This is a genomic window from Streptomyces sp. NPDC028331 (assembly GCF_055565775.1).
The window spans coordinates 1-110619 of sequence record NZ_JBVHTR010000016.1; the positions used below are offsets into that span (position 1 = coordinate 1).

Here is a 110619-nt window from a genome sequence, read left to right on the forward strand (position 1 = left end):
CGGTTACATTCCGAACCCGGAAGCTAAGCCTCACAGCGCCGATGGTACTGCAGGGGGGACCCTGTGGGAGAGTAGGACACCGCCGAACAATTCTTGAAAAAGAGCCCCAACTCCCGGGTAGCCGCGGTGAGTTGGGGCTTTTTTGCGTTTGCCGGACAGGTACGGCGTGGGTCGGCACGTCCAGGCACGGGCCGGCGGAGAAATTGGACGGCGACCACGGACGCGGGGGCACTACGGTTGCCCCATGAGCAGCTCCGATTTCGTTGAGACGTACGTCGTTCGCGCCATACGCGCCGAGGAATGGCCGGCGGTGAAAGCGCTGCGCCTCCTCGCGCTCCAGGACCCCGTGGCGCACCTCGCCTTCCTGGAGACGTACGACGAGGCCTTGGCCAAGCCGGACTCCTTCTGGCAGGAGCGTGCGGCCGGGGGTGCGGAGGAGTCGGCCCACGCGCACCAGTTCGTGGCGGAGGGGCCGGACGGCGAGTGGGTCGGGACCGTCACGGTGCTCGTCGAGGAAGCCGGCACCAAGGACTGGGCGGGGTTTCCGGTCGAGCGGCGGCAGGGGCACGTCGTCGGCGTGTACGTCCGCCCCGACCACCGTGGGTGCGGGCTGACCGAGGTGCTGTTCGACGAGGCCCTGCAGTGGGCCTGGGGGCTCGGGGTGGAGCGGGTACGGCTGATCGTGCACGAGGACAACGGCCGGGCCCAGGCGTTCTATCGCCGGGTGGGGTTCGTGCCCAGCGGGGTCACGATGCCGATGTCCGGAGCGGGCCGGGAGCGGGAGCGAGAGCTGGAGTTCGTCATCGAGCGGGCGTAGCCGGCGGGCCGGCCGGGGCCTGTTACACGGGCAGTTCGTACCGGGGCCAGCGGCTTCGGGCCTGTTCTCTGGAGCGGAGCAGGGCCACTGTCGGCAGTCCCTGTTCCGCTCCTGTGGACAGGAGGTCCGGAAGCTGGGGCAGCGGGGCCACCGCGGCCACGTCGTCCAGGACCAGGGTGAGTGGTGGGTCGAGGCGACCGGAGGATGACCGTTCGGCCATGCGGCGGCCGCGCTCGACCACGCTGGAGGCGAGGGCCGTCAGCAGCGGCATCGCGCCGGGGTGCTGGCGGGGGTCCTCGATGGATTCACCGACCACATAAAGTGTGCCCCCTTCGTTGACGAAGGAATCCAAGGCGAGGCTGTCATTTCGGTTGGGTGTGCATGCCTCGCGGATATTGACCGTGAACAGTGAGGACAGTGCGCGGGCTGTCAGTTCCTGTGCCATGTCCCGGCGTTCGGGGTGCGAGGTGAGCGCGGCCTCCAGTTCGCCTGCCGCGCCGGATGACGCCTTGGGGTTCGTCCGCAGGGCTCGTACCGCCTCCTGGACCTGTGTGCCCTGGGCCCAGCGGTGGATGTGCCGGATGGTGCGGCCCTCTATGGCGGCGGCGTGCAGATAGCTGCGCAGGAGCGTTTCCGCCACGTCGGCGACCGCCTGGTCGATACGGGCCGTGGGGCGTACGGGGGCGAGCAGCGCGGCCGCGCGGGCGGCCGCGGTCGCCTTGTCCGCGCAGTCGGCGGCCGGTGACCAGTGCAGCCGGGCAGGGGTGTCGCACAGGTGGGAGGGGTCGTAGAGGAGGACGGGTCCGAGCTTGGCGCGGGCGTCCTTGGTCTCGGACCACAGGGCGGGGCTGGAGGTGATGACGAGAGCCGGCCCCTCCGCGTCGCGTACGGCCTGCGCGGCGGCGGGATGACGGACGTCGGGGCCGCCGAGGACGACGGAGGGCGCCTTCCCGGTCCCCGGGACGGGAGCGGGAGCGGAAGCGGGGGTGGTGGGGGCCGCGAGTGCGGGAGCCCCGGCTGCGGCGTGTTCCACGGCGGCCGTGGAGGGGACCGGACCGTGGGCCGGCGTCGGCGGTCGGGTGCCGAGGTGCTCGGGGAGGGGCGCAGCAGCCGGGGCCGGGGCCGGGTAGGGGGCCGCGTCCGGTGCGGCGGCGGTGAAGGGGGCCGTGCTCGGTGCGGCGGCGGTGAAGGGATCTGGCGCGGCGTCGGCCGCCGCCCCCTGCTGTCCCCAGGCCACGGCCCCGTGCGGTCTTCCGGCCACGGCTCCGTTCGGTCTCCCGGCCGCCACCTCCGCCTTCCTGCGGGCTCGTACCGCCTTCCACCGCGCCACCGTGCCGATCGCGAAGACCGTCAGTACGAACAGCACCATCAGTTCGCCTATGAACAGGCCCCAGAACAGCCCGTATCCCGACAGTTGGTCCGGTGGTGTGTCCGGCCAGGCTCCCGTGATGTCGTGGGGTTCGGTGATCAGGTGGCGCATGGCCACCGGGGTGCTGCTGATCCGTACGCCCTGCGGCCACGCGCCATGGGCGAACCAGCCCGCGAGGCCCGCGGCCGTCCACACCATCAGCGTCACGCCGAGCAGGAAGGCGAGCAGGCCCACCAACAGCCCGTCGGGGATGCCGCCCTGGACGTCCTGCTGCCGTTCCGGTCGCTCCTGCCGGTCCTTGCCTGGTCTCATCGGGACCCCATGAACCCCATGTTTCGCATGTTGCTACGCCACCGTGGTCTCGGACGAGCCGTCCAGATCGCTCAGCCGTTGTTCGACGAACGCCGCCGCGCGTTCCTCCGCCTCGAGTTCCGCGGCGTGCAGTGCGTCGTCGGCCCGGTGGTCGCTCGACGACTCCGTCATCGCGCGGTCGGTGAAGACGAGCGGCCGCTCCATCTCCGTGATCAGGTGCTTGACGACCTGGACGTTGCCGTTGACGTCCCAGACCGCGATGCCGGGGGTGAGGGTCGGGATGATCTCCACCGCCCACCTGGGGAGACCGAGGACGCGGCCGGTCGCCCGTGCCTCGTCCGCCTTCTGGGCATAAATCGTCCTGGTCGACGCCATCTTCAGGATCGCCGCGGCCTCCTTGGCCGCGGCTCCGTCCACGACGTCGCTCAGGTGGTGGACCACCGCCACGAAGGACAGACCGAGGCGCCGGCCGAACTTCAGCAGCCGCTGGAAGAGCTGGGCCACGAACGGGCTGTTGATGATGTGCCAGGCCTCCTCGACCAGGAAGATGCGCTTCTTCCGGTCGGGGCGGATCCAGGTGTGCTCCAGCCACACACCGACGATCGCCATCAGGATCGGCATGGCGATGGAGTTGCGGTCGATGTGGGACAGGTCGAACACGATCAGCGGGGCGTCCAGGTCGATGCCGACCGTGGTGGGGCCGTCGAACATGCCGCGGAGGTCGCCGTCGACCAGGCGGTCCAGGACGAGGGCCACGTCCAGGCCCCAGGCGCGTACGTCGTCCAGGGCGACGTTCATCGCCTCGGCCGACTCGGGCTCGGGGTGCCGTAGCTGTTCGACGATGTCGCTGAGCACGGGCTGGCGTTCGACGATCGTCTCGTTGACGTAGGCGTGGGCGACCTTCAGGGCGAAGCCGGACCGTTCGTCCAGGCCGTGGCCCATGGCGACCTCGATGATCGTGCGGAGCAGTGCGAGCTGCCCCGTCGTGGTGATCGCGGGGTCGAGCGGGTTGAGCCGGATGCCGTGGTCCAGGGCGGCCATCGGGTCGAGCCGGATGGGGGTTATCCCCAGCTCCTCGGCGATGAGGTTCCACTCGCCGACGCCGTCCTCGCCCTGCGCGTCCAGGACCACGACCTGCCGGTCGCGGAACCTGAGCTGGCGCAGGACGTAGGTCTTCTCCAGCGCCGACTTGCCGTTGCCGGACTCGCCGAGGACGAGCCAGTGCGGCGCCGGGAGCTGCTGGCCGTAGAGCTGGAAGGGGTCGTAGATGTAGCCCTTCCCGGAGTACACCTCGCGGCCGATGATGACCCCGGAGTCACCGAGGCCGGGCGCGGCCGTCGGCAGGTAGACGGCCTGGGCCTGGCCCGTGGAGGTGCGGACGGGCAGCCGGGTCGTCTCGACCTTGCCGAAGAGGAAGGACGTGAAGGCGTCGGTCAGGACGGACAGCGGATCCCGCATCAGGGCCTTACCTCCGAATGCCGGTGGCGAAGGGGAGCGTGTTCACGAAGGCCCGGTGGTGCTCGCGGTCGCACCACTCCAGCTTCAGATACGACTTGCCTGCCGAGGCACGGATGGTCCGCTTGTCGCGGGCCAGGGCTTCCGGGGAACGGGATGAGACGGTGATGTAGCCGACCAGGTTGACGCCCGCGGCGCCGCTCGCGAGGTCCTCGCCGCGCTGGTCGAGGCGGGAGTGGGCGGCGATGTCGCGGGGGTCCACGGTGCGGTTCATCTTGGCGGCGCGGCTCGCCTCCGCCTCGTCGTTGGTCTTCTCGGTGAGCATGCGTTCGATGGCGATCTCGGTGGGTTCGAGGTCCATCGTGACGGCGACGGTCCGGATGACGTCCGGGGTGTGGACGAGGAGCGGCGCGAGGAAGTTCACGCCGACCGGGGTCATCGGCCACTCCTTGACCCACGCGGTGGCGTGGCACCAGGGGGCGCGGGTGGAGGACTCGCGGGTCTTGGCCTGGAGGTAGGTGGGCTCGGTGGCGTCGAGCTCGGCGGGCCAGGCGTTGCGCTTGGTCATCGCCTGGATGTGGTCGATGGGGTGGTCCGGGTCGTACATGGAGTGGATGAGGGAGGCGAGCCGGCCCTGCCCCAGCGGCTGCCGGACACGGATGTCGGCTTCCTGGAGGCGGGAGCAGATGTCGGTCAGCTCGCGTGCCATGACGACCGCGAGTCCGGCGTCCCGGTCGACCTTCCTGCCGTTCTGCGGCCGGGCGGCGCGGGCCATGGCCTGCGCCTCGGCGGCCAGTTCGCGGGTGTAGTGCATGCAGGCGACGAGGTAGGCGCGGTGCTGCTCGCTGCTGGTGGACACCATGGACAGCAACTGGTCGTAGGACTGCCGCAGCCAGGCCGGTGAGCGTTCGTCGCCGCGCTGGGCGACGTCCTTGGCGTGCGCGTCCGGGTCGGCGGGCAGGGTGCGGGCCAGCATCTGGAGGCGGGTGACGAAGCCGTCGCCGTTCGCGACGTGCTTCAGCAGGGTGCCGAAGCGGTCGACGAGGGCCTCCTGGTCCTCGCTGTCGCGCAGGCCGACGCCGGGGCCCTCGATCTCGATCGCGGCGGTGACCGTCCTGCGGTCGGCGTGCAGGAGGACGGCGATCTCGTCGGGTCCGAAGGGGGCGGCGAGCCAGGAGATGCGGCCGATGCCCGGGGGCGGCCCGACCTCCACCTCGCGCCCGTCGAGCCGGGTGCCGGCCTCCATGACGCCCGACCGGTAGGCCGCGCCCTGGCGCAGGGTGCGCTTGTAACTGCGGTTGATCTCGAACCACTTGTAGAACGTGCGGTGCTTGTACGGCACGTACACGGCGGCCAGCGCGAGCAGCGGGAAGCCCATCAGGAGCACGATGCGCAGGGACAGGACGGGGACGAGGAGCCCGCACATCATGCCGAGGAACGCGCCCGCGATGATCAGCGCGATCTCGCCGGACTCGCGGTTGCGGCCGATGATCGCGTTCGGCCGGGCGCGGCCGATCAGATATGTACGGCGGGGCGTGACCGGATGGGACACGTGGGACTCGGTCGTCAACGCCCTTCACCTCCTGTGCGGTTGGTGCTGTTGTTGCGGGTGCTGCTTGCGTGCGGTGTCTGGGCCGGGCTGGTGCGCGGCGGGGGCGCGGAGGGGACGGATCCGCCGCCCGGGGTGCGGGTGCTGTGCGCGGCCACGCCGCCGGAGGCGGGGTTGGCGGGGCGGGGCGGCTGGGTGGCGCCCGCGGCCTGGCCGCCGTTGCTGTCGGCGCGGGTGCTGTGGGTCTTGATGCCCTGGGCGACGAGGGTCGCCGGGGAGCTGATGACGGCGGCGGCCTTGCGCTCGGCGCCCTGCATGATGCGGTTGTTGCGGGAGTTGACGATCTCGTCGCCGAACCCGGGGACGAACCGGTAGATCATGGCGCTCGCGAAGATGGCGAGCAGGATGATGGCGAGCCCGGAGACCACGGCGGCGAGGGAGTCGGGGCCGCCGTCGGAGGCGAGGGCGCCGGCGAGGCCGAGCACGATGACGATGACCGGCTTGACCAGGATGACCGCGATCATGATGCCCGCCCAGCGGCGGACGTGGCCCCAGAGGTTCTTGTCGACGAGGCCGGAGTAGACGACGACGCCGAGCAGGGCGCCGACGTACAGGAGGACGGCCCGCAGGAACAGTTCCAGGTAGAGGACGCCGGCGGCGAGGATGGACACCAGCGAGACGATGATCAGCATGATGGGGCCGCCGCCGATGCCGGTGCCCTTGCTGAGCGCACCGGAGAAGGTGCCGAAGAACGTGGTCGTCTGGTCGCCGGTGCCCTTGGCCAGGACCTCGCTGACGGCGTCGGTCGCCGAGACGACGGTGTACAGGATCAGCGGGGTGAACGCGGAGGCCAGCACGGTGAGCCAGAGGAAGCCGACGGCTTCGCTGATGGCGGTGGAGAGCGGAACACCGCGCACGGCCCGCTTGGCCACGGCCAGCAGCCACAGCAGGAGCGTGAGGATGGCGGAGGCCGCGAAGACGATGGCGTACTGCTGGAGGAACTTCTGGTTGGTGAAGTCGACGTTGGCGGTCTCCTTCACGGCCTCGCTGAGCTTGTCGATGGTCCAGGAGGCGGCGTCGGCACAGCCCTTCGCCAGGGAGGAGAGGGGGTCGAGGGTGTTGTTGGTGAGGTCGCCGGGGGAGGTGCCGCTGCTGCCGGTGTTTCCCTTCTCGCAGTACTTCTTGGCCTCGCCGACGATGGCGGCGCAGGAGTCGTGGCTCGCCGTCGGCGAGGGCGTCGGGCCGGGCGAGGAGGTCCCGCCGAGCGAGGGCGCCGGGGTGGGCGAGGGTGCGGCGAGGGCACGGCCGGCCCACAGCACGGCCGATGTCTGTACAGCGGCCACGACCGAGGTGAGCTTGAGCACGCGATGGTCGCTACCGGGCATAGGTGAACCCTCCGTACTCTTCGGTGGCCTTGCTGATCTCGTCGGACGTGGCCGCCTTGTCGTCGCCGGGAACCGGTGCGGGGCCGTCCGTCTGGGAGTCCTTGACGATCTTCCAGTCGCCGCCGGACCATTGCAGTTCGAAGGTCCATGTGCGCCAGGTGGAGGTGACCGGGTCGGTCGATCCCTGGCCGGACATGCCGATGAGGCCCATGTACCAGACCGAGACCTTCGCCGAGTCGCCGCCGTACTGCTCGGTCTTGGTGCCCACGGGGATCGTGCGCGAGACGAACGTGCTGCCCTGTGGAGCGTTGCCGTCGGCGTCCAGCCCCAGTTTGTTGAGGAAGCTCGCGGAGTAGGCCTGGTCCATCGGGCCCAGCAGCCTGCCCGCGGCGGCCGGCGTGTAGAGGGTGTTGACGATGGTGTGCCGGCTGTCCTTCTGGAACATACCGGTGGATCCCAGTGCCACCGCATAGTTCGCCGCGGCCGACTCCGCCCCCTGCTGGTCGTGCGCGAAGCCCGAAGGGATGCCCCCGGTCTTCGACTGCACCGGCCGTGCTCCCGAAGCCGTCGTGGGCGCCGATTCGACTCTGTTTCCGCTGCCGTCGGCCGGCGAGGAACGTCCGTCCTCGCGGTTCGCGAAGGCGATCGCCGCGATCAGGAGGACGACGACGCCGACCACCGTGACCAGGCTCCGGGAGGAGGACCGGCCCCGCCTGGCGCCCCCGTACACGTCGGCGCTCCGGCCTTCGGGCAGCCGGGTCCGGGTCTGCCCGACTCCGCCGTACTCCGGTTCGCCTCCGCCCGATCCACCGTCACCGGGACTCACGTCGCGCACGCCCCCTTCAGCTCTTGGCCGCTTCGAACCGCGTAGAAGTACGACGGTAGCCGTGCTGGTTGCCGCGCGGGCGCGGTGTGGTGACTCGACATCAGGGAAACGCAACCTCAGCCGGTGGGCGCGACGGACGAATGGGTCGGAGGGGGGTACCGGGCGCGCCCGGCCGGGGACTGACGGTGCGCCAGGTGGGGCCCGGCGGTCCTGGGCCGGGCCTAGACGGCCATGCCGTACACGATCGTGAACAGCGTGCCCAGTGAGCCGATGATGAAGACTCCGGTCAGACCCGCGATGATGAGGCCCTTGCCCTGCTCGGCGCTGAACGTGTCGCGCAGGGCCGTCGCGCCGATGCGCTGTTTGGCCGCGCCCCAGATCGCGATCGCCAGGCAGAGGAGGATGGCGACGGCCATCACCACCTCCACCATCACGCGAGCCTCGTTGCCCAGGCTGCCGAACGGTCCCCAGTCTGGGGCGATACCGCCGATGATCGTGTTGATGTCGCCTTTTGCGGCCGCGAGATGCATGTAAGTCACCGCCCCTGTCGGGTTGTTCCTGCCCCCTGCCGCCGTCGCAGAGGTCAGGGCCATTCTCGCCGACAATGCCGCTGTCGTATGTCGACTTGGCGTCATTGATTGGCGGGTTTCGTTCGTGTCCCTTGCATCCGGCCCTCGTGGGACTCTCGCGAGGGGCGTGGACCGGTGTGTGAAGGGGCGTATGGTCACTGTGTGTATCACGGCAGGTCACGCCGGGCAATGAAGTCGCAGCGGAACCCGGCGTGCAGTTCCGTCGTTAACGTCTTCTGCGTCATGGACCCGGTGGGGTCCATGACGCGAGCCGGCCGGCCGGCCCGTGGCGCACGGGTGTCACCCGTACGAGCGGAAGGCTATCCCTGAACCGGGGGCGCGTACGCGTCGGGTGGTGGCACGTCAGATCGCACAGATGTGCGCCGAAGCACGGGAAGCCCCCGGGAGAGGGGGGAGTGCGGGAAGCCCCGGGAGCGCGAGGAGTGCCGGAAGCCCTGGAGGCGCGGGAAGTGCGGGAAGCCCCGGGAAGCGCGAGTGGTGCGAGGGGCGCGCACGGGAACGGGCCGCGGCCGGGTGCCGCGGCCCGTCTCCCGGAGGGTGCCGCCGGTAAGTCCCCACTTACTTGCTGACGGCGTCCGTCCTGTGCGGGAGGAGGGGATCAGCCGGTGAAGGCGCCGGTCCCCTGCGGGGTGCCCCAGCCGGTCGGGCCGTCATAGCCGGACCGGGCCTTGCAGAAGTAGCTCGTGGAGCAGGAGCCGTTGCTGCCGCTGGTGACGTCGTTGAGGGCGGAGGTGCCGGCCGCGGCGTACGGGTACTGGGCCGGGTAGTCGCTGCTGCCCGGGGTGCCCGCGAGGGCGTAGACACCGGCGATGATGGGTGCCGAGGCGCTGGTGCCGCCGTAGGTCACCCAGCCGGTGCCGTCGCCGTAGGTGTCGTAGACCGAGACGCCGGTGGCGGGGTCGGCGACGGCCGAGACGTCGGCGACCATGCGCTTGGAGCAGCCGGAGTCGGTCTGCCAGGACGGCTTGGCGTCGTACGCGGAGCAGCCGGAGCCGGTGCCCTCGGTGCTGCTGGTGCTCCATACGCTCTCGCTCCAGCCGCGGCTGTTGGAGGCGGTGGAGAGCCTGGTGCCGCCGACGGCGGTGACGTACCTGGAGGCGGCCGGGTACTCGGCGCCGTAGCCCTCGTCGCCCGCGCTCACGGTGATGGCGACGCCCGGGTGCTTGAAGTACGAGGAGTCGTACGTCGAGTCGGAGGAGGACTCGGAGCCGCCGTAGCTGTTGGAGACGAACTTGGCGCCGAGCTTGACGGCCTCGTTGACGGCGGTGCCCAGGTTGGTCATCGAGGCGGACTTGGCCTCGACGAGCAGGATGTTGCAGTTCGGGCAGACGGCGGAGGCCATGTCCAGGTCGAGGGATATCTCACCGGCCCAGCCGCTGTCGGCGGAGGGAAGGGAGGTCGTGGAGCCGGTCTGGCCGACCTTGGTGAAGCAGCCGTTGTCGGAGGTGCAGTCCGGGAGGCCGTAGTACGAGCGGTACTGGGCGAGGTCGGACTCGGCGTTCGGGTCGTCGTAGGCGTCGACGATCGCGATGGTCTCGCCGGAGCCGTTCGAGGCGGCGGCGTCGGTCAGGCCGTAGGCCGACTGGAGGTCGCCGGGGCCGTAGCCGGTGGGGGAGTCGGAGGCGGCCTTCGGGGAGACGGCCTGGGGCGTGATGCCCTCCTTGGCGGCCTGCTGTCGCTGGAAGGCCGTGATGCCGCCGGTGACGCGCAGGGCGTTGCACGCCATCTCGCCCTTCTTCTTGGGCAGGGCGCAGGAGCGGGTCCAGGTCACCTTGGAGGAGGTGGACTTCGCCGGGGCGGCCGCGTCCGCGTGGGCCGCGGTGCCGAGGCCCGCGAACACGAGGGCGGCGGTGGCGACGGCGGCCGAGCCCATGCGGCGCCACCTGCCGGCGCGGGCCGGTCTGTTGGGGGGTGTTGTACGCAACGTGCGTTCTCCTGAGTCGGTTCGACAGGGAATGCGTGCGGGTGCGTCGCCGGTTCGGTGTCCCCGGCGACGAGGCGGCGGCCCGCCACCACGCTGGCTTGTTGAGTACGCGACAAACAAGAGGGCCCGGGATTCCTGACTTCCGCATTGCCGAACCGAGGTGCCCGGCTTACTGATCAATGGCCGGGGGATGGCAGGCGCGTGGCGTCGGCTTGACGGGGTTCACAGGGAGGGGACGTCGGGTAGGGGGAGGCGGACGGACGGAAGGCTCTCGAACTGAAGTTCACCGTGCGTATGTGCGTGGCGTGAGTACGTCGTGCGTGTGTACTGCACCGTGCATGCGTACGGCGTGCACGCGTACGACGTGCATACGCACGACGGTGCATACGTTCGACAATGCGCGGGTAGGACCCGCCGGACGAGGACGATGCGTCCGGAGGGTGGACGCACTTGGGGGCCGAATGCACTCGCTGAGCTGGGGGAATGAAACCTCATAGAGGAATTTCAGGGTGCTCACAGAGTTTTTCTCACCTTCGTGGGCCACAGTAAGAGGTGATGAACCGCATCACACGCCCCCCTGGCAACCGGCGGCACGCGTTCTTCGGTGCCGTCGTTCTGCTGGCTGTCACGTCCTCCTCCGTGGCGGCGGCCGCCGGCGGTCCCGGACCGCTGGGCGTGACCGTGCAGGCGCCGGCCACTCAGGCCAGCTCCCGCATCGGTGCGCTGTTCGGAGCGGCCGGAGGGCTGGAGGGCGGTCACTTCTGCACCGCCTCCGTCGTGCACAGCAAGCGCGGCAACCTGATCGTCACCGCCGCGCACTGTGCGGGCGGCAGCACGCTCTGGTTCGCCCCGGGCTACCGGGACGGCAAGGCGCCCTACGGCGTGTGGAAGGTGACCAGGACCTTCGTCGGCGACCGCTGGAGCGGTGACCAGGACGAGGACAGCGACGTGGCCTTCGCCACCGTGGAGTCCATCGGCGGCGTCGAGGTCGAGAGCATCGTCGGCGGCAACAGGTTCGTCACCGGGCGGGAGACCGGCGCCACCGCCGTCACCGTCACCGGCTACCCCTCCTCCGAGGACTCCCCGATCACCTGCACCAACCGGCCGACCGCCCACAGCCGCACCCAGCAGCGCATCGACTGCCCGAGCTTCACCAGCGGCACCAGCGGCAGCCCCTGGGTGAACGGGTACGGCGAGGTCGTGGGTGTCCTCGGCGGCCACGAACAGGGCGGCTCCACGCCGGACGTGTCCTACAGCGTCGTACTCGGCAAAGAGGCCGCGGATCTGTACCGGGCCGCGTCCGGCGAGTAGGAACGCCACCCCGCCACCCGCGGCATGACCCCCGGCCACCGCTGCCCCGTGGCCGGTCTCCTACGGTCCCGGTGGTCCGGCCAGGGCCTTTTCAGGGTCGCCCGCCACCTCCCGCCCCTACACTGACCCTCGGCGTACTCCCGGGCGGCGAGGGGCGGTTGACGGTGCGTAAGGCGTGGATCTGGACGACCGTAGCCGTCGGTGCCGCGCTGAGCTTCGTGCTGCTGCTCGTCGTCGGTGTCTACACGGTCGCCGGGAACCTCGCGAACGGCATCGGTCAAGGATCCGTCGGCCTCGCCAAGAACGCCGTCCCCGCCGCGTACTCCGCCATCGTGCAGAAGTGGGGCAACCTGTGCAGCGCCATCAACCCCGCGCTGCTCGCCGCCCAGCTCTACCAGGAGAGCGGCTTCAACCCGAACGCCAAGAGCCCTGCGAAGGCCGAGGGCATAGCGCAGTTCATCCCCGGCACCTGGGCCGTCCACGGCATCGACGGCAACGGCGACGGCAGGGCCGACGTGTGGGACCCGCGCGACGCGATCCCGTCGGCCGCCTCCTACGACTGCAAGCTCGCCTCCTACGTCAAGACGGTGCCGGGCGACCCCACGCAGAACATGCTCGCCGCGTACAACGCGGGGGCCGACGCGGTCATCCGGTACCGAGGCGTGCCGCCGTACCAGGAGACCCAGAACTACGTGAAGACCATCACGACCCTGGAGCAGAGCTTCGCCGCCCCCGTCCAGCGGCTCGACCCCTCCAAGCAGGCGGCCGGGGCGATCTACTACGCGCAGAAGAAGCTCGGCACCCCCTACCTGTGGGGCGGCGACGGCACGCCCGAGGAGGGCGGGCGCTTCGACTGCTCCGGCCTGACCAAGGCCGCGTACGCGAGCGTGGGCATCACGCTGCCGCGCGTCGCCAACGACCAGTACAACGCCGGACCGCACCCCAGCCGCGACGAACTGCTCCCCGGCGACCTGGTGTTCTTCTCGCACGACCCGACCGACTCCCGCGCCATCCACCACGTCGGGATCTACGTCGGCGGCGGCTACATGATCGACGCGCCGAGAACCGGTGCCGTGATCCGTTTCGACCCGATCGACAACTCCGACTACTTCGGGGCGACGCGTGTCACCCAGGATGGCGCGAAAGCGCTGCCCACGACGGTGTGAATCGGGATGTGAACGGCGCACGCGCGGGAGCGCGCTGGCTGGAACCCTCCCTCACACGCACCCCTGTGAGCTGCGAAGACGTGTTTCTCTTCGATAACGTCTCCGTGATCATTCGGTGGAATGTGGAACGCGGGGAACTCGACTGTGCGTTCCTTCTCCCGTAGAGCGTTGACGTACGGCAGCGGGCTCGACGTGGAGCGGATCTACGACCACGGGGGTGGTTGAGCGGCGCGCGCACGGCGTGTCCGCGGACGGTACGGATGACGAAGGGGCCGCGCACGATGGCTGTACTGGCCGATACAGGGTCGAACCCCGACGTCGATCTGCTCTACGACATCAACGGCCTGGCCAAGGACGCCCCGCACTGGTTCGACCGGGTCATGGAGTTCGTCGGCGAGTGGGGCCTGCTGCTCGCCATGGTGCTGCTCGTCCTGTGGTGCTGGACGAGCGTGCGGCGCAGGGGCGGTGAGGACGCGGCGTCGTCCGTGGCGGCGATCGTCTGGGCGCCGCTGGCCGCCGGTATCGCCGTGCTGGTGAACGTGCCGATCCGGGGATTCGTGGAGCGCCCCCGGCCGTTCGTCGACCACCAGGGCCTCGACGTCCTCGTCTCCGGCAAGACCGACTACTCCTTCGTCAGCGACCACGCCACGCTCACCATGGCCATGGCCGTCGGACTCTTCGTGGCGAACCGGAAGTTCGGACTCCTCGGCCTCGTTCTGGCGCTCCTCGAGGGCTTCTGCCGGGTCTTCATGGGCGTGCACTACCCGACGGACGTCATCGGCGGCTTCGCCCTCGGCACCGCCGTCGCCCTGCTGCTCTCCCCGCTCGCCACGGCCCTGCTCACCCCGGTCATGAAGGCCGTCGAGCGCTCACCGCGCGCCGGACGGCTGATCCGGGCCCGCGGGGGACGCGCCGCCGGGACCGTGATCCCCGGGGCGCGGCAGGAGTCCTCCACCCAGGAGCGGGACCTGGCGGCGTAGCCGCCGGTGTCCTGGCGCGGTCACAGCGACTGCGGAAAGGTGAAGAAGCCGTCCGGGTCGTAGCGGTGCTTGAGCTGGGCCAGGCGCGTGGCCGCGTCCCCGTAGTACGCCTTCCGCCAGTTCGTCAGGGTCGGGTCGGTGTAGTTCTGGTACGCCGCCCCGGACGCGTAGCTCCGCATCGACGCGTGTGCGGAATTCAGCCACGACTGGACCGTCGCGCCGGACCCGCCCGCGCCCCAGCTCGCGATGTACTGGGCCAGCATCCGCGACCGGCGGTGCACGAACGCCGTGGCCGTCGGAGCCACCCGGTTGACCGCGCCGCCGAGCGCGATGAACGCGACGCTGCCCGCGCCGCCCCGCACCTGCGTGATCTGCTTGAGGATCGTCTGGATGCCGGCCGCCGGGATCGAACGGTCGAAGAAGTCGGAGCGGGCCGTGTACGTCTCCCGTCCGAGGGCGCCCTTGGGGCTGCGGCCCGGCGTGGAGCCCGGCAGGTGGCACTGGGCCGCGGTGGGGAAGGAGGAGCAGCCCGCGTACGCCTCCATGGCGCCCTCGTAGGAATGCCGCCGGAGCGAGACGGTGCGCGCCGGGGAGCCGATCCGCGCGGCGAGGCGGTCGACGGCGTTCTTCAGTTCGCCGTAGGTGCCGAGGGAGAAGGCGGAGACGGAGACGGTGGGTGTGCCGCCGTTCTCGAGGTGGCAGGACGACCAGATCTCGTCGGGCTGGCCCGGGCCCCACTCCTGCCAGGCCTCGAGCACGGCGGCGGCCTTGGACCAGGGCCAGGTCAGGTACGCCGACACGGCCTGCGGCGCCGGGTGGGTCCGGAAGCGCAGCTCGGTGACGACGCCGAAGTTGCCGTTGCCCGCGCCGCGCAGGGCCCAGAACAGGTCCTTGTTCTCGGTGGCGTTCGCGACGAGCTGCTTGCCGTCCGCCGTGATCAGGGTCGCCTGGGTGAGGCTGTCGCAGGTCAGTCCGTAGGCCCGGGAGACGACGCCGTGGCCGCCGCCGAGGGTCAGGCCGGAGACGCCGACGGTGGGGCAGGAACCGGCGGGTATGGTCACGCCCTTCGCGGTGAGCGCGCGGTAGACGTCGATCAGCTTGGCGCCGGCGCCGACCACCGCCTCGCCGCCCCCGGCCCGTATCGCGTTCAGCCGGCTCACGTCGAGGATCAGCCGGCCGTCGCCCGAGGACCAACCGGCGTAGGAGTGGCCGCCGTTGCGTATCGCCACCTTGACGTTGTGCACGCGCGCGTACGCCAGCACGGTGCGGATGTCGCCGGTGTGCGCCACGTAGGCCACGGCCGCCGGCTTCAGCCCGTCGAAGCGGGTGTTGTAGAGCTGGCGGGCGGTGGTCCAGTCGTGGTCGCCGGGGCGCACCAGGGTGCCGTCCAGATCCCTGGCCAGGGCCGTCCAGTTGGCGGGGGCCTGCGCGCCGGCACTGTCCGTCCGCAGGGACGTGCCGGCGGCCGGGGAACCGCCGCCGCACGCGGTGGTGGTGACCGTCGCCGCGAGCGCGGCGGTGGCCCCGCCGATGAACGTACGCCGTTGCATGTGCGCCTCCCTTGGGTTCCGCAGAACGAGACGAGGCCTCGTCGGGCGGGGTTGCGCCGGGAAGTGCCACAGAATCGCTACAGCGTGAGGGCGGCGCGCGCGTGCGCCCGGGGCGGCAAACGGAGTTCGGGAGGCCGTCGGCCACCGGGGTCTAACCGGCCGTGTGCACCTCGGCGTCCGACCGGGCCAGGCTGCGGGCTCTGCGGGCCGGACCCCGCCAGCCGCAACTGCACCTGGCCACACAGAAACGGCCCTGTTCGACCGTCGTCGTGCGGTGCTCCTGGGGACCCGCGGGGGTGTCCTGCTGCTCCACTCCGACAAGGTTACCCAAGGCAAGTGAAGTGCCGGTGGCGCGCGTGACGGGTCTCCCTACCCGTCGTTAACCGGAACGACAGGAGGGCACCGGGACGGACCGACTGGGGGTAGGCGGACGATGATGGTGCGGCAGCGCGGTCGGGTCGGTGCGGCGGTCGTCGCGGCGGTGGGGCTCCTGGTCTGCTCCCCCTCGCTCACCGGCTGTGCCGGCGGCGGGGCCGCCGCGGAGGACGCGCGCTCCGGCGCCGGAGCCGTCCAGGCGCTGCACCAGGCGGCCGCCGCCCTCGTGCGCGCCGGCAGCTCCAAGGCCCGTACGTCGATGGAGATGGCGACCGGCGGCACCCGGGTCACCATCCGCGGCGAGGGCGTCTACGACTACCGGGACCGGCTCGGCCGGCTGACCGTGACGCTCCCTCAGGACCCGGCCGGTGCCGAGGAGCACCGCCCCATCACGGAACTGCTCGCGCCGGGCGCCCTGTTCATGAAGAACCGGGGCGCGGGGGTGCCCGCCGACAAGTGGGTGCGGGTCGACACGACCACCCTCTCCGACGGCAACCTGGTCACCGGCGGCGCCACCGACCCGTACGCGGCCGCCGAGCTGCTGCGCGGGGTGCGGAAGGCGGTGTACGTCGGCAGCACCGAGATGGACGGGACCCCGGTGCGGCACTACAGCGGGGTCGCCGACATCGGGCTCGCGGCCCGCGACGCGTCCTCCGGGAACAGGAAGGCACTTCAGGCGGCGGCGAAAGGGTTCGCCACGGCCGAGGTCCCGTTCGACGCCTACCTCGACGACCAGGGGCGCGTCCGCGAGGTGCGCCACCGGTTCAGCTTCGTGGGCGGGCGGCAGAAGACACCGGTGGCGGTGGCCTCGACGACGGTGCTGTACGACTTCGGGGCCCCGGCCGAGGTACGGCTGCCGGCGCCGGGGGACATCTTCGCCGGGAAGATCGCCGAGCAGTGACGTGCATGCGCGTGGCCGGACGTGGCGCGGGCGTGTGGCCGGACGTGGCGCGGGAGTGTGGCCGGACGTGGCGGGGGCGAGCGGCCGGAAGTGGCGCGGTTGAGGGGGCCGGAAATGGTCCGTCCGTGCCATGCGCACCCCCCGGCCGCTCCCTACGCTAGGAAGCCGGTGACGGCAGAAAGAGGTGATGCACGTGGCTCCGGTCGGCGGTACGGCAGTTCAGGACCACGTGGCCCTCGCCGAGATCGAGCTGTGCGGTGACCTGATCATCGCGGCCTCGGCCGCGCACGAGGACCGGCTGAGTCTGGAAAGCATCGACGAGGTGCTGAAGGTGGCCCGGGAACGGGACGCCTCCGGCGAGTGAGCCACCCCGGCCCAGGAGACCTCGAGGTCCCATTTCGGGATGCCTGGGTGAAATGTCCGTTTGTTTGCCGGAATTCCGGATCGTCAGGTCCGTAGCAGGCGGCCGATCGCCTTCGTCGCCTCCTCCACCTTCGCGTCGATCTCCGCGCCGCCCTTGAGTGCGGCGTCCGCGACGCAGTGGCGCAGGTGCTCCTCGAGCAGTTGGAGCGCGAAGGACTGCAGGGCCTTCGTGGAGGCCGAGACCTGCGTGAGTATGTCGATGCAGTACACGTCCTCGTCGACCATGCGCTGCAGGCCGCGGATCTGGCCCTCGATGCGGCGCAGCCGCTTGAGGTGCTCGTCCTTCTGCTTGTGGTAGCCGTGGATGCCGCGGTCGTGATCGGTCACCACGGCCTCGGCGCCCTCGGAGGGCGCCGTCGCGCCGCCGGTTTCGGTCGTCGTCATCGCGTCCTCCTGGTACCCCGATGCGGACATATACCCCCTACGGGTATATGATAACGAACTTTGCTGGGTATACGGCTCTTGGTCACTGCCCGGCCACCTCCACGGCGCCCCCGTGACGACCACACTGTCCGATGGGTGACACTGGAGGACGGCCCCTTAGCCGTGGCCGGATGATGCGCTTAGCATCAGCCTGACCGAAACCGAAGCATCCTGAGGACCCCACGTGCGCTTTCGTCTGACCCCCAGGGAGACGAGCTTCTACGACATGTTCGCCGCATCCGCGGACAACATCGTCACGGGCTCGAAACTCCTGATGGAACTGCTCGGGGCGGACGCCTCCGCCCGGGCCGAGATCGCAGAGCGTATGCGGGCCGCGGAACACGCCGGTGACGACGCCACGCACGCGATCTTCCACCAGTTGAACTCCTCGTTCATCACGCCGTTCGACCGTGAGGACATCTACTCCCTCGCCTCGTCCCTCGACGACATCATGGACTTCATGGAGGAGGCCGTCGACCTGGTCGTCCTCTACAACGTCGAGGAACTGCCGAAGGGCGTCGAGCAGCAGATCGAGGTGCTGGCGCGGGCGGCGGAGCTGACGGCCGAGGCGATGCCGAACCTCCGCACCATGGAGAACCTCACGGAGTACTGGATCGAGGTCAACCGGCTGGAGAACCAGGCGGACCAGATCCACCGCAAGCTGCTGGCCCATCTCTTCAACGGCAAGTACGACGCGATAGAGGTCCTGAAGCTCAAGCAGATCGTGGACGTGCTGGAGGAGGCCGCGGACGCGTTCGAGCACGTGGCCAACACCGTGGAGACCATCGCGGTCAAGGAGTCCTGAGGCGTCCATGGACACCTTCGCTCTGATCCTGACCATCCTGGTCGCACTCCTCTTCGCGTACACCAACGGCTTCCACGACTCCGCGAACGCCATCGCGACATCCGTGTCGACGCGGGCGCTGACCCCGCGCGCCGCTCTGGCGATGGCGGCGGTGATGAACCTCGCCGGCGCCTTCCTGGGCAGCGGCGTGGCGAAGACGGTGAGCGAGGGGCTGATCCAGACGCCCCAGGGCGGCAAGGGGATGGGAATCCTCTTCGCGGCGCTCCTCGGCGCCATCGTCTGGAACCTGATCACCTGGTACTACGGCCTGCCGTCGTCCTCGTCGCACGCGCTGTTCGGTGGACTGGTGGGCGCGGCCCTCGCGGGCGGTACGGCGGTGCACTGGTCCGGGGTCGTGGACAAGATCATCACCCCGATGTTCCTGTCGCCGGTGGTGGGCCTGATCGTCGGCTACGTCGTGATGACCGTCATCATGTGGATCTTCCGCCGGTCCAACCCGCACAAGGCGAAGCGCGGTTTCCGGATAGCGCAGACGGTCTCGGCGGCCGGCATGGCCCTCGGCCACGGTCTGCAGGACGCGCAGAAGACGATGGGCGTCGTGGTGATGGCGCTGGTCATCGCGGACGTCGAGAACTACGGGGACCCGATCCCGGTGTGGGTGAAGCTCGTCTCCGCGGCGATGCTGTCGCTGGGCACGTACGCGGGCGGCTGGCGCATCATGCGCACCCTGGGCCGGAAGATCATCGAACTGGACCCGCCGCAGGGCTTCGCGGCGGAGACCACGGGGGCGTCGATCATGTTCGCGACGGCGTTCCTGTTCAAGGCGCCGATCTCCACGACGCACGTGATCACCTCGGCGATCATGGGTGTGGGCGCGACGAAGCGGGTGAACGCGGTGCGCTGGGGCGTGGCGAAGAACATCGTCCTGGGCTGGTTCATCACGATGCCGGCGGCGGCGCTGGTCGCGGCGCTGGCCTTCGGGCTGATCAACCTGGCGTTCCTGTAGGGACGCGGACTCCGGTGTCACCGGCCCGGCCCGTGGTTCGAGATGCGGTCGTCGGCAGGGTGGCAAAACTGGAGATATGGGTAGCAAGGCACTTCTTGAAGGTGGGCCCGAGGAGCTGGCGGGGAAGGTCGTGCCGGTTGTCCCCCCTGGCCAGGAGCTCAAGATCCCGCACCGTGGTGGCTACGAGCACTACAAGGTCACCACGCGCCATGAGGACGTCGAGGAGCAGAGCGTCACCGTCTACCGGTGGTGGGAGCGTACGGAAGTGGCCGAGTAGCGGCCCGGACGCGAGCGGGCCCGCCCCCGGGAGCCGGGGGCGGGCCCTCTTCGTCCTCGCGGTGGCACCGCCATGCAGCACCGCGAGGGGTTCTCGGACGGACCGCCGGATCAGCCGAAGCGACCCGAGATGTAGTCCTCGGTCGCCTGGACCGACGGGTTGGAGAAGATCCGCTCCGTCTCGTCGATCTCGATCAGCCTGCCCGGCTGGCCCACGGCCGCCAGGTTGAAGAACGCGGTGCGGTCGGAGACGCGGGCCGCCTGCTGCATGTTGTGCGTCACGATGACGATCGTGAAGCGCTCCTTCAGCTCCCCGATCAGGTCCTCGATGGCGAGGGTGGAGATCGGGTCGAGGGCGGAGCAGGGCTCGTCCATCAGGAGCACCTTCGGCTCCACGGCTATCGCCCGCGCGATGCACAGACGCTGCTGCTGACCGCCGGACAGGCCGGAGCCCGGCTTGTTCAGGCGGTCCTTCACCTCGTTCCAGAGGTTGGCGCCCTTGAGCGACTTCTCGACGATGTCCGCCAGCTCGCTCTTCTTGTAGTTGCCGTTCAGCCGCAGGCCCGCCGCCACGTTGTCGAAGATCGACATCGTGGGGAAGGGGTTCGGGCGCTGGAAGACCATGCCCACCTCACGGCGGACGGAGACCGGGTCGATCCCGGCGCCGTACAGGTCCTCGTCGTCGAGCAGCACCTTGCCCTCGACCCGCCCGCCCGGCGTCACCTCGTGCATCCGGTTGAGCGTGCGCAGGAACGTCGACTTGCCGCAGCCGGAGGGGCCGATGAACGCCGTCACCGAGCGCGGATCGATCGACATCGAGATGTCCTCGATCGCCTTGTGGGATCCGTAGTAGGCGGTGAGCCCGCTTACGTCGATTCGCTTGGCCATGACTACTTCACTTCCAGAAAGTCTCGATCGGTCGCTGTGTGGCCCCGCTCGGCGGAGCCGGGGTAGTCGCCTCAGCGACCGGTCTTGGGGGCCTTCCAGCGGGCGATGCCGCGGGCCACCAGGTTGAGGATCATCACGAAGGCGATCAGCGTCAGCGACGCCGCCCAGGCACGGTCGTACGCCGCGTTGGCGCCGGCACTGTTCGCGTACTGCTGGTAGATGTACAGCGGCAGCGACTGCTGGGCACCCTCGAACGGGTTGGCGTTGATGAAGCGGTTGCCGAACACCAGCAGCAGGACCGGCGCGGTCTCACCGGCGATACGGGCGACCGACAGCATGATGCCGGTGGTGATGCCGCCGATGGAGGTGGGCAGGACCACCTTCAGGATGGTGCGCCACTTCGGTACGCCGAGCGCGAGGGACGCCTCGCGCAGCTCGTTCGGGACCAGCTTGAGCATCTCCTCCGTGGAGCGGACCACGACCGGCATCATCAGGATGGCCAGGGCGAGGGAACCGGCGAAGCCGAAGGGCTCCATGTCGAAGATCAGCATCAGGCTGAGGATGAACAGACCGGCGACGATCGACGGGATGCCGGTCATCACGTCGACGAAGAAGGTCACGGACTTGGCGAGCCTGCCGCGTCCGTACTCCACCAGGTAGATCGCGGTGAGCACGCCGATCGGCGCGCCGATGACGGTGGCGAGACCGACCTGCTCGAGGCTGCCGAGGATGGCGTGGTAGATGCCACCGCCGGGCTGGGAGTCGGGGACGACGCCCATCGAGTGGGTCAGGAAGTAGATGTCGAGGACCTTCACTCCGCGCGAGAGGGTCGTCCACACCAGGGAGACCAGCGGCACCACGGCGAGCAGGAAGGCGACCCACACCAGCGAGGTCGCGATCCGGTCCTTGGCCTGCCGACGGCCCTCGACGCGCGCGGCGACGGCGTAGGTGCCGAGCAGGAAGAGGATCGCGGCGATCAGGCCCCACTGGATGTGGCTGGTGAGGCCGGCGGCGGCGCCGATGCCGCACGCGACGGCGATCGAACCGGCGGCGATGGCCCACGGGGACCACTTGGGGAGGCTGGCGCCGCGCAGCGTGCTGGGGCGCTTGTCGGCGACGGCTGCGGTGCTCATGCGTTGGCCCCCGAGTATTCCTTGCGGCGGGCGATGATCGCGCGGGCCGCGCCGTTGACCAGCAGGGTGATGACGAACAGGACCAGACCGGAGGCGATCAGCGCGTCACGGCCGTACTCCGTCGCCTCGTTGAACTTGCTGGCGATGTTCTGGGCGAAGGTGCCGCCGCCCGGGTTGAGCAGGCTGCCGTGGATCAGGAAGTCCGGGGAGAGCACGGTGGCGACGGCCATCGTCTCGCCCAGCGCGCGGCCGAGGCCGAGCATCGAGGCCGAGATCACACCGGAGCGGCCGAAGGGCAGCACCGCCATGCGGATGACCTCCCAGCGCGTGGCGCCGAGGGCGAGCGCCGCCTCCTCGTGCATGCGCGGGACCTGGCGGAAGACCTCACGGCTCACGTTGGTGATGATCGGCAGGATCATGATCGCGAGCAGGATGCCCACGGTGAGCAGTGAGCGCGGCGGGCCGCCGTCCCAGGACAGGATGCCGGTCCAGCCGAAGTAGTCGTTCAGCCACGAGAAGAGGCCGGTCAGGTGCGGTACGAGGATCAGCGCGCCCCACAGGCCGTAGACGATGGACGGCACGGCGGCGAGCAGGTCGATCACGAACGCGATGGGGCCGGACAGCCGGCGCGGCGCGTAGTGGGTGAGGAAGAGCGCGATGGCGACCGCGATCGGGACCGCGATGACCATGGCGATGATCGAGGACACGACCGTGCCGAACGCCAGGACGGCGATGCCGAAGCTCGGCGGGATCAGGCTGGTGTTCCACTCGAAGGTGGTCAGGAAGTTGCCGTGGTCCTTGCTGACGGCCAGGTACGCACGGTAGGTGAGGAAGACCGCGATCGCGGCCATGAGCACCAGCAGCAGGACGCCCGACCCACGGGAAAGACCGAGGAAGATCCGGTCTCCGGGCCGGGTGGCTCCGCGGGCCGCACGCTTCTGGTCGGCCACGGACGGCTTGGGTGCGGGGGGAGGGGCTTGGGTGCTCTTCGTTGATATGTCCATCGGGATCTCCGGTCTGCGGAGTCCTGCTCGTGGCGGGACTCCAGGCGGCGGTGCACCGGACGGTGCGGTCCGGTCCCGCTCCGGGACCGGACCGCACACTCAGGTCAGCTCAGGCCCTCGATGGTGGTGCGGACCTTGGAGATGATCGCGTCGGGGATCGGCGCGTAGCTGTTCTGGGTGAGGATCGACTGGCCGTCCGTGCTGGCGATGTAGCGCAGGAAGGCCTTGGTGGCGGGCAGGGTGTCCGCCTTGTTGCCCTTGTCGCAGACGATCTCGTAGGTGACCAGGACCATCGGGTAGGCGCCGTCGGCCTTGGTGTTGTAGTTCAGCTTCAGGGCCAGGTCCTTGCCCACGCCGGCGACCTTGGCGTCCGCGATGGCCTTGCTGGCGGCGTCGGTGGACGGCTTGACCGGGGAGGAGGCGCCCGTGTCGATGGCGACCGTGCTCATGTCCTTGGCGTAGGACAGCTCGAAGTAGCCGATGGCGCCGGCGGTCTGCTTCACCTGCTGGGCCACACCCGCGGACTGCGGGGCGGACTGGCCGCCCGGGGCCTGCCAGGCCTTGCCGCCGGAGTACTTGCCCCAGACGGCGGGGGCCGCGGCCTTGAGGTACTTGGTGAAGTTGTCCGTGGTGCCGGACTCGTCCGAACGGTGGAACGCCGAGATCTTGGTGGACGGCAGCTTGGCGTTCGGGTTCAGCTTCTTGATCGCCGGGTCGTCCCAGGTCTTGATGTCGCTGTTGAAGATCTTGGCCAGCGTGGTGGCGTCCAGGACCAGGTTGTCCACGCCCGGCAGGTTGTAGCCGACCGCGATCGGGCCGCCGACCATCGGGAGGTCGATGCCCTGGCCGCCGCCGGTGCAGACCTTCTTGGAGGTCTGGATCTCCTCGGGCTTCAGCGCGGAGTCGGAACCGGCGAAGGCCAGCTGCCCCTGGGTGAAGGCGGTGACACCGGCACCGGAACCGCTGCCCTTGTAGTTGATCTGCACGCCCGGGCAGGCCTGGCTGAACTGGGCCGTCCACGCGTCGATCGCGTTCTTCTGCGCGGAGGAGCCGTCGGCGAGCAGCTGGCCCTTGGCGTTGTCGCACTTGATGGAGCCGGCGTTCGACGCGCCCGCGGAGGCGCTGCTGCCGCCGCTGCTGCTCTTGGAGCCCGTGTCGTCGGAGCCGCACGCCGTGAGGGCCAGGGCGCCGGAGACGGCGAGAGCACCGAGGGTGAGGGCCCGCCGGTTCATGCGCTGAAGCTTCACTTTCGGGAGTTCCTTCCAGGAGCCGCCGTCCTGATCGGCGGCGTGCGAGGTGTGGCGGTGTGGGGCGCATGCGAGGGCGCGCCCGCCACCGGGTAAGGCCGAAATTAGGCAGATCAGGTGAAGGCGCCTATGGCCGAAAGTGAACGAGGGGTGAACCCCTGCGGACGGTGTGGTTAGGTCACGGAACGCTTACGTTGAGGACACAGGGCGATCCCGGCTTCTCCACCCGAATGTTCCCGACTCGGGGGGACCGACCGGCCGCGTTCGTGTTTGACCGGTCGTAAGCCTTCCGCAGTCCCTCGTTGGCCACAACTTGCTCAACGCCCCCTTGGGCGGGGCTCCATGGCGAGGGCTGGGGAGAAGCGAGGGGACCGAGGGCGGGACAACGCGCCCCGCCGGCCACGGGGTGGCGGTCGTACGCGGCGATGACCGGTGGGCCGTGACCGGGAGGTCCGTCCCGGATGCCGGGGGCGGTCCTTCCGCTCATGCCCGGTGCAGCGAGCCGAGCAGCGCGTCGATCAGGTCCCGGTCCCGGGGCTGGGTCAGGCGGTGGCGTGCCGCGGCGGGGGGCAGCCACAGGACCCGGTCGACCTCGCGGTTCGGGGTGAAGGAGCCGTCCCTGGCCTCCGCCGCCCAGTAGCGGACCTGCTTGGGGCGGCCGTTCGCCAGATAGTGGGCGGTGGGCAGGGGCGCGCCGGCCACGGCGGTGTACCCGGTCTCCTCCAGTACCTCCCGCAGCGCCCCCGTGAGCGGATCCTCGCCGCGCTTCAACTTGCCCTTGGGATGGGACCAGTCGTCGTACTTGGGCCGGTGGACCAGACAGATCTCCAGGGCGCCGTCGACGGGCGAGCGGCGCCACAGGACGCAGCCCGCCGCGCGGATGGTGTCGTCGGTCATCGGGTGCTCAGGCTCCTCTCTCACGCTGTCGGTGCGTGCCCCCCGCGAGCCCTGTCGTCTCCACGGCGCCTACGGAGTGCCCACTGCCTGTTTCTGCCAGGACTGCTGGAAGGCGAAGCGGGCCGCCTCCACCTCGTGGCGCTGGTCTGCGTGCAGCACGCCCAGGGCGTACGCCGTCGCCGGGGCGATGCGCGGGGTGCGGGCCGCGGCTGCCGCCGCTGCCGCCGCCTCCGAGGCGTCCCGGTGCCGGTTGAGGGCCTGCCCCGCCGCGAGCAGCCGTACGTCGACGACCGCCTGCTCGCCGCGGAGCACCTCACAGGCGTAGCGGTGGAGCCGCAGCAGCAGCCGGACCTGGTGCCAGGGGCCGTCCTGCGGGTGCGGGGCCGGGTCCGGGGACAGGCCGTGGACCAGGGCCTCCGCGTTGTACGGGTGGCCGGCGGTGACCAGCGGCAGCGCGGCCACCGCGTCGGTCAGCCGCTCCTCGGCCGCGGCGGCCAGCGGGCACAGGTCGGCGGCGTGTGCGGCCGGGGTGAGCGGGACCTCGCTGGCGAGGACGGCGACGCTGTCCGCGACCGCGTGGAACCGGCTGGAGCCGAGCGCCTGCAGGGCCGCCGAGTGGGCGCGGGTGCGGGCCAGGGTGAGCTGCCGCTCCAGCAGGGCGCCCGCCTTCGCGGCGCCCACGGTCAGGTTGCCGCGCTCCGGCACCCCGGCCCGCTCGCGCGGCCCGGCGCTCTCCGCAGCGCCGGTCGCCTGCGCGGGGAAGGCCGAGGATCCCGACAGCCGGTGCAGGGCGAGCAGCAGCCGGTCCAGCCGGGCCGCGTACGCGTGCTCGCGTGCCAGCGTGCCCGACAGCCAGGCCAGCTCCGGCCGCATCGCCTCGGACCACTCGGCGTCGAGCAGGGCGCGGAACGTGTGCAGCGTGCCGCTGATGCGCCGGGCCGAGCGGCGCAGGGCGAGCGCCGCGTCGCCGGACTCCTCCGCACCGCCCCCCGGCGCACCGGCCTCCCGGTGCTGCCGCAGCGAGCGGAGGAACTCCGTGGCCTGGGCCCGCAGATACTCCGCCAGGGCGTCCGCGGACACTGGCCCGGTCATCGGGCCGGCCGCGGGGTCGGTGGGGGGATCAAGGTGTTGCTGTGCCACGCCGGCGCCTCCGGGCGTCTATGAGCATCTCCTGGATGTTCGGCAGGGGCTGGCCGTCGGCGTCGAAGGCGTGCCGGATCCACTCGCCGTCCGGGCCCAGGTGCCAGGACGAGGTGGTGTCGGACATACCGGTCTCCAGGAGCCGGTTCAGCGCCGCCCGGTGCGCCGGGTCGGTGACCCTGACGAGTGCTTCGATACGGCGGTCGAGGTTGCGGTGCATCATGTCGGCGCTGCCTATCCACACCTCCGGCTCGCCGCCGTTGCCGAAGGCGAAGACGCGGGAGTGCTCCAGGAAGCGGCCGAGGATGGACCGTACGCGGATGTTCTCGGACAGGCCGGCCACGCCCGGGCGCAGCGCGCAGATGCCGCGCACCCACACGTCGACCGGGACGCCCGCCTGGGAGGCCCGGTAGAGGGCGTCGATGACCGCCTCGTCCACCATCGAGTTGACCTTGATGCGGACGGACGCGGGCCGGCCGGCCCGGTGGTGCTGGATCTCCTTGTTGACGCGGGAGACCAGGCCGTCGCGCAGGGACTTGGGGGCGACCAGCAGGCGGCGGTAGATCTCCCGGCGGGAGTAGCCCGACAGCCGGTTGAACAGGTCGGACAGGTCCGCGCCGACCTGCGGGTCGGCGGTCAGCAGCCCCAGGTCCTCGTACAGGCGTGCGGTCTTCGGGTGGTAGTTGCCCGTGCCGACGTGGCTGTAGCGGCGAAGCGTTTCGCCCTCCTGGCGCACCACGAGCGACAGCTTGCAGTGCGTCTTCAGCCCGACGAGGCCGTAGACGACGTGGCAGCCCGCCTCCTCCAGCTTGCGGGCCCACTTGATGTTGGCCTGCTCGTCGAAGCGGGCCTTGATCTCGACCAGCACCAGGACCTGCTTGCCGGACTCGGCGGCGTCGATCAGCGCGTCGACGATCGGCGAGGTCTCCGAGGTGCGGTACAGCGTCTGCTTGATCGCGAGGACGTCCGGGTCGGCGGCCGCCTGCTCCAGGAACGCCTGCACGGACGTGGAGAAGCTGTCGTACGGGTGGTGCAGCAGGACGTCCCGTTCGCGCAGCGCGGCGAAGATGTCCGGCGCGGACGCCGACTCCACCTCCGCGAGGTCGCGGTGGGTGCCGGCGACGAACTTCGGGTACTTCAGCTCGGGCCGGTCGAGGCCGGCGATGGCGAAGAGACCGGTGAGGTCCAGGGGGCCGGGCAGCGGGTACACCTCGGCCTCGGAGATCTTCAGCTCGCGCACCAGCAGGTCGAGGACGTAGCGGTCGATGGACTCCTCGACCTCCAAGCGCACCGGTGGCCCGAAGCGGCGCCGCATGAGCTCCTTCTCCAGCGCCTGGAGCAGGTTCTCCGCGTCGTCCTCCTCGACCTCGAGGTCCTCGTTCCGGGTTATCCGGAAGGTGTGGTGCTCCAGCACCTCCATGCCCGGGAACAGCTCCTCCAGGTGCGCGGCGATGACGTCCTCTATGGGGACGTAGCGCTGCGGGGAGGCCTCCAGGAAGCGGGACAGCAGCGGCGGCACCTTGACACGGGCGAAGTGGCGGTGGCCGGAGACCGGGTTCCGCACGACGACCGCGAGGTTCAGGGACAGGCCCGAGATGTACGGGAAGGGGTGCGCGGGGTCCACGGCCAGGGGCGTCAGGACCGGGAAGATCTGGTGCCGGAACAGGGTGAAGAGCCGCGCCTGCTCCTTGTCGGTCAGCTCGTTCCAGCGGACGACGTGGATGCCCTCCTCCGCGAGGGCGGGGGCGACGTCCTCCTGGAAGGCGGCGGCGTGCCGGGCCATCAGCTCGCGGGAGCGGGCCCAGATCATCTCCAGCACCTCGCGGGGCTGGAGTCCCGACGCGGACCGGGTGGCGACCCCGGTGGCGATACGGCGCTTCAGGCCCGCGACCCGGACCATGAAGAACTCGTCCAGATTGCTGGCGAAGATCGCGAGGAACTTGGCGCGCTCGAGGAGCGGCGTGTTCGGGTCCTCGGCGAGCTCGAGGACCCGCTCGTTGAACTGGAGCCAACTGCGCTCGCGGTCCAGGAAGCGGCCCTGGGGGAGCTGGGCGCCCTCGGTCTCCTCGTAGGCGTCGAGGTCGGCGTCGAGGTCGGGATCGAGTCCCGATACCGCCGGGGCCACGGTGTGCGGGCGGTGCGCGGCGATGGAACCCACGGAGGGCTGCTGATTCTGCACGTTCGCGCGACCCGAGGGCTCTCCCTCACGGGGGGTGCCGGGGGACGGGTGGACCGGTGCCTGGGCGTTCTGCTGGCTCATAAACCCATTCTTCCGCGCCGACCGGGTGACGGGCGCGTCGGAAGAACCGGGCGGCGACAAGCGCGCACCCCGGTCCGCACGGGTCCCGTTCCCCGGGGCCGGCGAGGGCTCTGGCACGGCGGCGTTCATTGACCGAGCGTCGCAAGCCCGTCTGAATCAATGGTTACGGCGACATGACGTGCGGGATAGCGGGGGGAGGCCCGGCAACGTCGCCCCCGCCGCCCCTACCCGTCCCACCCTCCAGGGGCTCCGCCCCTTCAACCCCGGCGGGGGCTCCGCCCCTGCACCCCGCTTGGGGCTCCGCCCCAGCCCGGGTGGGGGCTGCGTCCTCTGCACCCCGCTTGGGGCTTCGCCCCGGACCTCGGCGGGGGCTTCGCCCCAGACCCCCGCTTGGGGCTCCGCCCCGGACCCCGGCGGTGACTGCGTCCCCTGCACCCCACCAGGGGCTCCGCCCCGGACCCCGGCGGGGGCTGCGTCCTCTGCACCCCGGTTGGGGCTTCGCCCCGGACCTCGGCGGGGGCTTCGCCCCAGAGCCCCGCTTGGGGCTCCGCCCCGGACCCCGGCGGGGACTGCGTCCCCTGCACCCCACCAGGGGCTCCGCCCCTGCCCCTGCTTGGAGCTTCGTCCGGACCCTGGCGGGGGCTGCGTCCCTTGCACCCCGCCAGGGGCTCCGCCCCTCCCCCTCGCTGGAGGCTCCGCCTCAGACCTGGCGGGGACTGCGTCCCCTGCGCCCCGCTGGGGGCTCCGCCCCAGACCCCCGCGGGGGCTGCGTTCCGTGCACCCGGTTGGGGCTCCGCCCCGGACCACGGCGGTGACTGCGTCCCTGCACCTCGCTGGGGCTCCGCCCTTGCCCCCGCTGGGGGCTTCGCGCCGGACCCCGGCGGTGACTCTGCACCCCGTTGGGGCTCCGCCCCGGACCCCGTCCGGCGGCCAGCCCCCGGGCCCCCGCTCCTCAAACGCCGGAGCGGCTGAATACCGCCGGAGGGGTCGATGTGTCAGCGCCGGGCCGCATCACCCAGCCCGTCCGGCGTTTGAGGACGAGGCCGCAAGGCCGACAGGGGGGTCTGGGGGCGCAGCCCCCAGGGACGGGAAGGGTAGGGGCGGCGGGGGCGAAAACCTTCTGTTCGGCGCCGGCGCGCCCGGCCCCCGGCCCGTGCCCCCGACCGGAAGCCGCCGGCTCACGTCTCCGTTCGGTACATCAGGTCCGTCTCGTACGTCGTGAAGCCCAGCCGCTCGTACACCGACAGCGCCGCCTTGTTGTCCGCGTCGACGTACAGCATCGCCGTCGGCAGCCCCCGGCCCGCCAGGTGGCGCAGGCCGATCGTGGTGAGGGCTCGGCCCAGGCCACCGCCCTGGGTGCCGGGGCGGACACCCAGGACGTACACCTCGCCCAGCCGCTCCTCCGCGTGCACCTTCGTCCAGTGGAAGCCCACCAGTTGGCCCTCGCGTTCCGCGAGGAAGAAGCCGTCCGGATCGAACCACGGCTCCGCCTTGCGGTCGTCGAGGTCCCGCTGGGTGAGGGAGCCCTGTTCGGGGTGGTGGGCGAACGCCTCCGAGTTGACGGCGAGCCAGGCCGCGTCGTCCTGCCCGGACACGAACGTGCGCACCGTGACACCCTCCGGCAGCGTCGGCTCCGGCGGGTCGAAGTCCGTCAAGGAACGCCGGAGCTGGCGCAGTTCGCGGAACAGGGTCAGGCCCAGCACCTGCGCCAGGTGCCGCGCCGCGGAGTGGCCGCCGTGCGCCCACACCCGCAGCCGCTTCCCGGAGGCGGCGAGCAGCGCGGAGCCCAGCGCCCGCCCGTGCCCGTGCCCCCGGTGGGCGGGGTGCACGACCAGTTCGGCGGCCGGTGCCTCCACCGGGTCGGTGTCCTCGAGCTGGGCGTACCCGACGAGCGTGCCGTCGACCTTCAGCAGAAGGTGGGACACGCCTTCCCGCTCGCCCCCGCGCAACTGAAGCCGCCCCTGCTCGGACACGGCCTGCTGTCCGTCGATCCGGGCCGCGTCGGCGAGGAGCGCCAGCACGGCGTCGGCCTGTTCGGGCGACAGCGCGGTGACGGTCTCGAGGGAGCGGGTCGTGGCCGGGCGGGCGGTGTCGTCGCTGGTCATGGGTATGAGGGTACGGGGCGGGAGAGGGAAAGGGGAGGTAGCGGGCAACCCGGTCGGCCACCTCGAACACCCCTCCCGGCTACGCGCGTCCAGGGCCGTGGGAGCGGCTTCCACCGACCGCCGCTACGGCCTTCACCGACCGCCGCTACGGGACCGCCGGCAGATCCTCGGGCGGCGGAGTCGGCGCCCCCGGCAGCCGTACCGTCGCCACGGTGCCGCCGCCCTGCGCCGGAGTCAGGGACACCTCACCGCCCGCCTGCTCCACCGTGCGGGCGACGATCGACAGGCCGAGGCCCGATCCGGGCAGGGCGCGGGCGCTCGGGGAACGCCAGAAGCGGTCGAAGACGTGCGGGAGTTCGTCGGCCGCGATGCCCGGGCCGTGGTCGCGCACGGTCAGCACCCCGTCGGCGAGCCGGACCTCGATCGTGCCGTTGTCCGGGCTGAACTTCACCGCGTTGTCCAGGACGTTGACCACCGCCCGCTCCAGCGCGGACGGCTCCGCGCGGACGTACCACGGCCGGAGGTCCGCCGCGATCGTCAGTTCCGGGCCGCGCAGCCGGGCGCGGCGCAGCGCCGACTCGACGACGTCCTGCCACGCCACCACCTGCGCCTTGCCGGCGTGCTGGCCGTTCGTGGGGCGTGAGAGCTCCTGGAGGTCGCCGATCAGTGACGCCAGCTCCGTCATCTGCGCCTTCACCGAGGCGAGCAGCGCCTTGCGGTCCTCCGGGGGGATCGGGCGGCCCGTCTCCTCGCTGCGGGTGATGAGTTCGATGTTGGTGCGGAGCGAGGTGAGCGGGGTGCGCAGCTCGTGACCCGCGTCCGCGATCAGTTGCTGTTGCAGTTCCCGGGAGCTGGCCAGGGATGACGTCATCGAGTTGAAGGAGCGGGACAGCCGGGCGATCTCGTCCTCGCTGTCCTCCTCCACCGGGATGCGGATGGTCAGGTCCTCGGTGCGGGCGACGTGCTCGACGGCCTCGGTGAGCTTGTCGACGGGGCGCAGGCCCGCCCGGGCCACGGCCAGACCGACGGCTCCGGCTCCCACGACACCGATGCCGGAGACGACGAGCAGGACCAGGGCCAGGTCGCCGAGGGTCTTCTGGGTCTCCTTGAGGGGGACCGCCACGAGCAGGGCGCTGTCGGAGAACAGTTGCGGGCCGCCGGGGCCGTCGCTCACCAGGGGCGCCGCGATCACCCGCACCGGATTGCCCCGGCTGTCGGTGCTGTTGTGGATGATGCCCTCGTCCCGGGCCGGGTTCCTGGCGACCTCGAGGTCGGTGTGGGTGACGTGGAGGAGACCCATGGACAGCGGGTAGACACAGGACCTGCCGTCCGTGTTGATCACCTGCATGTAGTACTCGGACTGAGGGCCGCGGTCGTCCGGGGGAGAGGGGGAGGTGGTGCAGTTGCTCAGGACGTTCGTCAGGCCCACCATCTTGACCGGGCCGCTGGCGGATTTGAGCTGGTTGTTGAGCTGCTGGTACAGCTTGCCCTGCACGATGAACCAGCAGGTGACCGACACCGCCGCCACCCCGAACGCGACCGCCGCCGCCACCAGCAGGGCCAGCCGGGAGCGGAGCGGGAGGGAGCGGAACCGCTTGATCACTCGGCGCCGCCCTGCCGCAGGACGTAGCCCACGCCGCGCACGGTGTGCACCAGGCGCGGCTCGCCGCCCGCCTCCGTCTTGCGGCGCAGGTACATGACGTAGACGTCGAGCGAGTTCGAGGACGGCTCGAAGTCGAAGCCCCACACCGCCTTCAGGATCTGCTCCCGGGTCAGCACCTGGCGCGGGTGCGCCATGAACATCTCCAGGAGCGTGAACTCGGTACGGGTCAGCTCGACCGGGCGCCCGCCGCGCGTGACCTCGCGGGTGGCGAGGTCCATGCGCAGGTCGGCGAAGGTGAGGGCGTCGTTCTCCTCGACCGCGCCCGCCACGGCCGCCGCGTAGGAGCTGCGGCGCAGCAGGGCGCGGATACGGGCGAACAGCTCGTCCAGCTCGAACGGCTTGACCAGGTAGTCGTCGGCTCCGGCGTCCAGGCCGGTGACACGGTCGCCGACCGTGTCGCGGGCCGTCAGCATCAGAATGGGTGTGGTGTCGCCCGCGCCCCGGATCCGGCGGGCGGCGGTGAGGCCGTCCATGCGCGGCATCTGGATGTCCAGAACCACCAGGTCCGGCTTGTACGCGGTCGCCTTCTCCAGCGCGTCCGCACCGTCCACGGCCACCTCGGTGGCGTAGCCCTCGAAGGCGAGGCTGCGCTGGAGTGCTTCACGCACGGCCGGCTCGTCGTCGACGATCAGGATGCGCTGGGGTTCACGGTCGCCTTCGGCGGGGCTCATGGATGTGGAGTTCCTTCAAGGTGCGACGGAGGGCTGAACGCATTCAGCCTCGCACGATTCGGCTCGGGGACGGAAAGGGGACGGACGGGGTCGTTCGGGGTCGTTCGGGTCAGCCCATCACCGACGTCAGCCGGTTCAGCGGGACCTTGCGGCGGTGCGGTCGCGCAGCCGTCGTGCGCAGTCCCATGAGCTGCGGGACCGCCACCTGCGGGATCGTCACCGCGGGGGCGCGCTCGATGCGCGGCCGCGTCCGGGGCCGGGGCTGGGGCCGGGTGCGGCCCCGGGTGCGGACCCGCGTGGCGGCGTGGAGCTCGTTCACCACGGCCAGGGCCAGCAGAATCCCGCCGGGCTCGGTGGCACCGGCGACCTCGTGCACAGCCATCGTGATCATGTCGTACTCCTTACCACTGGCCCGGCGGGGTGCACGCTCAGCTCTGCGAGCCGGAGCGCAACGTCGCCAGGTCGGACTTGACGGTGTTGATCGGGATGGCGAAGCCCAGGCCGACGCTGCCGGCGCTCGACGAGGTCGAGTCCGAACTGGCCGAGTACATCGCCGAGTTGATGCCGATGACGTTGCCGTTCATGTCGATGAGGGCGCCACCGGAGTTGCCGGGGTTGAGGGAGGCGTCCGTCTGGATCGCCTTGTACGTGGTCGTGGACGAGCCCGTGTCGCCGTTGAACTGCCGGCCGCCGAACGCGAACGGCCACCGGCCGCCGCCGCCCTGCTGCTGCTGGTTCTCGTCGGTCGGCACGGTGACGTCGCGGTTCAACGCGGAGATGATGCCGCTGGTGACCGTGTCGCTCAGGCCCTCCGGGGAGCCGATGGCGACGACCTGGTCGCCGACCTGGAGGCCGTCGGAGTTGCCGAGGGTGGCGGCCTTCAGCCCGGAGGCGCCCTGCAGCTTGAGCAGCGCCAGGTCCTTCTTGCTGTCGGTGCCCACCACCTGTGCGGTGTAGGACTTGCCGCCGCTCGTCGTCACCTTGATCGAGGAGGCGCCGGCGATGACGTGGTTGTTGGTGACGATCTGGCCGTCGCCGGTGATGATCACGCCGGAACCGGTCGACTCGCCGGAGTTGGAGGTGGCGTTGATCTCCACGATGCTCGGGTTGACCGCGGCCACCACTCCGGCGATCGTCCCCTTCGCGCTGGACGGCACCACGTTGGTGCTGGTGGAGCTGGAGGACACGGTGTCCTTGCCGGTCAGCTCCTGGATGCCGAAGGCCGTGCCGCCCCCTATCGCGGCGGCGACGATCGCCACGGCGGCGAGCAGCGCGAGCGGGCCCTTGGCGCGCCGCTTCGGTCCGGGCTGGGTCGGTACGGTGGCCAGGACGGCCGTGCCGTCGTCGCCACCGCCGTGGCCCTCATGACCGCCGCCACCGCCGTGGCCCTCATGACCGCCGCCGGCCGCGACCGCCGGCCGCGCCGGCTCGTACGCCGGAGGGGGAGGCCACTCCGGGTTCACGGGGGAGGAGGCGTGCTGCTGCTGCTCGGGGTACGCGGACTGGGGCCCGTGACCCTGGGGGTACTCGTACTCGCCGCTGCGGCGGAAGCTCTCGGTCATGCAAAAGAGAGTGTCCCTCGATCATGAGAGCCACCTGAGTGCCCGCTGAGAAGCCCGACAGAACCGCGTATGCCCGATATAAAGGCGCCTCGGAGCCGTCGTCATGGGGACCCCTTGGGGCTGCCGTGACGAGCCCTTGGGCCGTTACGGGGTCTGCTCGCACCCGCAGGAACGGCGTACGACCAACCGTGAGGGGAACAGCTTCAGCCGCTCCCGCCGCGAGCCCGCCACCCGGAGCCCGTCGTCGAGCACCAGATCGACGGCCGCGCGGGCCATGCCCGAGCGGTCGGAGGCGACCGTGGTGAGCGGCGGGTCCGTGAGCGCCGCTTCCTTCACGTCGTCGAACCCGGCCACCGCAAGCTCTCCGGGCACGTCGATGCGCAGTTCGCGGGCCGCCCGCAGCACTCCGATCGCCTGGTCGTCGGTGGAGCAGAAGATCGCGGGCGGGCGATGGGGCCCGGACAGCAGCTCCAGGGCGACGTTGTACGCGTCGTACCGGTTGTACGGCGCCTCGAACAGACGGTCCTCCGTCGGGATCCTGGCCTCCTGCATCGCGCGCCGCCAGCCCTCGACGTGGTCGGAGACGGGGTCGCCGACCGCAGGCGTCTCGGCCGTACCGCCCATACAGGCGACGTAGTCGTAGCCGTGCTCGAGGAGGTGGCGCACGGCGAGCTGGGCGCCGCCCAGGTCGTCCGTGACGACGGCGACGTCGTCGATGGCCTCGGGCCGCTCGTGCAGCAGGACGACCCGGGCGTCCCAGGCGTCGATCTCCGCGGCGGCGTGGTCGTTGAGCGCGTGGCTGACCAGGATCAGCCCGGAGACGCGCATGCCGAGGAAGGCTCGCAGATAGTGGACCTCGCGCTCGGCCACGTAGTCGGTGTTGCCGACGAGCACCATCTTTCCGCGCTCGGCGGCGGCCTGCTCGACCGCGTGCGTCATCTCTCCGAAGAAGGGCTGGCGCGCGTCCGGCACGATCATGCCTATGAGGTCCGTGCGCCGCGACGCCATGGCCTGGGCGACCCGGTCGGGCCGGTATCCCAGTTCCTTGATCGCGGCCAGGACGCGCTCGCGCGTGGCCGGGGCGACCGGCCGGGGTCCGTTGTTGATGACATAGCTGACGACGGCGGTGGATGTCCCCGCCAGTCGCGCCACATCGTCCCGAGTCACCTTTGCCACGCGCGGAGTCTACGCGGATGGACCGCCTCTGGGCAGGGCTTTCGCCGTTCTATGCCCCACCTGTGACCTCGACCGTGACCTCGGCCACCCCGGCGGTGACGTACGCCGTGCCCCGGCGGTGACGTACGCCGTGCCTCGGCAGCGACGTACGCCCTGTCTCGGCAGTGACGCACGCCCCTCCCCGGCCCCGCCGTCCGCCTACGCCTCGGCCGTGACCTCGGCCCCGGGCACCGGCACCGTGTCGTCCGCGTCGTCCGCCTTCGGCCGGGCCGCCTTGGCCTTCGCCTCCTCGGCGGCGCGCTCCACCTTCTCCGGGGTGACGAAGCGGTAGCCCACGTTCCGGACGGTGCCGATCAGCGACTCGTGCTCGGGCCCCAGTTTGGCGCGCAGCCGCCGTACGTGGACGTCGACCGTGCGCGTGCCGCCGAAGTAGTCGTAGCCCCAGACCTCCTGGAGGAGCTGGGCGCGGGTGAAGACCCGGCCGGGGTGCTGCGCGAGGTACTTCAGGAGCTCGAACTCCTTGAAGGTGAGGTCCAGGACACGGCCCTTGAGCTTGGCGCTGTAGGTCGCCTCGTCGACGGACAGGTCGCCGTTGCGGATCTCCATCGGGGAGTCGTCGCCGACGATCTGCTGCCGGCCCATGGCCAGCCGCAGCCGCGCCTCGACCTCCGCCGGACCGGCGGTGTCGAGCAGCACGTCGTCGATGCCCCATTCGGCGGTGACGGCCGCGAGACCGCCCTCGGTCACGACCAGGAGGAGTGGACAGCCGGGCCCGGTGGAGCGCAGCAACTGGCACAGGCTGCGCACCTGGGGCAGGTCCCGCCGCCCGTCCACGAGGATCACATCGGCACCCGGGGTGTCGACGAGAGCGGGGCCTTCCGCCGGAGCCACTCGCACGTTGTGCAGGAGCAGGCCGAGAGCGGGAAGCACCTCCGTCGACGGCTGGAGGGCGTTGGTCAGGAGCAGCAGAGAGCTCATCGCATCCCACCCGCCTCGGTCGTCCTGCGATCGTGCACGGTTCGCTCGCCCATAACGTCTGGTTCCTCCTCGGTCCCTTCGAGGACGTTTGCGGCACTGCTTCGTCCGGTGTGCGAATCCCGCGCCCCTGGGACCCGCGCGGCCCCGCGAAGAGCCGCTATGCGATCGACGGCCCGTACACCTGCGGTTTCCCGCGTCGTATACAACGCTTCCGAAAGCACAAAAGGACTCGGGGGCTACGCTGCCCGAGTCCTCTTCCCAGCAGAATAGCCCACATGAGCACGCGCACGGCAGGTCATACGGCCGGATCCACCGATCGTCCGCATCGTGAGACGGCCCGTCGGGGGTCTGTACGGACGTTCCTCCGCACCCTCGACGGGGTGACGATCGACGCCGCATACGATCCGGGACCCGCCGTATACGACTCCGTGTACGACACCGGACGTGCACCTTCCGGCCATCTGGCGGATCTCGCGATCGTCGTCGCGCACGGCTTCACGGGAGATCTGGAGCGGCCCCACGTACGCCGGGTGGCGGGCGTCCTCGGGCGGTACGGGGCGGTGGTCACGTTCTCCTTCCGGGGCCACGGGGCGTCCGGCGGCCGGTCCACGGTCGGCGACCGCGAGGTGCACGACCTGTCGGCCGCCGTGCGGTGGGCGCGGGAGCTGGGGCACACGCGGGTGGCCACCGTCGGCTTCTCGATGGGCGGCTCGGTGGTGCTGCGGCACGCGGCGGCGCACGAAGAGGGCGCGCACACCGACGCGGTGGTGTCCGTGAGCGCTCCCGCCCGCTGGTTCTACCGGGGCACGGCCCCCATGCGCCGGCTGCACTGGCTGGTGACGCGCCCCGAGGGCCGCCTGGTGGGCCGCTACGGCCTGCGCACCCGTATCCACCACCGCGACTGGGACCCGGTCCCGGCCTCGCCCGTCGAATCGGTCCCCCTGATCGCGCCGACCCCGCTGCTGATCGTGCACGGCGACCAGGACGGCTACTTCCCCGTGGACCACCCCCGCATGCTGGCCGAGGCCGCCCCCGACCACGCCGAACTGTGGCTGGAGCCCGGCATGGGCCATGCCGAGCACGCCAGCGACGACGCCCTGCTGGCCAGGATCGGGACATGGGTGGCGGCGCGGGCGGGCTAGCCTGAGCGGTGTTCACCACGACCGAGTCGAGGAAGCAGATGGCAAAGGGCACGGTGCGCTACTGGGCCGCCGCGAAGGCGGCCGCCGGGGTCGCCGAGGAGCCGTACGAGGCGACGACGCTCGCCGAGGCGCTCGACGCGGCGCGCGAGAGGCACCCCGGCGAACTCGCCCGCGTCCTGAAGCGCTGCTCCTTCCTGGTCGACGGTGACCCCGTCGGGACCCGTGAGCACGAGACGGTACGGCTGGCCGAGGGCGGCACGGTCGAGGTGCTCCCGCCGTTCGCAGGAGGATGAGCGATGAGCAACCAGCCGTACGAGGGATACCAGGGGCATCAGGGACCCGAGGGACACCGGGCCTACGAGGGCTACGGGGCCGCCGGCTACGGCGGCCATGACGGTTACGACGGCCGGCAGGCACCACAGCCCCACCCCGACCACCACGGGTACCGGCAACAGGGCTGGTACGACCCGAACGGCGCGGCGTACCCGCAGCAGCAGTGGCAGCAGCAGCCGTACGGGGCGGCGCAGCCGTTGCCGGCGGAGGCGCAGGCGCAGGCGTACGAGCCGCACGGTTACGCGGCGCCCGGCACCGCGACGACGACCGCCACCACCGAGCCCGAGCCGCCCGCCGTCGACCTGTCCGCGCTCCCCGCCAACCAGCGGGCCCGGCTCGAAGGCCGTTCGCCGATCATCGAGCCCGGGCTGCAGCCGGCCGCGCTCACCGCGGTGCTGGGCGCGCTGCTCGCCGGGGCCGCGGCCGTGGGGACGTACGCGCTGGTCGTACCGCTGGTGCTCCTGCAGGCCGTGACGGCGGCCGGGTGGTTCCGGCTGAACGGGATGTGGCCGGCCCGGCAGGGCATCGCGCTGGCGTTCCTGGGCGCGGTCACCGCGGATGCGGCGCTGCTGGTGGCGGGCCGCGAGCACGCGCCGGCGGCGATCCTGGGCACGCTCGGCGTCTGGGTCCTGCTCTCCCTGGCCCTCCAGCTCAGGTCGCACGCCGACCCGGACACACGGATGTACGGCCTGATGGCGACGGTCGCCTCGGCCGCGCTGTCGATCGTCGCGGCCGGGCACCTGGCGGCCGTACCGGACGCGGTCACGGTGGGCGCGATCGCGGTCGCCGCGGCGGTCCTGGCCCGTGCGCTGCCGCTGCCGACGGCGGCGTCGGTGGTGGTGGCCCTGCTGGCGGCGACCGGCGCGGGCATCGCGATGGGCGGCGCGACGGCTTTCGGCACGCAGGGCGCGTTCCTCGGCCTGGGCGCGGGTGTCTGCGCCCTGGTCGGCCACCGGGTGGCGAGCTACGACTACCCGTCCCGCTTCGTCCACTTCACGGCGGGCGTGGCCCTGCCCCTGACGGCGGCGGCCCCGGTGATCTACGTACTGGGCCGCGCACTGTCCTGACCCGCACGACCGGAGCCGCCCGGCAACGCACCGGGCGGCGCGGCCCGTGCCGCCGGGGACGGGAAGGGCAGGGGCCGCGGGGGCGAACATCGGGCCACGCCCGCGCCGCCCCATGTCACAGGTGATCAACAATTCCCCGCCACCTCTTCCCCCGGAAGGTACTGTCGGTCGTCCGACCGCCGTGACGACCGCCGACGTGGGGACTTCCGAGCATGCGAGCACTGCGAATACTGCTGATCTTCGTCGTGATCCTGGGCGGCCTCTTCGTGATCGCCGACCGCGTCGCGGTTCACTTCGCGCAGAACGAGGCGGCCGACAAGCTCAAGACCACCGAGAACCTGGCCACCACCCCCGACGTGTCCATCAAGGGCTTCCCCTTCCTCACCCAGGTCGTCTCCGGGAAGCTCGACGACGTCGAGGTCGGCATCAAGGACTACGAGGCGGCCACCGGCACCGGCTCCGAGAAGATCCGCATCGACGACCTGAGCGCGTCGATGAAGGGCGTGACCTTCTCCGGCAGCTTCAGCTCGGCCACCGCGGCCGACGCCACCGGCACCGCGCTCATCACCTACGGCGAGCTGCTGAAGGCCGCCAAGGCCCAGCCCACCGAGGTCCTGCGGGGCGTCACCGCAGAGGTGATCGGCCTCTCCGACGGCGGCAACGGCAAGATCAAGGTCGCGGTGAAGGTCGACGCGCCCATCAAGGTGCCGAACCCCGTCTACGTGCTCAGCTCGGTCACCGCCCAGGGCAACACCGTCAGGGTGCACGCCGACAGCCTGCCCAAGCTCGCCGGCGCGGAGGTCGCGGGCTCCCGGATCCGCGCCATCACCGATTTCCAGCAGCGCATCGACCAGCTCCCCGGCGGCATCCAGCTCGACAAGGTGGAGGCCGGCAAGAACGGCGTGGAGATCACGGTGAAGGGTTCGGACGTCCGGCTCGCTGGGTAGGACGACGGGCGACCGGCGCCTGAGACCGGCCACCGAAGACCGGCCCCCGGCGACTCGCGGGCCGGGCCAAGGTCCCGGACACCGCAGGCCGATTGTCCGAGTGGCGAGACGCCCCCGTCCGTACCGCAGATGGGATGTCGGCCCCCCGCGCCGGAAAGCAGGACGGCGGTCTCCGCGCACCGCGTCGCATCCCACATCCCGGACGATCGCATCTCATCATGCGACACGCCGGTGACACGCCCCGCGCCCGGTCCCTACGATCGTCCCCATGCAGCGACAGGCGGATCTCACGAAGCGGCGGGCAGTAGACCTGTGCCGCGTCGCCGCCATGCTCTGTCGCACTTCCTGAGCGGGAGGGTTCCACTCCCGTATCGCCGGCCCTGGCTCCCGAACACAGGGCCACCCGTGCGCCGCGTACGCCACCGCGACACCGCGTACCCGCACCCCTTCTGACTCGCAATGCCCCGCCGCAACTGCCCCGGAGGAGAAAAGCATGAGCCGCAGCGACGTCCTGGTAGACGCCGACTGGGTCGAGCAGCACCTGGACGACCCCAAGGTCGTCGTCGTCGAGGTCGACGAGGACACCACGGCGTACGAGAAGAACCACATCAAGAACGCTGTCCGCATCGACTGGAAGCAGGACCTCCAGGACCCGGTCCGCCGCGACTTCGTCAACCAGGAGCAGTTCGAGAAGCTCCTGTCGGAGAAGGGCATCGCCAACGACGACACGGTCGTCCTCTACGGCGGCAACAACAACTGGTTCGCGGCCTACGCCTACTGGTACTTCAAGCTCTACGGCCACGAGGACGTCCGTCTCCTCGACGGCGGCCGCAAGAAGTGGGAGCTGGACGCCCGCGAGCTGGTCGACGGCACCGAGGTGCCGGAGCGCGCGAAGACCGAGTACAAGGCCAAGCCGCAGGACGCCTCGATCCGTGCCTTCCGCGACGAGGTCGTCGACGCGATCGGCACCAAGAACCTGGTCGACGTCCGCTCGCCCGACGAGTTCTCCGGCAAGCTCCTCGCCCCGGCCCACCTGCCCCAGGAGCAGTCGCAGCGCCCGGGCCACGTCCCGAGCGCCAAGAACATCCCGTGGTCGAAGTCGGCCAACGACGACGGCACCTTCAAGTCCGACGAGGAGCTGAAGGAGCTGTACCAGTCCGAGGGCGTGGACCTGGCCAAGGACACCATCGCCTACTGCCGCATCGGTGAGCGCTCCGCGCACACCTGGTTCGTGCTGCACGAGCTGCTCGGCCAGGAGAACGTCAAGAACTACGACGGCTCCTGGACGGAGTACGGCTCCCTGGTGGGCGTCCCGATCGAGCTCGGCGCCGGCAAGTAAGACCGACCTTTCAGAAAAGACGGAGAAGCACATGTGTGGAGCGAAGGCCGGCGGCCCCGACGCCTCGACGATTAAGCCCGGTGAGACCACCATCCAGGGCCAGGTGACCCGCAACGGCGAGCCCGTGACCGGTTACGTGCGCCTCCTGGACTCGACCGGCGAGTTCACCGCCGAGGTCCCCACCTCGGCGACCGGACAGTTCCGCTTCTACGCGGCCGAGGGCACCTGGACCGTGCGCGCCCTGGTGCCGGGCGGCACCGCGGACCGCACCGTCGTCGCCCAGAAGGGCGGCCTCGCGGAGGTCGCGATCGCGGTCTGAGCAGTACCGCGCAGGGCGGAAGGGCCGCACCCCGGGTTGGACGCACGGGTGCGGTCCTTCCGCATGTCGACGGGGCATAGTGAAGGTATGTACGCACGGCGGCGGCACATCTACTTCGCCATGATGGGCACCTGTCTGGGGCTGTTCATCCTGGCGTGGGGCGTCGTGCGCCTCTGGTCCGTCCCGGCGGCCGTCGCGATGTGCGTCGTCGCGATGGTGATCCCGCCCCTGGCCGCGATGGTCGCGAACCGCCGTGGCCCCGACGACCGCTGGTGGGACGACCCGTCCGGCGACCCGCAGTCGGACGAGTGGTGGGACGAGCTGGACGGCAAGAAGCGGCGGTGACCGTCCGGGCAGGCGTCAGCCGGGGATGCGTACCGCCAGGAGCGCGACGTCGTCCTCGTTGTCGGGCGGACGGGTCTGTGCCAGCAGGCGGTCGATGAAGGGCTCCACCGGGCGGTGGGCCAGGGACGCGGCGGTCCTGCGCAGCCGCTCCAGGCCCTCGTCGATGGAGTGACCCGGGGACTCGATCAGTCCGTCGGTGTAGAGCACCAGGGTGGATCCGGGCGGGAGCGCCTCGGTGGCGTCGGCGCGGGGCTGGTGGGCGGCTATGCCCAGGAGGACGCCGTGGCCGTCGGTCAGATAGCGGGCCACGCCGTCGTAGGTGACCAGCAGGGGCGGCGGATGGCCTGCGTTGGTCCAGGACAGCTCGTAGTCCCCGTCGTCGGCCACACTCATCCGGGCGAAGACCATCGTGGCCATGGAGACTTCGGCGATGTGCATGGACGCGTCGTCGAGCCACTCCACGATCTTGCTGGGAGGTTCTTTCTGCGACCAGGCGTAGGCGCGCAGCATGTTGCGGAGCTGCGCCATGCCGGCCGCGGCGTCCAGGTCGTGGCCGACGACGTCACCGATGGCCAGGGCCATGACCCCGTCCGTCAGGGTGAAGGCGTCGTACCAGTCGCCGCCGACCTGCGAGGCGTCGGGCGAGGGCAGGTAACGGGCGGCCATCCGCAGTCCCGGCACGCGGGGTAGCTGGGGCAGCAGGTGGCGCTGCATGGTCTCGGCGACCGTGCGCTGCCGCTGGTAGAGACGCGCGTTCTCCACGGCCAGCCCGGCACGCCGCGTGATGTCCTCCAGCAACGCCATGTCGGAGACGGTGAACCGTTCCGGACGCTCGGAGCGGCCGAGGGTCAGGGCCCCCAGCACCTCCCGGGGACCGCGGATGGGCGCGATGGCGGCCGAGTGCATGCCGGTCTCGTCGAACAGACGGCGCTGCTCGACCGCGATGCCGGAGTCCGGCGGGCCCTGGTAGGTCTCCGGACCGGCCAGTGCCGACGCCGCGCCCCGCAGAGCCCGGGACAGGGGCATCGGGGACTCCTCGGGCACCGGCGGCATCGCGCCCTCGAGGTCCTCGCGGTGCACCAGGGCGCCGTTCTCCGCGTGGACGACGGCATGGCGCCACACCTCGTCGCGTTCGGTGATCAGGTCGATGACGGCCCAGTCCGCGAGGCGGGGCAGCACCAGGCTCACCAGTCGGCGTATCGCCTCGTCGACGTCCAGCGTGGAGGCCAGGGTCGTGGTCGTCTCGGCCAGCAGGGCCAGCCGCTCCAGCTCGGAGAGCGACGCGGTGACCTGCTCCAGCGGCCCGTTGGGCCTCTCGGACGGAAGGGGCGAGTGGAAGAGGACGAGGGTGGTGGACTGGCCGTCGACGACACAGGGCGTCGACAGCCAGGAGATCGGCAGCAGGGAGCCGTCACCGCGTTCGTACCACTCGTCGGTGCCCAGGGCCGTGTGGCCGCCGAGCATGGACTCCCGGATCGCGCACTGCGCTCTCGCCACGGTCTCCCCGTGGCGGTTGCGGTGCAGCAGGTCGTGCAGGTCCTTCCCGGTCATCCCCTCGGCAGGCCGGGCCAGAAGCTGCTCGGCCCGGGCGCTGACTCCGATGATGCGCCCCTGCTCGTCGGTCATCAGGGCGCCGGTGCCGAGGGCGTCCAGCGCCGTGGCGACCGCCTCCCAAACGGCCTCATGGTTCGTCATGGTCGGCCTCCACGCCTGTGGTCACGAGCGACGGGCGGCGGAGCCGACGCTGTCGCGGGGGGATTCAGTACACGAGCGCCTGGGTGTCGTCCGCGACCGCTTCCTGCACGAAGACCTGTGCACCCGCGATGCGCACGCCCTCGATGACGTCCTTCTCCGTGATCTCGCGGCGGGCCGCGCACTGCGTGCACAGCGTGATCCGGCCGGCCGCGAGGACCGACTCGATCAGGTCGGGCAGCGGCGCGGCGTGCGGCAACTCGAACTCGGCGGCCCTTCCCGGCAGCGCGAACCACGACGACTCACCGGTCAGCCACAGCGAGACGTCGACCCCGCTGGCCACGGCGACGGCCGCCACGGTGAACGCCTGCGAGCACCGCTCCGGGGCGTCCGCCCCGGCCGTCACCTTGATCACGAGCTTTTTCGCCATGCTCGCAGCCTAGTCCTGCCGGGTCAGGTGCGGTGCTCCTGATGGTGGTGACGGCGCAGCAGGACGTTCGCGTCCGTCTCCGTGCTGCCGTCGTACTCCGCCCGCGCGGCCTCCCGCCGCACGGCCAGCTCCTCGCACGTCGTGCAGCCCCGCACCGGCAGGGGAGGGCGACTGGTGTCGTCCGACGCCCGGGCACGCTCGTTCGCCGCCCGCACCCCGGCGCTGAGCCGCTCCCGCTGGGTGGCGGGACGGAGGGCGGCCGGGTCGGCCTGCCACTCCCGGCCGCCGCCGACGGGGCGCAGCATGGCGTACGGCCCCGATCTGTCCTGGTACTCGCCGACCTTGCGCGTGGCCGGGTCGTAGACGAGCGCTCCGCGTTCGAGGGCCTTCGGTTCCATGGGCCGTTCCTTTCCACAACGCCTGCGCGCAGCGCGACCCTTGGACTACGCTGCGTGTTCCTGACGTTACGAGCATGGCCCCTGAGCAGGGGCGCAACGCCGTGGACGAGGTCTGCTTCTCCGCCTCCCGGCGCTCTTTCCACACCTTCCACGGCCGTACTGCACCAAGGAGCGCGATGCCGCCGAGACGGGTGATCACGGGACGCAGCCAGGAGCCGCGCAGGCGGTTCGCGGAGGAGTTACGGCTGCTGCGGACGGAGCGGGGCGTGAGCCTGCGGGAACTGGCGAAGGTGGTCGGCTGGGACCCGTCCCAGTTCGGAAAGATGGAGAGCGGCCAGACGCTGGGCGGCCCGGAGGTCGTACAGGCGCTCGACCAGTACTACGGGACTCCCGGGCTGCTGCTGGCGCTGTGGGAGCTGGCGGTGGGGGATCCGTCGCAGTTCAAGGAGCAGTACCGGCGGTACATGATGCTGGAGGCGGAGGCGGTGAGTCTGTGGCAGTACTCGGTGAGTATCGTCCCCGGTTTGCTCCAGACGGACGGGTACGCGCGTGAGGTCCTCGCGCTGGGCGGTGCCAAAGGCAGGGAGCTGGACCAGCAGGTCGAAGCACGTACTGGGCGACGCAAGCTGCTGGATGGCGACGAAGCGCCACCCTTCCGTGCCCTTCTCGCCGAGGCGGTGCTGCGGACACCGCTGCGCGACAAAGGGGAGTGGCGGGAGCAGTTGGAGTACCTGTTGGAGGCGTCGGAGCGCCCGAACATCACCATTCAGGTGCTGCCGCACAGCTCAGGCCTGTACGGGCTGGTGAGCAGTGATGTGATGTTCCTGCGGCTCCTGGACGGCAAGACAGTGGCGTACACGGAGAACGCCTACCGCGGTGAACTGGTCGAAGAAAACGGCTCAGTTGAGCTTCTGCAACGTGCGTACGATTCGATGCGTGACGTGGCTCTGAACCCGGCCGAGTCGCGGAAGTTCGTCCTGCGGATGTTGGAGGAAGTGCCGTGCGAGCGATCGACCTGAGCGTCGCCACCTGGCGTAAGAGCAGCTACAGCAATCCGGACGGCGGCAACTGCGTCGAGATCGCCCCCAACCTCTCCTCCGTCGTCCCCGTCCGCGACAGCAAGGCCCCTTCCCGCGGAACCCTCCTCTTCGGGCCCGCCGCATGGACCCGCTTCATCGACGAAGTCAAGCGCACCGAATCGTGATCAACTCCTGAGCAACCCCGCCCGCTGTCCATGAGTCTCCTGTGCGCACGGATGCCGATCCGTGTGTCGCTTTCCACGAGGGGACGTCTTGGAGTTCTCGGAAGTTGCGGATGCGCCCGAACCGGTCCCTGACCCGGGTCCGTCCGTCGTACGCCGCAGCGGGCGTACGACCCTGCTGATCGCCGCGGCCGCCGTGCTCGGCGTCGTGGCGGGCGCCTGCACCGGTTATGTGATCCAGGCCGACCGCGAGCCCACCGCGCTGCCGCCCCTGTCCCAGCCGGTGCTCGCCCAGGCCAAGGGCAAGGGCCCCGAGCCGCTGTCCGCCGCGCAGGACCGCCGGGTCCGGACCGACGGCGACCTGCGCGCGTTGCTGCTCAAGCGGCCGAGCGGCGCACAGGATCCCCTGTTCGAGTCGGGCCACGACGGTTGGATGAGCCTCGCGGAGTACGCGGAGACGTTCAAAGACCCGGCCATCGAGTTCAGGCACGAGATCGGCGACGAGTTCCGCCGGGCCGCCGTCACCTCCTGGCGGCTGGGTGACACCTTCAGCGTCGAGATACGTCTTGTGCAGTACCGCCAGGAGGAAGGGCTCGGCGCCGCCGACTCCGCCGAGAACGGCCGCTACTGGGCGGAGCGCCGCGCCGGATCGCGCAGTTGGGCCGTCCCCGGTACCGAGGACGGCAGGGCGTACGTCCGCACCAGGCCCGTTACCGAGTACGGCACACCGGTGTACTCCGCCGAGGCGCACGCCCGGCGCGGTGACATCGCCATGGAGATCTGGGTCGAGGACACGAAGCCCGTCTCCAAGGAGAAGATCATGGACCTGGCGAAGCGGCAGGCGGGGCGGCTGTGAACGACAACAGCGAGAACGACGAGACCAGCGAGAACAGCGAGACCAGCCGCTCCGGCGCGGCGGGGACCGTCACGCCGTCCGACGGGCTTCCGGCCCGGAGCCCCGTACGCCGTGGCCGGGTCGCCGCTGTCACCGGCGCCGTCCTGCTGACCGCGGCCCTGGTCGCCGGCGTCGGGTACACCGCCGTGACCGTCAGCGGCGCCGACCGGGACGCGGGCGCGCCCACCTGGAAGTTCCCGGCGGAGCAGAAGAACCCGCAGGCGAAACCGGCGTCCGCGCCCGGGCTCGCCGGCATGCTCGTGCCGTACGGCACCGACGACTTGGTCCGCGGCCCCGACATCGACCAGTACGGCGCCGACGCACATCTGAGCGGAGGCGAGGCCGCCGCCCTGCGCAAGGAGTCTCTGCGCGGTCTGCCGCGCTCGCAGCGGCTGCGCCTCGAGAAACAGATCGACAGCCAGCACACCACGGGCATGGCACTGCGCAGCTACCTCAGCACGGACAAGTCGTTCACCATGGACATCGTCCTGACGCAGTTGGAGAGCCGCGCGGCGGTACGGGACATCTCGACGTTCCAGAACGAGTTCCTGAGCGCCCTGGACGTCTTCCGGAAGGGCCCGGCGATCCGGGGCCACAAGAACGCGCGCTGCTTCCTGCCGCCGACGGAGGCGGGCGAGAAGCTCGACGTGATGTTCTGCTCCGCGTACGAGGGCGACGTGCTCGTCACGGCGACGGCGTACGGGGTCAGACCGATGGACACCGAAGGGACTGCGCGGCTGCTGCGCACCCAGCTCGACCGCATCGCGGACCAGGGGAAGGCGGTATGACCGAACAGACGGAGCGGACCGAGGTGCAGCACGTCGTGGTGCCGTCGGAGCCCGGAACACAACCCCTCGACCCGCCGCCGGTGAAGAAGGAACGCCGCACCCTGCGCGCCCTCCTGCGCTGGACCGCCGCCGTGGCCGTCTTCGCGGTGGCCGGGGGCGCGACGGCGTACGGCATCACCCGGCCCGAGCGCACCGACCTCCCCGGGCTGGCCACCGCCTCCGACGGGCGCTGGGAGTACCCGCGGCTGGTGAAGCCGCCGCTGCCGTCCGGCAGCCCGGGGCCGTTCGCCGAGGGGAACGACGCCGGGACGCACTACGCCGACCTGCGGGCGCTCCTCCTGCCCGCCCCCGAGGGCGCGACGGCCGACGCGGCGCTGCGCGGCACGGACGGCTGGCTGCCGACGCGGACCTTCCTCGCGGAGTTCGCCGACCGGGGCGACCGCGACGAGCTCGGGGGGTTGCTGACCGACAACGGCCTGCGACACGTCGCCGCCCGCGGCTGGAACACCCCGGACGGCACGCACACGCGGATCTACCTGCTGCAGTTCGACACCGCGGCCGTCGCGGACGACTTCCTGTCCACCAAACTGATCGACTACAGCGCCCCGCGGTACGCCGTGAGCGGTGCCGCCGAGATGGCCAGGGACGAGTACCCGGTCGCCGCCCAGGTCGAGAACGTGAAGCACCAGGTGTTCGCGGAGACCAAGCCGTACGGCGCCGAACAGGTCCGCGAGGCGTATCTGTCCGCCGGCGACATCCTCGCGATGATCGTGCAGTCCAGGAAGGGCGGCGCGAAGGCCGTGCCCTTCCAGCAGACGATCGTCCTGCAGAGCCAGCTCCTCGGCTAGCCGACCTGGGAGCCGGAGCCGGGTCTCGGCCGACTACAGTGGGACCCGGCTCTTGTGTACCCACCCTCGCTCACCAAGGAGCACCTCGTGGAGATCTTCTTCGAAACCCTGCTGGTCCTGGTCTGCGTCGGCGTGCTCGCCTTCGCCGGGCTGACCGTGAAGAAGCTCTTCGAGGGCCAGCGCTGACCCCCAGACCATCCACGACGAAAAGCTGCTCATGATCGAGATCCCGTCCGACCTCCACAAGGACCTCGTCCCGCTCGCCTTCCTGCTCGGCAACTGGGCCGGCGCGGGGGTGCACGACTTCCCCGGCTCCGAGAAGTGCAACTTCGGGCAGGAGGTCTCCTTCACCCACGACGGGCGTGACTTCCTGGAGTACCGCTCCCACACCTGGGTGCTGGACGGCGACGGGAACAAGGTCAGGCCGCTGGAGTCGGAGTCCGGCTACTGGCGGATCGACGCGGACCGCAAGGTCGAGGTGACCATGGTCCGCAACGACGGCGTCGTCGAGGTCTGGTACGGCGAGCTGGCGCACCAGAAGCCGCAGATCGACCTGGCGACGGACGCGGTGGCCCGCACGGCGGCCTCGGGCCCGTACACCGGCGGCAAGCGGCTGTACGGCTACGTCAACAGCGACCTGATGTGGGTCGGCGAGAAGCAGACCCCCGAGGTCGAGCTGCGCCCGTACATGTCGGCCCACCTGAAGAAGGTCGTCACCCCGGAGGACGTCGAGCGCTGGGCGAAGGCCCTCCCGGACGACCTGCCGGACGACGGGATCGCCTTCTTCAAGTAGCCGAGCAGCCGAAAGCAGTCGGCCACGGGCCTCGCGGAGATCCGCGGGGCCCTGTTTCATGTTCCTGCAGGGGTTAACACTTACGAGTGCACTGCAATGCGCTTGTCGCGTCCGGCTACTACGCGCTATCGTAGACATCAACGCACGGAACCCCGGCCGCACTTGGGCTGCGACCGGGGTTCCGATAAGCCGAGCTCTGGGTGGCATGCAAAGCAGAGGCGGCCCAGAACGTTCGTCATCGACTGTAGCACAGTCGGTCGTTTCCGTGAGGAGTAAACGTCCCGGGCATCCGTATGCCTGGAAGAAGGGGGGAACAGTGGTCGACGGGATGCCCGAGTGGATGAAGCGGTCCTTCTCCAAGCCGCGACTGATGCCTTACCTGCGTGCGGCCGGGGGTGACGCCCAGGGCGCGGTGCGGCTGTATCAGTGGAACCTCGAGGCGTCGGCCGCCCTGTACGTCCCGCTGCACTGTGTCGAGCTGGCGGTGCGTAATGCTCTGCACGACTGCCTGGTCACCAAGTACGGCCGGCCGGACTGGTGGACCGTGGCGCCGCTCAACGGGGGAGGCAAGGGGCTCGTCGCCAAGGCGCGCGCCAAGTCCGAGCGGAACGAGGAGCAGCGGGCGAAGGAGCAGCAGCGGCCGAAGCGGCCGGTGACCGTCGACGACGTCGTCACGGAACTCAGCTTCGGCTTCTGGGCCACTCTGCTCGTGTCGCGCTACGACCGGGTCTTCTGGGTGCCCACCCTGCACAAGGCGTTCCCGTGCCACTCCGGCCGTCGCGACGCACTGTACGGCGACCTGTGGCCTCTGGTCCGCCTGCGCAACCGCGTCATGCACCATGAGCCCATTCACGGCGAGGACCTCGACGCCGACTATGCCAGGATCTATCGGATCCTGGGGGCGCTCAGCCCGGACCTGGCCAAGGAGGTGCGAGCGATGGACCGGTTTCGGTCCGTGCTCGACGGTAGGGAGGACGTCCTTGACTGACGTCGGCGACGCGCTCGTCTCGCGCTCCGACATTGCCCGGATGGCAGGGGTCCGGCGGCCGGCCGTCACCAACTGGGAGCGACGGCACCCGGACTTCCCGAGGCCCGTCGCTCCGAACGCCGGGAGTGCGGAGCCCGAGGCGTTCCGTGCCGGTGAGGTGCTGAAGTGGCTGTCCGGCCGTACGATCCCGTCCAACGCGCTCCAGCCGGGCGAGCCTGCGGGAACCACGTACGGCGACCGCTTCCGGTCCGCCCTGCGCGGCGGCCGGTCCGGCGGCCTGCTCCCGGCGGTCGAGCAACTGGCGTGGCGGGACGCGGACCGCTTGCGCGGCCGGCTGCGCATGTCCGACTACGTGAATCTGCTGCTATCCCTCGTGTTCGCGCAGAGCGAGGACAAAGAGCGGTGGGCGGAGTACGTCGAGCATCCGAGGCTCGTCCTTGTGGATCTGGACCTGACCGACGGCTACGAGCCGATGCTCCTCTCCGACGTCGTCCGGTTCCTGGACCACAATCCGCCCGCCTCCCGTGACGAGAGCCGGCAGGCCTTCGACCGCCTCCTCGCGCTCCTTCGGGACACGGACGCCAGAGCGGCCGACGAGTTCTTCACGCCTCCTTCGGTGAGCCGGGTCATGGCGCGCGCCTTGACAGGTCATGGCCCCGCGGCGAAGCGGTTGCACGATCCCTTCTGCCGAAGCGGGGAGCTGCTGGCCGGGTACTTGGACGCGGTCGCCGAGCAGGGGGGCACCGCCCCGGCAGAGGTGAGCGGTAGAAGCCGGCACGAGGGACCGATGCGGCTCGCCCGCATGAACCTCCAGCTCCGTGGCGTCGACCGGCCCCGCATCCGGCCGGGCTCCTTGACCCCGTCCCAGGGCCCCACTGATCCACCGGCATCGTTCGACGCGGTGATCACCAATCCCCCGTTCGCCGTTCGCGTCGACAATGCGGTCTCCCTTCCCGAGTACTGGCGGTACGGCGTGACGCGCCACGGGGAGTTCGACTGGCTCCAGTACGTCGTTTCGCGCCTGGCCCCCGGCGGCCGGGCCGCCGTTCTCATGCCTGCCGGAGTAGGGTTCTGGAGCGGTGCTGGAGGAGAGACGAGGGCCCGAATGGTCCAGGACGGCGTCATCGAGTGCGTGATGGCCCTGCCCCAGCAGCTTTTCGCGCTGACCGCGATCCGGACGCAGATCTGGTTCCTCTGTCCTCCGCGGGGTCGCGCGGAGCCCGTCCTCTTTGTGGATGGGTCGGATCTAGGAAGCATGACCTCCCGGACTCGCCGCACGTTGTCGGGCGACGAGATCGACAAACTCGTCCATGCCTACGTGTCCTGGCGTCAACGGGGTCACGCCGACACTCCCGGACTCAGCCGCGCCGTGGGCCCCGAAGAGATCGCGGATTACGACCACCAACTGCAGCCGGCGCTGTATGTGCGGCACGCGCCAGGTGATCCGTCCCCGGCCGCCGCGAAGAACCGGCTGGCGGAGCTTTCCGAGGAGCTTGAGAGGCTGCACCTGCAAGCGACGGTCATCGACCGTCTCACAGAGGCACGGCTGAGGAGGTACGGCCTGTGACCGACGGGAGCGAGGGCGAGAGAGCGCTGCCCGAAGGATGGCAGCGCCTCGCCCTCAAGGACCTTTGCTCCTTCCAGGGGGGACCGGCCATCAAGGGTGAGGAACGCACGGACGCGGAGGACGGCGTGCCGCTCGTGCTGCCCCGGGATCTGTCCCATCAGCGGATCACTCCGGCCGGGCGGATCGGCGTGATCCCGGACAAGGCACGCACCCTGCACAAGTACCGGCTGGCGGAGGGCGACGTGCTCCTCACCCGGACCGGGACCGTCGGCCGGTGCGCTTTGGTCACCGCCGAGCAGAACCACTGGCTGTACCACCCGAATCTCGTCCGGCTCCGGCTCAAGCAACCGGCTCCGCTCCTGCCGGAGTACCTGGCCGCATACCTGAGCGCCAGTGCCGCCCAGAAGTGGATCGAGTCCCGCTCGGTCACCATGGTGATCCCTTCGGTGAGTAGCCGCGCGCTGGGTGAACTGCCCGTACCAGTGCCACCCGCCGAGGAACAGAAAGTCATCGGCGACACCCTCGCCACGCTCGACGAAAAGGTCCGCCTTCATACGGAGATCGCCCGGGCGGCGGGCGAGTACCGCGGGCTGCTCGCCGACCTGCTGATGACGGGGGCGCTGCCGCTCGGACCCGACCCGGGTCCGTGACAGAGCCCTAGACTGGACGTCGTGGTGAGCACCGACTGGAAGACTGACCTGCGGCAGCGCGGCTACCGGCTGACCCCGCAGCGGCAACTCGTGCTCGAAGCCGTGGACACCCTGGAGCACGCGACCCCCGACGACATCCTCAGCGAGGTGAGGAAGACGGCGTCGGGGGTCAACATTTCCACCGTCTACCGGACCCTGGAGCTCCTGGAGGAGCTGGGGCTGGTCAGCCACGCCCATCTGGGCCACGGGGCTCCCACCTACCACCTGGCCGACCGGCACCACCACATCCACCTGGTCTGCCGGGACTGCCAGAACGTGATCGAGGCGGACGTCGCGGTGGCGTCCGAGTTCACGGCCAAGCTGCGCGAGACGTTCGGGTTCGACACGGACATGAAGCACTTCGCGATCTTCGGCCGCTGCAAGGACTGTTCCCTCAAGAGTTCAACTACCCCGTCGTAGGCTTGAGACCATGAAGAGTCCCCTGCTGTCGCTGCCCGGTGCCGTCCCCGCCGAGGGTGTGGACGAAGGCGTCGCCGCCCACTACGGCGACCTGTTCCGCGAGCAGCGCGCCCTCGCCGACGGCTCCGGATTCGTGGACCTCTCGCACCGCGGCGTCGTCACCGTCAGCGGCCAGGACCGGCTGAGCTGGCTGCACCTGCTGCTCACCCAGCACGTCAGCGAACTGCCCCCGCACCAGGCCACCGAGGCGCTGATCCTGTCCGCGCACGGCCACATCGAGCACGCGCTGTACCTGGTCGACGACGGCGAGACGGTCTGGGCGCACGTCGAGCCCGGCACCCAGGACGCGCTGATCGCGTACCTGGAGTCGATGAAGTTCTTCTACCGCGTCGAAGTCGCCGACCGGACGGCCGACTTCGCGGTGGTGCACCTGCCGGCCGGTTCGATCGCCGAGCCGCCCGAGGGAGTGCTGGTCCGCGAGACGCCGTACGGCCGTGACCTGTTCCTGCCGCGCGCGGACCTGGAGTCGTACGCGGAGGAGAACGGCCCCGCGGCCGGCATCCTCGCCTACGAGGCGCTGCGCGTGGAGCAGCACCGACCGCGCCTGGGCTTCGAGACGGACCACCGCACCATCCCGCACGAGCTGGGCTGGATCGGCTCCGCCGTCCACCTCCAGAAGGGCTGCTACCGCGGCCAGGAGACGGTCGCCCGCGTCCAGAACCTGGGCAAGCCGCCGCGCCGCCTGGTCTTCCTCCACCTCGACGGCAGCGAGGTCCACCTGCCCCCGCACGGTACGGAACTGCGCCTCGCGGACGACGGCCCCGACGGCCGCAAGATCGGCTTCGTGACGACCTCGGTACGCCACCACGAACTGGGCCCGGTGGCCCTGGCCCTGGTCAAGCGGAACGTCCCGGTGGACGCGGGGCTCCTGGCCGGAGAGACGGCGGCCGCGCAGGAGGTCGTGGTCGAACCGTAGGCGGCTGCGGCCCATCGTGCGGCTCGGCGGGCCCGGCGGCCGGAGCCGGGCCGCTGGGCGCGGCCCGACGCCGTTCAGACCTCCAGCAGCACCGTGAACGGCCCGTCGTTCGTCAAAGAGACCCGCATCGCCGCCCCGAACCGCCCCGTCGCCACCGTCGCCCCCAGCGCCCGGAGCTGCGCGACCACCTCGTCGACCAGCGGCTCGGCGACATCGCCCGGGGCCGCCGCGTTCCAGGTCGGGCGGCGCCCCTTGCGGGCGTCGCCGTACAACGTGAACTGGCTGATCACCAGCAGCGGCGCGTCGATGTCGGAGCAGGACTTCTCGTCGTGCAGCATGCGGATCGACCACAGTTTGCGGGCGAGCTGGGCCGCCTTCTCCTTGGTGTCGTCGTGCGTCACCCCGACGAGCACGCACAGCCCCTCGCCGCCGATCTCGCCGACCGTCTCGCCGTCCACGACGACGCTCGCGCCGTCGACCCTCTGCACCACCGCACGCATGAGGACCATGATGCCGTGCGACCCGACGGCGCCGGGATGCGGCCAACTGGTCGCCCCTTCTCGACCATCGACACCCCCATCTGGGCTGTCCATGGTCACTTGGCCACATAACGGCTACTTGCAGTGGCACGATGCGTGTGTTAGCGGCGCATCCGTGGGGGGTGCCGCGCCGGTCGAGGGGACGGTAGGTACATGAGCACACCGAGCACCGGGCAGCAGCCCGCCCGTACGGCGACCATGGCGGAGTGCCGGGCGCCCGTGCAGCGCACGGACAGCCCCCCGCTGCCCGCGGACCCTCCCCCGGGACCCGGCAGGGGGTGCCCCCGGGAGCAGCGCGGCCTGTCCGCCCTGGGGCTGCCGGAGCTGCGCGCGCTGCGCCGGGACGCCCAGCGGGACGAGGCGGACCTCAGTTACGTGCGCCGGCTGCTGCAGGGCCGTATCGACATCCTGCGCGCGGAGCTGGCCCGGCGCGGGGGCGGCGCGGCCCCCGACGGGGTCGTGCAACGGCTGCCGGAGATCCTCAGGGACGCCCCCGCCCGCCAGCGGTCCTCGGCCCGCCATGTGACACTCGGCACACCCCGCGGCGAGGAGTACCGGCGGCTCGCGGCCGAGATGCTCTCCGAGGTGGAGCTGTCGGACCTCCAGGCGCGCACGGACGAGGAGTTGGGCGCGGGGATGGGGCGGCTGGTGGGCTACGAGCAGCAGGTGTCCCGGCGGCGGCAGGAGCTGCAGCGCACGGCCGACGACTGCAGTGCCGAAATCGCCCGCAGGTACCGTGAAGGGGAAGCGCAAGTGGACGACCTGCTCGTGTGACGCATGGGCTCCGGCGAACCCGGGGCCCATGAGTGTGCGCCGGACGGGAACCCGCCCGGGCGGCTCCGGAGACAGGTCACGTCCCCGAAGCGACCCGACGCAACCCGAGGCGACCGAAGGCACCCACCCATGTCAGCCATGTCCACCCCCGCCCAGCCCGCCCCGTCCACCGTGTCCTCCGCGCCCCCGGTACTCGCCGAGGTGGTGCGGTCCGGGTTCGTCGAGGGGCACCACCGGGGGAGTCTGGTGGTGCTCGCCGAGGACGGTTCCGTCGAGTTCGCGCTCGGGGACGTGACGGCGCCGGTCTTCCCGCGCTCGTCGAACAAGCCGATGCAGGCGGCCGGCGTGCTGCGCGCGGGCCTGGAGCTGGAGGGGGAGCGGCTGGCGATCGCCGCCGCGTCCCACTCGGGCGAGGCGTTCCACCTGGACCTGGTGCGGAAGATGCTGGCGGAGCACGGCCTGGCCCCCGGACTCCTCCAGTGCCCCCCGGACCTGCCGCTGGACCCGCAGGAGGCGGAGGCCTACCTGGCCTCGGGCGCCGAACGCGAGCGGGTGACGATGAACTGCTCCGGCAAGCACACGGCGATGCTGGCGGCGTGCGTGCTGCGGGGATGGCCGCTGGAGACCTACCTCGACCCGGGGCACCCGCTTCAGCAGCTCATCCACTCCGTGGTGGAGGAGGCGGCCGGGGAGCCCGTGGCGGCCGTGGGCACCGACGGCTGCGGTGCGCCGCTGATGGCGATCAGCCTCACCGGCCTGGCCCGCGCCTTCCGCTCCTTCGTCCTGGCGGCCCCGGGCACGGCGGAACGCCGCGTGGCGGACGCCATGCGGGCACACCCCGAGTACGTGGCGGGCACGCGCCGCCCCGACACCTGGCTGATGCGCGAGGTCCCGGGCGCCCTGTCGAAGATGGGCGCGGAGGCGGTCCAGGCGGTGGCCCTGCCGGACGGCCGCGCCCTGGCCTTCAAGATCGACGACGGCGCGACCCGGACCCTGGGCCCGGTCCTGTCCAGGGCGCTGACCCTGATGGGGGTCCAGGCCCCGGTGGTGCGGCGGATCGGCAGCGCGCCGCTGCTGGGCGGGGGCCGCGAGGTGGGGGAGATACGGGCGGCGTTCTGAGACCTGTGCCCGCTGCCGCGCCCCCGGCCTGCCGCACGGCGAGCGGACGCCCGGGGGAGTCGCCGTAATCCAGGCGACACCCCCGCCTCCGCCCTCCTACCGTGATTCCATGAGCCGCCATCCCCAGGACCTCGACGTACGCCCCGTCACCGAGTCCGAGATCCCCGACTGGATCCGCGCCCTCAACACCGGCTTCCTCCGAGCGCCGCACGTCTCCGAAGCCGAACTGGCCGACCGCAGCAGCCACCTCATCCCCGCCCGCACCCTCGGCGCCTTCGACGACGCCCGCTGTGTCGCCACCTTCCGCTCCTTCCCGCAGGAGCTGACCGCCGTGGGCGGCGCACCGGTCCCCGCCGACGCCATCACCAACGTCTCCGTCACCGCCACGCATCGCCGTCGCGGCCTGCTGACCCGCATGATGGCCCTCGACCTCGCCGCCGCGAAGGAACGCGGGGACGTCGTCGCCACTCTCATAGCCGCCGAGTACCCCATCTACGGCCGCTACGGCTTCGGCCCCGCCGCCCACACCGCCGAGTGGACCGTCGACGTTCCCCGCACCGGTCTGGAGCGCCACCGCCCGGTCCTGGACGACGGCCGTATCGATCTCCTCGACCCCGAAGAGGTCCGCAAGATCGGTCCCGAGCTGTACGAGCGCTTCCGCCGCGCCACGCCCGGCGCGGTCTCCCGCGACGACCGCTGGTGGCAGGTCAACACGGGTGCCGTGCGCCTGGACCGCGCGGCCTGGACGGAACCCTTCTACGCCGTCCACCGCTCCGCCTCCGGCGAGGTCGACGGCCTGGCCGCCTACGTGAGCGACGACCGCTGGGGCGACGACAAGCGGCCCCTGCAGACCGCGACCGTCAAGGGCCTGATCACCACCGACCCGGGCGCCGAGCGCGCCCTGTGGCACTACCTCTGCTCGCTCGACTGGGTCACCACCGTCAAGTCCGGCAGCCGTGCCCCGGACGACCTGCTGCCCCACTTGCTCCCCGACCCGCGCGCGGCCCGCCTCACCACGTACGCGGACTCGATCTGGGTACGGATCCTGGACGTCGTGCGCGCGATGGAGGCACGTACCTACAAAGCTTCCGGGGCGCTCGTCCTCGAGGTGGTCGACGAGGCCGGATTCGCCGGCGGCCGCTATCTGCTGGAGGCCGGGCCGGACGGCTCCGCGTGCGCGCCGACCGGTCGGGAACCCGACCTCACCCTGCCGGTGGGCGAGTTGGCGACCCTGTGGCTCGGTGACGAGTCCGCCGTGCGGCTCGCGGCGCTCGGGCGCGTGCGGGAACAGCAAAAGGGCGCCGCCTCCGTCGCCGACGCCCTGCTGCGTACGTCCAGGCGACCGTGGTGCCCGGACATCTTCTGAGCCCCACGGGCCCTTCGGTGGCGCTCCCTTCCGTGCGGGTGGTGACTGCCGTGCTGGTGCATCCGTAGCGATTCAGTTGTGGTTGTGGTGGTGCCTGCCGGGCTCCCGGCTCCCCTCCGGAGGGGAGCCCGGTCAGTTCTGCGACCATGTCGGTCAGGAACACTCAAGCTCGTGCAACCTTGCCGAAGTTGGCGACCAACTTCACCTCAGTTATCTCCGCTTGGAGTCGTCTCATAACCACCTTCTTCTGAACTGCCGGAAGATGGCGTGAAGTTGTAGTGTTCCGTCGTGGAGCCGGAACACGTTGCCGCCGGGGGGCGGAAGAAGTCACAGCGGCCACAGAGATCGCACCACGACGTGGCCGACGAACTGCGCAGCCGGATCAGGTCGGGGGTGCTGCGGCCGGGCCAGCGCATGCCCACGCAGGCCAAGCTGGCGGACGAGTTCGGCGTGGAGCGGGGAGCCGTGCGCCAGGCGCTGCGCATCCTGCAGTCGGAGCAGCTCCTCACCAATGTCTCCAAGGGCAGCCCGGCGACCGTGGCGCAGCACGCGGGAAGGGCGCCGGCCGGCCCCCAGGCCCCGCCGCAGCCGACGATGGTGGCGCTGGCCCAGCGGATATCCGCCGCCTTCGCGGCCCCGCACGTGGAGATCGACGCCCTGTGCCTGACCGCGGTGTCGCTGACGCTCGCGATGAGCGAGCCGTTGCGCGAGATTCACGCGGGGCGCATAAAACCGGCCAAGGTCGACGTACGCGTGCTGCTGCCCAGCGGCCGTATCGACCTGGCGTTCCCCACGCCGGTGGAGGGCACGGACGGCGAGCGGCTGCACCGCCGCTGGCTGGCCCAGCGCAACGCCCAGGGCCAGGTCCTCCGGCACAACCTGCTGGCGCTGCGCAACACCCACGGCATCGACGTGCACGTCTCCTTCCGCGCCCTGCCCTTCACCCCGCCGGTGAAGCTGTACCTGCTCAACGGCGCGGAGGCGCTGTTCGCGTACTACACGCTGACCCGGCGCGAGGAGGAGATCGACCACGAGCAGCTCGAGCTGTACGACGCGGAGGGGACCAGGTCCATGCTGTTCCCGTTCGCGCAGGGGGCCGGGTTGCGGGACACCACGTTCGTGGAGCAGTCGCACCTGTGGTTCAACGCCCTGTGGGAGACGATCAGCTCGGAGCTGGAGCTCGGCGTCTGACCTGGTCAGAGCGCGGGCTGGGCGACCAGCAGAGCGAGGACGACGGCCCCTATGGAGCTGCATGCGGGGCTGTTGGCCTTGATCCCGACCGTGAGCAGCATCAGACCGACGGCGCCCATGATCCCGTACTTCCACTGGACGAACTGGTCGAATCCGACGACGAGGAGAGCGGAGAGAAGCGCGAGGGCGGGCATGGCGGACCTCTTTCCAGGAGGGCGGGCCCCGGGGACCCGGGTGGCGGGACAGAGGGGGAACGAGCCGTCTGCAACAGGGGACTACCTGCGGACGATGTGTGAGAGGAATGGCACCCTCCGCCAACTCTTCCAAGTTGGCAACCAACTACATTGAAGTTATCCCCAGTTGGTCGTCATCCATAAACAACTTTCAAACAACTCCCGGTAGATGGATGGTGGTTGTAGCGTTTGGTCGTGACCCAGGAGAACGTCGCAGTGAACGGCAGCAGAAAGCGCTCGCCGCAGGAGATCGCCGACACGCTGCGGACCCGGATCCGCACCGGCGAGCTGAAGCCCGGCGAGCGCCTGCCGACCCAGGCCGAACTGGCCGAGGAGTTCGGGGTGGAGCGGGGCACCGTCCGCCAGGCCCTGCGTGCCCTGCAGGACGACGGCCTGCTCAGCAGCGTCAGCCGGGGCAGCCCGCCCCGGATCGCCGAGCCGCAGCCGGCCGGCGACGGACCGCAGCCGACGATGGTGGGACTGGCACCGAGACTCTCGGAGGCGTTCGCCGCCCCCCACGTACGGATCGACGCCGCCTGCCTGACGGCCGAGACGCTGATGCTGGCGCTGGGCGAACCCGTCAGACTGATCCACGAGGGCCGTGTCCACCCCCGGTCGATCGACGTGCGGATCCTGCTGCCCTCCCGGAAGATCAACCTGGCGTTCCCGATCTCGGTCGACAACCCGGGCGACGACGAGGACCCGGTCCACCAGCGCTGGCTCGACCAGCGCAACGCCCAGGGCCATGTGCTGCGCCACAACCTCCTGGCCCTGCGCTCCTCGCACGGCATCGACGCCCGTGTGACGTTCCGGGCCCTGCCCTTCACCCCGCCGGTGAAGCTCTACCTCCTCAACGGCACCGAGGCCCTGATGGCGTACTACATGCTCACCAGGCGCGAGGAGGAGGTGAACAGCCAGACCCTCGAGATGTACGACACGCTCGGCGCCGCATCCCTCCTCTTCTCCTTCGAACGTCGGGCGGGCCGGCGCGACGCGGCGTTCGTGGACCAGTCACAGCAGTGGTTCGACGCCCTCTGGGAAACCATCACCACGGACCTGACACTTTCCTAGTGACCTCTGATGCGACCTCTGATGTGACGCGTGACGCGAGTTCCGATGCGAGTCCCGGTGCGGGTTCTGATGCGGGTTCCGGTCCGACGCGGGCCGAGCCGGCGGCGGACCGGACAGGAAGGCTGCGCGAACTGATCACCGGTGCGCGCTGTGTGCTCTTCGACTTCGACGGGCCGATCTGCCGGCTGTTCGCGGGGTACTCCGCGCAGCGGATCGCGCAGGAGATGGTGGGGTGGCTGGCGCGGCAGGGGTTGCAGGGGCTGCTGACGGAACAGGAGCGGGCGCACCCCGACCCCCAGTTCGTCCTGCGCACGGTCGACGAGCGGCACCCGGACAGCGACCTGGTCGACGCGCTGAAGGACATGCTGACGCGGGAGGAGCTGAAAGCGGTCCCCTCCGCCTGGCCCACGCCGTACGCCGATCCGCTGATACGCACCTGGGACGCCAAGGGAGCACGACTCGCGGTCACCAGCAACAACGCGGCCGACACGGTCACCCGGTACCTGGAGAGCCGCGAACTCGTCGGCTGCTTCGCCCCGCACATCTACGGCCGCACCCAGGAACTCCACCGGCAGAAGCCGGACCCGTACCACCTCAACCGCGCCCTGCGGGCCATGGGAGCGGCCTCCGGCAGCGCGCTGATGATCGGCGACACCGCGGCCGACCTCGAGGCCGCCCGCCGGGCCGGCGTCCCGTTCCTCGGCTACGGCGGCAACGACCGCAAGGAGAAGCTGCTGCGCGAGGCGGGCGCCGAGACGGTCGTACGATCGCTGGACTCGGTGCTGCGGGTGCTGCGGGACCAGGAGTGAGCCCGCCCGTCGCCCGATGAGGCGACCGACACGCACAGCTCGTTTCTGGCAGCATGCTCGTTCGCGGGCGAGTACCGTGCTTCACTTCCGCACCACCGGTGCGCAACAGGCCAGGAACGAACGATGTCAGCCGAACGTGTCTCCTCTCCCGCACGGGCCCGTGCCGTCCGGATGAGCGGCGATCCGAGCGTGGTCGAGGGGCCGCTCGAGGGTTACCACCACGAGACGTATGTGATCCCTCTGCCCGCCGAGGTCGCCGGCCCCGGAGGCCCCCGGGGCAAGTTCCGGGAACCGCGCAGCAATCTCCTCTGGTTCGACCGGCGCTGTTTCGCCTCCGAGGAGAAGCTGCTCGGTGCGCTGCAGGGACGTATCACCGGCATCCCTGACCTCATCGAGGTGACCGAGGGGGTGCGGCTGCAGCGGTTCATCGAGGGGCGGACCCTGGGCGCGCTCCACGCGTCGGGGGAGGAGGTCCCCGAGGACCTCGCCGTGCAGATCCTCCGGCTGTTCCGCGAACTGGCCCGGGTGACCCGGCACTCGCTCGACGTGGAACGCGAGTGCGACCCGAAGGACCGGTCCGCCGAGGGGGACACCGCGGGGTTCCTCGACCGGCTCGTCTGTTTCGCCGAGGAGCGCGTCTACCGGGAGAACACCGAGAGGTTCCCCGGTCTGTTCGCCTCCCTGGGCGTGGACGCGGACTCCTTCCGCCGGCTCCGGGAGCACGTCGCCGGCCTGAGCGAGCGGCCTTTCTGCCTGCTGCACGCCGATCTGCACCGGGAGAACTTCATCGTCGACGACCGGCGGCGGCTGTGGACCATCGACTGGGAACTCGCGCTGCTCGGCGACCCGCTCTACGACCTGGCCACCCACCTGTACCTGATGCGCTACCCGAAGACGCAGCACGAGCTGATGGCCAAGCGGTGGTGCGAGGTGATGGAGGAGGCGAGGCCCGGCAGCGCACGCGGCTGGGAGGAGGACCTGCCGCGCCTGCTCGCCTTCAAGCGGGCCCAGTCCGTGTTCACCGACATCGTCCGCGCCACCCAGTTCCTCGACTCCCACCCCGGATCCGGCGAAGCGGCCCTGCGTCAGGAGGCCCTGAGGGTACGGCAGGTGCTGGTCGCCGCCGCGGAGCCGCTGGGCCTGGACTCCGTTCCGCGCCTGGGCGAGATCACGGCGGCGCTGAGCGGGTGGCAGCGTACGGGCGGGCGAACCGTTCCGTCCCTGTGACGACCGCCTTCCCAGGGCGACCCTGGGAAGGCGGCTCCCGGCAAAGCGCCGTCCGAGAGGTCACCCCAGCAGGGGGATCAACTGCTCCTCCTCGTAGGTGAGATGGGCCTCCAGCTCGTCGGTGAGGCGTTCGACCTCGGGCAGGACGCGGGCCGGGTCGGCGTCCGCCGCCGACACGACGCGGCGCAGGTCGTCGAGGAGCGCGGCGATCCGCTCGTGTTCGCGCCGCAGCCGGTCGAAGGCCGGGGCGAGCTCGGGGTGGCGGCCGGCGAGGGACGGGAACAGGGCGGTGTCCTCGCCGGCGTGGTGGTTGCCCAGGCCCCTGCAGAGGGTGAGGCAGTTGATCCGGAGCTGGGCGCCCAGGGCGGAGCCGCCTCCTGAGAGCGCGAACTCCCTCCTGATCGCGGCCAGCTCGCGGCGGAAGACGTCGTGGACCGCCCTGACGGCCTCGCCCGGGGAGGACGCCTCGATGCGGGGCGGCCCCGGCCTGGGGTTCTCCTGGAGGGCGACGACGGGGATGACACGGTCCGTCTTCGACTGGTACTCGGCCCAGCCCGGGTCGGACTCGACGGCGCGGGCGAAGGCCTCGTCGCGCGCGGCGCGGTCCAGGACGACCGCGGTCGCCTCGTAGGTGAACACGCCGGTCTCCACCGTGACCTGCGGGTGCGCGACAAGGTTGCGGAACCAGTCGGGATGCCGCGGCGCACCCCCGGCCGAGGCGATCACGAGGACGCGCTCGCCGCCGTCGGGGTAGTAGCCGAGAGGGGTGGTGTGCGGGGCGCCGGTGCGCGCGCCGGTGGTGGTGAGGAGCAGTAACCGGGCGCCCTCGAAGGGGCCGCCCACGCGGCCGCGGTGGGCGCGGAACTCGTCGATGACCTGCTGGTTGAAGGGGTTGGGCATGCTGTGTTCTGCTCTGCCTTCTCTGTTCGTCGTGATGGGGCGTCACTCCGCTTGGTGGAGTGGCGATACGCGTCGGAACAGAAGAAGAGCGGCGGGCCTCGCGCCCGCCCCCGCCTCACTCGGAGGCCGGGTGCCCCACTCGTGAACGGCCCAAGGCCGACCCGGCAGTCATGGACGGCACGTTAGCGGGGTACGCGAGCCCACGCCAACGGTTTGTGACGTCACCCGTCCGCGCACCGGCGCCTCCCACGGGTGCGGGCGCCGGGGGTGTGGGATGGGCGGCGGCGGTGCGGCGGCCCGGACGACGTGGTAGGGCGCCCTTCCCGTGGCGTGGCGCACTTTTGCAAGCAGGTGCTTGCAATTGTTAGCGCCCATGGGGCACAGTGGAGGCATGGCATCGCTGAACGTCGGCAACCTCGGTGAATACCTGCGTGAGCAGCGGCGCAACGCGCAGCTCTCCCTCAGGCAGCTCGCCGACGCCGCCGGGGTGTCCAATCCGTATCTGAGCCAGATCGAGCGCGGGCTGCGCAAGCCGAGCGCGGAGGTGTTGCAGCAGGTCGCCAAGGCGCTGCGGATCTCCGCCGAGACGCTGTACGTGCGGGCCGGCATCCTCGACGCCGAGCGGGACCGGGACGAGGTGGAGACGCGTGCCGTCATCCTCGCCGATCCCACGCTCACCGAGCGGCAGAAGCAGGTGCTGCTGCAGATCTACGAGTCCTTCCGCAAGGAGAACGGCTTCGAGATCGCCCGGGCGGGCGCGGCGGACGAGGGCGGCCGGGCGGTTCAGGAGGCTCAGCGGACTCGGGAGGCGCACGCCATGGACGACGCCCAGGACACCGCCGACGCCGGCCCCCGCACGGCCGACGGCGGCGATGCCGGTCCGCGGCAGGCCGCCGGCTGACCGGCGGACGGCGACCGGATCACCGGCCACGGACACCGGCCACCGCCCACGGAGTACCGGACACCGGACCCCCGGGGCGACGGTCCGATGCCCTGCGGACCGCATAAAACCCTCAAACAATGCCGAAACGGGAGGAACATCCCATGGCCATCACCGACGACCTGCGCAAGACCCTCAGCGACCCGACCCCTCTCTACTTCGCCGCCGGCACCGCCGACCTGGCCCTGAAGCAGGCCAAGAAGGTGCCCGCGCTGGTCGAGCAGCTCCGCGCCGAGGCCCCGGCCCGCCTCGAGGCCGTCCGCAACACCGACCCGAAGGCTGTGCAGGAGAAGGCCGCGGCCCGCGCCAAGGAGGCCGGCGCCCGCGTCAAGGAGACGCAGTCGAGCATCCAGGCCAAGGTCGGCGAGTTCCTGGGCAGCCTCGACTCGGACCTGAAGAAGTTCGGCAGCAGCCTGGACGCCGACCTGAAGAAGCTCGGCGAGACCGCCCAGGACTTCGCGCTGCGCGGTGTCGGCGTCGCCGCCGAGTACGCGGTCAAGGCCCGTGAGACCTACGAGAAGGTGGCCGAGCACGGCGAGCAGGCCGTGAAGACCTGGCGCGGCGAGGCCGCCGAGGAGATCGAGGAACTGGCCGTCGCCGTCGAGGGCAAGCCGGAGCCGGTCGAGGTCAAGGCCGAGCCGAAGCCGGTCGAGACCAAGGCCGAGACCGACCCCAAGCCGGTGGCGAAGAAGACGGCCCCGGCCGCCCGCAAGCCGGTGGCGAAGAAGACCACGCCTCCGGCCAAGTGAGGGGCGCGGGGTCCCTGCGGGAGCCGCGCGACGGTTGACGGACGACGGGCCGGGCACTTCCGAGGTGCCCGGCCCGTTGTTCGGGTACGCGGCGGCCGCAGGCGGGTACGGTTGGCCGTAGAGACGACTCGACTCGGGTGGTGGGCATTGTGCTGATGACGGCATTCGGCGGCCTGATGTGGCTGCTCTTCACCGCCATGCTGGTGCTCGCCGTGGTGGCGCTGGCCATGGCCGTGCTGTACCGGGATGACGCGTACCGCGCCGCCGACAAGCAGAACAAGGGCTTCTGGCTGATCATCCTCGGCATCGCGGTCGCGGTGAACCTGTTCGTGCCGATGCTCTTCCTGCAACTCGCCGGCCTCGTCGCCACGATCGTCTTCTTCGTGGACGTCCGTCCCGCCCTCAAGCAGGTCTCGGGCGGCGGCTGGGGCCGTCGCCGCCGGGGGAGCAGCAGCGACGGGCCGTACGGGCCGTACAACGGCGGGCGGTGACCGACGCCGGTACGGGTTGCCGCTCGACCGCGGGCGACAGGCTGCGGGCGGTCGCCACGGTCAGGTCCGCGATCACCGGAACTGCGGGCCGCCGAGCAGCTTGTCGCCGCCGGCGGTGAAGCAGCTCCGCGGTCACCGATTCGCGATCACCGATTCGCGGTCACCGGATCCGCGATCACCGAGTCCGCCGTTGCAGGCCCGCCATGCCAGGCCCGCCATGCCAGGCCCACCGTGTCGGGCCCACCGCGGCCTGGTCCGTCGCCGTGGGTTACGGCGCCCGGTCCAGCAGGACGACCGCCACGTCGTCCGCCAGTTCCCCTCCGTTGAGGTCGCGGACCTCGTTGACCGTCGTGCGCAGCAGTTCCTCGCCCGTCAGGCCCTCGGCCAGCCGGCGGCGGACCAGTTCCACCATGCCGTCCTGGCCCAGGCGCTCCCCGCCCTGCCCGACCCGGCCCTCGATCAGACCGTCGGTGTAGAGCATCAGGCTCCAGACCGGTCCCAGCTCCACCTGCATCCGCGGCCAGCGCGCGCCCGGCAGCAGGCCGAGCGCGGGGCCGTTGTTGTCGTACGGCAGCAGCTCGGCGGGCCTGTCGGGGCGGGCGATCAGCGGGGCCGGGTGGCCGGCCAGGCACAGCCCGGCGCGGCGGCCGTCCGGCGCGATGTCCACCGTGCACAGGGTGGCGAAGATCTCGTCGTTGTCCCGCTCGTGCTCCAGGACCTGCTGCAGCGTGGACAGCAGCTCGTCCCCGCACAGCCCCGCCAGCGTCAGCGCGCGCCAGGCGATGCGCAGCTCGACGCCGAGCGCCGCCTCGTCCGGGCCGTGCCCGCAGACGTCGCCGATCATCGCGTGCACCGTGCCGTCCGGCGTGCGCACCGTGTCGTAGAAGTCACCGCCGAGCAGGGCCCGCGAGCGGCCGGGCCGGTACCGGGCGGCGAACCGCAGCGAGGACCCGTCCAGCAGCGGCGTGGGCAGCAGGCCGCGCTCGAGGCGGGCGTTCTCCTGCGCGCGCAGCCTGGACTCGGTCAGCCGCCGCTCGGCCGTGTCGGACCGCTTGCGCTCGACCGCGTACCGGATCGCACGGCTCAGCAGCCGCCCGTCCAGCTCCTCGCGGAACAGGTAGTCCTGGGCGCCCACGCGCACGGCCTCGGCACCGCGCTCGGCGTCACCGGACGCGGTGAGCGCGAGCACGGCATGGCGGGGCGCGAGCTGCAGCACGTGCCGCAGCACGGCCAGCTCGTCGTCCTCCTCGGCGGCCCGGCCGGGCGCGGGCAGCGCGAGGTCCAGCAGGATGCAGTGGACGTCGTCGGTGAGCAGCCGCTCGGCCTCGGTGAGGTTGCGGGCGGTGCGCAGCCGTATGGGGCGGCCCGCCGCGTCGAGCATCTCGGGGACGATCGGCGAACCGGCCGGATCGTCCTCGATCACGAGCAAGGTGAGCGTGTCGTTCTGGGCCTTGGCGCGGGCGGACGGCCCCTGCGCGGTCTGAGCGGTCTGAGCGCCGGGCAGGGACGCGGCTTGAGCCTGACCACCCTCCACGGCCGGGATCGCTCGGGGCCGCGGCACGGGTACGGGCATCGTCTTGGGTTCCTTCCCTCCCCCCGAGGGCACGGCGGGGCGAGGGGCTCGACCCACCGACGGGGACCATAGCGGTAGCCGACGCCGCAATGGAATGCCCGACGGGGTGGGGTGATGCAACCGGCCATCGTCATATGCCGCATCCCCTACCGCACTTGGACACGGCACCGCTCCGGCGAGGATGACGAATGTCACGTCGCGTACGGGTTTCAACCGGAAGGAGGGTGGGCCGCGTCACGTGGGACGGGTCACGTGACACGCCCCTGTTCCGGTCGGTGTCCCGTTCGGCCGGTGTCCCGTTCGGCCGATGTCCGGCTCAGTCGGCGTGGGTTCCATCGACGTGGGGTCAGTCGGCGTGGGTTCAGTCGGCGTCCGGGCGCACCACTCCGAGGATCGGCATCGAACCGGCTCCCGCGATCGTCACCGTCCGCCCCGGGCGCGGGGCGTGGATGATCGCGCCGTCGCCGACGTACATCGCGACATGGCTGGCGTCGGAGAAGTAGATGATCAGGTCTCCCGGGCGCATGTCCTTGATGTCGACGTGCTTGAGCTGCTTCCACTGCTCCTGCGAGGTGCGGGGGATGGGATCGCCGGCCGCCGCCCAGGCCTGGGACGTCAGCCCCGAGCAGTCGTATGATTTCGGACCTTCTGCCCCCCATACATATGGTTTGCCGATCTGATCGGTCGCGAACTGGACTGCCTTTTGTCCCTCTTTGGAGGCTCTGCCCCGAATCTCCTTCAGTATCCCGGAGTCGAGCCAGGCCGTCTGTGCCTGGTGGGCGGCCTGGTCCTCGAGCTTCTTCAGCCGCTCCCGTTCCTGCTCCTTCAGTTGGGACTGAAGCTTCTCGGCGGCGGAGATCTGCTTCTCGATCTCCTTCTTGGCCTGGGCCTTGGCCTTCCTGTTGGCGTCGAGCCTCTTCCACTCGTCGGCGGCGTCGCTCGCGTACTGCTTCAGGTCCTCCTGTGTACGCGTCAACTCGGCGATGAGTCCCGTGGTCGCGTGTTCGCCCTGGCGGACCGTGCCCGCGTCGTCCAGGAACTCCTGCGGGTCGCGGCTGAGCCAGAGCCGCATCTCGGGCGGCAGACCGCCGCCGCGGTACTGGGCGCGGGCCGCGGCGCCCGCGCGGTCCTTCAACTGTGCCAGCCGCTCCCGGCCCTTGACGATCTCCCGGGCCAGCCGGACGATCTGCGCCGACTGCTTCCGGGCCTTCTCCTCGGCCGCGTTGTAGGCGTCGGTGGCGACCGCCGCGTCGTGGTACAGCGCGTCCAGCTTGCTGCGGACCGCTTCCAGAGCCGCGTCGGAGGCCGGTGCGCTCGCCGTGGCCGCGGCCGGGCCGTCGGACGGGGTGGGTCTCGGGGCAGGCCGCTCCGTGCTCGCGTACGCCGCGCCCGGTGCGCCCAGCACGGTGACCGTGCAGACCAGGGTGATGGCCGCCGTGATCAGGGTCCGCTTCCCGGATCCCATACTTCGCCCCCAAAGCTGATTTACCGTCAGTAACTTACGAGACGTCTGGGGATCGTGCCACGCCGGAGCGCAAAGTGACAGAGGCGGGACTTAACCGCGCAAAAAACTCCCCCACCTGCCGCACCTCGTACGACGATCTCCCTCCCCTGCCACCGGCCCGCGTACGGCGATCTTCCCGCGAGTGTGACGAAGGACTCAGGAAGATCGTTCCCCGCAGACCGGGCGGGGTCAGGTGCGGGGCGCCAAGGCACCCCAGGCCACGGTGACTTCCCCCTGGCGCCAGCGCGCCGGGCCGTCGGTGACCGGCCAGTCCGCCCTCAGCCGGCGGACGGTGCGTATCCAGCGCTGGCGCGCGCCGTACGCGGCGTACGGCGCGGCGGCGGCCCAGGCGTGGTCGAAGTCGCGCAGGAAGGCGTGCACGGGCTCGCCCGGGACGTTGCGGTGGATCAGCGCCTTGGGCAGCCGCTCGGCCAGGTCGGACGGGCGGTCCAGGGAGCCGAGGCGGGTGGCGAACGTCACGGTGCGCGGACCCTCGGGGCCGAGGGCGACCCACACATGACGGCGTCCGATCTCGTCGCACGTGCCCTCGACGAGCAGCCCGCCGCGGGAACCGGACGCCGGATCGGCGGGGGCGAGTCGGGCGCACAGCCGCTCCCAGACGGCCGCGACCTCGCCCTCCTCGTACTGCCGCAGCACGTTCGCCGCCCGGATGAGCGAGGGCCGCCCCAGCACGGGCACCTCGAACCCGCCGTGCCGGAAGACCAGCCCCTCGCGGGCGTACGGCTGCGCGGCCGCGACCCGGGCGGGCTCGATCTCCACCCCCACGACCCGGGTGCGGGGCGCGGCGGCACGCAGCCGCCGCAGCAACTCGACCGCGGTCCAGGGCGCACCCCCGTACCCGAGGTCGACGGCCACGGGCTCCGCCGCACGACGAAGCTCGGGCCCGTGGACCGCTGCGATCCAGCGGTCCATCCGGCGCAGCCGGTTCGGATGGGTGGTCCCGCGCGTCACCGTACCCACGGGGCGGGACGCGACGCGGGTTGACATGCCTACGAGAGTAAGGGGCCGGAACGGACCGCCGGAGCGGCCTGTGGACAACTCGGGGCGCGGGTCCTCGGGTCACGCGTGCGGTGCCTGGTGGACCGCGATGCGCCAGGCGGCACCGCCGGTGGTTTCGACCGTGAGTTTCCCGTCGGCGGCTCGCAGCGGCGCGCGGCTGTCGTAGACGGTGTCGGGACGCGTGTCGCAGGTGGCGATTCCGATGAGCAGGCGGCCGGATTCGTCCCTCACCTTCAGGCCGCCTTTTCCGAGACAGCTCACGCCGAGGAGGAGATCGTCCGCCGTTCCCTTCGCGGGAACGGAAAGCGCCCCGTTCCCCTTTCCGCTGGAATTCAGCAGCAGTGCGCCCTCGGGAATGGTGGCGCCGAATTCACGGGGGTCCGCGGGCCGTGCCGCCGCGGAGGCGGAGCCGGCCGGGAGCGGCGAGGCCGACGGCCGCGGCGTGGTGGCGGATCCCGAGCACGCCGCCAGGGAAAGGCCGATGACCACGGCCCCCGCCACGGCTGCGCGGCGACGATCCACTCGCAGCCCCCGTTGTTCGAGCCGTGCTCCCGGTGCGTGGACTTCTCGTCCGACCCGGTGAGCGGCGTCGGTTACCGACAGGTAGCGCCTGGCGGCGGACGCAATGGTGGGGCACTGGATCGAGCCATGTCAAACAGTCGCACCGGTGGAGGCCGAGCTTCCGGTGGCGAGCCCGGGAAGAAAGCGCAAAGGGACGGCCGCTCGGCCGTGCGTGCTGTTTGGGTAAAGAATTCGGCATCGGCGGTTCAATAGTCTTGTCCTGTGCATGACTCAGTGGATGGGATGCCCGGAGACCACTTCGTGAGACTCCGGACCACTCAGGGGGATTCATGCACATAGCCCGCACCGGGCGGGGCGTCGCGGCCGCCACTGCGGCCACCGCCGCGCTCGCCGTCGCCGCACTGGCGACCGCTCCGCTGGCCGGCGTCACCACCGCCGCGCCCGCCGCCGTACCGCACACCAAGGCGGTTCCGGCCATCGTCGGGCACTCGCTCGTCCATGGTGTGGCCAGCCCGCTCTCCAGCGAGCAGTGCCAGGCCAAGTGGCACATCGCCTGCTACAACCCGCTCCAGTACCGCACCGCGTACAACCTCAACGCGCTGTACCGGAAGGGCATCACGGGCAAGGGACGCACCATCGTCATCGTCGACTCGTTCGGCTCCCCGACGGTCCAGCACGACCTCGACGTCTACAGCAAGCAGTTCGGCCTGCCCAGCACCAAGGTCAAGGTCGTCAAGTGGGGCAAGGTGCCCCCCTTCGACCCGAAGAACCCCGACATGACCGGATGGGCCGGCGAGACCTCCCTGGACGTCGAGATGGCCCACGCCGTGGCGCCCGACGCCAAGATCGTCCTGGTGGAGACGGCGGTCTCCGAGACCGAGGGCACCACCGGTCTGCCCGAGATGATGAACGCCGAGAAGTACCTGATCGACCACGGGATCGGCGACGTCATCAGCCAGAGCTTCGGCGCCACCGAGAACACGTTCCCCGGCTTCGACAAGGGCGACTTCTCCAGCATCAAGAAGCTCCGCTACGCCTTCGAGGACGCGCACCGCAAGCACGTGACCGTCCTCGCCTCCTCCGGCGACGGCGGCGCCACCGACCTCAAGGCGGACGGCAAGACGTACTACAACAAGCGCGTCAACTCCTGGCCGTCCTCGGACCCGCTGGTCACCTCCATCGGCGGCACCCAGCTCCACCTGGACGACAAGGGCCGGCGCGTCAAGCCGGACAGCGTCTACAACGACAACGGCGCGGGTGGCGGCGGCCAGTCCCACGTCTTCACCCGCCCGGCGTTCCAGAACGGGGTCAAGAACGTCGTCGGCACCCGCCGCGGCACCCCGGACGTGTCGATGGCCGCCGCGGTCAACGGCGGCGCCTGGGTCTACTCCAGCTACGACCCGACCGCCGTGGGCTGGGACGTCTCCGGCGGCACCAGTGAGGCGAGCCCGCTCTTCTCGGGCGTCATCGCCCTCGCCGACCAGGCGGCCGGCCACCGGGTGGGCAACATCAACCCCGCGCTGTACGCCCTGTCCAAGTACAAGGGCACCGGCATCGTCGACGTCAACGACGGCACGAACAACAGCTACGCAGGCGTCACCGGCTACAAGGCGGTCAACGGCTACGACATGGCCACCGGCGTGGGCACGGTGGACGCCCTGCGCTTCGTCCAGGCCCTCGCGTCGGCGACCAACCGCGGCTGACGCCACGGCGTCGCAACGGGGCTGCTCGCCAGGCGAGTTGCCGGGACGGCCCGGGTTCCACACCCGGGCCGTCCGCGCGCACCGGGGGCGAGAGCGCAACTCCACGCGGTCGGCCTCGGATCCGCCGTTCCGCATGGGACGGCCCGTCAGGCGACCTCGGATGCAGAGCGGTGCGGCCCTTCTCGCGGCAGTGCGACGGGCCGCACCGGGGACCCAGAGCCGTCAGAGCGGGTTGAGGCGGGCCTTGAGCAGGCAGAACTCATTGCCCTCGGGGTCGGCGAGAACGTGCCACGGCTCCTCGCCGGTCTGCCCGATGTCGGCCGGGCGCGCACCCAGCTTCAGGAGGCGTTCGAGTTCGGCGTCCTGGTCGCGGTCGGTGGGGTTGACGTCGATGTGCAGCCGGGACTTCCCCGGCTCCGGCTCGTCCCTGCGGCTGAGGATGATCGTCGGCTGCGGACCGCCGAACCCTTCGCGCGGCCCGATCTCAAGGGTGCCGTCGTCTTCGCGATCGAGCACTACGTAGTCCAGGACCTCGCACCAGAACCGCGCCAGCACCTCGGGGTCGCGGCAGCCGAGCACCAGCTCACTGATACGACATGCCATTGACGAAACCTACTCTCGGTGTGGGAGCTGCCGGGGTGGCCGCGCGCGGAGCCCCCGGGCCCCCGCGGTGACAACGTGATCGCGACCGTACCGGGCGAGGCGAGCAGGTGCGCAGTGGTTTTGCGCGGTGATCTCGGATCGGCGGACGACGGTATCCGCGGATGGCGTCGCGGAACGGGTGCATAGGATCGCCGGCATGGCGCTGCGACCGGTGATGGTGAACATAAAGGCTGTCGACGCCTCGGCGGTCGGCCGGTTCTGGGCGGAGGCGCTCGGCTGGAGTGCTTACAGCCCCGGCGTGACCACCTACGTCGGACCCGTCGGCGGCCTCGTCTGGCCGCACCCGGTCGCCGTCGGCATCGACGTCGTTCCCGTCCCGGAACCCAAGACGGCGACGAAGAACCGTGTGCACCTCGATCTCGCCACCACCTCTGCGGCCCACCAGGCGGAGTCGGTCGCGCGCCTGAAGGCTCTCGGTGCGACGCCCGTCGACGTGGGCCAGGGCGAAGTGCCGTGGACGGTCCTCGCCGACCCGGAGGGCAACGAGTTCTGCGTGCTGGAGCCCCGGGAGATCTACCGGGACACCGGGCCGATCGCCGCGGTGGTGGTCGACTGTGCGGATCCGCGGGCCATGGCCCGGTTCTGGGGCGAGGCGATCGACTGGCTCCTGCACGAGGTGACCGACGACCGCGCGGTGCTGCGCTCCGCCAAGGGTGTCGGCCCGTATCTCGAGTTCCTCCGCACGCCCGGCGCGAAGACCGTGCCGGACCGCGTCCATCTCGACCTGCTGCCGTACCCCGGTGACGACAAAGCAGCGGAGGTGGCCCGGCTGCGGGCCCTCGGCGCCACCGACCTCGACCTCGGCCAGGGCGACGTCCCGTGGACGTGCCTGGCCGACCCGGAGGGCCACGAGTTCTGCGTCCTCGCCCCGTCCTGACCCGGCCCCTCAACGACCCCCCGGCACGCGAGCCGCCGACGACAGCCCGGACCGCCCACCTACGGCTGGTCGTCTCCGGCCGTCGCCGGCCACTGCCGAGCATCCTCGGACCACCCGGAGAGCCCTCCGCCTCGCCCGGACCCGGACCGAGGTCGCGCAACCCGCAATCGACTGCAGAAGGTCAGGAATTCAGACTCGGTCGGCCTTGTGGAGGACGGTCGTCAGACGGGCCAGTCCCTCTGGCCCGTAGCCGTCCGCGACGGCCTGGTCGATGAGGCTTTTCGCCGCCGTGAGCATCCCCACGTCGATTCCGTGGCTGGTGGCGGTGCTGATGACGTGGGTGATCCCGGACGCAGCGGAGGCGATGGTGGACCGGTCTCCCGGATAGTGGCCGGTCTGGATCTGCTCGGCGAAACGCCTGATCATCTCCGGGAGCAGTCCACCGATACCGGTGGCGAAGGCGGCGAACCGTTCCGGCTCGATTCCCTCGGCGGACGCGAGGGCGAAGGCGTGCACGATGCCGTTGACCGAGGTGGCGAAGATGTCCAGGAGCGCAACCTCGTAGGCGGATGCCCGGCCGGGATCGTCGCCGAGATGCATCGCGGTGCCGCCCACGGCGGCCATCGTCTCCTGAACGGCCTCGTAGACGTCGCGGGAGCCGCTGAGCAGGACGGTGGCGGCTGGAGTGCCCATCGCCGGGGTCGGGGTCAGGATGGCGCCGTCGAGGTAGTCGATCCCGCGTGAAGAGGCCCACCGTGCCATCCGGCGAGCCTGAGCCGGTTCTCCGCTGGTGAGGTTGATCAGCCGCCGGTTCTCCCAGTCCGCCGGCGAGTGTTCGAGCGTGGCCCGCACCGCGGCGTAGTCGATGAGACAGACGATGATCACTTGTCCGGCCCGCACCGCGTCCTGGACCGAGCCGGCGACCACGGCACCCCGGTCGGGAAGGTCTCCGGCCTTTCCCGGCGTGCGGTTCCATACCGTCACCGGGTGGCGGGCATCAAGGAAGGCCGAGGCCAGGGCGCGGCCCATCGGGCCAAGGCCGAGGACGGTCACGGGCGTCAGCCGAGTGTTCTCATCAGAGGTTGCGATCACGCTCAGAACGCTAAACCTTCACATTGACGTCAAGGTCAAGCACTGCTGGACTCTCCCCCATGAGGATCGGTGAACTCTCACGACGCACCGGCGTGAGCCAGCGCTCCCTGCGCTACTACGAAGAGCAGGGACTACTCACCCCGACGCGCCTGCCGAACGGATACCGCGACTACGACGAACGCACCGTCACCACCGTGCGGCGCATCCAGATCCTGCTCTCCGCAGGTCTCGGCACATCCGCCGTCGCGGAGATCCTTCCCTGCGCCGTCGACGACACCGTCGTCCTGGCCGGGAAATGCCCGGAACTCATCGACGGCCTGGCGAAAGAGCGTCGCCGCATCAACACGGCGATCGACGACCTGATCGCCGCTCGCGACATCCTCGACTCTCTCATCGGACGCCCGCTCCACCCCCAGGCCGCCCCATCGCGCTGAAGACGACGATCCGGGTGATCGAGGCTCCTTACACCGGCCTGCCAATCGGGCAGGGTTGTGCGGCGAGCTCGTCCGCGGATACGCCGTGCAGGCATCCTGCGACCTCCGTGGCGACGACCGCCAGGACTCGCGACCAGTTGGGAAGGATGCCCTGCGAGCACGGATGGCCCTGCTACGAAGGCTTGCGTCCGCGGACGTAAGCTGCGGCCCGAGGGGGACCGGTGAAGCGTGGCGTAGTGATGCGAGGTCTGCGGTTCGGCCTGGTTGTCGGAGGGGGCTGCGCGCTGGGCTGGGGCGCCGTGTGGACGGCTGGCGTGATGGTCGCGTTGGTGCTGGGGCACTGGCACGGCTTGCCTTCGGCTCTCGTCTCCGAAGCGATCCTTGTGGGCGGCAGCCTGTTCGTGGGTGCGGTGCTGGGTCTGCTGCTCGGTGTGACGTTGGCGGTCGCGCCCGGCCGGCTGGCCTCTCATGGGCTGCTTCGCGCACTTCTGGCGGGAGTTGTTGCCGGGACGCTCTTCCTCGGCGAGGTTGTGGTCAGCGTGGAGGGCGGCTTTCTGCCGGCGCTTTTGATGATCTTGGGTATCCCTGTGGTGGGCGCGGTAGCGGCTGCGTGCAGTGGTGACATTGCAGGAAGGAGCCGCCGTCATGCCTGGTTGTGGCGGCGCACGCTTCCGTCGGCTGACGTTCGGTCACTCGCCTGGCGCGGCAGGCTCCGTGCCGTGGTTGAGCTGCTGTGGAACTGACAGCTACCACCTCGCAAACCGCTCGCCTCCGGTGCGGGCCGAGAGGGCCGCGGAGCTTCAATTGGCGCGTGAAGTGCCGTGGGGTGTGACCAGCAGCCGAAGAAGTGAAGGGCCTCCGTGATGGACGTCATCCAGATCGTGCGTCGGCTGACGGGGCTGAGCCTGTGGCGTAGCAAGGTTCCGGCGACGCAGGTTCCCGCCGTCTTTCTCGCCGGTGTGCCCCAGGAAGACGCGGCGGCAGCCGTCTCGGCCCTCCGCGATGTGGGGGCCCAGGGAGAGGCGAGAGAACAGCCGGAGCCGGACTTCCTGAAGCACTGAGCACGGACCGATCAACCGGCTGACGGCCCAGAGGCGGCCCAGAGCGCGAGAAAAGCCCCCTCCCAGCGGAGAAACCGCAGGCAGGGGGCTTACTCGTGGGCGGTTACTTCTTCTTGCCCTGGTTCTTGACCGCCTCGATCGCCGCAGCGGCCGCCTCCGGGTCGAGGTAGGTGCCGCCGGGGGTGGTCGGCTTGAAGTCGGCGTCCAGTTCGTAGGCGAGCGGGATGCCCGTCGGGATGTTCAGGCCCGCGATGTCGGCGTCCGAGATGCCGTCCAGGTGCTTGACCAGGGCACGCAGGCTGTTGCCGTGGGCCGCGATCAGGACCGTGCGGCCGGCCAGGAGGTCGGGGACGATGCCGTCGTACCAGTACGGCAGCATGCGGAAGACGACGTCCTTCAGGCACTCCGTGCGAGGACGCAGCTCCGGGGGGATCGACGCGTAGCGCGGGTCGTCGGCCTGGGAGAACTCCGAGTCGTCCTCGATCGGGGGCGGCGGCACGTCGTAGGAGCGGCGCCAGAGCATGAACTGCTCCTCGCCGAACTCCTCCAGCGTCTGTGCCTTGTCCTTGCCCTGGAGGGCGCCGTAGTGCCGCTCGTTCAGGCGCCAGGAGCGGTGGACCGGGATCCAGTGGCGGTCGGCGGCCTCCAGCGCGAGCTGCGCGGTGCGGATCGCGCGCTTCTGGAGGGACGTGTGGACCACGTCGGGCAGCAGGCCGGCGTCCTTGAGCAGCTCACCGCCGCGGACCGCCTCCTTCTCGCCCTTCTCGTTCAGGTTGACGTCCACCCAGCCGGTGAACAGGTTCTTCGCGTTCCACTCGCTCTCGCCGTGGCGGAGGAGGATCAGCTTGTACGGTGCGTCGGCCATGCCTCAGAGCGTAATCCACGCATTCGCCCCCTCGTACGGCCCGCCCGGCAGGCGGACAGCCGGTCCGCGGGCGGTTCCCTCCCCGTACGACAGTTGACGGCATCTGTTAATTGAGTGGCCCCTCCGCGCTCCTCCTTTGTAAGTTGTGATCACCGTTCGAGCTGCTTACATATGTCTACGCCCGTGGGGGGACTCTCATGTCGATCGCCGCCGTCAGACGCGCCGCCCGCGAGACCGTCTCGGGGCTTCCCCGCGAGTTCTGGTGGCTGTGGACGAGCACGCTCGTCAACCGGCTGGGCGCCTTCGTCGCCACCTTCATGGCGCTCTACCTGACCCTGGACCGCGGGTACTCCGCCTCGTACGCGGGCCTCGTCGCCTCGCTGCACGGGCTCGGCGGGGTCGTCTCCTCCCTCGGCGCGGGTGTGATGGCCGACCGGTTCGGGCGGCGGCCGACCCTGCTGATCGCGCAGACGTCCACCGCCGGGTTCGTGGCGCTGCTCGGGTTCGTGCGGGATCCCGTCTCCATCGCCGTCGTCGCCTTCTTCGTCGGCATGGCGAGCAACGCCTCCCGGCCCGCCGTGCAGGCGATGATGGCCGACATCGTGCGCCCCGAGGACCGGGTGCGCGCGTTCTCCCTCAACTACTGGGCGATCAACCTCGGCTTCGCCGTCTCCTCCACGGCGGCCGGCTTCATCGCCGAGTTCAGCTATCTCGCCGGGTTCCTGATCGAGGCGGCGATGACGCTGGTCTGCGCGGTCGTCGTCTTCGCGAAGCTGCCCGAGTCGCGGCCCGCTCCCACCGCCAAGCGGGCGGCGGACGACGTCGGCCTCGGGACCGTCGTGCGCGACGGCCGTTTCATGAGCGTCGTCGGGTTGTCCTTCCTCGTCGCGCTGGTCTTCCAGCAGGGATCCGTGGGTCTGCCGGTCGCCATGGGCGAGGAAGGGTTCTCACCCGCGGACTACGGCATGGCGATCGCCGTCAACGGCGTGCTGATCGTCGCGCTGCAGATCCCGGTCACCCGTTTCATCGAGCACCGCGATCCGCGCCGGCTGCTGGTGGTCTCGTCCGTGCTCGCGGGGTACGGATTCGGGCTGACGGCCTTCGCGGGCTCGGTCGGTGTCTTCGCGCTGACGGTGTGCGTGTGGACACTGGCGGAGATCGTCAACGCCCCCACCCAGACCGGCCTCGTGGTACGGCTCTCCCCGGTGCACGGGCGCGGCCGCTACCAGGGCATGTACACCATGTCCTGGTCGGTGGCCGCCCTGGTCGCGCCGCTGCTGTCCGGTTTCGTCATCGACCGGCTCGGCGCGGAGTGGCTGTGGGGCCTGTGCGCGGCGGTCGGCACGGCGGCCGGGGTCGGCTACGCCGCACTGATGCGGCGCCTTCCGGTGGGGGAGACGGCGGAGGGGGTGGAGAAGGAGACGGTCGGGGCGGAGGTCGGCGCGGCCTGACCGCCGGTGCCAGGCCTGACGCCTGAGCCCCGCCCCCGTCACAGCCCCCGCTGCGCCTCGTACAGGTTCCGTGGCCGTACGACGTCCGTGGTGCCGTACAGCTCCAGGCGGGAGTGCAGGTCGCCCGTGAAGTCGGGTACGTCGATCTGGTCGAACTCGGTGACCTCGTTGATCCCGACGGTGGCGGAGTACGGCGCCAGGCCGTCGATCTTCACCAGCCCCGCCCGGCCGTTGGTCACCCGGACGTTCCAGTGGGTGAAGCGGGCGCCGAACAGGGGCCCGGCGTTGGCGTCGCCGCCGTGGCGGCCGTTGTTGTTCACGGTGATGTCGGTCCGGACGTTCGCGAACGGCAGCCCCCGGTGCGAGTCGAACGTGCCCATCTGCATCTCGCCGCGCGACCAGACGTTGTGGGAGGACAACCCTTCCACGTTGATGCCGTGCAGTTGGGTGTTCTCCGGGGCCGGCACCGTGCGCTGTTCGATCGTGAAGTCCTCGATCAGGTTGTCGTGCGAGCCCTCGCGGCAGAAGTAGGGGTGGTGCTCGCCCCGGCCGCCGACCCGGGTCCGGCGCAGCGTGCAGGAGGACGCGGCCACCAGGCCGAAGCCGTTGTCCACGTTGCGGACCGTGACGTCGTCCACCCAGCAGTCGTACGCGCACTGCAGGACGACGCCGTTGTACCCCTTGTCGAGGAGGTGCGGGGACTGCGGGGTCTCCATCACGTTCAGGGTGAGGCCTTCCACCCCCGCGCCCGTCAACTCCCGTACGTGGGTGGTGAACCGCGGGTCCCACTCGGGGCGCAGGTCCAGCGGGAGCGGGCGTTCGAGGGTGACCTTGCGGCCGCGCACGCGTGTGACGCGCACCGGCCACTCGTAGGGCACGTAGCTGAGCAGCTTGGTCTTGTCGTCCCAGTGGTACGCCGCCGGGCCCGGTCCGCCGCCCGACATGTGCTGCAGGAGGGTGTGTGCGGGGTCGTCGGCGAGGCGGAGCAGGACCAGCTTGCCGGGGTGCAGTCCGGAGGGGTCGGCGACCGTCACCGTCCAGGAGCCCTGCTTCGCCGGTTCCACCGTCGTCAGCGTCGTCCACTCGTCGCGCCGGTTGCCGGTCCAGCCCTCGAAGGGCCAGGCCTGTGCCCTGATGGCGGAGACCAGGGAGTCCCAACGGGCCGTCGGCGCCAGCCAGATCAGGCCGCCCGCCCAGGACCAGGCCGACTTGGTGCCGCCGTAGCGTGAGCCGTAGACGCCGATCAGCTCGGTCAGGTTCTTCGTCGCGTACAGCGTCGTACGGCCGCTGCCCGCACCCCGCAGGACGACGTCGTCGTACCCGATGTGGATCAGGCCGTCGATGCGGAAGGTGCCGGGCGGGATGGTGACCGTGCCACCGCCGGCCCTTCCGGCGGCGGCGATGGCACGGTTGATCGCGGGGGCGCAGTCGGTGGTGCCGTCCGCCACGGCGCCGTAGGCGGTGACGTCGGCCACCACGGGGCGGCGGGGGAAGCGCACGGCCCCGCACCGGTGGCCGGCCCGGCCCACGTACGGGATCTGCGGGTGGGTGAAGGGGATGCGCGTGAACTCGTCCCACAGGGCGGGCACCCGGCCCCTGGGCGATGGGGCGGCGGTCGCTGTGGTTCCGGTCGTGGCGGCGGTCGCCGTGTTTCCGGTCGCGGCGGCGGCCGCCACGGCGATGGCCCCGCCGAGCAGGCTCCGTCTGCCGATGTTCGTGTGCCCGTTGCCCATGCCCGAACCGCCTTCCAGGGATTCCCGGGACGCGCCCGAGAGAGAAGGTCCATGGATGTGAACGATGTTCAGATCTGTGCTGACCGTGAGCATGCCACGGGCCCGCCTGGCGCGGAAAGGGTCGTGCAGAGATGCGTCGGTACGGTCCGGAGGTCAGTTCTCGGGGCGTTGGGTCAGATGGCTGAACGCCTCGAGGTTGCGGGTCGACTCCCCGCGCGACACCCGCCAGGCGTACTCCTTGCGGATCGCGGACGCGAAACCCAGCTCCAGAAGGGTGTTGAAACTGCCGTCCGCCGCCTCCAGAACCGAGCCGAGCAGCCGGTCCACCTCCTCCGGGGTGACCGCGGCGAGCGGCAGCCGGCCGGTGAGATAGATGTCGCCGAGCGGGTCGACGGCGTAACTCACCCCGTACAGCTTGAGGTTGCGCTCCAGCAGCCAGCGGTGCACCGCCGGCTCGTTCTCGTCGGGGTGGCGGATCACGAAGGCGTTCAGGGACAGCGAGTGCCTGCCGACGATCAGTGAGACGGTCGTCGACAGTTTGCGCGTCCCGGGGAGCTTCACGACGTACGAGCCCGGCCGTGGGCTCTCCCACTCCAGTTCGGCGTCCTTCAGGACCCCTTCGATGACCTGTGCGGCGCGCTGCTCATCGGACATGCCAGGCAGCGTACGCGAGGGATCAGCCGTGGTGGGCGCGTGCCCGGCGGCGGTGGGCCTGCAGGGCCTCCGTGTACGCCCCGGCGGTCGCGGAGGCCGCCGCGTCCCAGCCGAACGACTGGGCGTGCCGCGCCGCCGCCCGGCCCATGCGGACGCAGAGCTGCGGGTCGTCGGCGAAATCGCGCAGTACGCGCGCGTACGCGGCCGGATCGTGCCCCTGGACCAGGAACCCGGTGTGCCCGTCCCGCACGGCGACGGGCAGGCCCCCGACCGCGGCCGCCAGGACCGGTGTGCCGACGGCCTGGGCCTCGATCGCGACGAGGCCGAAGGACTCGCTGTACGACGGCATCACCAGCACGGACGCGGCGCGGAACCAGTCGGCGAGCTGGTCCTGCCGCACCGGCGGCCGGAAGCGGACGACGTCCGCCACGCCCAGCCGGGCGGCGAGTTTCTGCAACCCCTCCGGCTTGGCGAGGCCGCTGCCGCTCGGGCCGCCCACGACGGGGACGACGATGCGGGAGCGCAGCTCGGGGCGCTCGTCGAGGAGCACGGCGACGGCGCGCAGCAGCACGTCGGGGGCCTTGAGGGGCTGTATGCGGCCGGCGAAGAGCGGGATCAGCGCGTCCTGCGGCAGCCCGAGCCGGGCCCGGGCGGCGGCACGGCCGTCGGCGGGCCGGAAGCGTTCCAGGTTCACGCCGGGGTGGACGACGGCCACCTTGCCGGGGTCGGCGGCGTAGTGGCGTACGAGTTCGTCGGCCTCTTCGGCGGTGTTGGCGATGAGCCGGTCGGCGGCGGCCACGATCTGCATCTCGCCGATGACCCGCGCGGCGGGCTCCGGGGTGTCGCCCTCGGCGAGGTTGGCGTTCTTGACCTTGGCCATGGTGTGCATGGCGTGCACCAGGGGGACGCCCCAGCGCTGGGCGGCCAGCCAGCCGACGTGGCCGGAGAGCCAGTAGTGGGAGTGCACGAGGTCGTAGTAGCCGGGACGGTGACCGGCCCATGCCTGCATCACGCCGTGCGTGAAGGCGCAGAGCTGGGCCGGGAGGTCTTCCTTGGCGAGCCCCTCGTACGGTCCGGCGTCGACGTGGCGGACGAGCACGCCCGGGGCGAGCTGGACGGCCGGGGGGAGAGCGGCGGTGGTGGCCCGGGTGAAGATCTCGACCTCGATGCCCAGGGCGGCGAGCCGCTGCGCCAGCTCCACGATGTAGACGTTCATGCCGCCGGCGTCGCCCGTGCCGGGCTGGTGCAGCGGCGAGGTGTGCACGGAGAGCATGGCCACACGGCGGGGCCTGCGGTGCAGGCGGAGCCGCGCGGCGGTCGCCGGGGAGCGACGCCCGAGCCTGGTCACGTACTGGCTCACGTGGCGTTCCTCCTTGCTGCGGGCATGCAGGTGCGGACGGCGCGCAACACCCTCCGAGAGGTGCGAACGCCGCGGAGGGCCGCTCCATTTCCCGCGGAGGCGTTTTTACCAAATCATTGCCGTGTGTCGGTCAACCGTTCGAGGGGTGGGGGTGTCACCGGCTCCCGTCCTTCCGTCCCGTCGGCGGCGCGCCGACGGCCTCAGGCCGACAGGGGGACCGGGTGGATCTCGTCCGCCTTGTGGCCCGCGCGTTCGTGGATGCGCTGGACCGCCTCCGCCGAGGGCGCCTCGGACAGGCAGTAGACCGTTCCCGACTCCGGGTCCGCCCAGGCCCGCTGGAAGCGCACGCCCTCTTCCTCCTCGATCGCCAGGTCGGCCTGGTGGGCCTCGTTGAGCTGATCGGCCGTGATGCCCTGCATACCGTGGTGGATGTCCATGAACTGGGGCATGGCCGGTACCTCGTTCCCTTTCCGTTCCTGGTACGTCCCCGCCTTCGTTCTTTTTCTCCTTTCGCCCCTCCTCCTTCTCCCGCTGCCTCTCCTTCTTCTTCCTTCTCCTTCTCCTTGCTCCTCTTTCACGCTCTCTTTCATGCTGCGCTCGCGGGCGTCCCCACGCACACGAGGGCCCCGGCAGCGCGCCGGGGCCCTCGTCGTCGTAGGTCCGTGTTCGGTTGTCTGGCGTGGACGGTGCCGTGCGTGGACGGTGTCGTGCGCGATGTGCCGTCAGCCGCACTGGCAGGGAGCGCCCGACTGGCATCCGCACCCGCAGCCGGAGCCGCAGCCGCACGCGCCGACCAACGGCAGGCTCGTGATCTCGGCGGGCTGTTGGGTCTCGCGCTCCTGCGTGGGGTCGGGCGTGCTCGGGGTCTCGGCCATGGGTCCTCCTCGAAGGATGTCGAGACTGGTGCCTCCGCCCATTGCATGCCCGTCCGGCCGGGCGCATCAACGGCGCACGGGGGCTCGTACGCGCCCGGCCGGCCTTCTTCAGGCCCCTTGCGGGCTCCCCGTCACGCGCCCTCGACGCCCGTCACCGGCTGGACGTCGGGCTGGATGTCGTCCGCGTGCTCACCCGTCACCAGGTACACCACCCGCTTGGCCACCGCGACCGCGTGGTCGGCGTAGCGCTCGTAGTAGCGGCCCAGCAGGGTCACGTCCACGGCGGTCTCGATGCCGTGCTTCCAGCGCTCGTCGATCAGGTGCTGGAAGAGGGTGCGGTGCAGCAGGTCCATCTCGTCGTCGTCCTGCTCGAGCTGCAGCGCCAGGTCGACGTCCTTGGTGATGATCACCTCGGCCGCCTTGGCCATCAGGCGCTGGGCGAGCTGGCCCATCTCCAGGATCGTCGCGTGCAGGTCGTGCGGCACGGCACGCTCGGGGAAGCGCAGCCGGGCCAGCTTGGCGACGTGCTGGGCGAGGTCGCCCGAGCGCTCCAGGTCGGCGCTCATCCTGAGCGACGTCACGACGATGCGCAGGTCCGTCGCCACCGGCTGCTGGCGGGCGAGGAGGGCTATGGCACGCGCCTCCAGGTCGTGCTGGAGGTCGTCGACCTTCTTGTCGGCCTCGATCACGGCCTCCGCCAGCTTCAGGTCGGCGTCGAGGATGGCCGTCGTGGCACGCCCGATCGCCGACCCGACCAGCCGGGCCATCTCGACCAGGCTGTCACCGATCGAGTCAAGTTCCTCGTGGTACGCGTCCCGCATCTGGGTGTCCCTCTCTTACGTCTGCTCCGGGGGGCCGGGGGCCGGGGCCCGTCGTCACCATGGTGAAAACACGGCGGACACGGCGCCCTACGCACCCCACGCTCCCACGTTCCGGCCCGTACGCGACTGTTTCCGCCATCCCAAATGAACCAATACTGGCTCCCAGGTGAACTCTGAGCGACGAGTGTTCGAGGTCGCACTCCGATGGCTGTGGGCAGCCTCGGGGACCTGCCTAATCTGGACGCATGGACGTGAACGCGGCGGTCGCCGCAGCGGCAGCGATCGCCGGGGTGCTCACCGGCGTCATCGCCATGCTGGCGTTCCGCTGGAGCGAGCGCGACCAGAAGCGCCCCACCCGCACCTCACTGCACACCGACCCCGTGCTGCCGCCGGGCGTCGACACGGTGCTGTCCGTACTGCGCTCCTCGGCGGTCGTCCTCGACGAGGCCGACGCCGTCGTCAAGGCCAGCTCCGCAGCCTATGCGCTCGGACTCGTGCGCGGCGGCAGGCTCGCCGTCGAGCCGATGCTCCACATGGCCCGCGACACCCGGCGCGACGGCGAGATACGCCAGGTCGAACTGGACCTGCCGCGGCGCGGCACCGGACGCGGAGAGGCCCTCGCCGTCTCCGCGCGCGTGGCCCCGCTCGGCTCCCGGCTGGTCCTGCTGCTCGTCGAGGACCTCACCGAGGCCCGCCGGATAGAGGCGGTGCGCCGCGACTTCGTGGCGAACGTCAGCCATGAGCTGAAGACGCCGGTGGGCGCCCTGTCGCTGCTCTCCGAGGCCGTGATGGACGCCTCCGACGACCCCGAGGCCGTGCAGCGCTTCGCGGGCCGGATGCAGATCGAGGCCACCCGGCTCACCAACCTCGTGCAGGAGCTCATCGACCTCTCCCGGGTGCAGAACGACGACCCGCTGGAGGACGCCGAACCGGTACGCGTCGACGAACTCGTCGCCGAGGCCATCGACCGCTGCCGGCACGCGGCCACCACCAAGCAGATCACCATGGCCGCCGGAGGGACCGCGGACCTGCACGTGTGGGGCAACCGGGGGCAGCTCGCCGCCGCCCTCGGCAACCTCGTGGAGAACGCGGTCAACTACTCGCCCGCCCGTACCAGGGTGGGCATCGCCGGGCGGCGGGTGTCCGCGCCCGGCGGCGACCTGATCGAGATCGCCGTGACCGACCAGGGCATCGGCATCTCCGACAAGGACAAGGAGCGCATCTTCGAGCGCTTCTACCGCGTCGACCCGGCCCGCTCCCGCGCCACGGGCGGCACCGGCCTCGGTCTCGCGATCGTCAAGCATGTGGCCGCCTCGCACGGCGGGGAGGTCACAGTGTGGAGCTCCGAGGGTCAGGGCTCCACTTTCACCCTGCGGCTGCCGGAGGCGGGTGCGGCCCGTGACCGTGCGACCGACCACCCGTCCGACCTCGAAGAAGAGGACGGCGGCCCAGACGGGACGACCCCCACCGTCTCATCCCCGTACGAACCGCTTCCCGCCCCGGAGGTCCTTCCGTGACCCGAGTGCTCGTCGTCGAGGACGAGGAGTCCTTCTCCGACGCCCTGTCGTACATGCTCCGCAAGGAGGGCTTCGAGGTCGCCGTCGCGACCACCGGGCCCGACGGACTCGACGAGTTCGAGCGCAACGGCGCCGACCTCGTCCTCCTCGACCTGATGCTGCCGGGGCTGCCCGGCACCGAGGTGTGCCGCCAGCTCCGCGGCCGCTCCAACGTCCCCGTCATCATGGTGACCGCCAAGGACAGCGAGATCGACAAGGTCGTCGGGCTGGAGATAGGGGCCGACGACTACGTCACCAAGCCGTTCTCCTCCCGGGAACTGGTCGCCCGCATCCGGGCGGTGCTGCGCCGCCGGGGTGAGCCGGAGGAGGTGACGCCGGCCGCGCTGGAGGCCGGTCCGGTGCGGATGGACGTGGACCGGCACGTGGTCACAGTGTCCGGTTCGAAGGTCGACCTGCCGCTGAAGGAGTTCGACCTGCTGGAGATGCTGCTGCGCAACGCGGGCCGTGTGCTGACCCGTATGCAGCTCATCGACCGGGTCTGGGGTGCGGACTACGTGGGCGACACCAAGACCCTCGACGTCCACGTCAAGCGCCTGCGCGCCAAGATCGAACCGGACCCGGGCGCTCCGCGCTACCTGGTGACGGTCCGCGGCCTCGGCTACAAGTTCGAGCCGTAAGCCGGTACGGAGGGCACGCGGCACGCGCGCGTACCGGCCCGGTGAGGGCCGGGCTCCGGGCCGACGACCGTGCGTCGTCGCAGGCAGCGCGGGCATCGCACCCAGCACAGCCATCGCGCCCAGCACAGCCATCGCGCCAAGCACAGCCATCGCGCCAAGCACAGCCATCGCATGCAGCGCAGGCATCACGGCAGCGCGGCATCACACGCACGAGGGGCGGCACACCGTCAGGGGTGCCGCCCCTCGTGCGTGTGGAGGCGCCCCCCACGACAAAGGGCGGCCCCCCCCGTGGGGATGCCGCCCTCGTGTCCGTGTCCGGAGTTCATCAGTGGCTCGGCGAGTTCGACGCCGTCGCCGACGCGGTCCCCTTGGCGCCCGCGGCCGGGGAACCCTGCACCGAGGTGGACGGCTTGGGGGAGCCCGACACCGACTTGGACGGGGACGCCGACGTGCTGGCCGACGGCGACGGGATGTTGCTCGGGCCCCACTTGCTGAAGTAGCTCTCGGCCGGGACCACGAACGCCCGCAGGCTCACGTCGCCCGTCTCGCTGAAGCTGAACGTGATCTTCTGCGCGTTGCCGTCCTGCACGGCCTCCCGGCTGCTCGACAGCACCGCGGAGGCGTTGTCCTTGCCGCCGATCACCACGGAGCCGCCGGCCGGGACGGTCAGCTTGCCCTTGCCCGAGGCGGGGCTGAGCTGTGCGGTGTCGCCGGTGCCGGCGATCGTGATGGAGTCCAGCGTCTGGTCCGTGCGGCCCGTGTTGAAGACCGTCGCGGAGATCACGGCGGGCCCGGTGGAGTTCGGGTCGGGCTGGGTGATGACGAGCGCGTTCTGGATCTTGATGTTCCCGACGCTGGTCGCCGCGTTGTCCGGCTTGACCTGGAGCGTCTGGCTGTCGTTGCCGGCGCCGCAGGCGGCGAGCGAGGCGATCGAGAACGCGATGGCGGCGGCGGCGAGGGCGCCGCGTCGAAGGCTGCTGCTCACGGCGGCGGCAACTCCTTGTACGTGGGCGTAGCAGAGCGACTCCCTTATAAAGCCGCCCTAAGTTCTGTCAGCGGCCTTAGGTTACCGAGCCGCCCCTGGCCCACCGCACCCGACCCTCCCCATGCGGGGCACTTCGCTTCGCAGGTCCGTCCGGCCCCGTTCGCGCGCACCGGCACTCCGGCGACGGTCGTGCCGCCCTCGCCACATCCTTCACTCTGGCCTCATCAGTCACTTCGGCCACTCTTGAACCAGCATTCACATAAGCGTCTCCTCTCCCGCCCCGGGATTTCCCGTAAGGAATGCGAGGCGGCTGCCGGAAATCGATCACCCGCTCAACGATCGCGCCGCGCGGGAGCCCTTGATCAATTCCGGATTCGTCTGACACCCGCCTCCGCACACCGAACGGAGTAGCGGAAGTCGATCGCTTGAGAGTGGACGAAAGTGGACGTTTCGGGCGTGCTCGGAGTCCTCCGAGGTGTGTAACGCCCGGGTTTCGCCCCGCCCGCACAGCCGCTCCGACCTGCGAATACCCTGTTCCGCTCCCCCCTCGAAGCACGTTCCGGTCGCGCTTGTCAAGCCCCGAGATATGCCCTGACCTGCGAAAACGCCATTCAGAACACGCGGTTTCCGTGTTACCCTGGATAGCCACGGAAGGGGTACCTGTCACATGACGTTCAAGGTTGGCGACACCGTGGTCTATCCCCATCACGGGGCCGCGCTGATCGAGGCCATCGAAACTCGCCAGATCAAAGGCGTGGACAAGACCTACTTGGTGCTGAAGGTCGCCCAGGGCGACCTGACGGTGCGTGTGCCAGCGGACAATGCGGAGTTCGTCGGCGTGCGTGATGTGGTCGGTCAGGACGGACTGGACCGGGTCTTCGAGGTGCTGCGCGCGCCGTACGCCGAGGAGCCCACGAACTGGTCGCGTCGATACAAGGCAAACCTGGAGAAGCTCGCCTCCGGCGACGTCATCAAGGTCGCGGAAGTGGTGCGCGACCTGTGGCGCCGCGAGCGCGAGCGCGGACTCTCCGCCGGTGAGAAGCGGATGCTCGCCAAGGCCCGGCAGATCCTGGTGAGCGAGCTCGCCCTCGCGGAGAACACGAACGAGGACAAGGCCGAGGCCCTGCTCGACGAGGTCCTCGCGTCCTGACGCCCGCCCCGCCCGCTCGCTCCCCGGCCAGGAGTGCGGCGGACGGACCGGCACACAGCACGCACGCAATGCCGCGGTGCCCGATGACGCAGTAGCTGTCGCCGGGCGCTGCGGCATGTTCGTACCCGCCTCTGCCCGTCGTACCCGCGACGCCGCGGCCGGAACCTCCCGGTCCCGGGCGGACCAGCCGGAACGCGACAACCCTGCCCGGATTCCTGTGCCGACGGGGAAGCCCCGATACTTGGCGTGCCGGGCCCGGGCAGTCGGCTCGACCAGAAGTCACGGAAGGGTCCGGTCAAGGCGTCGCGCCCGGCACGGTGTGGCCATACCCATCCCGGCCGAGCACACAAACCTGACAGGAACCGATGTCTGACGATTCGCGCCCTTCGACCACCGAGCCCCCCGGCGTCCGTACCGCCGCGGTGATTCCGGCCGCCGGCCGCGGCGTACGCCTCGGCCCCGGCGCCCCCAAGGCGCTCCGCGCGCTGGGCGGCGTTCCCATGCTCATCCACGCCGTGCGCGCGATGGCGGCGTCGCGCGCCGTCTCCCTGGTCATCGTCGTGGCCCCGCCCGACGGTGCCGCCGAGGTCAAGTCGCTGCTCGACGCGCACGCGCTGCCCGAGAGGACCGACTTCCTGGTCGTGCCCGGCGGCGAGACACGCCAGGAGTCCGTGAAGCTCGGCCTCGACGCGCTGCCGCCGGAGTACGGGATCGTCCTCGTCCACGACGCGGCGCGCCCACTGGTTCCGGTGGACACGGTGGACGCCGTCATCGAGGCCGTACGGGACGGCGCGCCGGCCGTCGTCCCGGCGCTGCCGCTCGCCGACACGGTCAAGGAGGTCCGGCCGGCCGCCGCGCCCGGCGAGCCGGAACCCGTCGCCGCCACGCCCGACCGCGCCCGGCTGCGTGCGGTACAGACCCCGCAGGGCTTCGACCGCGCGACGCTGATCCGGGCCCACGAGACGGTCACGGACAATGTCACGGACGACGCGAGCATGGTGGAGCAGCTCGGGCTGCCGGTCGTCGTGGTCCCCGGCCACGAGGAGGCGTTCAAGGTCACGCGGCCGCTGGACCTGGTGCTCGCGGAGGCGGTCCTGGCGCGCCGGAGGCTGACCGATGGCTTCTGAGGCGCCGCAGCCGCCGCTGCTGCCCCAGGTGGGCATCGGCACCGACATCCACGCCTTCGAAGAGGGGCGGGAGCTGTGGTGCGCGGGCCTGAAGTGGGAGGGCGAGGGGCCGGGCCTCGCGGGCCACTCGGACGCGGACGTGGTCGCGCACGCCGCGTGCAACGCGCTCTTCTCGGCGGCCGGCCTCGGCGACCTGGGACAGCACTTCGGCACGGGGCGGCCCGAGTGGTCCGGGGCGTCCGGGGTGACGCTCCTCGCGGAGGCGGCGCGGATCGTGCGCGAGGCGGGGTTCCGGATCGGGAACATCGCGGTGCAGGTCGTCGGACCCCGCCCGAAGATCGGCAAGCGGCGGGACGAGGCGCAGAAGATCCTCTCCGAGGCGGCCGGGGCTCCCGTCTCGGTCTCCGGCGCGACGACGGACGGCCTCGGCTTCCCCGGTCGGGGAGAGGGGCTGATGGCGGTGGCGACGGCACTCGTGGTGCGGGTGTGCTGAGAGCGTGCGAGGGTACCGGCAGAGTGATCAGCGACACGTGACCGAGGTCCCGGAGGCACCCATGCCGACCGCCGTACTGTCCGACCGCCTCAAGAGCCTGCTCGACGGCCCCGTCTTCATCGTCGTCGGCACGATCCAGCCCGACGGCAGCCCGCAACTGTCCCCCGTGTGGGTCAAGCGGGATGGCGACGACATCCTCTTCTCCACGACGGTCGACCGCCGCAAGAAGCTGAACCTGGACCGCGACCCCCGGGTCAGCGTGGTGGTCCAGGACCCCGACGCGCCGTACGAGTACGCGGAGATCCGCGGCACCGCCGAGCTGAGCACCGAGGGCGCCCGGGAACTGATCGACGAACTGTCGCTGAAGTACACCGGGAAGAAGTACGCGGAGTTCAACCCCGCGTCGGTGCAGGACGCTGACCGGGTGGTGGTGCGGGTGGTGCCGCGGAAGGTGTTGGGGCGGATCTGAGGGGGCGTCGGGGGTGCGGGGCTGAGCCGGGTCCGGTGGGGGGCGGGTGTCATGCCGTGGTCGCTGCGGGAAGTACGCGGCCCGCGGGCGGAGCCCGCTGTCGGGTGGGGCAGCCCCGCGTCGGTGCAGGACGCGGACCGGGTGGTGGTGCGGAAGGCGGTGGGGCGGACCCGAGGCGAGGAGGCCGCCCGGCATGATCGGGTGAGCCGGTGGCGGTCTCGTGGTGGGCTGGGCGCCTGACACCGGCCCCGGCCCACTACTCTGGACTCGTGACGATTCGCCTGTACGACACCAGCGCCCGGCAGATCCGTGACTTCACCCCGCTCACGCCGGGCTGTGTCTCGATCTACCTGTGTGGCGCCACCGTGCAGGCCGCACCGCACATCGGGCACATCCGCTCGGGCCTGAACTTCGACATCATGCGCCGGTGGTTCGCCTACCGCGGATACCAGGTGACCTTCATCCGGAACGTCACCGACATCGACGACAAGATCATCGCGAAGGCCGCGGACCAGGACCGCCCGTGGTGGGCGATCGGGTACGAGAACGAGCGGGCCTTCGACGACGGATACACCGTGCTCGGCTGCCTCCCGCCGACGTACGAGCCGCGCGCCACCGGCCACATCACCGAGATGGTCGAGATGATGCGCGGGCTCATCGAGCGCGGGCACGCCTACGAGGCCGACGGCAACGTCTACTTCGACGTCCGGTCCTTCCCGGAGTACCTTCAGCTCTCCAACCAGGAGCTGGACAACCTCCAGCAGCCCTCCGGGGCGGGGGAGACCGGTAAGCGGGACCCGCGTGACTTCGCCATGTGGAAGGCGGAGAAGCCCGGGGAGCCGAGCTGGGAGACGCCGTGGGGGCGGGGCCGCCCCGGGTGGCACCTGGAGTGCTCGGCCATGGCGCACAAGTACCTGGGCTCCGCGTTCGACATCCACGGCGGCGGACTGGACCTGATCTTCCCGCACCATGAGAACGAGATCGCCCAGGCCAGGGCCTACGGTGACGAGTTCGCCCGGTACTGGGTGCACAACGCCTGGGTGACCATGAGCGGCGAGAAGATGTCCAAGTCCCTGGGCAACTCGGTGCTCGTCTCGGAGATGGTCAAGCAGTGGCGCCCCATCGTGCTGCGCTACTACCTCGGGACCCCGCACTACCGTTCGATGATCGAGTACAGCGAGGAGGCCCTGCGCGAGGCCGAGTCCGCGTTCGCGCGCATCGAGGGCTTCGTGCAGCGCGTCGTCGAGAAGGCCGGCGGTGTCGTGGAGCCCGCCGCCGAGGTGCCGCCCGCCTTCGCCGAGGCGATGGACGACGACCTGGGTGTGCCGCAGGCGCTCGCCGTGGTGCACACCACCGTCCGCCAGGGCAACAGCGCGCTCGCGGCCGACGACAAGGAGGCCGCCGTGGCCCGGCTCGCCGAGGTGCGGGCCATGCTGGGCGTCCTGGGTCTCGACCCGCTCGACTCCCAGTGGGCCGGCGAGGGGGGCGACCGCGGGGAGGACCTGCACGGTGTCGTCGACAGCCTCGTGGGCCTGGTGCTCCAGCAGCGCGAGGCGGCCCGCGCGCGCAAGGACTGGGCCACCGCGGACGCCATCCGCGACCAGCTCAACCAGTCCGGACTCGTGATCGAGGACAGCCCGCAGGGCCCGCGCTGGACGCTCGGCCCCCGCTGATCCCACCGCCGATCCGATGATCGATTGTGCCGCCCGGCCCTCCGGGCGGCACACTGCATAGACGTAAGAGACGTCGGCGTAAGAGACGTCGACGTGACAGGGGTCGACGCGACAGACGTAGACGCGACACGCGTCGACGTGACAGGCGTCGACGTGACAGACGTACATACGCACGATTCGACAGACAGGTAGGTCATGGCCGCGAACAACCGCCGCATGTCCGGCAAGAAGGGCGCGCAGGTCGGCAGCGGAGGCAAGCGGCGCCGGGGCCTGGAGGGCAAGGGCCCGACTCCGCCCGCCGAGATGCGCAAGGGACACGCCAAGCAGCGCGCCGCACAGGCGAAGGCGCGCCGCGCGCCGGGGCGCCCCCAGCGTCGTCCGGGCGGCGGCAAGTCCGCGTCCGAGCTGGTCGTCGGGCGCAACCCGGTCGTCGAGGCGCTGCGCGAGGGCGTGCCCGCGTCCACGCTCTACGTCCAGCAGTTCATCGACAACGACGAGCGCGTGCGCGAGGCGCTGCAGCTCGCGGCCGAGCGCGGCGGCATCAACCTCATGGAGGCGCCGCGCCCCGAGCTGGACCGGATGACGAACGGGCTCAACCACCAGGGCCTCGTCCTCCAGGTCCCGCCGTACGAGTACGCGCACCCCGAGGACCTCACCGACGCCGCCCACGACGAGGGCGAGGACCCGCTGATCGTCGCGCTCGACGGGGTCACCGACCCGCGGAACCTGGGCGCCGTGGTCCGTTCCGTCTCCGCCTTCGGCGGGCACGGGGTCGTCGTGCCCGAGCGGCGCGCGGCCGGGATGACCGCCGGCGCGTGGAAGACGTCCGCCGGCACGGCCGCCCGTACGCCGGTCGCGCGCGCCACCAACCTGACGCGTGCCCTGGAGGCGTACAAGAAGGCCGGGATCACGGTCGTCGGGCTCGCCGCCGACGGAGACGTCGACCTCGGTGCGCTCGACGCGCTGGAAGGGCCGGTCGTCATCGTCGTCGGCAGCGAGGGCAAGGGCCTGTCGCGGCTGGTCGGCGAGACCTGCGACCTCCGGGTGCGGATCCCGATGCCGGGCGGCGCGGAGTCGCTCAACGCCGGTGTGGCGGCGGGCATCGTGCTGTACGAGGCGGCCCGCCGACGCGCGTGACGCCTCCGGCGGCGACTCTGGACGGATGTTCGGATTCTCCCCCGTACGGGGGAATTCGGTCGCACAGGGCGAGCTTGACGGGGTCCGGACAGATCCGCGGAGTCAAAGCAGTGTCCTAACCACACGTCACTCGGTTAGATGAGTGTGGAGACCAGAACACGCCGCACACCCACGGGGGACCGGTCGTCGGGGTTCGACGACGCTCCCGCGCTGAGCATGGTGAAGGTGCCGAGCGACCCGGCGCAGGTCATCGTCAATCATGCGAGTTTCCGCGTGCAGTTGGGTGCGTCGGCGCGCCGCGCCCAGCCCCTGCGGGGCGCCCGGCAGGTCGGCGGCGCGCAAGACCTCGCGCGCATGCCCGTCGTCGGCACGGCGGAGGGGGCCGGCCGCCGTAGGCCCGTCGTCTGGAGCGGGAAGTCGGCGCCCGACGACACCGGCGCGCACCGGCTGCTGCAGGCCGTGCGGACGTCCAGCGTGCCGCACGGCGAGGAGCCCGGCGGCGACGTGGGCGCCACCCAAGTCATCCCGCGCGTGGGGCGGGACGGCCTGACGGGGGCCGACGGCTACGACGGCCACCTGGCCGCGCAGACGCTTCAGACGCCGGTCGTCGGCGCCCAGCGCGGCCCGCTGGGCGGGGAGCGGCTGCTGCCGCCGATGCCGAGCGTGGAGAGCGCGTACGACGACGTCGCGTACGAGGGCCACGCCTACGGCGAACCGCCCTACGCCGACGGCGAGTTCACGGAGGCGCCGCGCACCGAGGAGCTGGGGCACGGGCCGCGGAGCAGGCGGCGCGACGGCGACCACGTACGGCACGCCTACTACCCCGGGCGCCGGATGAACCTGGGCGTGGTCCTGCTGCCGTTGCGGATCTTCCTCGGCTCCGTCTCCGCCTACGCCGGCATGGGCAAGCTCTGCGACCCCGTCTACTTCGACGGCGGCAAGAGGGGCTCCATGGTCACCTGGCTCAACAGCCTGCACCCCTGGCAAGTCGCCGAGCCGCTGCGGCAGTTCGCGCTCCAGCACCCCGTCGGTACGGGCCTGGCCGTCGCCTTCGTCCAGGTGATCGTCGGTGTGCTCACCGTCCTCGGGCTGTGGCAGCGGGTGGCGGCCGCCGCCGGTGCGCTGCTGTCGGCGGCGCTGGTCGTGACCGTGAGCTGGCGGACCACCCCCGGGTACGACGCGCCGGACATCATCTACCTCGCCGCCTGGTCACCGCTCGTCATCGCGGGGGCGCCGGTGTACTCCGTGGACGGCCGCCTGGCGGGGAGCGCGTGGCGCCGGCTCGGGCCGCGGGCGGACATCTGGGAGCTGCGGCAGTACGTACTGCGCCGGGGCGCGCTGCTGACGGGACTGGTGACCGGGGTGACGCTGCTGGTGGGCTCACTGCTCGGCGGTGCGGTGCGGGACGCGGACCGGGTGGTCGTGCCCGGGCCCGGAGAGGCGCCGCGCAACGAGCTGCCGGGTTCGCCGCTGCCCGAGACGCCGGGGGCGCGGCAGCACAAGGCCAGCCCCTCGGCCTCGCAGACGCCGGGGACGAACCAGGGCACGACGTCGTCGCCGTCGAGCACGGCCAGGACGCCGACCACGGCGGGCGCGACCGGCTCGGTCACGGGCGGCCAGCCGAGCCAGACCCAGGGCAGCGTGGGCCACGCCCCACCCCGCCACTCGTCCCCCGCGCAGCGCACCCCCGGCACCAGCGCGGGTCCCTCCTCGTCGGGCGGCACGGGCTCGGCGGGCCCGACGGGCGGCTCCACGGGCGGCACCGGAGGCGGCGGCGGCAGCTCCGGGGGCTCGGACCACCTGGTGGGCGGGCTGCTGGGATAGCCCGACGGTCACCCATGCAGGGGGCCCGCACCTGGTGTGCGGGCCCCCTGCATGTCGTGCCGGCGCCCTCCGGGCCGTCCGCGACCACTCGGCCGCCGATGCCTGCGGCGACTGGACATGGCGCCGATGGCTGCGGCGGCGCGATATGGCGCCGATGCCTGCCAGCCGCGCGACACTGCACTGATGCCTGCGGCGGCGCGACACGGCCGCGTCCGCTCCGGAACCGCCGTGCACGCCGCTCCGCGGCCCACCCCACCGTCTGCGCCGCTCGCCACCGCAGCGAGCCTTCCGGCGGGCGGGCCCCGCACAGGGCGGCGGATCCACGTAACGGGTGCGCCTCACAGAGGACGAGGACGCGGACCGTTCGGGGTTCGCGCCTGACGGAGGGCAGTGGATCCCGGACGGGTGGGGTGCCAACGCGGGGCAGTGGATCCCGGACGGGTGGGGTGCCAACGCGGGGCAGTGGATCCCGGACGGGTGGGGTGCCAACGCGGGCAGCGGATCGCGGCGGGTGTGGTCTCGACACAGGGCAGCGGATCCCGGGCGGGGTGCTCTCAGGACGGGGCAGCGGATCCCGGACGGGGTGCTCTCAGCACGGGGCAGCGGACCCGGCGGCGTTCACCCCGCGCGGGACAGCGGACCCGGCGGGCGCACCCCACCGCAGGGGGCGCCCGCCGGGAACAGGCTGACGGCGGCGACGCCGGGGGCAGGCAAGGCTGCCGACGTGGCGTCAGTTGGACTGGGCTGCCAGTTCCTTTGCCGCTTCCGTGAGGTCCTTCGCCGTGTCGATCGCCCGCCAGTACGCACCCTGCGGGATCGGGAAGCCCGCCAGGCGGCGCTCGCGGGCCAGGCGGGGGAACGTCGTACGCTCGTGGTCGCCCCGTTCCGGGAGCATCTTCGCGAACTCGGCGGAGAAGACGTAGACCCCCGCGTTGATCTCGAACGTCGACGGCGGGGACTCGATGAAGTCCGTGACGTGGCCGAAGCCGTCCGTCTGCACCGCGCCCCACGGGATGCGCGGCCGTGCCAGCGCCAGCGTGGCGGCCGCGTCGCGCTCGGTGTGGAAGTCCGCCATGTCGCGCAGCGAGAACCGGGTCCAGATGTCGCCGTTCGTCGCGTACCACGGCTTGTCGGGGTGCGGCAGGTGCTCCGCGGCGTAGCGCAGGCCGCCGCCGCGGCCGAGCGGCTCCGACTCCACCACCGTCGTGACGCGCAGCGGGAGGTCGGCGGAGTCCAGCCAGTTCTGCAGGACCTCGGCGAGGTGGCCGCAGGAGACCACGACGTCCGTGACGCCCTCCTCGGCGAGCCAGGCGAGCTGGTGTCCGATGATGGGCGTCCCGGTGCCCGGGATCTCCACCATCGGCTTGGGCCGGTCATCGGTGTACGGACGCAGCCGGGAGCCCTGGCCTCCGGCCAGGACGACGGCTTGGACGGGACGCGAGGCGGCGTTCGGATCGGTCATGACCGCACTGTACGTCGCCCTCGCGCCCCGTCCGTCCCGGCCGTCAGTCGCGCCCGCCCGCGACGCCCGAGGCGAAGGACGTGTCGCAGACCGGCCGGGCGTAGGCCTGGGCGCGCGAGGGCCCGTACACACGGACCGCGGCGCGGCCCAGCGCCCGGGCGATGGACACGCAGTGCTTCGCCAGCGACGGGCGGCCGTTGACGGCCTCCTGGAGGTGGGTGAGGGCGACGCCCGGGTTCTTCTCCTGCAGCTCCAGCAGGAGTTTGTCGCGCAGCACGTCCTGCGGGGCCCGGGAGGACGCGCGCGTGGAGACGTCTTCGGAGGAGGCGGCGAGCACCGAGTTGGGACCGCCCGACCAGTTGACGCGGGTCACCGCGAGCGTCCCGGACAGCACCAGGACGACGGGCAGAACGAGGGCGAGGGTGCGGCCGATCCGGTGGGCGGGGCCCCGGCCGCGCCGTTCCTGTGGAGTAGTGGTGTGCTTCACGCGAGTGAGGGTAGCGCCCGGTAGTGATTTGGCGACATTTAGTCACCGGTTCGAGTGACGGCGAAGCGCTGATTTCTGGGTAACGGGTTGACGCAGGCCGATCGAAATGCCCCGTATGTCGGGGTATTTGCCGACAGCGAAAAGGGCCCCGCGGGAGGCCGCGGGGCCCTTTTCGTCAACCAGGGTGAATCACCGCAGGTCGCTGCCTCAGTCGGACAGGCGCTCGCCGGTCGAGGTCGAGAACACGTGGGTCTCGCCCGGACGCGGCACCACGTGCAGCACCGAGCCCTTCTCCGGGACGGAGCGGCTGCTGACGCGCACCACGAGGTCCTTCTTCTCGCCGCCGACCTCGACGGTGCCGTAGACGTAGCCGTCGGCGCCGGTCTCCTCGACCACGTTCACCGAGACCGCCAGGCCCGCCGGGGCGTCCTCGGTGTCCTTGGACAGGGCGGCGGCGGCACCGCCGTTGTGCTCGACGACGTCGAAGTGCTCGGGGCGGACACCGACGGTGACCGTGCGGTCACCCTTGTCGGCGGCGGCCTTGAGGGCCTCGCGGTTCACCGGGACCACGCTGTTGCCGAACTTCACACCGCCGTCGGTGATCGGCACCTCGATGAGGTTCATGGCGGGGGAGCCGATGAACCCGGCGACGAACAGGTTCGCCGGCTTGTCGTACATGTTGCGCGGGCTGTCGACCTGCTGGAGCAGGCCGTCCTTGAGCACGGCCACCCGGTCGCCCATCGTCATGGCCTCGACCTGGTCGTGGGTGACGTAGACGGTGGTGATGCCGAGGCGGCGCTGGAGCGACGCGATCTGCGTACGGGTCGACACGCGGAGCTTGGCGTCCAGGTTGGACAGCGGCTCGTCCATGAGGAAGACCTGCGGCTCACGGACGATGGCGCGGCCCATCGCGACACGCTGGCGCTGACCACCGGAGAGGGCCTTCGGCTTGCGGTCCAGGTACTGGGTGAGGTCGAGGATCTTCGCGGCCTCCTCGACCTTCTGGCGGATCTCCGCCTTCGGGACGCCGGCGATCTTCAGCGCGAAGCCCATGTTGTCCGCCACCGTCATGTGCGGGTAGAGGGCGTAGTTCTGGAACACCATGGCGATGTCCCGGTCCTTGGGCGGCAGGTGCGTGACGTCGCGGTCACCGATGCGGATGGCGCCGGCGTTGACGTCCTCGAGCCCCGCCAGCATGCGGAGCGAGGTCGACTTGCCGCAGCCGGACGGGCCGACCAGGACGAGGAACTCCCCGTCCTCGATCGCGATGTCGAGACCGTCGACGGCGGGCTTCTCGGAACCCGGGTAGATCCGGGTCGCCTTGTCGAACGTGACAGTGGCCATGGTGAATGGGCCCCCTTCTACCGGCAGGAACGTGCCGGACGATCCGAGTAGGAAGGTGGTTGCCACTACGACGGGGTTCCGTCGTGGTGTAGTCCACAAGAGTGAACTGGCTCGAGACGGTACCTGGCGTTCACCGGTCTGTCAGTACCTCGGTGGCTGTGAACTTCGCGGAAATTTTCGACGGACCTCCCCCCGGACGTGGGTACACTGCACAGGCACGCAGGTGCACGCCTCCTTAGCTCAGCTGGTCAGAGCGCCGCTCTTGTAAAGCGAAGGTCGTCGGTTCGAATCCGACAGGGGGCTCTCCCGCTGAACAGCACGAACGCCCCGGCCGATGATCGGTCCGGGGCGTTCGACATCCACGGGTGACATCGACCCGGGCGGTCACTCACGATCGACACGGCGCCTGAGCAGGCGATCCTGTGATCGATGGCCTCGCGCTGTGTGTCCGGGCTCGTCCTCTTGGAAGACGCGATCAACGGGCGGCCCGGGTCCGGGTCCCACTCGACCGGCTACTGACCGCAGTTGCCGTGGCTTGCCACGCCCATGGAGACTTCGCCGCCCGTGGTGTTCGTATCACCGGCGCAGCACACCAGCCCCTGCATGGCTCAGCTCGCGGAGGTTCGTACCAGGTCGGCGTACAGGATGATGTTGTCCGGGCGGTGGCCTGCGCGCAGGTCGCCGCCGCAGGTGATGACGCGCAGTTCCGGGCGGGAGGTGTCGCCGTACACCCGCTGGGTGGGGAAGTGTCTCTTGTCCACCTGCTGCAGGGTCCGTACGGCGAAGACGGCGGTGGAGCCGTCGGCGCGGTCGACGGTGATGGTGTCGCCGGGACGCACGCGCGTGACGTTGCGCAGGACGGCGGGCCCCTTGACGGTGTCGAAGTGGCCGATGAGTACGGCCGGGCCCGTCTGACCGGGGGTGACGCCCTCCCGGTACCAGCCGATGCGGTCGGCCTGGGCGACGGACGGCACCTGGACGGTTCCGTCGGCGGCGAGGCCGAGTTGGAGGACGGGGGAGGTGTCGACGCCGGCGGCCGGGATACGGACCCGCACGGGCGCGGATGCGGGCAGCGGAGCCGGTGAGGACGTGGGCGAGGGAGCGGACGCAGGCGACGGCGGTGGAGCGGAGGCGGTGATGTTCGCCGCGGGGCCGTGTGCGGCGGGTGCCGGGGTGTCGGCGTGTACGGCGATGACCGTCATCCAGCCGCCGACGGCCAGTGCTGCCGCCGCCGTGGCCGCGATCCAGCGCAGGCGGCTGCGGGAGGGCGGGGACGGGGGCGGCGCTTCCTGGGCTGGGGGCGCGTTCATCGGGGTTCCTCGGGGCTTCCTGGGCTGTGCTGGGGGAGTCGCCTGGGGGAGAAGACGTGAAGGCGGGCCGCCGGTGACGACCGGTGGCCCGCCAGGTGCGGTGGTGACGCAGGATCAGACACCCGCGCGGCGGCGGCGCACCACGTAACCGAGGCCGGCCACACCGCCCGCGGCCAGGACCGCTCCGCCCGCCAGCAGCGCGGTGTTCTGCGAGCTGCCGGTGCCCTCGGCGCCCGCGGCGACGGCGCCGGTGGGGACGACCTTGGTCTGGGTGGCCTTGGTGGTCTGGGGGGTGCCCTTACCGGCGCCGGTGCCGGTGCCGGTGTTCACGCAGCCCTTGGGCAGCTTCGGGAAGGGCGTCGTGCGCCAGGGGGAGTCGCCGCCCTGGTTGTTGTCCAGGAAGAGCGGGGCGGTGCTGTAGGCCTTCTCGATCTTCAGGCCGTTGACGGTGTCCTCCGGGCGGTTGCGGTCCACGGTGGACACCGCCTTGCCCTTGCCGTCCCTCAGCACGGCCTTGGGTCCCGCCGAGAGGCTGTTGGTCAGGTCGACCGTCCAGCCGCCGAAGCGGGAGGGAATGGTCTGCATCACGGTGCACTTGCCGATGACGGTGACGCTACCGGTGCCGGTACCGGCACCCGACCCGGACCCCGTACCCGTGCCGGAACCGCTGCCCGTGCCCGTCCCCACGCAGTCCTTCGGCAGGGCCGGGAACGGCGTCTGGCGCCACGGCGCCGGGTCGCCCTGGGAGCGGTCGAGGAGGAGCGGGGAGGTGGTGTCCGCGTTCTTGATCTTGAGACCGTTGGCGAGGTCCTCGGGGTGGGCGCGGTCCACGGTGGACACCGTCTTGCCCTTGTCGTCCTTCAGTACGGCCTTGGGGCCCGCCGAGAGGCTGTTGGTCAGGTCGACTGTCCAGCCGCCGAAGGCGGAGGGGATGGTCTGCGTCGCGGTGCAGTGCGTGTCGGTGCCGGACTGGCCGTCGGCGGCGAAGGCGACGGCCGGCGTGAGCAGGGCGCCGGCGAGAGCGGCGGTGGCGACGGCGGCACGGAGGGTGAGGCGGTGGCGCGCGAGCACGGCAGGCATGGTGATCCCCCCAGGGATGACAAGAGTGGTGAAGCGAGAAGATCGCCCGGCGGTTCCGTCCGGCCCCCCGGTATCGGCCCTTGCGGCGTGCGATGCACTTAGTGTGAATGATCACATAACCTTGATCGATACGGGAACCGTCACCGCTGTGTAACAGCGCGACGGCTCACCTCTCCGGCCGTCGACCGGCGCGTCCGGTTGATCGATGACAGCAGGAGGCTTGCCCGCTGCCGGAGCTGTTTCGCCGACATCCACCGCTGGCATCAACGAGCACGGACGGCGGCGGCAACCAGCAGGCGCGTGCGGCACCGGTGCATGAGGCGGGCCTCAGCCCGGCCGGGTGGAGAACGAACTTGTAAAGCGAAGGTCGTCCGTTCGAATCCGACAGGGGGCTCCACAGCGGCGAAGGCCACCCGCGTCGTGCGGGTGGCCTTCGTCGTGGTCCGGTGTCGTGCGGGACGGGCGTCCGTCACCTTGTCGCGGGGCGGGACGGGCGTCCGTCCCCTTGTCGCTGGACGGGCGACCGTCCGCTCGTCGTTCAGCCTCTGTCCAGCACCTCCGCCAGTACTTCCCGCAGTGTTCCGAGCGGGTCCGGTACGGCTCCAGGTGATCGCCATGCCACGAATCCGTCCGGTCGTACCAGTACCGCCCCGTCCGGCGTCGTGCCGTGGGCGCGGGCCCAGTCGGGTGCGTCGCCTGCGCCGTCCGTGTCGTAGGTGAGGTCGGCGTCCGGGCCTTCGCCGATGCGGTAGGTCTCCAGGCGTACGCGCTCCGTCACGGCGAGGCGGTGGGCCGCGTCGTGCCATCCCGCCGTGGAGCGTGCGTCGCTGAGCAGGACCAGGGCGCGTTCGTAGAGGTCGAGGGTGGACAGGCGGGCGCTGGAGCGGCGCAGCCACAGGTGCGGGGCGCGGCTGCCGGGCTCCCCGGTCAGCCGCATCGTTTCGGGGACGACCGCTTGGGCGGGGTCGGCGCCGAGGAGGGCGCCTTCGGGGTAGCGGTAGCCGAGGACGACGTTGAGCATGTCCCTCTTGGGGCCCTGGCCGACCGTTCCGGGCGCGGGGGAGAAGCCCGGGTGGCTGTGCTCCACGGAGCGGGCGGAGGCGCGGGCGCTGGTCGCGATGGCGACCGGGCGCCGTTCGGTGTCGTAGCTCCGCAGGAGGCTGGGTCCGGCCCAGCCGCCGAGGACGGCGGCCAGTTTCCAGGCGAGGTTGTGGGCGTCCTGGATGCCGGTGTTGGAGCCGAAGGCGCCGGTGGGGGACATTTCGTGGGCGGAGTCCCCGGCGAGGAAGACCCGGCCGGCCGCGTACCGGTCGGCGACGCGTTCGGCGGCGTGCCAGGACGCCTGTCCGGTGACCTCCACGTCGAGGTCGGGGAATCCGACGGCGCGTCGGATGTGGCGCCGGAGGCGATCCTCGGTGAACTCCTCGAGGGTTTCACCGCGCTCGGGGTGCCAGGGTGCGTGGAAGACCCAGCGTTCTTCGTTGTCGACGGGCAGCAGGGCGCCGTCGGCGTCGGGATCGGTGAGGTAGCAGCAGATGAAGCGCCGGTCGCCGACGATGTCGGCGAGCAGTTTGGAGCGGAAGGTGACGCTGACGTTGGCGAAGAGGGCGCCGGTTCCGGTCTGTCCGATGCCGAGCCGGTGTCTGACGGGGCTGCGCGGGCCGTCCGCCGCGACGAGGTAGTCCGCGCGGACGGTGTAGCGCTCGGCGGTGGCGCGGTCGCGGACGACGGCGGTCACTCCTTCGGGGTCCTGTTCGAAGGATTCCATCTCGTGGAAGTACCTGAGGTCGCCGCCGAGTTCACGGGCGTTGCGCAGCAGGACGGGCTCGAGGTCGTTCTGGCTGCACAGGCACCAGGTGGTGGGGCTGAACCTGGCGAGTCCGCCGCCCGGGTCGATGTTCCGGAACAGCCATTCGCCGGCCTCGCCGACGAGTGTCGGGGTCTGCAGGATGCCGTGGTTGTCGGCGAGGAGCGAGGCCGCCGTCTTGATGTCCGGCTCGATGCCGGCCACCCGGAAGAGTTCCATCGTCCGTACGTTGTTGCCGCGTCCGCGCGGGTGGATCGAGGTTCCCGCGTGGCGCTCGACGAGGGTGTGTCGTACGCCGTGACGGCCCAGGAACAGGGACATGGACAGGCCCACCAGGGAGCCGCCGACGATGAGGACCGGAACCCGGTGGTCGGCTTCTTGGTGCATCGGTGCCTCCAGGGGCAGGGGTGCGGTTGTGAGGCGCGCTGCAGTTTCCATGCCCTCTGGGAGCGGCTCCGCGTGCGTCCGCGTGGCCAATCACCCGCGTGGTTCATACGAGTCGCGCGTTCTCTGCGGCCGGAACACGATCGAGGAACGCTGACGTCGCGTCACCTGTGGCCGTCGTCGGCTTCTGCCCCCGCCGAAGGAGAAGAGCGCAGCATGACCACTACGTCTGAACGTGTTTCAGATCCGCTCACGTCGCAGGTGCCGAAACGGGTCTCCCAGTCCGTGTTCGACGGCTCCCCGCTGCGGGTTCTGTTGCTGGTGGACGTGTACGACGGAGCCCAGCAGCAGTTCCTGGAAGCGTACGAACAGATGTGCAGCGAGATGGCGTCCGTCCCCGGGCATCTCAACGACCAGCTCTGCCAGTCGATCGAGAACCCCTCCCAGTGGCTGATCACCAGCGAGTGGGAGAGCGCCCCGCCCTTCCTCGAGTGGGTGAACAGCGAGGAGCACATGCGGATGGTGCGGCCGCTGCACGGGTGTGTCCGGGACACCAGGTCGCTGCGTTTCCACATCCTGCGGGAGACGGGCGTGGGGCTGCCGGCCGCAGGGTCCGTGCCGCGCCGGTTCCGGGTGTCCCCCCGGATCGGCAACGGGGTGGTCCGTCATGCGCTGACCTTCACGGTGAAGCCGGGCAGTGAGGCGGCCGTCGCCGAGATCCTCGCCAACTACGACCCGCCCGAGGCCCGGGTCAACGACACGACGCGCCTGCTCCGGACCACGCTGTTCATGCACGGCAACCGGGTGGTGCGGACCGTGGAGGTGGAGGGCGATCTGGGGGCGGCCCTGCGGCATGTGGCCCGGCAGCCGCAGGTGCGGGCTGTCGAGGAGGCCATCAACCCGTATCTGGAGCGGGAGCGGGACCTCAACGATCCGGAGTCGGCCCGGGTCTTCTTCACACTGGCGGCGGTGCCGGCGGTGCACCACGTGACGTCGGATCAGGAGTGTCCGGAGGCCAAGCGGCACGCGTTGTTCTACCCGGCCCGTCAGGGCTGTGGCATGCGGCTGGCCCGGCTGCTGGCCGAGCAGGACGAGGTGCAGGCGGACGACCCGCACTCTCCGGTCTGCGGCAGCACCATCTTCCAGCGTGAGGACATCGTGGTGCGGCTGATCGACGTCCGGGGCGGTCTGGACGCGGACCCCGTTCTCTCCCTGGGCCTTCCCGACTCCGGGCTGGCGGCCGAGCTGACGACCCTTCTCGACGGCCGTGCCGTGGGAACGGACGGTTCGGCACTGAAGAGCGGCGACCTCGCGCCCTTCCTCACGCTCGCCCGGATGGACCTCATCACCGACCGCCGGTCGGCGGATGCCTGACCGTCCCCGTGGTCCGGGGGGCCGTGACCCCAGTCGACGCAGCACATCATCGGAGGAAACGACGTGAACAAACCCTGCCCCAGAACTGTCGATCTCAGCGAGATCAAGCCCAACACCCGGCGCGGTGGCGATCTGCGCGCCATGCTCACCCCGGCCACGGTCGGCTCCACCAGCGGTTTCATGGGTGTGGCCATCGTGCAGCCCGGTGACCGCGTCGCCGAGCACTACCACCCGTACTCGGAGGAGTTCGTGTACGTGGTCTGCGGGGAGCTCGAGGTGGACCTGGACGGCGAGCCCCATCCCCTGCGGCCCGAGCAGGGGCTCATGATCCCCGCTTACATGCGGCACCGTTTCCGCAACGTCGGGGACGTGGAGGCCCGCGTCGTCTTCCATCTGGGTCCCCTGGCCCCGCGTCCGGAGCTCGGCCATGTGGACACCGAGGAGACCGACGCCGTGGCGGTTGCGGCGGAGGGAGCCGGGGCGGGCGGTGCCCGGCCGGCCGGCCGAGGTCAGGTCCGTTCATGACCCGGCGCGTGGCGGTCACCGGCATAGGCGTTGTGGCACCGGGCGGCATCGGCGTACCGGCGTTCTGGGATTTGCTCGCCAACGGCCGTACCGCGACGCGGGGCATCACCTTCTTCGACCCGACCGGCCTTCGGTCGCGGATCGCCGCCGAGTGCGATTTCGACCCGTTGGCCCATGGGCTGGATCCGGAGCAGATCGAACGTGCCGACCGGTACATCCAGTTCGCCCTGGTCGCGGGCGCGGAAGCGGTACGGGACTCCGGTCTCGACCTCGCTCGGGAGAACCCCTGGCGGGTCGGGGTCTCCCTGGGGACCGCGGTCGGCGCCACCACCCGTCTGGAACACGACTACGTCCTGGTCAGTCATCGCGGGCAGCGCTGGGACGTGGACCACCGTGAGGCGGGTCCGCACCTGCACCGGGCGTTCGCGCCGAGCACGCTGGCCTCGATGGTGGCGGAACGTTTTGGCGTGCACGGGCCGGTGCAGACCGTCTCCACGGGCTGCACCTCGGGGCTCGACGCGGTCGGGTACGCGTTCCACACCGTGGAGGAGGGCCGGGCCGACATCTGCGTGGCGGGGGCCGCGGACTCGCCGATCTCACCGATCACCATGGCCTGCTTCGACGCGATCAAGGCCACGTCCCCGAACAACGACGACCCCGCACACGCCTCCCGCCCCTTCGACGCCGACCGCGACGGTTTCGTCATGGGCGAGGGCGGCGCAGTGCTGGTCCTGGAGGAGCTGGAGCACGCCCGGGCCCGCGGCGCGCGCGTGTACTGCGAGGTCAGCGGCTACGCCACCTTCGGCAACGCCTACCACATGACCGGACTGACCAGCGAGGGCCTGGAGATGGCCCGGGCCATCGAGGTGGCGCTCGACCACGCCCGCCTCGACGGCTCGGCGATCGACTACGTCAACGCGCACGGTTCGGGCACCCGGCAGAACGACCGCCACGAGACCGCGGCCGTGAAGCGGGCCCTGGGCCATCACGCCTACGACACGCCGATGAGTTCCATCAAGTCCATGGTGGGCCACTCCCTCGGGGCGATCGGCGCGATCGAGACCGTGGCCTGTGTGCTGGCCCTGGACCGGCAGGTCGTACCGCCGACCGCGAACTACGAGACCCCCGACCCCGAGTGCGACCTGGACTACGTGCCACGTGTCGCCCGCGAACGGAGGCTGAACAGCGTGCTCTCCGTGGGCAGCGGGTTCGGCGGTTTCCAGTCCGCGGTGATCCTGACCCGGCAAAGGGAGAGGACACGATGAGCGCACCTCACGTCAGGCGCGCCGGCGTCACCGGAATCGGCGTCGTCGCGCCCAACGGAACGAGTATCGACACCTTCTGGAAGTCCACCAAGGAGGGCATCAGCGTTCTGGACCGCATCACCCGCGAGGGGTGCGGGCACATGCCGCTGAAGGTGGCCGGCGAGGTACGTGCCTTCGACCCGTCGGCGGTGGTCGAGGAGCGGTACCTCGTCCAGACCGACCGGTACACGCACTTCGCGATGGCCGCGGCCGACCTCGCCCTGGCGGACGCCCGGATCGGGAGCGCCGAGGAGCGCGGCTCGCCGTTCTCCCTGGGTGTGGTCACCGCGGCCGGGTCCGGCGGCGGCGAGTTCGGTCAGCGGGAGACACAGAAGCTGTGGAGCATGGGAAGCCGCTTCGTCGGCCCCTACCAGTCCATCGCCTGGTTCTACGCGGCCAGTACCGGCCAGATCTCCATCCGCCGCGGTTTCAAGGGGCCGTGCTCCGTGGTCGCCGCCGACGAGGCCGGCGGGCTCGACGCCCTGGCGCACGCCGCGCGGGCCGTGGGGCGCGGCACCGATGTGATGGTGGCCGGTTCCACCGAGGCTCCGCTGGCCCCCTACTCGATGGTCTGCCAGCTCGGCTACGAGGAGCTGAGCTACGTCGAGGACCCGGCGCGCGCCTACCGGCCGTTCACCGAGGGAGCCTGTGGGTTCGTGCCCGCCGAGGGCGGCGCGATGCTCGTCGTGGAGGAGCAGAGCGCGGCCCGTGAGCGGGGGGTGCCCGTGCGGGCCACCCTGGCGGGGCACGGGGCCACGTTCACCGGTGCCTCCCGCTGGGAGCTGTCCCGGGAGGGACTCGCCCAGGCGATCCGCGGTGCCCTGGACGAGGCGGGGTGCGCCCCCGAGGAGATCGACGTCGTCTTCGCCGACGCCCTCGGCGTGCCGGAGGCGGACCGGGCCGAGGCGCTGGCGATCGCCGACGCCCTGGGGGCCCACGGCAGGCGCGTGCCCGTCACGGCGCCCAAGACGGGCATAGGCCGCAGCTACTGCGCGGCGCCCGTCCTGGACGTCGCGGCGGCGGTGCTCGCCATGGAGCACGGCCTGATCCCGCCCACCCCCAACGTCGCCGACATCTGCCATGACCTCGACCTGGTGACCGTCCGCGCCCGCGCCGCGGAGCTGCGTACGGCGCTGGTTCTCAGCCGGGGACTCATGGGGTCGAACGCGGCGCTCGTGCTGCGGCACGGCGCGGCCCACTGAGCCGCTGTCTGTGCCGCGCAGGCGAACGACCGGCAAGCGACGCCTCGTAGCGAGGCACCCCTGGAGCAAAGGAGAGCAACCACATGAGTGACCGCATCACCCTGGAAGAACTGTCCGAACTGATGAAGAAGGCCGCCGGAGTCACCGTCGCCCCGCAGGAGCTGCAGCAGCGGTGCGACTCCGGCTTCGACGCCCTCGGCGTCGACTCGCTCGGCCTGCTCGGCATCGTGGGCGAACTGGAGAACCGGCACGGTACCCCGATGCCTCCCGACGCGGAGCGCTGCAAGACCCCCCGGCAGTTCCTCGATCTCGTCAACAGCACCCTCATGGCAGGAGCCTGACATGGCCGGACACACCGAGAACGCCATCACCATCGCCGCTCCGGTGGACCTGGTCTGGGACATGACCAACGACCTGGAGAACTGGCCGAACCTGTTCAGCGAGTACGCCTCCGTGGACGTGCTGTCCCGCGAGGGGAACAGGACCACGTTCCGGCTGACCATGCACCCCGACGAGAACGGCACGGTGTGGAGCTGGGTCTCGGAGCGGGAGACGGACCGCGACACGCTCAGCGTCAAGGCCCGCCGCGTCGAGCCGGGTCCCTTCGCGTACATGAACATCCGCTGGCATTACGAGGAGGTCCCCGAAGGCACCCGCATGGTGTGGACGCAGGACTTCGCGATGAAGCCGGAGGCGCCGGTCGACGACGCCTGGATGACCGACAACATCAACCGCAACTCGAAGGTCCAGATGGCCCTGATCCGGGACCGCATCGAGAAGGAAGGCAGCCGCCGGGCGCCGGTCCGCACCGGCCCGGGCGGACTGAACCGAACGGAGGACTGACCGATGTACCAGGCCCTGATCGTCGCCAAGATGAAGCCGGGCTCGGCCCCGGGCATCGCCGAGCTGTTCGCGGAGTCCGACCGGGGAGAGCTGCCGCACCTCGTCGGGGTCACCCGGCGCAGCCTCTTCCAGTTCCACGATGTGTACATGCACCTCGTCGAGACCGACCGGGATCCCGGCCCCGCCATCGCCAAGGTGACCAAACACCCGGAGTTCCGGGACCTCAGCGACCGGCTGCAGGCGTACGTCAGCGCGTACGACCCCGAGACCTGGCGTGCTCCGAAGGACGCGATGGCGCAGCGCTTCTACCTCTGGGAGCGGGACGCCGGCGCCTGAACCTCCCCATGGCCTGCGGCCGCCGGGCCCGCGAGGACGCGGACCCGGCGGCCGACGGTCAGGGCAGGTGCGGGCAGGACCGGGTGGGACCGGGTAGGACCGGGCACGAAGGGGCCCTTGGCCCTCCGGTCATCCGTGGACCGTGGAGGAGGGGGCCTTCGGCCTTCCGGTCATCCCTGGACCGGGCAGGAAGGGGCCTTCGGCCTTCCGGTCATCCCCGGACCGGGCAGGAAGGACCCCCATGGCCTCCGGTGATCCCTGGACCGTGGAGGAGGGGGCCTTCGGCCCTCCGGTCATCCCTGGACCGTGCAGTCGAACGCGTGCAGGTAGGGGTTGACCGGGCTGATCGAGTCGATCACGAGCCCTGCGGCGGTGATCCGTTCCGCCATGCTCTTCGTGGTGTGCTTGGCCCCGCCCACGTTGAGGAGCAGCAGCAGGTCCATGGCGGTGGAGAACCGCATCGAGGGCGTGTCGTCGACGAGGTTCTCGATGACTACGACGCGCGCCCCGGGCCCGCCCGCCGTGGCGACGTTGCGCAGGGTTCGCGCGGTGCTGTCGTCGTCCCACTCCAGGATGTTCTTGATGATGTACACATCGGCCCGGACCGGAACGGCCTCACGGCAGTCGCCGGCGACGATGCGCACCCGGTCGGCGAGCGCGCCGCCCTCGCGCAGCCGGGGGTCGGCGTTCTCCACCACGCGCGGCAGGTCGAGCAGGGTGCCGTGCATGGACGGGTACTTCTCCAGCAGGCTCGCCACCACATGCCCCTGCCCGCCCCCGATGTCCGCGACGGAGGTACTGCCCGACAGGTCGAGCAGGTGTGCGACCTCCCGCGCGGACTGCTCGCTCGAGGTCGTCATGGCGCGGTTGAAGACCTCGGCGGACTCCGGGGCGTCCTCGTGCAGGTAGGTGAAGAACTCCTTGCCGTACAGGGACCGCACGACGTCACGGCCGGTGCGCACGGCCTCGTCCAGCCGCGGCCAGGCGTCCCAGGTCCACGGCTCGGTGCACCACAGGGTGATGGCGCGCAGGCTGCCGGGGTCGTTCTCGCGCAGCAGCCGGGAGGTGTCGGTGTGCGCGAAGGTGCCGTCCCCCTGCTCGGCGAAGACGCCGTAGCAGGTCAGGGCGCGCAGCAGCCGCCGCAGGGGCTGGGGTTCGGTCTTCACCGCGGCCGCCAGGTCCTCCACGGCCATGGGGCGCTCTCCGAGCGCGTCGGCGACCCCGAGGCGGGCCGCCGCGCGGAGGGCGGCGGCGCACGCCGCCCCGAACACGAGTTCCCGCAGCTGCATGGAGGGCGTCGGGGCAGGGCTTACGGTCGTCATGTGCTGCCTTTCCTCTCTGGGTCCGCACGGCGGCGGGACCGGTCCGTCAGCACAGCCCCGCGGGCTTGGAGGCACCGCAGGTGTTGGCCTGGAAGGTGTTGCCCTTGCCGACGTCCCCGTTGACGAGGTCCGCCGGGGCGTTGCGCCGCACCGTGTTGCCGGTGATCTGGTTGCGGTCGTTCGTGGCGCCGACCATGCTCTTGAACAGCACGATGCCGCCCGACAGCGGGGACTTGCCCGCCTGGTCGGTGATGGTGTTCCGGGTCACCAGGGTGTTCTCGGCGCCGGTCAGGACGATGCCGGAGCCCTGCAGGAAGGGCAGCCGGGCCGTCTTCGGGCAGTACTTGTTGTTCTGGTGGACGAGGTTGTCGCTCACGGTCAGGGCGCCGGCCCGTGGGGTGTTCTCGTCCCCGACGACGAAGAGGGCCGCGCAGTTGGCGGTGAGGTCGTTGCCCGTGACGGTGAGGTGCCTCAGACGGCGGACGGTGACGCCGATCTGGTTGCCCTCCAGGCGGTTGCGGGCGATCACGGCGCCCTTGGCATCCGTGGCCCCGCCCTCCGCGGCGACCGTGTTGGCGAGGAACAGGCCCGCCTCGCCGTTGTCGAGGGCGGTGTTGTCCAGGAACACGCCCCGGGTGGAGTGGTCCTGGGCGATGCCCCACGCCTTGTTCTTCTCGGAGGTCACCTGCCGGACGGTCAGCCGGTCGGTCCAGGTCGACCACAGGCCGCTCTTGGGGAAGCCGGACAGGGCGAGGGAGCTGACGGTGACGTCCGTGACGGGGTTGGTCCGTGTCCCCTCGACGCAGATGCCGTTGCCGGCCTTCGCGCACGCGTTCGAGGTTGCGCCGTCGGCCGGTTGGAGCACGGTGCCGCGGCCCATGCCGCGCAGGGTCAGCCCGGAGGTGCTCACCCGGACGCTCTCGTGGTAGATGCCGGCGGAGAGGAGGATGGTGTCCCCCGGTTTGGCGGCGTCCACCGCCTTCTGGATCGAGTCGCCCGGACGCACGGTGCGGGTGCTGGGAGTTGCGGGGAGGGGGTCGGCGAGGGCGCCGCACCCCGACGCGACGAGCGCTGTGACACACGCGACGTAGGCGAGATGGCGTTTCGTCATATTGGGTACGCTATGACCGGATAAGTCGCTGAATGTCGGATCGGCCATATGGGGGCGTGTCTCGGAGCCGGACGCCCGGGCGTGCCGCCGCCCCGGCGCCCGCCCGGTACTTCGGTCACCGCGCCGACGGCCCCCGGTCGCCCGGTACTTCGGTCACCGCGCCGACGGCCCCCGGTCGCCCGGGACTTCGGTCACCGCGTCGGCGCCCCCGGCTGTCCGAGGCCGTCGGTCATCCGCGGTCACCCGCGCAGTGCGCGCCCGATCTCCAGTTGGACCGGTTCCAGCGGCCGGCCGTCCTCGACGTCCCACAGGCAGTTCTGCAGCACACGGCCCAGCGTCCACGCCCGTGCCCGCTCCCGGTCCAGGCCCACCGTGTCGGCCAGGACGTCGAAGCGCCACCGGGTCTGAGCCGGGTCGTAGCGGTTGCGGATCGCGGGGAGCAGGTCGAAGCCGGGGTCGCCCGCGAGCGGCTTGGGGTCGATGGCCAGCCAGGGGGCGCGGTCGGCGGCCAGGACGTTGTCGAAGTGCAGGTCCCAGTGCAGCAGGCGGTCGCCGGGCTCGGAGACGACCTCGCGCACGGCGGCCGCGCAGTCCGCGACCAGCCGACGGTCCGCCGGGTCCGGGATCCGGCCGAGCGCCCGGGGGACCCGCTCCAGCATCGCCCGCGCGATGTCGCCGAGCCGGCGCATCCCCTCCGGGGCCGGTACGGCGGTCA

The 110619-nt window shown here is 71.0% G+C and carries 112 protein-coding genes, 1 tRNA gene, 1 rRNA gene and 1 pseudogene (1 of these 115 only partly in view); 63 read left to right on the forward strand and 52 right to left on the reverse strand.

Going from position 1 to position 110619, the window contains the following annotated elements:
- A 5S ribosomal RNA gene (gene rrf, locus ACZ4SW_RS23010) occupies positions 1-88 on the forward strand; the annotation flags it as partial.
- A gap of 156 nt (positions 89-244) precedes the next feature.
- The gene (locus ACZ4SW_RS23015) at positions 245-817 is read left to right on the forward strand and encodes a GNAT family N-acetyltransferase (RefSeq protein ID WP_468247802.1); all 573 of its coding nucleotides are present in this window, start codon (positions 245-247) and stop codon (positions 815-817) included.
- Positions 818-839: 22 nt separating this feature from the next.
- On the opposite strand, the gene ACZ4SW_RS23020 is transcribed toward ACZ4SW_RS23015, so the two are convergent.
- The 7 genes from ACZ4SW_RS23020 to ACZ4SW_RS23050 form a co-directional block, all read right to left on the reverse strand.
- On the reverse strand, positions 840-2498 hold the full coding sequence (locus ACZ4SW_RS23020) for a type IV secretory system conjugative DNA transfer family protein (RefSeq protein ID WP_468247808.1): 1659 nt from the start codon (positions 2496-2498) through the stop codon (positions 840-842).
- Between the two features lie 33 nt (positions 2499-2531).
- A complete protein-coding gene (locus tag ACZ4SW_RS23025; protein ID WP_468247813.1) occupies positions 2532-3956 on the reverse strand; it encodes an ATP-binding protein in 1425 nt (474 codons plus the stop codon).
- Positions 3957-3963: 7 nt separating this feature from the next.
- Positions 3964-5523: an SCO6880 family protein gene (locus tag ACZ4SW_RS23030; protein WP_468247820.1), complete on the reverse strand. Its 1560-nt coding sequence runs from the start codon at positions 5521-5523 to the stop codon at positions 3964-3966.
- Entirely contained in the window at positions 5520-6887 is a 1368-nt protein-coding gene (locus tag ACZ4SW_RS23035) for a hypothetical protein (RefSeq protein ID WP_468247824.1), read from the reverse strand. The genes ACZ4SW_RS23030 and ACZ4SW_RS23035 overlap by 4 nt, the downstream gene beginning before the upstream one ends.
- Complete coding sequence (locus ACZ4SW_RS23040) at positions 6877-7713, reverse strand: DUF8175 domain-containg protein (protein ID WP_468247827.1); 837 nt, start codon at positions 7711-7713, stop codon at positions 6877-6879. The genes ACZ4SW_RS23035 and ACZ4SW_RS23040 overlap by 11 nt, the downstream gene beginning before the upstream one ends.
- Before the next feature lie 221 nt (positions 7714-7934).
- Complete coding sequence (locus ACZ4SW_RS23045; protein ID WP_043441655.1) at positions 7935-8243, reverse strand: hypothetical protein; 309 nt, start codon at positions 8241-8243, stop codon at positions 7935-7937.
- Between the two features lie 658 nt (positions 8244-8901).
- Complete coding sequence (locus ACZ4SW_RS23050) at positions 8902-10227, reverse strand: S53 family peptidase (protein WP_468247832.1); 1326 nt, start codon at positions 10225-10227, stop codon at positions 8902-8904.
- A gap of 555 nt (positions 10228-10782) precedes the next feature.
- On the opposite strand from ACZ4SW_RS23050, the gene ACZ4SW_RS23055 reads away from it, so the two are divergent.
- From ACZ4SW_RS23055 to ACZ4SW_RS23065, 3 genes are all read left to right on the forward strand, one after another.
- Positions 10783-11538 (forward strand): trypsin-like serine peptidase, encoded by a 756-nt coding sequence (locus tag ACZ4SW_RS23055; protein WP_468247836.1) that lies wholly within the window; start codon positions 10783-10785, stop codon positions 11536-11538.
- 158 nt (positions 11539-11696) lie between these two features.
- Positions 11697-12704 (forward strand): C40 family peptidase, encoded by a 1008-nt coding sequence (locus ACZ4SW_RS23060; RefSeq protein WP_468247843.1) that lies wholly within the window; start codon positions 11697-11699, stop codon positions 12702-12704.
- A gap of 281 nt (positions 12705-12985) precedes the next feature.
- Positions 12986-13684, forward strand: coding sequence for a phosphatase PAP2 family protein (locus ACZ4SW_RS23065; protein ID WP_468247849.1), 699 nt, complete (start codon positions 12986-12988; stop codon positions 13682-13684).
- A gap of 20 nt (positions 13685-13704) precedes the next feature.
- Here ACZ4SW_RS23065 and ACZ4SW_RS23070 read toward each other — a convergent pair whose 3' ends face one another.
- Both ACZ4SW_RS23070 and ACZ4SW_RS23075 read right to left on the reverse strand, forming a co-directional pair.
- Positions 13705-15234, reverse strand: a complete 1530-nt coding sequence (locus ACZ4SW_RS23070; protein ID WP_468247856.1) for an FAD-binding oxidoreductase — start codon at positions 15232-15234, stop codon at positions 13705-13707.
- A gap of 151 nt (positions 15235-15385) precedes the next feature.
- Positions 15386-15547: a hypothetical protein gene (locus ACZ4SW_RS23075; protein WP_468247863.1), complete on the reverse strand. Its 162-nt coding sequence runs from the start codon at positions 15545-15547 to the stop codon at positions 15386-15388.
- A gap of 123 nt (positions 15548-15670) precedes the next feature.
- On the opposite strand from ACZ4SW_RS23075, the gene ACZ4SW_RS23080 reads away from it, so the two are divergent.
- Positions 15671-16510 carry an SCO4651 family lipoprotein gene (locus ACZ4SW_RS23080; protein ID WP_468248884.1) on the forward strand — a complete coding sequence of 280 codons (840 nt, stop codon included), beginning with the start codon at positions 15671-15673 and terminating at the stop codon, positions 16508-16510.
- A 187-nt stretch (positions 16511-16697) separates the two neighbouring features.
- Entirely contained in the window at positions 16698-16874 is a 177-nt protein-coding gene (locus ACZ4SW_RS23085; protein WP_450821596.1) for a hypothetical protein, read from the forward strand.
- Between the two features lie 83 nt (positions 16875-16957).
- On the opposite strand, the gene ACZ4SW_RS23090 is transcribed toward ACZ4SW_RS23085, so the two are convergent.
- Entirely contained in the window at positions 16958-17317 is a 360-nt protein-coding gene (locus ACZ4SW_RS23090) for a metal-sensitive transcriptional regulator (protein WP_468247875.1), read from the reverse strand.
- A gap of 223 nt (positions 17318-17540) precedes the next feature.
- Between ACZ4SW_RS23090 and ACZ4SW_RS23095 the strand changes: the two genes are divergently transcribed.
- The 3 genes from ACZ4SW_RS23095 to ACZ4SW_RS23105 all read left to right on the forward strand — a co-directional run bounded on the left by ACZ4SW_RS23095 (position 17541) and on the right by ACZ4SW_RS23105 (position 19444).
- Positions 17541-18161 (forward strand): DUF47 domain-containing protein, encoded by a 621-nt coding sequence (locus ACZ4SW_RS23095; protein WP_055490603.1) that lies wholly within the window; start codon positions 17541-17543, stop codon positions 18159-18161.
- A gap of 7 nt (positions 18162-18168) precedes the next feature.
- Entirely contained in the window at positions 18169-19167 is a 999-nt protein-coding gene (locus ACZ4SW_RS23100; protein WP_468247881.1) for an inorganic phosphate transporter, read from the forward strand.
- Between the two features lie 76 nt (positions 19168-19243).
- Positions 19244-19444: a DUF5988 family protein gene (locus tag ACZ4SW_RS23105; RefSeq protein ID WP_468247887.1), complete on the forward strand. Its 201-nt coding sequence runs from the start codon at positions 19244-19246 to the stop codon at positions 19442-19444.
- Positions 19445-19554: 110 nt separating this feature from the next.
- Here the strand turns inward: ACZ4SW_RS23105 and pstB are convergent, their stop codons facing one another.
- From pstB to ACZ4SW_RS23175, 14 genes are all read right to left on the reverse strand, one after another.
- Positions 19555-20331 (reverse strand): phosphate ABC transporter ATP-binding protein PstB, encoded by a 777-nt coding sequence (gene pstB, locus ACZ4SW_RS23110; RefSeq protein WP_468247894.1) that lies wholly within the window; start codon positions 20329-20331, stop codon positions 19555-19557.
- A gap of 71 nt (positions 20332-20402) precedes the next feature.
- Positions 20403-21464, reverse strand: coding sequence for a phosphate ABC transporter permease PstA (pstA, locus tag ACZ4SW_RS23115; protein ID WP_468247901.1), 1062 nt, complete (start codon positions 21462-21464; stop codon positions 20403-20405).
- Entirely contained in the window at positions 21461-22468 is a 1008-nt protein-coding gene (gene pstC / locus ACZ4SW_RS23120; protein WP_468247909.1) for a phosphate ABC transporter permease subunit PstC, read from the reverse strand. Before pstC ends, pstA begins: the two co-directional genes overlap by 4 nt.
- 104 nt (positions 22469-22572) lie before the next feature.
- A complete protein-coding gene (gene pstS / locus ACZ4SW_RS23125) occupies positions 22573-23715 on the reverse strand; it encodes a phosphate ABC transporter substrate-binding protein PstS (RefSeq protein ID WP_468247916.1) in 1143 nt (380 codons plus the stop codon).
- Positions 23716-24198: 483 nt separating this feature from the next.
- Complete coding sequence (locus ACZ4SW_RS23130; RefSeq protein ID WP_468247921.1) at positions 24199-24612, reverse strand: NUDIX hydrolase; 414 nt, start codon at positions 24610-24612, stop codon at positions 24199-24201.
- Positions 24613-24681: 69 nt separating this feature from the next.
- Complete coding sequence (locus ACZ4SW_RS23135; RefSeq protein WP_468247928.1) at positions 24682-25752, reverse strand: CHAD domain-containing protein; 1071 nt, start codon at positions 25750-25752, stop codon at positions 24682-24684.
- The gene (locus ACZ4SW_RS23140; protein WP_468247934.1) at positions 25733-28141 is read right to left on the reverse strand and encodes an RNA degradosome polyphosphate kinase; all 2409 of its coding nucleotides are present in this window, start codon (positions 28139-28141) and stop codon (positions 25733-25735) included. The genes ACZ4SW_RS23135 and ACZ4SW_RS23140 overlap by 20 nt, the downstream gene beginning before the upstream one ends.
- Positions 28142-29190: 1049 nt before the next feature.
- Positions 29191-30117 (reverse strand): mycothiol synthase, encoded by a 927-nt coding sequence (mshD, locus tag ACZ4SW_RS23145; RefSeq protein ID WP_468247941.1) that lies wholly within the window; start codon positions 30115-30117, stop codon positions 29191-29193.
- 145 nt (positions 30118-30262) lie between these two features.
- On the reverse strand, positions 30263-31720 hold the full coding sequence (locus ACZ4SW_RS23150) for a sensor histidine kinase (RefSeq protein WP_468247947.1): 1458 nt from the start codon (positions 31718-31720) through the stop codon (positions 30263-30265).
- Positions 31717-32451 (reverse strand): response regulator transcription factor, encoded by a 735-nt coding sequence (locus ACZ4SW_RS23155; protein ID WP_468247954.1) that lies wholly within the window; start codon positions 32449-32451, stop codon positions 31717-31719. Before ACZ4SW_RS23155 ends, ACZ4SW_RS23150 begins: the two co-directional genes overlap by 4 nt.
- A gap of 109 nt (positions 32452-32560) precedes the next feature.
- Entirely contained in the window at positions 32561-32842 is a 282-nt protein-coding gene (locus ACZ4SW_RS23160) for a hypothetical protein (RefSeq protein ID WP_468247959.1), read from the reverse strand.
- A gap of 37 nt (positions 32843-32879) precedes the next feature.
- The gene (locus ACZ4SW_RS23165) at positions 32880-34013 is read right to left on the reverse strand and encodes a S1C family serine protease (protein ID WP_468247965.1); all 1134 of its coding nucleotides are present in this window, start codon (positions 34011-34013) and stop codon (positions 32880-32882) included.
- Positions 34014-34157: 144 nt separating this feature from the next.
- Positions 34158-35189, reverse strand: a complete 1032-nt coding sequence (locus tag ACZ4SW_RS23170) for a LacI family DNA-binding transcriptional regulator (RefSeq protein WP_468247972.1) — start codon at positions 35187-35189, stop codon at positions 34158-34160.
- A 198-nt stretch (positions 35190-35387) separates the two neighbouring features.
- Positions 35388-36167 carry a response regulator transcription factor gene (locus ACZ4SW_RS23175; protein WP_468247979.1) on the reverse strand — a complete coding sequence of 260 codons (780 nt, stop codon included), beginning with the start codon at positions 36165-36167 and terminating at the stop codon, positions 35388-35390.
- A gap of 275 nt (positions 36168-36442) precedes the next feature.
- Between ACZ4SW_RS23175 and ACZ4SW_RS23180 the strand changes: the two genes are divergently transcribed.
- The 8 genes from ACZ4SW_RS23180 to ACZ4SW_RS23215 all read left to right on the forward strand — a co-directional run bounded on the left by ACZ4SW_RS23180 (position 36443) and on the right by ACZ4SW_RS23215 (position 41659).
- The gene (locus tag ACZ4SW_RS23180) at positions 36443-37309 is read left to right on the forward strand and encodes an alpha/beta hydrolase (RefSeq protein WP_468247987.1); all 867 of its coding nucleotides are present in this window, start codon (positions 36443-36445) and stop codon (positions 37307-37309) included.
- 38 nt (positions 37310-37347) lie between these two features.
- Positions 37348-37602 carry a MoaD/ThiS family protein gene (locus ACZ4SW_RS23185; RefSeq protein ID WP_468247994.1) on the forward strand — a complete coding sequence of 85 codons (255 nt, stop codon included), beginning with the start codon at positions 37348-37350 and terminating at the stop codon, positions 37600-37602.
- A gap of 3 nt (positions 37603-37605) precedes the next feature.
- The gene (locus ACZ4SW_RS23190; RefSeq protein WP_468248001.1) at positions 37606-38709 is read left to right on the forward strand and encodes a hypothetical protein; all 1104 of its coding nucleotides are present in this window, start codon (positions 37606-37608) and stop codon (positions 38707-38709) included.
- A gap of 212 nt (positions 38710-38921) precedes the next feature.
- Positions 38922-39656, forward strand: a complete 735-nt coding sequence (locus tag ACZ4SW_RS23195; protein WP_468248006.1) for an LmeA family phospholipid-binding protein — start codon at positions 38922-38924, stop codon at positions 39654-39656.
- Between the two features lie 268 nt (positions 39657-39924).
- Positions 39925-40005 carry a putative leader peptide gene (locus ACZ4SW_RS23200; protein ID WP_355139345.1) on the forward strand — a complete coding sequence of 27 codons (81 nt, stop codon included), beginning with the start codon at positions 39925-39927 and terminating at the stop codon, positions 40003-40005.
- A gap of 144 nt (positions 40006-40149) precedes the next feature.
- A complete protein-coding gene (locus ACZ4SW_RS23205; protein WP_468248011.1) occupies positions 40150-40995 on the forward strand; it encodes a sulfurtransferase in 846 nt (281 codons plus the stop codon).
- Positions 40996-41026: 31 nt separating this feature from the next.
- The gene (locus ACZ4SW_RS23210) at positions 41027-41314 is read left to right on the forward strand and encodes a DUF1416 domain-containing protein (protein ID WP_103844331.1); all 288 of its coding nucleotides are present in this window, start codon (positions 41027-41029) and stop codon (positions 41312-41314) included.
- An 87-nt stretch (positions 41315-41401) separates the two neighbouring features.
- A complete protein-coding gene (locus tag ACZ4SW_RS23215) occupies positions 41402-41659 on the forward strand; it encodes a DUF3099 domain-containing protein (protein ID WP_468248018.1) in 258 nt (85 codons plus the stop codon).
- Positions 41660-41674: 15 nt separating this feature from the next.
- On the opposite strand, the gene ACZ4SW_RS23220 is transcribed toward ACZ4SW_RS23215, so the two are convergent.
- The 3 genes from ACZ4SW_RS23220 to ACZ4SW_RS23230 form a co-directional block, all read right to left on the reverse strand.
- Complete coding sequence (locus tag ACZ4SW_RS23220; RefSeq protein WP_468248023.1) at positions 41675-43354, reverse strand: SpoIIE family protein phosphatase; 1680 nt, start codon at positions 43352-43354, stop codon at positions 41675-41677.
- Positions 43355-43418: 64 nt separating this feature from the next.
- Positions 43419-43781 carry a DsrE family protein gene (locus ACZ4SW_RS23225; protein ID WP_468248030.1) on the reverse strand — a complete coding sequence of 121 codons (363 nt, stop codon included), beginning with the start codon at positions 43779-43781 and terminating at the stop codon, positions 43419-43421.
- A gap of 23 nt (positions 43782-43804) precedes the next feature.
- Positions 43805-44179 carry a hypothetical protein gene (locus ACZ4SW_RS23230; protein WP_468248037.1) on the reverse strand — a complete coding sequence of 125 codons (375 nt, stop codon included), beginning with the start codon at positions 44177-44179 and terminating at the stop codon, positions 43805-43807.
- A gap of 176 nt (positions 44180-44355) precedes the next feature.
- Between ACZ4SW_RS23230 and ACZ4SW_RS23235 the strand changes: the two genes are divergently transcribed.
- From ACZ4SW_RS23235 to ygfZ, 12 genes are all read left to right on the forward strand, one after another.
- Positions 44356-45198, forward strand: a complete 843-nt coding sequence (locus tag ACZ4SW_RS23235) for a helix-turn-helix domain-containing protein (RefSeq protein WP_468248888.1) — start codon at positions 44356-44358, stop codon at positions 45196-45198.
- The gene (locus ACZ4SW_RS23240; RefSeq protein ID WP_468248044.1) at positions 45180-45383 is read left to right on the forward strand and encodes a DUF397 domain-containing protein; all 204 of its coding nucleotides are present in this window, start codon (positions 45180-45182) and stop codon (positions 45381-45383) included. The genes ACZ4SW_RS23235 and ACZ4SW_RS23240 overlap by 19 nt, the downstream gene beginning before the upstream one ends.
- An 88-nt stretch (positions 45384-45471) precedes the next feature.
- The gene (locus tag ACZ4SW_RS23245) at positions 45472-46236 is read left to right on the forward strand and encodes a hypothetical protein (RefSeq protein WP_468248050.1); all 765 of its coding nucleotides are present in this window, start codon (positions 45472-45474) and stop codon (positions 46234-46236) included.
- Positions 46233-47063 (forward strand): hypothetical protein, encoded by an 831-nt coding sequence (locus ACZ4SW_RS23250; RefSeq protein WP_468248056.1) that lies wholly within the window; start codon positions 46233-46235, stop codon positions 47061-47063. Before ACZ4SW_RS23245 ends, ACZ4SW_RS23250 begins: the two co-directional genes overlap by 4 nt.
- Positions 47060-47911, forward strand: coding sequence for a hypothetical protein (locus ACZ4SW_RS23255; RefSeq protein ID WP_468248063.1), 852 nt, complete (start codon positions 47060-47062; stop codon positions 47909-47911). Before ACZ4SW_RS23250 ends, ACZ4SW_RS23255 begins: the two co-directional genes overlap by 4 nt.
- 54 nt (positions 47912-47965) lie before the next feature.
- Positions 47966-48097: a hypothetical protein gene (locus tag ACZ4SW_RS23260; RefSeq protein ID WP_468248921.1), complete on the forward strand. Its 132-nt coding sequence runs from the start codon at positions 47966-47968 to the stop codon at positions 48095-48097.
- 31 nt (positions 48098-48128) lie between these two features.
- Positions 48129-48704, forward strand: a complete 576-nt coding sequence (locus ACZ4SW_RS23265) for a heme-binding beta-barrel domain-containing protein (RefSeq protein ID WP_468248071.1) — start codon at positions 48129-48131, stop codon at positions 48702-48704.
- 316 nt (positions 48705-49020) lie between these two features.
- A complete protein-coding gene (locus tag ACZ4SW_RS23270; protein WP_468248077.1) occupies positions 49021-49692 on the forward strand; it encodes a hypothetical protein in 672 nt (223 codons plus the stop codon).
- Positions 49693-50032: 340 nt separating this feature from the next.
- Positions 50033-51259 (forward strand): N-6 DNA methylase, encoded by a 1227-nt coding sequence (locus ACZ4SW_RS23275; RefSeq protein WP_468248081.1) that lies wholly within the window; start codon positions 50033-50035, stop codon positions 51257-51259.
- Positions 51256-51909 (forward strand): restriction endonuclease subunit S, encoded by a 654-nt coding sequence (locus ACZ4SW_RS23280; protein WP_468248087.1) that lies wholly within the window; start codon positions 51256-51258, stop codon positions 51907-51909. Before ACZ4SW_RS23275 ends, ACZ4SW_RS23280 begins: the two co-directional genes overlap by 4 nt.
- Positions 51910-51930: 21 nt before the next feature.
- Positions 51931-52368, forward strand: a complete 438-nt coding sequence (locus ACZ4SW_RS23285) for a Fur family transcriptional regulator (RefSeq protein ID WP_468248094.1) — start codon at positions 51931-51933, stop codon at positions 52366-52368.
- 10 nt (positions 52369-52378) lie between these two features.
- Positions 52379-53344 carry a CAF17-like 4Fe-4S cluster assembly/insertion protein YgfZ gene (gene ygfZ / locus ACZ4SW_RS23290; RefSeq protein WP_468248099.1) on the forward strand — a complete coding sequence of 322 codons (966 nt, stop codon included), beginning with the start codon at positions 52379-52381 and terminating at the stop codon, positions 53342-53344.
- A 74-nt stretch (positions 53345-53418) separates the two neighbouring features.
- Here the strand turns inward: ygfZ and dtd are convergent, their stop codons facing one another.
- Positions 53419-53844 carry a D-aminoacyl-tRNA deacylase gene (gene dtd, locus ACZ4SW_RS23295; RefSeq protein WP_468248106.1) on the reverse strand — a complete coding sequence of 142 codons (426 nt, stop codon included), beginning with the start codon at positions 53842-53844 and terminating at the stop codon, positions 53419-53421.
- 192 nt (positions 53845-54036) lie between these two features.
- Here dtd and ACZ4SW_RS23300 point away from each other — a divergent pair, with 192 nt between their 5' ends.
- From ACZ4SW_RS23300 to ACZ4SW_RS23315, 4 genes are all read left to right on the forward strand, one after another.
- Positions 54037-54657 (forward strand): RsiG family protein, encoded by a 621-nt coding sequence (locus tag ACZ4SW_RS23300; protein ID WP_468248113.1) that lies wholly within the window; start codon positions 54037-54039, stop codon positions 54655-54657.
- A gap of 129 nt (positions 54658-54786) precedes the next feature.
- Positions 54787-55776, forward strand: a complete 990-nt coding sequence (locus ACZ4SW_RS23305; protein ID WP_468248122.1) for an asparaginase — start codon at positions 54787-54789, stop codon at positions 55774-55776.
- Positions 55777-55885: 109 nt separating this feature from the next.
- Positions 55886-57142, forward strand: a complete 1257-nt coding sequence (locus tag ACZ4SW_RS23310) for a GNAT family N-acetyltransferase (RefSeq protein WP_468248125.1) — start codon at positions 55886-55888, stop codon at positions 57140-57142.
- A 288-nt stretch (positions 57143-57430) separates the two neighbouring features.
- On the forward strand, positions 57431-58333 hold the full coding sequence (locus ACZ4SW_RS23315) for a winged helix-turn-helix domain-containing protein (protein WP_468248132.1): 903 nt from the start codon (positions 57431-57433) through the stop codon (positions 58331-58333).
- A gap of 5 nt (positions 58334-58338) precedes the next feature.
- Here ACZ4SW_RS23315 and ACZ4SW_RS23320 read toward each other — a convergent pair whose 3' ends face one another.
- Entirely contained in the window at positions 58339-58527 is a 189-nt protein-coding gene (locus ACZ4SW_RS23320) for a hypothetical protein (RefSeq protein ID WP_468248140.1), read from the reverse strand.
- Between the two features lie 228 nt (positions 58528-58755).
- Here ACZ4SW_RS23320 and ACZ4SW_RS23325 point away from each other — a divergent pair, with 228 nt between their 5' ends.
- The 3 genes from ACZ4SW_RS23325 (at position 58756) to ACZ4SW_RS23335 (ending at position 61673) form a co-directional block, all read left to right on the forward strand.
- Positions 58756-59637, forward strand: a complete 882-nt coding sequence (locus ACZ4SW_RS23325) for a GntR family transcriptional regulator (protein ID WP_468248147.1) — start codon at positions 58756-58758, stop codon at positions 59635-59637.
- Complete coding sequence (locus ACZ4SW_RS23330) at positions 59586-60446, forward strand: HAD family hydrolase (protein WP_468248152.1); 861 nt, start codon at positions 59586-59588, stop codon at positions 60444-60446. The genes ACZ4SW_RS23325 and ACZ4SW_RS23330 overlap by 52 nt, the downstream gene beginning before the upstream one ends.
- Before the next feature lie 123 nt (positions 60447-60569).
- Positions 60570-61673 (forward strand): phosphotransferase, encoded by a 1104-nt coding sequence (locus tag ACZ4SW_RS23335; protein ID WP_468248158.1) that lies wholly within the window; start codon positions 60570-60572, stop codon positions 61671-61673.
- A gap of 60 nt (positions 61674-61733) precedes the next feature.
- Here ACZ4SW_RS23335 and ACZ4SW_RS23340 read toward each other — a convergent pair whose 3' ends face one another.
- The gene (locus ACZ4SW_RS23340) at positions 61734-62573 is read right to left on the reverse strand and encodes a nitroreductase/quinone reductase family protein (protein ID WP_468248165.1); all 840 of its coding nucleotides are present in this window, start codon (positions 62571-62573) and stop codon (positions 61734-61736) included.
- A gap of 391 nt (positions 62574-62964) precedes the next feature.
- Between ACZ4SW_RS23340 and ACZ4SW_RS23345 the strand changes: the two genes are divergently transcribed.
- From ACZ4SW_RS23345 to ACZ4SW_RS23355, 3 genes are all read left to right on the forward strand, one after another.
- Positions 62965-63474, forward strand: coding sequence for a helix-turn-helix domain-containing protein (locus tag ACZ4SW_RS23345; protein ID WP_468248173.1), 510 nt, complete (start codon positions 62965-62967; stop codon positions 63472-63474).
- Positions 63475-63617: 143 nt separating this feature from the next.
- Complete coding sequence (locus ACZ4SW_RS23350) at positions 63618-64262, forward strand: hypothetical protein (protein ID WP_468248179.1); 645 nt, start codon at positions 63618-63620, stop codon at positions 64260-64262.
- A 149-nt stretch (positions 64263-64411) separates the two neighbouring features.
- Entirely contained in the window at positions 64412-64753 is a 342-nt protein-coding gene (locus tag ACZ4SW_RS23355) for a DUF2516 family protein (RefSeq protein ID WP_468248892.1), read from the forward strand.
- 268 nt (positions 64754-65021) lie between these two features.
- Here ACZ4SW_RS23355 and ACZ4SW_RS23360 read toward each other — a convergent pair whose 3' ends face one another.
- The 4 genes from ACZ4SW_RS23360 to ACZ4SW_RS23375 all read right to left on the reverse strand — a co-directional run bounded on the left by ACZ4SW_RS23360 (position 65022) and on the right by ACZ4SW_RS23375 (position 69081).
- Entirely contained in the window at positions 65022-66326 is a 1305-nt protein-coding gene (locus tag ACZ4SW_RS23360) for a PP2C family protein-serine/threonine phosphatase (protein WP_468248186.1), read from the reverse strand.
- A 361-nt stretch (positions 66327-66687) separates the two neighbouring features.
- Positions 66688-67791, reverse strand: a complete 1104-nt coding sequence (locus ACZ4SW_RS23365) for a C40 family peptidase (protein WP_468248192.1) — start codon at positions 67789-67791, stop codon at positions 66688-66690.
- A 228-nt stretch (positions 67792-68019) separates the two neighbouring features.
- Positions 68020-68838, reverse strand: a complete 819-nt coding sequence (locus ACZ4SW_RS23370) for a class I SAM-dependent methyltransferase (protein WP_468248198.1) — start codon at positions 68836-68838, stop codon at positions 68020-68022.
- A 72-nt stretch (positions 68839-68910) separates the two neighbouring features.
- Positions 68911-69081 carry a hypothetical protein gene (locus tag ACZ4SW_RS23375; RefSeq protein ID WP_468248205.1) on the reverse strand — a complete coding sequence of 57 codons (171 nt, stop codon included), beginning with the start codon at positions 69079-69081 and terminating at the stop codon, positions 68911-68913.
- A gap of 620 nt (positions 69082-69701) precedes the next feature.
- Here ACZ4SW_RS23375 and ACZ4SW_RS23380 point away from each other — a divergent pair.
- Positions 69702-71075, forward strand: a complete 1374-nt coding sequence (locus ACZ4SW_RS23380) for a S53 family peptidase (protein WP_468248212.1) — start codon at positions 69702-69704, stop codon at positions 71073-71075.
- A gap of 222 nt (positions 71076-71297) precedes the next feature.
- On the opposite strand, the gene ACZ4SW_RS23385 is transcribed toward ACZ4SW_RS23380, so the two are convergent.
- On the reverse strand, positions 71298-71678 hold the full coding sequence (locus ACZ4SW_RS23385) for a VOC family protein (protein WP_468248220.1): 381 nt from the start codon (positions 71676-71678) through the stop codon (positions 71298-71300).
- A gap of 196 nt (positions 71679-71874) precedes the next feature.
- Between ACZ4SW_RS23385 and ACZ4SW_RS23390 the strand changes: the two genes are divergently transcribed.
- Complete coding sequence (locus ACZ4SW_RS23390; RefSeq protein WP_468248226.1) at positions 71875-72615, forward strand: VOC family protein; 741 nt, start codon at positions 71875-71877, stop codon at positions 72613-72615.
- Positions 72616-72804: 189 nt separating this feature from the next.
- Here the strand turns inward: ACZ4SW_RS23390 and ACZ4SW_RS23395 are convergent, their stop codons facing one another.
- Positions 72805-73707, reverse strand: a complete 903-nt coding sequence (locus ACZ4SW_RS23395) for an NAD(P)-dependent oxidoreductase (protein ID WP_468248231.1) — start codon at positions 73705-73707, stop codon at positions 72805-72807.
- 59 nt (positions 73708-73766) lie between these two features.
- Between ACZ4SW_RS23395 and ACZ4SW_RS23400 the strand changes: the two genes are divergently transcribed.
- The 3 genes and pseudogenes from ACZ4SW_RS23400 to ACZ4SW_RS23410 form a co-directional block, all read left to right on the forward strand.
- Positions 73767-74141, forward strand: a complete 375-nt coding sequence (locus ACZ4SW_RS23400) for a MerR family transcriptional regulator (protein ID WP_468248237.1) — start codon at positions 73767-73769, stop codon at positions 74139-74141.
- Positions 74142-74455: 314 nt separating this feature from the next.
- On the forward strand, positions 74456-74884 hold the full coding sequence (locus ACZ4SW_RS23405) for a hypothetical protein (RefSeq protein WP_468248244.1): 429 nt from the start codon (positions 74456-74458) through the stop codon (positions 74882-74884).
- 117 nt (positions 74885-75001) lie between these two features.
- Positions 75002-75202: pseudogene (locus ACZ4SW_RS23410) on the forward strand (ribosomal protein L7/L12); the annotation flags it as partial.
- A 103-nt stretch (positions 75203-75305) separates the two neighbouring features.
- On the opposite strand, the gene ACZ4SW_RS23415 reads toward ACZ4SW_RS23410, so the two are convergent.
- Positions 75306-76067 (reverse strand): phosphoglyceromutase, encoded by a 762-nt coding sequence (locus tag ACZ4SW_RS23415; RefSeq protein ID WP_468248252.1) that lies wholly within the window; start codon positions 76065-76067, stop codon positions 75306-75308.
- A gap of 197 nt (positions 76068-76264) precedes the next feature.
- Here ACZ4SW_RS23415 and ACZ4SW_RS23420 point away from each other — a divergent pair, with 197 nt between their 5' ends.
- Complete coding sequence (locus ACZ4SW_RS23420) at positions 76265-77518, forward strand: MDR family MFS transporter (protein ID WP_468248259.1); 1254 nt, start codon at positions 76265-76267, stop codon at positions 77516-77518.
- A 38-nt stretch (positions 77519-77556) separates the two neighbouring features.
- On the opposite strand, the gene ACZ4SW_RS23425 is transcribed toward ACZ4SW_RS23420, so the two are convergent.
- The 5 genes from ACZ4SW_RS23425 to phoU form a co-directional block, all read right to left on the reverse strand.
- Positions 77557-79251 carry a glycosyl hydrolase family 28-related protein gene (locus tag ACZ4SW_RS23425; protein ID WP_468248267.1) on the reverse strand — a complete coding sequence of 565 codons (1695 nt, stop codon included), beginning with the start codon at positions 79249-79251 and terminating at the stop codon, positions 77557-77559.
- A gap of 153 nt (positions 79252-79404) precedes the next feature.
- Positions 79405-79905, reverse strand: coding sequence for a type III secretion system chaperone family protein (locus ACZ4SW_RS23430; protein ID WP_468248273.1), 501 nt, complete (start codon positions 79903-79905; stop codon positions 79405-79407).
- 22 nt (positions 79906-79927) lie between these two features.
- Positions 79928-81265, reverse strand: coding sequence for a D-inositol-3-phosphate glycosyltransferase (mshA, locus tag ACZ4SW_RS23435; RefSeq protein ID WP_468248277.1), 1338 nt, complete (start codon positions 81263-81265; stop codon positions 79928-79930).
- A 200-nt stretch (positions 81266-81465) separates the two neighbouring features.
- Positions 81466-81714 carry an SCO4226 family nickel-binding protein gene (locus ACZ4SW_RS23440; RefSeq protein ID WP_468248283.1) on the reverse strand — a complete coding sequence of 83 codons (249 nt, stop codon included), beginning with the start codon at positions 81712-81714 and terminating at the stop codon, positions 81466-81468.
- A gap of 557 nt (positions 81715-82271) precedes the next feature.
- Positions 82272-82961, reverse strand: a complete 690-nt coding sequence (gene phoU / locus ACZ4SW_RS23445) for a phosphate signaling complex protein PhoU (protein WP_468248289.1) — start codon at positions 82959-82961, stop codon at positions 82272-82274.
- Positions 82962-83206: 245 nt separating this feature from the next.
- On the opposite strand from phoU, the gene phoR reads away from it, so the two are divergent.
- Entirely contained in the window at positions 83207-84478 is a 1272-nt protein-coding gene (gene phoR / locus ACZ4SW_RS23450; RefSeq protein ID WP_468248297.1) for a two-component system sensor histidine kinase PhoR, read from the forward strand.
- A 5-nt stretch (positions 84479-84483) separates the two neighbouring features.
- Entirely contained in the window at positions 84484-85155 is a 672-nt protein-coding gene (phoP, locus tag ACZ4SW_RS23455; RefSeq protein ID WP_004000192.1) for a two-component system response regulator PhoP, read from the forward strand.
- 325 nt (positions 85156-85480) lie between these two features.
- Here the strand turns inward: phoP and ACZ4SW_RS23460 are convergent, their stop codons facing one another.
- Positions 85481-86140 carry a copper chaperone PCu(A)C domain-containing protein gene (locus ACZ4SW_RS23460; protein ID WP_468248303.1) on the reverse strand — a complete coding sequence of 220 codons (660 nt, stop codon included), beginning with the start codon at positions 86138-86140 and terminating at the stop codon, positions 85481-85483.
- Between the two features lie 667 nt (positions 86141-86807).
- On the opposite strand from ACZ4SW_RS23460, the gene ACZ4SW_RS23465 reads away from it, so the two are divergent.
- The 7 genes from ACZ4SW_RS23465 to ACZ4SW_RS23495 all read left to right on the forward strand — a co-directional run bounded on the left by ACZ4SW_RS23465 (position 86808) and on the right by ACZ4SW_RS23495 (position 94013).
- Entirely contained in the window at positions 86808-87290 is a 483-nt protein-coding gene (locus ACZ4SW_RS23465) for a CarD family transcriptional regulator (protein ID WP_003953493.1), read from the forward strand.
- 365 nt (positions 87291-87655) lie between these two features.
- Positions 87656-88417, forward strand: coding sequence for a 2-C-methyl-D-erythritol 4-phosphate cytidylyltransferase (ispD, locus tag ACZ4SW_RS23470; protein ID WP_468248311.1), 762 nt, complete (start codon positions 87656-87658; stop codon positions 88415-88417).
- The gene (ispF, locus tag ACZ4SW_RS23475; RefSeq protein WP_468248318.1) at positions 88407-88910 is read left to right on the forward strand and encodes a 2-C-methyl-D-erythritol 2,4-cyclodiphosphate synthase; all 504 of its coding nucleotides are present in this window, start codon (positions 88407-88409) and stop codon (positions 88908-88910) included. Before ispD ends, ispF begins: the two co-directional genes overlap by 11 nt.
- Positions 88911-88971: 61 nt before the next feature.
- Positions 88972-89379 (forward strand): PPOX class F420-dependent oxidoreductase, encoded by a 408-nt coding sequence (locus tag ACZ4SW_RS23480; protein WP_468248325.1) that lies wholly within the window; start codon positions 88972-88974, stop codon positions 89377-89379.
- A 269-nt stretch (positions 89380-89648) separates the two neighbouring features.
- A complete protein-coding gene (gene cysS, locus ACZ4SW_RS23485; RefSeq protein WP_468248333.1) occupies positions 89649-91052 on the forward strand; it encodes a cysteine--tRNA ligase in 1404 nt (467 codons plus the stop codon).
- Positions 91053-91247: 195 nt separating this feature from the next.
- Positions 91248-92189: a 23S rRNA (guanosine(2251)-2'-O)-methyltransferase RlmB gene (gene rlmB, locus ACZ4SW_RS23490; protein ID WP_468248340.1), complete on the forward strand. Its 942-nt coding sequence runs from the start codon at positions 91248-91250 to the stop codon at positions 92187-92189.
- A 138-nt stretch (positions 92190-92327) separates the two neighbouring features.
- Positions 92328-94013, forward strand: coding sequence for a DoxX family protein (locus ACZ4SW_RS23495; RefSeq protein ID WP_468248344.1), 1686 nt, complete (start codon positions 92328-92330; stop codon positions 94011-94013).
- Positions 94014-94743: 730 nt separating this feature from the next.
- Here ACZ4SW_RS23495 and ACZ4SW_RS23500 read toward each other — a convergent pair.
- From ACZ4SW_RS23500 to ACZ4SW_RS23510, 3 genes are all read right to left on the reverse strand, one after another.
- Complete coding sequence (locus tag ACZ4SW_RS23500) at positions 94744-95475, reverse strand: nucleotidyltransferase family protein (RefSeq protein ID WP_468248350.1); 732 nt, start codon at positions 95473-95475, stop codon at positions 94744-94746.
- Positions 95476-95518: 43 nt separating this feature from the next.
- The gene (locus tag ACZ4SW_RS23505) at positions 95519-95962 is read right to left on the reverse strand and encodes a hypothetical protein (RefSeq protein WP_468248356.1); all 444 of its coding nucleotides are present in this window, start codon (positions 95960-95962) and stop codon (positions 95519-95521) included.
- A gap of 207 nt (positions 95963-96169) precedes the next feature.
- Positions 96170-97306 carry an ABC transporter ATP-binding protein gene (locus tag ACZ4SW_RS23510; RefSeq protein ID WP_468248363.1) on the reverse strand — a complete coding sequence of 379 codons (1137 nt, stop codon included), beginning with the start codon at positions 97304-97306 and terminating at the stop codon, positions 96170-96172.
- A 229-nt stretch (positions 97307-97535) separates the two neighbouring features.
- Between ACZ4SW_RS23510 and ACZ4SW_RS23515 the strand changes: the two genes are divergently transcribed.
- Positions 97536-97609 (forward strand) — tRNA-Thr (locus tag ACZ4SW_RS23515).
- A gap of 305 nt (positions 97610-97914) precedes the next feature.
- On the opposite strand, the gene ACZ4SW_RS23520 is transcribed toward ACZ4SW_RS23515, so the two are convergent.
- The 3 genes from ACZ4SW_RS23520 to ACZ4SW_RS23530 all read right to left on the reverse strand — a co-directional run bounded on the left by ACZ4SW_RS23520 (position 97915) and on the right by ACZ4SW_RS23530 (position 101890).
- The gene (locus ACZ4SW_RS23520) at positions 97915-98616 is read right to left on the reverse strand and encodes a class F sortase (protein WP_468248368.1); all 702 of its coding nucleotides are present in this window, start codon (positions 98614-98616) and stop codon (positions 97915-97917) included.
- A 114-nt stretch (positions 98617-98730) separates the two neighbouring features.
- Positions 98731-99696 carry a hypothetical protein gene (locus tag ACZ4SW_RS23525; protein ID WP_468248374.1) on the reverse strand — a complete coding sequence of 322 codons (966 nt, stop codon included), beginning with the start codon at positions 99694-99696 and terminating at the stop codon, positions 98731-98733.
- A gap of 538 nt (positions 99697-100234) precedes the next feature.
- Positions 100235-101890, reverse strand: coding sequence for an FAD-dependent oxidoreductase (locus ACZ4SW_RS23530; RefSeq protein ID WP_468248380.1), 1656 nt, complete (start codon positions 101888-101890; stop codon positions 100235-100237).
- Positions 101891-102103: 213 nt separating this feature from the next.
- Here ACZ4SW_RS23530 and ACZ4SW_RS23535 point away from each other — a divergent pair, with 213 nt between their 5' ends.
- The 7 genes from ACZ4SW_RS23535 (at position 102104) to ACZ4SW_RS23565 (ending at position 107471) form a co-directional block, all read left to right on the forward strand.
- Complete coding sequence (locus ACZ4SW_RS23535) at positions 102104-103261, forward strand: SchA/CurD-like domain-containing protein (protein ID WP_468248385.1); 1158 nt, start codon at positions 102104-102106, stop codon at positions 103259-103261.
- A gap of 63 nt (positions 103262-103324) precedes the next feature.
- Positions 103325-103786 (forward strand): cupin domain-containing protein, encoded by a 462-nt coding sequence (locus tag ACZ4SW_RS23540; RefSeq protein WP_468248392.1) that lies wholly within the window; start codon positions 103325-103327, stop codon positions 103784-103786.
- Entirely contained in the window at positions 103783-105051 is a 1269-nt protein-coding gene (locus tag ACZ4SW_RS23545; RefSeq protein ID WP_468248399.1) for a beta-ketoacyl-[acyl-carrier-protein] synthase family protein, read from the forward strand. Before ACZ4SW_RS23540 ends, ACZ4SW_RS23545 begins: the two co-directional genes overlap by 4 nt.
- Positions 105048-106292, forward strand: a complete 1245-nt coding sequence (locus ACZ4SW_RS23550) for a ketosynthase chain-length factor (RefSeq protein ID WP_468248406.1) — start codon at positions 105048-105050, stop codon at positions 106290-106292. The genes ACZ4SW_RS23545 and ACZ4SW_RS23550 overlap by 4 nt, the downstream gene beginning before the upstream one ends.
- A gap of 83 nt (positions 106293-106375) precedes the next feature.
- Entirely contained in the window at positions 106376-106633 is a 258-nt protein-coding gene (locus tag ACZ4SW_RS23555; protein ID WP_468248413.1) for an acyl carrier protein, read from the forward strand.
- Between the two features lies 1 nt (position 106634).
- On the forward strand, positions 106635-107135 hold the full coding sequence (locus ACZ4SW_RS23560; protein WP_468248420.1) for an SRPBCC family protein: 501 nt from the start codon (positions 106635-106637) through the stop codon (positions 107133-107135).
- Positions 107136-107138: 3 nt separating this feature from the next.
- Entirely contained in the window at positions 107139-107471 is a 333-nt protein-coding gene (locus ACZ4SW_RS23565) for a TcmI family type II polyketide cyclase (RefSeq protein WP_468248427.1), read from the forward strand.
- A 293-nt stretch (positions 107472-107764) separates the two neighbouring features.
- Here ACZ4SW_RS23565 and ACZ4SW_RS23570 read toward each other — a convergent pair whose 3' ends face one another.
- The 3 genes from ACZ4SW_RS23570 to ACZ4SW_RS23580 form a co-directional block, all read right to left on the reverse strand.
- Complete coding sequence (locus ACZ4SW_RS23570; protein ID WP_468248433.1) at positions 107765-108793, reverse strand: methyltransferase; 1029 nt, start codon at positions 108791-108793, stop codon at positions 107765-107767.
- A 46-nt stretch (positions 108794-108839) separates the two neighbouring features.
- Positions 108840-109904, reverse strand: coding sequence for a right-handed parallel beta-helix repeat-containing protein (locus tag ACZ4SW_RS23575; protein ID WP_468248441.1), 1065 nt, complete (start codon positions 109902-109904; stop codon positions 108840-108842).
- Between the two features lie 239 nt (positions 109905-110143).
- Positions 110144-110619, reverse strand: the 3' portion of a protein-coding gene (locus tag ACZ4SW_RS23580) for an aminoglycoside phosphotransferase family protein (protein ID WP_468248447.1). Its footprint extends 445 nt past the window's final position; only the last 476 of its 921 coding nucleotides appear in the window; its start codon lies off the right edge, out of view; the stop codon is at positions 110144-110146.

Coding starts and splice junctions, on each gene's coding strand:
- ACZ4SW_RS23400 (WP_468248237.1), top strand. CDS start 73,767: ATGAGGATCGGTGAACTCTCACGACGCACCGGCGTGAGCCAGCGCTCC.
- ACZ4SW_RS23045 (WP_043441655.1), bottom strand. CDS start 8,243: ATGCATCTCGCGGCCGCAAAAGGCGACATCAACACGATCATCGGCGGT.
- ygfZ (WP_468248099.1), top strand. CDS start 52,379: ATGAAGAGTCCCCTGCTGTCGCTGCCCGGTGCCGTCCCCGCCGAGGGT.
- ACZ4SW_RS23220 (WP_468248023.1), bottom strand. CDS start 43,354: ATGACGAACCATGAGGCCGTTTGGGAGGCGGTCGCCACGGCGCTGGAC.
- ACZ4SW_RS23560 (WP_468248420.1), top strand. CDS start 106,635: ATGGCCGGACACACCGAGAACGCCATCACCATCGCCGCTCCGGTGGAC.
- ACZ4SW_RS23365 (WP_468248192.1), bottom strand. CDS start 67,791: ATGGGATCCGGGAAGCGGACCCTGATCACGGCGGCCATCACCCTGGTC.
- ispF (WP_468248318.1), top strand. CDS start 88,407: ATGGCTTCTGAGGCGCCGCAGCCGCCGCTGCTGCCCCAGGTGGGCATC.
- ACZ4SW_RS23430 (WP_468248273.1), bottom strand. CDS start 79,905: ATGTCCGATGAGCAGCGCGCCGCACAGGTCATCGAAGGGGTCCTGAAG.
- ACZ4SW_RS23230 (WP_468248037.1), bottom strand. CDS start 44,179: ATGGAACCGAAGGCCCTCGAACGCGGAGCGCTCGTCTACGACCCGGCC.
- ACZ4SW_RS23495 (WP_468248344.1), top strand. CDS start 92,328: ATGAGTGTGGAGACCAGAACACGCCGCACACCCACGGGGGACCGGTCG.
- ACZ4SW_RS23335 (WP_468248158.1), top strand. CDS start 60,570: ATGTCAGCCGAACGTGTCTCCTCTCCCGCACGGGCCCGTGCCGTCCGG.
- ACZ4SW_RS23140 (WP_468247934.1), bottom strand. CDS start 28,141: ATGAACGCCGCCGTGCCAGAGCCCTCGCCGGCCCCGGGGAACGGGACC.
- ACZ4SW_RS23465 (WP_003953493.1), top strand. CDS start 86,808: ATGACGTTCAAGGTTGGCGACACCGTGGTCTATCCCCATCACGGGGCC.
- ACZ4SW_RS23310 (WP_468248125.1), top strand. CDS start 55,886: ATGAGCCGCCATCCCCAGGACCTCGACGTACGCCCCGTCACCGAGTCC.
- ACZ4SW_RS23380 (WP_468248212.1), top strand. CDS start 69,702: ATGCACATAGCCCGCACCGGGCGGGGCGTCGCGGCCGCCACTGCGGCC.
- ACZ4SW_RS23190 (WP_468248001.1), top strand. CDS start 37,606: ATGAGCAACCAGCCGTACGAGGGATACCAGGGGCATCAGGGACCCGAG.
- mshD (WP_468247941.1), bottom strand. CDS start 30,117: ATGACCAGCGACGACACCGCCCGCCCGGCCACGACCCGCTCCCTCGAG.
- ACZ4SW_RS23420 (WP_468248259.1), top strand. CDS start 76,265: ATGTCGATCGCCGCCGTCAGACGCGCCGCCCGCGAGACCGTCTCGGGG.
- pstA (WP_468247901.1), bottom strand. CDS start 21,464: ATGAGCACCGCAGCCGTCGCCGACAAGCGCCCCAGCACGCTGCGCGGC.
- ACZ4SW_RS23160 (WP_468247959.1), bottom strand. CDS start 32,842: ATGATCACGATGGCTGTGCACGAGGTCGCCGGTGCCACCGAGCCCGGC.
- phoU (WP_468248289.1), bottom strand. CDS start 82,961: ATGCGGGACGCGTACCACGAGGAACTTGACTCGATCGGTGACAGCCTG.
- ACZ4SW_RS23255 (WP_468248063.1), top strand. CDS start 47,060: ATGACCGAACAGACGGAGCGGACCGAGGTGCAGCACGTCGTGGTGCCG.
- ACZ4SW_RS23225 (WP_468248030.1), bottom strand. CDS start 43,781: ATGGCGAAAAAGCTCGTGATCAAGGTGACGGCCGGGGCGGACGCCCCG.
- ACZ4SW_RS23275 (WP_468248081.1), top strand. CDS start 50,033: ATGTCCGACTACGTGAATCTGCTGCTATCCCTCGTGTTCGCGCAGAGC.
- ACZ4SW_RS23300 (WP_468248113.1), top strand. CDS start 54,037: ATGAGCACACCGAGCACCGGGCAGCAGCCCGCCCGTACGGCGACCATG.
- ACZ4SW_RS23205 (WP_468248011.1), top strand. CDS start 40,150: ATGAGCCGCAGCGACGTCCTGGTAGACGCCGACTGGGTCGAGCAGCAC.
- pstC (WP_468247909.1), bottom strand. CDS start 22,468: ATGGACATATCAACGAAGAGCACCCAAGCCCCTCCCCCCGCACCCAAG.
- ACZ4SW_RS23100 (WP_468247881.1), top strand. CDS start 18,169: ATGGACACCTTCGCTCTGATCCTGACCATCCTGGTCGCACTCCTCTTC.
- ACZ4SW_RS23535 (WP_468248385.1), top strand. CDS start 102,104: ATGACCACTACGTCTGAACGTGTTTCAGATCCGCTCACGTCGCAGGTG.
- ACZ4SW_RS23360 (WP_468248186.1), bottom strand. CDS start 66,326: ATGCCCGTACCCGTGCCGCGGCCCCGAGCGATCCCGGCCGTGGAGGGT.
- ACZ4SW_RS23350 (WP_468248179.1), top strand. CDS start 63,618: ATGGCCATCACCGACGACCTGCGCAAGACCCTCAGCGACCCGACCCCT.
- ACZ4SW_RS23215 (WP_468248018.1), top strand. CDS start 41,402: ATGTACGCACGGCGGCGGCACATCTACTTCGCCATGATGGGCACCTGT.
- ACZ4SW_RS23530 (WP_468248380.1), bottom strand. CDS start 101,890: ATGCACCAAGAAGCCGACCACCGGGTTCCGGTCCTCATCGTCGGCGGC.
- ACZ4SW_RS23210 (WP_103844331.1), top strand. CDS start 41,027: ATGTGTGGAGCGAAGGCCGGCGGCCCCGACGCCTCGACGATTAAGCCC.
- ACZ4SW_RS23480 (WP_468248325.1), top strand. CDS start 88,972: ATGCCGACCGCCGTACTGTCCGACCGCCTCAAGAGCCTGCTCGACGGC.
- ACZ4SW_RS23520 (WP_468248368.1), bottom strand. CDS start 98,616: ATGAACGCGCCCCCAGCCCAGGAAGCGCCGCCCCCGTCCCCGCCCTCC.
- ACZ4SW_RS23015 (WP_468247802.1), top strand. CDS start 245: ATGAGCAGCTCCGATTTCGTTGAGACGTACGTCGTTCGCGCCATACGC.
- ACZ4SW_RS23565 (WP_468248427.1), top strand. CDS start 107,139: ATGTACCAGGCCCTGATCGTCGCCAAGATGAAGCCGGGCTCGGCCCCG.
- dtd (WP_468248106.1), bottom strand. CDS start 53,844: ATGCGTGCGGTGGTGCAGAGGGTCGACGGCGCGAGCGTCGTCGTGGAC.
- ACZ4SW_RS23265 (WP_468248071.1), top strand. CDS start 48,129: ATGATCGAGATCCCGTCCGACCTCCACAAGGACCTCGTCCCGCTCGCC.
- ACZ4SW_RS23550 (WP_468248406.1), top strand. CDS start 105,048: ATGAGCGCACCTCACGTCAGGCGCGCCGGCGTCACCGGAATCGGCGTC.
- ACZ4SW_RS23130 (WP_468247921.1), bottom strand. CDS start 24,612: ATGACCGACGACACCATCCGCGCGGCGGGCTGCGTCCTGTGGCGCCGC.
- ACZ4SW_RS23065 (WP_468247849.1), top strand. CDS start 12,986: ATGGCTGTACTGGCCGATACAGGGTCGAACCCCGACGTCGATCTGCTC.
- ACZ4SW_RS23185 (WP_468247994.1), top strand. CDS start 37,348: ATGGCAAAGGGCACGGTGCGCTACTGGGCCGCCGCGAAGGCGGCCGCC.
- ACZ4SW_RS23070 (WP_468247856.1), bottom strand. CDS start 15,234: ATGCAACGGCGTACGTTCATCGGCGGGGCCACCGCCGCGCTCGCGGCG.
- ACZ4SW_RS23425 (WP_468248267.1), bottom strand. CDS start 79,251: ATGGGCAACGGGCACACGAACATCGGCAGACGGAGCCTGCTCGGCGGG.
- ACZ4SW_RS23080 (WP_468248884.1), top strand. CDS start 15,671: ATGGTGCGGCAGCGCGGTCGGGTCGGTGCGGCGGTCGTCGCGGCGGTG.
- ACZ4SW_RS23090 (WP_468247875.1), bottom strand. CDS start 17,317: ATGACGACGACCGAAACCGGCGGCGCGACGGCGCCCTCCGAGGGCGCC.
- ACZ4SW_RS23345 (WP_468248173.1), top strand. CDS start 62,965: ATGGCATCGCTGAACGTCGGCAACCTCGGTGAATACCTGCGTGAGCAG.
- ACZ4SW_RS23105 (WP_468247887.1), top strand. CDS start 19,244: ATGGGTAGCAAGGCACTTCTTGAAGGTGGGCCCGAGGAGCTGGCGGGG.
- ACZ4SW_RS23385 (WP_468248220.1), bottom strand. CDS start 71,678: ATGGCATGTCGTATCAGTGAGCTGGTGCTCGGCTGCCGCGACCCCGAG.
- ACZ4SW_RS23500 (WP_468248350.1), bottom strand. CDS start 95,475: ATGACCGATCCGAACGCCGCCTCGCGTCCCGTCCAAGCCGTCGTCCTG.
- ispD (WP_468248311.1), top strand. CDS start 87,656: ATGTCTGACGATTCGCGCCCTTCGACCACCGAGCCCCCCGGCGTCCGT.
- ACZ4SW_RS23155 (WP_468247954.1), bottom strand. CDS start 32,451: ATGAGCCCCGCCGAAGGCGACCGTGAACCCCAGCGCATCCTGATCGTC.
- ACZ4SW_RS23305 (WP_468248122.1), top strand. CDS start 54,787: ATGTCAGCCATGTCCACCCCCGCCCAGCCCGCCCCGTCCACCGTGTCC.
- ACZ4SW_RS23340 (WP_468248165.1), bottom strand. CDS start 62,573: ATGCCCAACCCCTTCAACCAGCAGGTCATCGACGAGTTCCGCGCCCAC.
- ACZ4SW_RS23575 (WP_468248441.1), bottom strand. CDS start 109,904: ATGACGAAACGCCATCTCGCCTACGTCGCGTGTGTCACAGCGCTCGTC.
- ACZ4SW_RS23390 (WP_468248226.1), top strand. CDS start 71,875: ATGGCGCTGCGACCGGTGATGGTGAACATAAAGGCTGTCGACGCCTCG.
- ACZ4SW_RS23180 (WP_468247987.1), top strand. CDS start 36,443: ATGAGCACGCGCACGGCAGGTCATACGGCCGGATCCACCGATCGTCCG.
- ACZ4SW_RS23025 (WP_468247813.1), bottom strand. CDS start 3,956: ATGCGGGATCCGCTGTCCGTCCTGACCGACGCCTTCACGTCCTTCCTC.
- ACZ4SW_RS23165 (WP_468247965.1), bottom strand. CDS start 34,013: ATGACCGAGAGCTTCCGCCGCAGCGGCGAGTACGAGTACCCCCAGGGT.
- ACZ4SW_RS23195 (WP_468248006.1), top strand. CDS start 38,922: ATGCGAGCACTGCGAATACTGCTGATCTTCGTCGTGATCCTGGGCGGC.
- ACZ4SW_RS23235 (WP_468248888.1), top strand. CDS start 44,356: ATGCCGCCGAGACGGGTGATCACGGGACGCAGCCAGGAGCCGCGCAGG.
- rlmB (WP_468248340.1), top strand. CDS start 91,248: ATGGCCGCGAACAACCGCCGCATGTCCGGCAAGAAGGGCGCGCAGGTC.
- ACZ4SW_RS23085 (WP_450821596.1), top strand. CDS start 16,698: ATGCACGTGGCTCCGGTCGGCGGTACGGCAGTTCAGGACCACGTGGCC.
- ACZ4SW_RS23510 (WP_468248363.1), bottom strand. CDS start 97,306: ATGGCCACTGTCACGTTCGACAAGGCGACCCGGATCTACCCGGGTTCC.
- phoR (WP_468248297.1), top strand. CDS start 83,207: ATGGACGTGAACGCGGCGGTCGCCGCAGCGGCAGCGATCGCCGGGGTG.
- ACZ4SW_RS23020 (WP_468247808.1), bottom strand. CDS start 2,498: ATGAGACCAGGCAAGGACCGGCAGGAGCGACCGGAACGGCAGCAGGAC.
- ACZ4SW_RS23555 (WP_468248413.1), top strand. CDS start 106,376: ATGAGTGACCGCATCACCCTGGAAGAACTGTCCGAACTGATGAAGAAG.
- ACZ4SW_RS23570 (WP_468248433.1), bottom strand. CDS start 108,793: ATGACGACCGTAAGCCCTGCCCCGACGCCCTCCATGCAGCTGCGGGAA.
- ACZ4SW_RS23370 (WP_468248198.1), bottom strand. CDS start 68,838: ATGTCAACCCGCGTCGCGTCCCGCCCCGTGGGTACGGTGACGCGCGGG.
- ACZ4SW_RS23545 (WP_468248399.1), top strand. CDS start 103,783: ATGACCCGGCGCGTGGCGGTCACCGGCATAGGCGTTGTGGCACCGGGC.
- ACZ4SW_RS23440 (WP_468248283.1), bottom strand. CDS start 81,714: ATGCCCCAGTTCATGGACATCCACCACGGTATGCAGGGCATCACGGCC.
- ACZ4SW_RS23200 (WP_355139345.1), top strand. CDS start 39,925: ATGCAGCGACAGGCGGATCTCACGAAGCGGCGGGCAGTAGACCTGTGC.
- ACZ4SW_RS23525 (WP_468248374.1), bottom strand. CDS start 99,696: ATGCCTGCCGTGCTCGCGCGCCACCGCCTCACCCTCCGTGCCGCCGTC.
- ACZ4SW_RS23320 (WP_468248140.1), bottom strand. CDS start 58,527: ATGCCCGCCCTCGCGCTTCTCTCCGCTCTCCTCGTCGTCGGATTCGAC.
- pstB (WP_468247894.1), bottom strand. CDS start 20,331: ATGGCCAAGCGAATCGACGTAAGCGGGCTCACCGCCTACTACGGATCC.
- ACZ4SW_RS23415 (WP_468248252.1), bottom strand. CDS start 76,067: ATGGCCGACGCACCGTACAAGCTGATCCTCCTCCGCCACGGCGAGAGC.
- ACZ4SW_RS23035 (WP_468247824.1), bottom strand. CDS start 6,887: ATGCCCGGTAGCGACCATCGCGTGCTCAAGCTCACCTCGGTCGTGGCC.
- ACZ4SW_RS23175 (WP_468247979.1), bottom strand. CDS start 36,167: ATGAGCTCTCTGCTGCTCCTGACCAACGCCCTCCAGCCGTCGACGGAG.
- ACZ4SW_RS23055 (WP_468247836.1), top strand. CDS start 10,783: ATGAACCGCATCACACGCCCCCCTGGCAACCGGCGGCACGCGTTCTTC.